This is a genomic window from Trinickia dinghuensis (assembly GCF_003367175.1).
Taxonomy (GTDB): domain Bacteria; phylum Pseudomonadota; class Gammaproteobacteria; order Burkholderiales; family Burkholderiaceae; genus Trinickia; species Trinickia dinghuensis.
In genome coordinates this window covers 112,897-228,239 of record NZ_QRGA01000015.1, presented here as the reverse complement: position 1 = coordinate 228,239, position 115,343 = coordinate 112,897, and the positions used below count along the sequence as shown (strand labels likewise).

Here is a 115,343-nt window from a genome sequence, read left to right as displayed (position 1 = left end):
ACCTTCCGGCCGCTCTCGAGGATATCGAGCGCATCCGCGCCGGAATTCGCTTCGATCACCTCGTGCCCCAGGTCTTCGAGCAGATAAGCCGTGCTCGTCGAAATCAAAGCATCGTCGTCCACTAGCAGAATGGTCGCTCGCGCCGTAGCGAGGCCGTCTTCTTGAGATGCCGGTGTCGACGCCGGCTCCGCGGGCGCCGCCGCGCGGGCCGCCAGCGAAGTCACCGGCAGCCACAGTTCCGCCTGCGTGCCGCAGCCGAGCACGCTGTGTAGCCGCAAAGCGCCGTCCAATTGCAACGCCAACCCGTGAATCATCGAGAGCCCGAGCCCCGTGCCCTTGCCGACTTCCTTCGTCGTAAAGAAAGGCTCCGTGGCTTTCAGAAGCGTTGCGGCATCCATTCCATGCCCACCGTCGCTCACGGTGAGACACACATAGTCGCCGCCGGCGAGATCGACGGTTCCCGGCGAGTGAGCCGTATCGACCCGTATCGAGATCGTTCCGCCATCCGGCATCGCGTCGCGCGCATTGACAACGAGATTGAGCAAGGCAAGTTCGATCTGATTGGCGTCGGCGAGCGTGAGCGGCAGCCGCTCGGGCAACACGAAATCCAGTTCGATGCCGGCGCCGACTGAGCGCTCCAGCAGATCGGCCATCCCGCGAATAAGGTCCGATAAATGAATCGGTTCGATCCTGAGGTCTTGTTGTCGCGCGAATGCAAGCAACCGCTGCGTCAGCGAAGCACCGCGCTGCGCCCCGCGGAGCGCCCCGTCGACCAACTGCATGACCTTTTCGTTCGAGGCCTGCTTGCGCAGGAGTTCAAGGTTGCCCATGACCGCCATGAGCAAGTTATTGAAGTCATGCGCTACGCCACCGGTCAACTGCCCGATCATTTCCATCTTTTGAACCTGGCGCAGCGCTTCTTCCGTGCGCTCGCGTTGCCGCATCTCCTCGAGCACCGTCTCGTGCGCGCGCTCGAGCTGCGCGGTGCGCTCGATCACCTTCGCTTCGAGCGTCTCATTGAGGCGCCGCAGGCTCTCTTCGGCAAGCTGTCCCGCGCTCAAGGCGGTTCTCAGGCGCGCCTCTCCTTCGTGCAACGCTTCGATGCGGGCGCGGGCTTCGTATTGCCGGTAACGGCCTCGTTGGACGGTTCGCACCACGCTCACGAACGTCATCGGGTGAAACGGGCGTTCGAGGAGGATGACGTTGCCGAGCGTATCGGATAAACGCCCCGCACCGGGAGTGCGGTCGAGCGTGCCGCTCCGCTGGGTCAGGACGACGAATGGAAAATCCGACCATGTCGGCTGCATGGCCACCCATGCCGTGATCTCTGTGAGATCGCCATCGCGCAGCGCCTCTTCGGTTATCACGGCGCAGCATATCTTGTCGGCCAGCAGCGCCGAAAAACGCATGAGATCGGCGCAAACGATCGAATCGATCCCCGACTCTCGCAATAGCGCGGCGGCGACCGCGGCGTCCCGGCCACGTGGCGCCAGGACCAACGCGGGGCAGTCGTATCGATCAATCGTTGCCATTGCCGGCCACGGCTGGGTTGAGCAGCGGCCCGGTGTTTCCGATGAACGACGGTACGCCGTGCAGCACGCCCTGGAAATCCTCGAGGGGCGCCCCCACGGTCAACCCCGCCGAACCCACGCGAAACTCGCGGATCGTTGCTTCATGGCTGCCCGTGCGTTTTTTAATGACGGACACGGCGCGCCGAACTCTCCCGAGCGCTTCGAAATAACGCAAAAGGATGACCGTGTCCGCCAGGTAAGTGATCTCCACAGGCGCCTTCATGTCGCCCACCAGACCATGTTGGGCGACCGTCAAAAAGGTCGTCGCCCCCTGCCGATTCAGATATTGCAGCAGCTCGTGAATGTGAAGGACGAGCGCGTTTTCTTGTGGCATTGCCGCTCGATATCCATTGAGGCTGTCGATCACGACGGTCTGTGCCTGCTGCTCGTCGACAACGGCCCGGACCCGATGGGCGAACTCGCCGGGGGACAACTCGGCTGCATCGACTTGTTCGAGGTGAAGCTTGCCGGCGTCGATCATCGGCTCGAAGTCGAACCCCATCTTTCGAGTGCGGTCGAGCAGCAAGCCGAGTTCTTCGTCGAAGATGAACAGCGCCGCTTTTTCGCCGCGCTCGAGCGCCGCATGGACGAACTGCAGCGCGAAGGTCGATTTTCCCGCGCCGGAGGGCCCCAGCACGAGCGTGCTCGAGCCCTGATCGACGCCTCCGCCGAGCAGTGCATCGAGCGCCTCGACGCCGCTGCTGACGTTCCTGCGGTCGACCGCGGTACGGTGTTCCGCGGCGACGAGGCGGGGGAATACGGAAACGCCGCCGGTTCTGATCGCAAAGTCGTGATAACCGCCGCGGAAGCGACGTCCGCGATATTTCGATATTTTCAGCCTGCGCCGCTCGGCGCCGTAGTCCGGAGCCAACTCTTCCAGTTTGATCACCGCGTGCGCGATGCTGTGAACGGTTTTATCGGCTGCATCCGAGCTCAGATCGTCCAATAAGAGGACCGTTGCACCGTATCGCGCGAAATAGTGTTTCAAAGCCAGGATCTGCCGGCGGTAGCGCAGTGAGCTCTGCGCCAGCAAGCGGATTTCCGACAAGCTGTCGAGGACCACCCGCTTTGGCCGGGTGCGCTCGTAGGCGCCCAGAATGACTTGCATGGTCTCGCCCAGCTCCAGGTCCGACGAATACAACAGGCTTTGTTGTTGATCGGCATCGAGCAGACTTTCGGGGGGGACCACCTCGAACACATCGATGCTTTCACCGAGAAGCCATCCGTGGGAGGCAGCGCCCTTGCGCAACTCCTTTTCCGTTTCGGACAAGGTGATGTAAAGGCCGCGCTCGCCCGCTTGCGCACCGGTGATCAGAAACCGAAGGGCGATCGTCGTTTTGCCTGTTCCGGGCGCTCCTTCGAGAAGGAAGACGTTACCTTCGGTGAGCCCCCCCATCAAAACATCGTCCAGCCCCGGAACGCCGGTTCGGGCTGTCGGCATGCTCTCCATGTCAGCGGCCATCGATCGCTCCTGAGTATTTTTGAAGTTTTCGGGAAACATTACCTGGGAGTATCAGGCGCGGGACAACCGCCAGCTTGGTGTAGCAGGCACGGGGTCACGCACGAATGGTAGATATAACCAAAAAATCGGCGGCGCGCCAGCCGCTGCGTTGGCGCGAACCGCGTGATAGAGGAAAGAGGGACGGAGCAGTTTTCGTGCCCGGAGATGTCCGGGCCGTGAGACAGGCGCTAAGAGGAGTAATTCCCCGCGCGCGAGGCCATGACGGCGCGCATCGACCAGCCGGCGGGAGAACTGCAGGCCGTCGTCGTACCGGACAGCCAGTGTTCCACCGTCATGCCCAGTTGCTGCGAAGCCTGCGCCGCGATCCAGCGGCATGCCGCCTCGGCCGACGTTCGCACGACGCGCTCGCCGGCGTGAAAGGCGAAGCGGACTTCGACTTCATGATCGACCACGCGCATGAACATCTCGCGCAGGTCGGCCGTCGCATCGCTCATCTTTGCGCGGGCACACACTTCAGCGAAGTAATAGTCGAGCCAGCGGGAAAAAAAGCAGGCGTCTTCGTGATTCGCCAGCGTGAACGCGGCGTCGCACGCGACTCGATAGCGCAACTCCGCGCCGGAAGGCGCGAAGGAGGGCGACTGCACCGCTTGCGCGCAAGACGGTGCGGCACCCAATTGCGCCCGGTACGCGACAAGGGATTGCCACAGCAATGCATGATCGTCGGCGCGCGACGGCTGCAGCGTGGCCGTCATCGGCTGTCCTGCCTCGCGAGCAGCCGACCGCGCGACCAGCCTCAACTCGCAAAGCGGCGCCGAATCGCCGATGATCAGCGCTCGCCGCGGCAAGCCGAGCGCTGGCGCATCGGCGTCGTCGGGGACGGCCACGGTAAGCCCGTGCCGATCGAGCCGCAGCAGCGGCATGGCCGATTCGTGATCGGCGTACTGCACTGCGATTCGCACCCATGCGGCGAAATCGTTGGCGGAAACGGAGGCGGGCACGTCGCGAGGGGTATACACGGTAGTCAAATGCTCGGATTCAGATGCAAGGTTGCAGGTCCGGCTCGCAGCCGGCGTGTTCTTCAACATGTCGTTCGATCAGGCTCGGGTCGACGCCCAGCGCGGTCAACGTTTGGATGTCGAGGTCGATCCAGCAAGCGACGACCATACGGCCGTCGATGCGCTGCGCCGGCCCGGCCCGGTGCGCATGCACGCCGATGCGCCGGAACAGCCGTTCCATGCTGAGGAACGTCACGCCGATCAATTGACGCGCGCCTAGCTTGACGGCGCACTCGACCACCGAGGCCAGCATCGGCTGCACGGCCCACGCACCGGCGTCTTCCCCGAACGCGCCGTCCGACGTGGTGGCCGCGAAGCGCGACAGTTCCCATACCGCCGTGGCCCGAGGCGGCACCATGCCGTCGGCCAGCAACGAGGGAAAGAGTTCTTGCAAGAGGTACGGACGCGTAGTCGGCAACAACCTCGCACAACCGCAAATGGCCCCCGATTCGTCATGGGCGACGACGTACACCGTGTCGTCGCGATCGTATTGGTCGCGCTCGAAGCGGGCATCGGCACACGGCAGGCGCCATCCCAGTTGTTCTACGAAGATCCGGTGCCGATAGTGCGCAAGCGCAGCATCGAGGTCTTTCGGCAGGCGCCCGTCGCCGTGAACTGAAGTCCGCATGTGATCCCTCGCTTATCATTTTTGATGAGCGCATTACAGCGCGCGCTCCGAGGGGCGGTAACTGTCAACGTTGACAGGACTGCGAAGGACGTAAGCTCCCCTGCCGAAGCGCTGCCGCGCTCCTGGGCAAGTCAGTCGAAACTAATAAGGAGATTGAAATGGGCCGACGATTTGCTTATAAATGACACCTGTGAACGAGTGAGCAGACGAATCAGGCGGATCGGGCGGGGGCTCGGCGATGCGCCGGCCGGGCCCCGCCTTACTGGAGCGTCGGGCCGCGTACGGCCGGCTTGCCCCAGGGCGCGAGCGCGGCTTGCGCGACGGCGTTCGGCCAGTTCAGACCGGCGACGCACCGCAACAACGCTTGGGCCGTGCGCGCCATGCCGAGGTCGAGGCCGCGGGGATCGACGCACATGACGTTGCTGCGAATGTCGCCCCAGGCGACGAGCAAGGCACCGGACGCGCGGTCGACATACCAGTCCCAACCGAGCGTCACGTACGCCGAGCCGGGGCCGCGGGCTCGCTGCCATTCCGTGTAGCCGGCGCTGCCGGCATCGACGCCTTCCGCGCGCAATTCCTCGAGCAAGTCAGGGTCGAGTGCGGAGTCGACATGCACGAGACTGAGCTCCGAGAGGGTGCATTCGGGTAGTCGGACGTAGCCGTCGGCGTGTTGGTCGGGCAGCAAGGGGGAAGGATGTCTCATGCGCCGGACTGTAGCAGCCTGCCGCGGTCGTGGGACCTGGCAACTATGACAGCCTTGTGTCCCGTGTTTCTTAGTTATTGAGGTATTCATGGATTTGCCGGTGCGGTGGCAAGATAGTTACGAACAACTGCGTTCGGCGACGGATGAGCGGCAACTGTTCGATCGGATCGCGGCATTCGCGAAGCGCTTGGGCTTCGAGTATTGCTGCTACGGGATCCGCGTGCCGCTGCCGGTGTCGAATCCGGCGGTCGCCATTTTCGACACCTATCCCACGGGGTGGATGAAGCACTATCAGGACAATCACTTCATCGACGTCGATCCGACGGTGCGGGAAGGGATGACGAGTTCGCGGCTCATCCTATGGCCGGAGGCGTCGACAAACTCGCCGCGCCTATGGACCGATGCGCGCGACTTCGGTTTGCGCGTGGGCGTGGCGCATTCGAGCTGGGCGGCCCACGGCGTCTATGGACTGCTGACGATGGCGCGCCATGCCGACGCGCTGACGACCACCGAGATCGACGAATTGACGCTGCAGGCGAGCTGGCTCGCCAACCTGTCGCACGCGCTGATGAGCGAGTTTCTCGTGCCGAGGCTGGCGCCCGAAGCGAGTGTCGTGCTGACGCCGCGCGAGTGCGAGGTGCTGTGCTGGACCGGAGAGGGGAAGACGGCGTGCGAGATCGGCCAGATCCTCAATATCTCGGAGCGGACCGTCAATTTCCACGTCAACAACGTTTTGTTGAAACTGAACGCGACCAACAAGGTGCAGGCCGTCGTCAAAGCGATCGCGATGGGGCTCATCGCTTCGGTTTGATGCGGCCTGCCTGCAACGGGTCAACGCCTGCGCGTCGCCGCGTACGAGCCGGTGCCTACGACGGCAGCCGCGATGCGCGAAGCGGCGGCAGTTCGCCGAGATCGGCGAGCGGATGCCGGGCGCGTGGCCACGGCGAGCTCAAGAAGTGCGCGATGCGCTCGGGCCGTACGTCGGCCAGCGATGCCGGGTGCCAGCGCGGTGCGCGGTCCTTGTCGATCAGATGCGCGCGCACCCCCTCTCGGAAGTCGCCTTCCTCGATCGCGCGCGACACGATGCCGAGCTCCATCCGGTAGGCGTCGGCCAACGTGATGCGGCGCCCCCGCAAGAGGGCCTCGCGCGTGACATGCAGCATCGTCGGCGAATAGCCGTGCAGCGCGTCGAGCGCTGTTTGCAGCCAGGCGCGCAGGTCGGGATGCGGGTTGGAGATCAGCGCCGCGGCCAGCGAGGCGGCCATTTCGCCGACACCCGAACGCGGATCGAAGTGCTTCTCGATCGCCGGCAGCACGGCGTCGATCGGCGCATGCGGCAGCGGAGCCGCGGGCGGCACGAATGCTTCGCGCAGGCGCGCGCTCACTTGATCCGGCGGCAGGCTCGCGAGGCGCGCCTCGAACCCTCGCAGCCATTCGCTTTGAACGCAGACGTCGGCGAGTGAGCAACGGACCGCGTCGGCGCCCGACAGCACCGCGCCGGTGAGGCCGACATACAGCGCGAGTTCGACCGGCATCATGCTCAGGAAGCGCGTGGCGCCGACGTCGGGGACGAAGCCGATCCGCGTCTCGGGCATCGCGATCTTGCTGCGCTCGGTGACGATACGAAGCGAGGCTGCCTGCGCGAGGCCCATGCCGCCGCCCATCGTGATGCCGTCGGCAAGCGCGACGATCGGCTTCGGAAACGCGTGCAGCGCGAAGTCGAGCCGGTATTCGTCGATGAAGAACTGGCGCCAGCCGTCCTCGCCTTCGATGCGCCCCGCGTTCGCCGCGTGATAGAGCGCGCGGACGTCGCCTCCCGCGCAGAACCCTTTTTCTCCGCTGCCGCGCAGCACCAGCGCGACGATCGCGTTGTCTTCCCGGCAACGCTCGATCTGCTCGGCGAGCGCGCGCACCATCGCGTGCGATAGCGCATTCAACGCTTGCGGCCGCTCGAGCGTCAGGATCGCGACGCCATTGACTACGTGACCGAGCACGCGCCCCTGTGCCGGCTGCGCGGCGTCCGATACGCCGTCGCGTGCGGCCTGCGAGGGTTCGACACGTGCGTTCATGCATGGACTCCTTTCAATTTCATTGCCGTTTTCATTGACGTTTGCCGAGGTATGCCGCCGCATCGCCCGTCATTGCGATGCGCGGCTTCGATAGAGCGAGATGATCGCCGAGAAATCGAGCCCGCCTTGGCCGCCCGCGCTCATCGCCTGATAGAGCTGCTGCGCGAGCGCGCCGAGAAAGATCGGCTGCTTGGCCGAGCGGGCCGCATCGACCGCGAGGCCCAGGTCCTTGAGCATCAGATCCGCCCCGAAGCCGCCCGTGTAGCCGCGCGAGGCGGGTGCGGTGTCGACGATGCCCGGATAGGGGTTGTAGGTGTCCGAACTCCAGCATCGGCCCGTCGACGTATTGATGATGCCGGCCAGCACCTTCGGATCGATGCCGAGCGTAGCGCCGAGCGACATCGCTTCGGCCACGCCCGTCATCGTGATGCCGAGCAGGAGGTTATTGCAGATCTTCGCGACTTGACCCATGCCGGTATCGCCGCAGTGGACGATGTTCTTGCCCATCGCGCGGAGTACCGGCTCGACGTCGGCGAACAGCGTTTCGTTTGCGCCCACCATGAACGTCAGCGTGCCGGCCGCGGCGCCGCCGGTGCCGCCCGAGACGGGCGCATCGACGAAAGCGTTGCCGCGCGCAGCCGCGAGCTTGGCGAAAGCCTGGACGCTCGCCGGGTCGATCGTGCTCGAATCGACGATCGTCACACCGGGCGCGATCCCGGCCAGTACGCCTTGCTCGTCCGTCAGCACGCCGCGCACGTGCGCGGCGGCCGGCAGCATCGTGACGACGAGTTCGACGTCGGCCGCGGCCGCCTTCGGCGACGCGCATGCCGCCGCGCCGGCGTCCGCCAGCTTGCGCAGCGCGGCTTCGCTCAGGTCGAACGCTTGCAGCGAATGGCCGTTCTTGAGCAGGTTGAGCGCCATCGGCGCGCCCATGTTGCCCAGGCCGATGAATCCGATCTTCATGGCGTGTGACTCCGTATTCTCTCCGTGTTCGATTCGAGCCGGGATCCGACATTGGCCGGATCTCGGCGTCAGGCATGACGCATCACATCAGACCTCAGCGCAGGCTGATCGTCGTGTTGACGCCGCCAACGGATGCATCGTCGAACCAGCGCGACGTGACCGTCTTCGTCTGCGTATAAAACTGAACGACTTGCTTGCCGTAGGGGCCCAAGTCGCCGAGCTTCGAGCCGCGCGAGCCCGTGAAGCTGAAGAACGGAACGGGCACGGGAATCGGAATGTTGATCCCGACTTGGCCGACGTCGATTTCGCTTTGGAACTTGCGCGCCGCCGCGCCGCTTTGCGTGAACAGGCCGACGCCGTTGCCGAACGGATTGCGGTTGACGAGCGCGATGGCGTCGTCGAGCGTTGCAACGTTCAGCACCACGAGCACCGGGCCGAAGATCTCCGTGCGGTAGATCGTCATGTCGGTGGTCACGCCCGAGAAGATCGTCGGGCCGATGAAGTTGCCTTCCTCGTAGCCGGGCACACGCACGCCGCGTCCGTCGAGTTCGAGCGTCGCCCCTTCGTCGGCGCCCTTGGCGATCAGCGACAGCACGCGTTCCTTGGCGGCCTTCGATACGAGCGGACCGACATCGGTATTCGGCTCGATGCCCGCGTTGATCTTGAGCGCCTTGGCGCGCGCGACGAGGTCCGGCAGCCATTCGCGCGCCGCGCCGACGAGCACCAGCGCCGACGTCGCCATGCAGCGCTGTCCCGCCGCTCCGAAGCCGGCGCCTACGAGCGCATTGAGCGTTTGCTCGCGATTGGCGTCGGGCAGCACGATGGCGTGGTTTTTCGCGCCCATCATCGACTGCACGCGCTTGCCGTGTTCGCTCGCGAGCGTATAAACATGCGTGCCGACGGCCGTCGAACCGACGAACGAGACCGCTTTGACGGCTTCATGCGTGCACAGCGCGTCAACCACTTCCTTGCCGCCGTGGACGACGTTGAGCACGCCGCGCGGGATGCCGGCTTCGATCGCGAGCTCGACGAGCGCCATCGTCGAGAGCGGGTCTTGCTCGGAGGGTTTGAGCACGAACGTATTGCCGCAGACGATCGCCATCGGGAACATCCACAGCGGGATCATGGCCGGAAAGTTGAACGGGGTGATGCCCGCGCAAACACCGATCGGCTGGCGCAGCGTATAGGTATCGACACCGCCCGCCACATTCTCGGCGAACTCGCCGAGCTGCAGCGTGCCGATCGATGCCGCATGCTCGACGACCTCGAGCCCGCGGAAGATGTCGCCTTCGGCATCGGGCAGCGTCTTGCCTTGCTCGGCCGTCAGGATCTTCGCGATGCGCGGCATGTGTTCGCGAATCAGCGCCTGGTACTTCAGCATGATTCGGGCGCGCGCGGCGATCGGGGTCGACTTCCATTGCGCGAACGCCGTTTGCGCGGCGCCGACGGCGGCATCGACTTCCGCGCGGGTGGCAAAGGGCACGCGCGCCAGCACTTCCTGCGTGGCGGGATTGACGATATCGCGCCACTCGGTCGAGGCGGATTCGACGAATTCTCCGTTGATCAGCAGCTTGACGGTCGGATGGTTTGCGCCGGCGGCGGAAGATGCGCTCATCGATGGACTCCGGTTCGGTTCAAGGGGATGCGCGGCCGTTGCAGGCTCGCCGCGCGAAAGCAAGCCGGCGCGCGGGGCAGGCGCGGCTTGCGGGGATGGGAATGCGGGGGCGGTGTTCCCGGCATCGTAGGCTTCGTCACCTTCACTCTCACTTTCACCGCAGATCGGGGAAGTCCTCTTCCCAATACTCGCCGGGCAGCCGTTCGGCGGCGTCGCCGCGCTCCATTTCGCGGCGGCGCAATTCCACTCGGCGGATCTTCCCGGAGATCGTCTTGGGCAACTCGTAGACTTCGAGGCGACGGATCCGCTTGTACGGCGAAAGCCGTTCGCGCGAAAACGCGAAGATGCTCCTGGCGAGTTCCGGGCTGAACGTATAGCCGTGGCGCAGCATCACATAGGCTTTCGGGACCGCCAGCCGCAGCGGATCGGGGCTCGGCACGACCGCCGCTTCCGCCACCGCCTCGTGTTCGATCAGCGCGCTTTCGAGTTCGAACGGGCTCAAGCGATAGTCGGACGACTTGAAGACGTCGTCGGCACGGCCGACATAGACGTAGTAACCGTCTTCCCTGCGCATCGCGACATCCGACGTGTGATAGCGGCCGTCGCGCATCACGCGCGCCGTTGCCTCCGCGTTGTTCGCATAGCGTGTCATCAAGCCGAGCGGGCGCTCGCAAGGTTCGGCGGTATCGCCAGTATCGCCATCGTCTTGCGCGCCACCGAGCCTCAGTGCGATTTCGCCTTCTTCAGCGGGGTGTCCGTCGGGATCGACGAGCAAGACCCGGTAGCCCGGCATCGGCCGCCCCATGGAGCCCGGGATCACGGCCTGTCCCGGCGAATTGCCGATTTGGCAGGTCGTCTCCGTCTGACCGTAGCCGTCGCGGATCGTGATGCCCCACGCCGCTTTCACGCGTTCGATGATTTCCGGATTGAGCGGTTCGCCCGCGCCGACGATCTCCCGCAGCGAAACGGCATGAGACGCGAGCGGCTCCTGAACGAGCATGCGCCAGACGGTCGGCGGTGCGCACAGCGTCGTGATGCCGTGGCGCGTCAGCGTGTCGAGCACGGTCTTGGCGTCGAAGCGCGCATAAGTGAGCACGAAGACGCACGCGCCGGCATTCCAAGGCGCGAAGAAGCAGCTCCATGCGTGCTTGGCCCAGCCCGGCGAGCTGATGTTCCAATGCACGTCGCCCGGTTGCAGCCCGATCCAGTACATCGTCGACAAGCTGCCGACCGGGTAGCTCTCGTGCGTGTGCTCGACGAGCTTCGGCTTCGAGGTCGTGCCCGAGGTGAAATAGAGCAGCAGCGGGTCGCGCGCGAGCGTGGCGGCGCGCGGGTCGAATTCGGGCGAGGCGGCATAGCCGTCCTCGAAGCGGTGCCAGCCGGCCGCCGGCGCGCCCGGTTCGGCGCCGACGGCGATCTTCACGAGCGCTGCATCGGCCGTGTCGAACTTGCCGCACTCGGCCGCATCGACGATCGCGAACGTCGGCTGGCCGATCTCGATGCGCTCGCGCAGATCGCCGGCGGACAACTGGGTCGTGGCCGGCATCAAGATCGCGCCGAGCTTGATCGCGGCGAGCATGGCGTCCCAGAGTTCGACGCGGTTGGGGAGCATGAGCAGGATGCGGTCGCCGCGGCCGACGCCCAGGTCGCGCAGATGATTGGCGATGCGCGACGAGCGTTCGGACATCTGCTCGAACGAGAGTTTGATTTCTTGCCCGGTGTTTGCATCGACGAGCCAGAGCGCCGGGGCTCGGTTGCCGCGGGCGATTTCGTCGAAGTAGTCGATGGCCCAGTTGAAATCGCCGAGTGCGGGCCATGCGAAGTGGCGATAAGCATGGCCGTAGTCGGACCGATGGCGCAACAGGAAGTCGCGCGCGGCTAGAAAGCGCTGTGACGGGTTCATTTCTGTCTCCTGAAGCCTACGCGGCGCTCGGCCCATGCAAAGTCGGGTTGCTTTGCTTGTGGTTCCGGCGCGTTTCCTAATTTATAGACGCGGATGCGTCGCGCCACCGGCAAAGCGGTTTTCGATCGCTTATGCCGATGTCGATGGACCACGCGTCGAAGTGTAGGCAGCAGGGGGGGCGCTTTCGATGCTCAAGCCGCTCACTTTGCATGAGCGCATTTGCCACCCGCTGGGTACACGGGTGGAGCGAGCAGGGCTGGAAGGGCTGGCGGTGGGGGGGAGGCGCGGGCGCGCGTTCAGCTCAGGCCGAGCACGCGTAGGACGGCATTGCCGTCTTCGGTCAATTGAAAGCGGGTATCGCCCGTTTCGAGCGTGACGGACTCCACGAGGCCGGCTTCCTGCAGCATCGGAATCTCCGGCTTCGCGGAGACGTCGATCGGCGAGTGGAGCAAAAGCAGCAACGTGGCGAGCTCGTGGTGGCTCAGGATGCGCTGCAGCATCGTGCGCGGCTTGCGCGGCGCAGCATGTTCGTTTGGGTCAGTCATCGGGCCGGCCTCCATCGCGTATAGCGGCCGGCAGATGTTGGGGGCAGTGCCTTAAGCGATTCTTAAGACGAGGGGATGTCGTCGCGGCGCGCTGTGTGCCGCAAAACACGATAACGTGATGAAAACAAAGGATTTGGGTGCGCCGCGCCGTCCCCTCGTGTATCGCGGTGTTACACAATTTTCTTGGTAGCTAGACGGCGTCAATTCGTGAGCGCATACGCAGACAACCCAGTGTCCGCTGGACGCCGCGTGAGCCAGTGCGGGTTGTCGGCCAGCGCTCCTCGTCTTTCACAGTCGCGTGCGCTCTCATCTCTGCGCACGCGACACTCCGAGAAAAAAGCTGCCGCTGTTCAAGTGGCCGCCGCGGCATTGTCGCGAACGGCCGCCCCTGGCGAAAGGTACTGCAAGCGCACCGCCAGCCCGATCTTTGGCATATTGCTAGCCGTTATCGTAACAAGGTAGTTCGAGTACCGATATTGGACGCGCGCGGTCTCGCCGGCTTGGGCACGCAGCGCAGCCGGGCTGGCATTTCCAAATGCTATCGGCGGTGCCCCTAACAAACGGTTCAGCGCTGCTGTGGAGTGGTCCCAAACATCGCTGACCTGTTCGGCGCTCATTCCGCGCGTGTAGATGTCGACGCCGATCAACCTGTCGTCAGGGCCGAAACTCAACCACATCTCGCTGACGGGTGGACCCGCGAGGCCGAGCGCGGCCGCCGAGAAACCGCGACAGCGAAGATAGCGGTACCCGTGCCGGATGGCTTTGCATGATATCGATCTAGCTTTCGTCCACTGCAAGGCATCGCTTTCCGTGGTGGTATCGAATGCCAAGCCGGCCGGCGCCGGGCGAATCGGCGCCGGGTTAAGGCGCGCAAAGCCAGCCCAGCCACGCGATTGAAGAGATTGGACTTCGGCCGTCGACACGTTCTCGACGGGGCAGGGCAAGCCGAGCGCTCGCAGGAGGGGCCGAGCAGCGGGGAGATGCAGCAAGCCTACGCCGCCCGTTCCGAGAAGAGCGCACGACAAAGCCCCTGCAACAATAGAGACGGTTCGGGTTCTCATTGGCAATTGGCCGCGGTGTTGGGCCCCAGATACTGTGGATTCGACGCGAGTATTTGCGGCTTAAGCCCGACGAGCACTGGCGCGACGCGACCGACGTAGGCGTCCGGCACACCGTCCGCTTTCATGACAGCCGCGGCATCGGTAATGAATTGATCGAATACGCAACTCGGCACGCCGACGTCGGCGTGCACGGAGGTCATGTCATCACACATCTGCGTGGTGCCGTCTGCAGTGACCATACCTGGATACGAGTAGGGTCCGCCGAAAAGTGCGTCGAACTGAAGGTTGAGGCAGGCCTTTAGCCGGCCGATCGAGTCATGGCCCGGCATGCCGATGTGAGCGAAATAGGGCGCTTCCTTGGGGTCGGCGAGCAAACCCGCCACGGCGTCGTCAACGACCTTCGCGACCGCAGCGGGCGCGTTTGCGTTTCCGCCCAGGCCCGCCCACATATCGGCGTTTTGCGGATACTGTGCCACGGGCGCCTGCGTTGAACTCCCGCCGCCCCCGCATGCTGCCAAGATTGCGGCAGTCACAGCGGCAGTAGCAAAAATATACGACTTCATGGTGCGATCCTCCTGACGGATATTGACTACGGCTTCATCGACGTGGACTTCGCGTCGAACATTGGCAAATACGGTCGAGGGCGGTGTCCGGATGCGTGCGTTTGTTCACGGTCGAGTGGAAGCGGCCCAATCGTCGCCACCAAGCCGGCTCGCCATGCCCGCATCGTTAGTCCGTGCGCTGCACGATGAACTGCATGACGTCGGTGCGCTGCTCCGCGAATCCGGCTTCGCAGTAAGCCAGATAGAGGCGCCAGGTGCGGATGAATTTTTCATCGAGACCGAGCGACCGTACGGTTTCAAGACGACCCTCGAAGGCGCCATGCCAGAGGCACAGCGTGTGCGCATAATCAAGCCCGAAGGAGAGCGATGGCTGTGCGAAAAGATGTGCTTCCGAGGCGCGCTTCACGAACAGTTCTGGGCTCGGCAACATGCCTCCGGGGAAGACATATTCGCGAATGAAGTCGCTTGAGGCTCGGTAGGCGCGAAAGCGCTTATCGTGGATCGTGATCGTCTGCACGAGCGCGCGCCCATGCGGCGCTAGGCATCGGCGCAGCGTACCGAACCAAGTTGGCCAATACATCTCTCCCACGGCCTCGAACATTTCGATCGAAACGATCGCGTCATATTGGCCGCGCAGATCGCGGTAGTCGCAAAGATCGATACGGGCGAGTCGATCAAGGCCTTCGCGCGCAACGCGCTCTACCGCGAACCCGTGCTGGCTCGGCGAGATCGTCACGGCATGGACGTCGACGCCGAGTCTCGCCACATGCCGCGCAAAGCCGCCCCAGCCGCACCCGATCTCGAGCACGCGCATGCCGGGACGCAGGCCGAGCGTATCGACGATGCGTTGGTACTTTGCATGCTGCGCCGCTTCAAGCGTACGGGAGTAGTCGCCGTCGAACAACGCGCTCGAATACGTCCACGTTGGATCGAGCCAGAGGCCGTAAAACGCATTGCCTACGTCGTAGTGCGCGTGGATATTGCGCCGGCTGCCCGCACGCGTATTGCCGCGCAGGCGGTGGCGCAGGTTGTACCACAGCTGCTCGAGCCTGCGGCCATGAACCGTGCGAGCGATCGCTGCCTCGTTTCGAATGGCCAAGCGCAGTAGGGCCGTGAAATCCGGGGAATCGATCCAACCGGCGCGGTACGCTTCGGCCAGGCCGATGTCGCCCGAACGCAAGATCGCGCGGCAAGCACGCCAATCCGAAATTTGCAGCGCCGCACAGAGCGGCTCGCGCGGGTCTCCGAAGATTTCTCGCGCGCCCTCGGGCATCGAAAGCGTTAGGTGGCCCACCTTGATGCGGCGCAATAGACCTATGAACAGCTTAGCGCTCGGAAGCAGTTGCGGTTGGATTAGGAACGAACGCAGGAATGTCATGACGGGGTCTCGTCGTCTAGCAACTTGGAATGCGAATCCGAAGGACACGATGTTGCGTCCGCCGCATCGGTACGGGGGTGAGCGCCGTAAAAAGGCGTGCGCTTGAGCCATAGCCGCAGTGCCTGCCAATAGATACGGGTCATCACGCCAACAATGCCGAGCGGTTGCTCGGCCAGCGCTTTCAGCACGAGCGCGCCCGTGAACCGTCCGCTGCGCAACATAAGCGAGGTACACAACAGCGGGCCGTCGCCATCGCCGTAATCGATGGCAACGGCGGTGCGATCGCCGTCGCGACGCACGTGAAACGCGTATTGCCCCTTTACATGACAGAAAGGCGAAACGTGAAACGTTTTTCGGCACGTGAGCACCGTGTCGTTGACGATGGGCGCGTGCCCGGGAGCGCTGAGCAGATAGCCGTGGTGCGCGCCGAACGTGTTGCGCACATCGGCATAGAGCGCGCGCAATGCGCCCGAGCGGTCATGGCAAAACCAGAAGCTCACCGGATTGAAGGCATAGCCGAATAGACGCGGAAGGGTCTGCAGCCAGATTTCGCCGTCCGCAGGGATGCCCGCGTCGACGAGCAGTCCTCGCATCCAGACATCGAGCGAGCGCCCGTCGCGCGGTCCGAAGTCCGATGTCACGAGAGCAAGAGGCGCCCACCGATCGATACCGAACCACCAGCGCCGGACCTGCGCGAGCCGGGCGAGGTCGACGCTCACATAAAACACGCGATAGTCGAAGCGGTGCGTGACCGGTTTCAGGCGAGCATGCGTCACGTGGCCCGTGAGCAGTCGCGCCGGTGCACGGTCGGCGGGAATCGGCCCGTGTGTCATAGCGATGCCCACGAGGGCGCCACATCGAAGCTGTGCGCGATCCGCAATGCCGATTTCAGGCCATCCTCGTGGAATCCATAGCCGGTCCAGGCGCCCGCATACCACGTGCTCCGACGGCCTTGAATGTCCGGCAAGCGCTGCTGGGCGTCGACGCAAGCCAGATCGAGCAGCGGATGCTCGTATTCGTAGCAGCCGATTTCGTGTTCGGGGGCGGGCGCTTCGGTCGGATTCAGCGTTACGATCACGGGCGTGCGGAAGGGCAACGGCTGCAGTTGATTGAGCAGATAGCTGACACACGCGGGCTGTGCATCGCTGCTGCGGTGCTGGCTGTGCGTGCTTAGATAGTTCCAAGCCGACCAGACGCGCCGGCGCCGCGGCAACAAGCGCGTGTCGGTATGCAGCATCGCGACGTTACGCTGATACCGCACGGCTCCGAGCACGCGCCGCTCCATGTCGTCGGCGTCGGAGAGCAAGCGCAGGCTCGTGGGTGCGTGGCTCGCCAGCACGACCGCGTCGAAGCGCTCCGCGCCGGCCGAATCGGTCATTACAGTGACGCCGCCCGCGTCGCGCGTGACCGCACGCACGGGGGTGTCGACGCGTACGTCGTCGAGGGTGGCAGCGATGCGCCTGACGTACTCCCGGCCGCCGCCGGCGACGGTTCTCCACGCGGGGCGACCATTGACTTGCAATAATGCGTGGTTAAGGCAAAAACGCAAGAAGCTGACAGCCGGAAAGCGCAGGATATCGTTGGCCGCGCTCGACCAGATGGCGGACGCCATCGGCAACAGGTAGTGGCGCTGAAAGGGTACCCCGTAACCACCGTCGAGCAGCAATTCGCCGACTGACCATCGATTGCGGGCCGCGCTTTGCAAATGCTCATGTGCCGATGCGTTAAACCGCAGTATGTCCCTCAGCATGCCGAGGAAGTTTGGCGAAAACAAATTGCGTCGCTGCGCAAATACAGTATTGAGGTTAGTCCCGGCCCACTCGAGCTGGCCGCCGTCGAGCGATACCGAAAACGACATATCGGTTCGATGCGCCTTCACGCCAATCTCATCGAACAGCGCGATGAGATTGGGGTAAGTGCGGTCGTTGAATACCAGAAAACCCGTATCGACCGGATGGCTCGATCCCTCGAGTTCGACGTCGACGGTATGGGTGTGCCCTCCCAAATGCGGGGCCGCTTCGAAGAGCGTGACGCGATACCGGCGCGCAAGCAGGTAGGCGCTGGCTAACCCGGCAATGCCGGCGCCCACGATGGCTATTCTCGCGTCTTGCCGCATTTCGGCGCGTTCTATCTGCATGGTCGATCGCTCTCCTCTTGCCGGTATCTGGACTGTCCTCGCAAATACGTACGAGCCGCGCGTGGGGATGCAGCAACCCATCGATCTCATCGATGTAACGGCGAACAGCCGTTAACAGCGATGAACAAGCGCGCAACTACGGAGCTTTGGGTGGGAGATGCCTAAGCCTCGGTCCGATCGAGACGTTCCTTCTTCCGCTTTTCGAACAAGTAGTGCGCGACGCCCCATTCATTTCCATGTGCATAACCGAAGAGTTCGGCGACACCCATGTAGAACATGCGCCAGCGCCGAAACCAAAGCGCGGCGTCGCGGCCATAGATTTCGGTGAAGATTGCGAGGATGCGCTCGCGCCCTGCGTCGAGCGATTCAAGCCATTGATGCGCGGTGCGCGCATAGTGGTTGCCGCTGATCCACCATTGCCGCGCGACGCGCAGATCGTCCTGGAAGTTCAGCAGCAGCGCGGCCGACGGCATCGTGCCTCCGGTGAAGAAATGACGCGTCATCCAATCGGTTTCGTCGCGGGGCGCGAAATGATAAGCGAGCGTGCGGTGCGCAAAAATATGGACGAAAAGCTGCCCGTCATCGTTCAGCCAGCGCGCGATTTTCGCGAGGAGCAAGCCATAGTTCTTCATGTGCTCGAACATCTCTATCGACAGAATCCGGTCGAAATCGCGGTCACGTTCCGGGAAGTCGAAACTCACGATATCGCCGGTCAGCACGCGTATGTTGTCGAGCTTGCGGTGTTTCGCCAGGCGCTCGATGAAGGATCGCTGACCCTGCGAGTTCGACAGCGCGACGACTTGCGCCGACGGAAAACGCTGTGCGAGCCATAACGTAAGCGATCCCCAGCCACAGCCGAGATCGAGGATGCGCTGGCCGTCCGCGAGGCCGGCCCGCTTCACATAGCATTCGAGCATGGCCTCCTCGGCTTCCGATAGGCTCTCGTCGCCGCGCGCGTAGTAACCGCAGGAATACTTCATGTTGGGCCCGAGATGGGCCTCAAAAAAGGCAGCGGGCACTTCATAATGCTGGGCATTTGCGGCGCGCGTTTCAACGGCGATCGGCATCGTCCGCAAGTCGTTCAGCAACCGATGGAACGATTCCGCGCCGCGCTCGGGATCGTCCGCGCCTTCGTCGCGCAAACGGGCGCGCATCAGCCGGCGCATGCCGGCACGCACGAGCACGTCAGGCACGAGCCCTCGTTCACAGCAACGAATGGCCCAATGATCGTTGATCGGCCGCACGATACCTGGGTCGTTCGATATCGTCCCCATGAGGAGCGCTCCTTTTACGTTTTACGTGTTAGTGACGTTCATCGTGGGCGCTAGCGCTGCGCGTCGGCGGCCAAGGGATCAGCGGGCTAGTGGTGCGCATGTAGTCGCTGTAACCGGCGCGCGTGGCCGCGAGCCGCGCTTCGAGCAGCGGCAGGCCGGACACTTTCATCAGGAGCCATGCCATCAGTAGCGGTGGTGTGACGGTCAGCCATCCCCAAGGCAAGCCGATGGAAAGCACCGTGTATGCGAGCCAGTGAAGGCATTCGAAAAAATAATTTGGATGGCGCGAGTAGCGCCAAAGGCCCACGCTTAAAACTTGCCCGCGATGGTTCTCATCGGCGATGAATCGTGCGAGTTGACGATCGGCCAATGCTTCACCGCCGACCGCGACAGCCCATACAGCGGCGGCTCCCAAAATCCGGGCGCGGGACGCCGCTTGCATTGAGGAGGCAGGCACGAAGAACGCCACTGCAAGTAGCAGTGCCGTTAGTGCCTGCAGCTGAAACAACCAGAACAAATTGCGTGTGGCCGAGCGCCCCCAGTTGTCGCGAAACTGACGATAGCGCGGGTCTTCGGGTTTGCGATAGTTGCGGCGCCAAAGATGGACCGTCAGGCGGCTTCCCCAAGCCGCCCCGCCGATTGCAACGACAATGCGGTTCGCGACGGCACCAGTGCCCGCAATGGCGACAAAAATCGCAACCATGCCGATGCCGGCAGCCCATGCCGGGTCGATCATGTTCGCGTTGCAGGTGCGCAACTGCAATAACCAGACGACGAAGAACGCGAACGCAAGCGCGCAGGCCGCAATAGCGACAATAGCGACAATGGCGACAATGGCGACAGGAGGCACGGGGTGACGGCTCCCTATAACGGTCTCCCCTTAGATACGAGCGAGGACCGACAAGGGATGCATCGGGCGAGGTCAATTTTTGCCGCGCGCATCGGCATGCGGGCCGGCGCCTTTGCGCCGGCATCCCGCCGGCTTCAGACCGCGTGCAAGGCGCCCGTGGCGATCACGGGTCCGGTGGGCTGGCCGGAGGGCGACCCGCCGTGGGGTTCGACGGATACTGCCAGCACCGCTTGCGTATTGATCTGCGTGAGAATTCGCGGCGGCAGTGGAATTGAGGCTGGGCCTTGTGCTGGAATCAGTCCGAGCGCAACGGGTTTGGCGCCCGGCGCTATCAGCCACAGCTCCGTCGAGCGATCCGCGGCGATTTGCGGCGCGTTGGCCGTGACGATCACCATTCGGGCGCGCTTGACATCCACCGTTGCAGTCCAATGTGCCGCACCGTTGCCGTGGGCGAGCGTCGCGACGATATAGCCATTTTGCACGGCAGCCGGCTGCTGCGTGCCGCGCAGCACCACGATGTTGACGGCTGCCGACGCTAGGGCGGCGGCGGTAGCGCCTGCGCCAAGCCAACGCCATAACGGCAGGTTGTTCCACCATTGGCCGCGCGCGGCAGCGGCCGAATCGGCGTGTGGAAAGCCGAGGTCACGCGTGATTCGAGTCCATACGCGAGCCGGCGGATTAAGGCCTGGTAGGTCTTCGGCAAGCACGGTAAAACGCGCAAGCCATGTGTCGAGGGTCGCTCGGATGGCGGGCTCACGGTCTGCTTCGAGTTCGAGTGCGCGTCGCGAGTCTCGATCGAGTACGCCGAGGGCATACTCGGCGCAGCGTAGGCCGTCGGAGGGTTGGTCGGACGTGTTCATCTCTCGAGACACACTTTAAGTTGCATGAGGCTTCGACGGACCCAACTTTTCATGGTGCCGAGCGGCACGTGATGGCGCTCGGCCAATTCATTGTAGGTCGCTCCTCCAAAGAAGGCTTCCCTTATTGCGCCGCGCTGTTTGGCCTCCAACGCCTTCATGCATCGTTCGAGCCGCTGCCGCTCTTCGCTCCCTTGAGCGGCGTCCACCGGGGTGGGGGAGTCGTCCTCGATCAAGGCGACTTGTTGCTCGTCGATCTGCGTTTCGCGGTGCTCGCGCATGCGGTCGATTGTACGGTGGCGTGCCAGCGTGACAAGCCAGGTCATCGCGCTGCCGCGTTTCGGATCGAAGCTATCCGCGCGCCGCCACGCATTCATGTAGACGTTCTGCAGCAAATCCTCCGCTTCTCCGCGGTCGCGAACCATGCGCACGATGACGGCAAATACATGCGCCGCGGTGAGTTCATAGAAATCCGTAAAGGCAGGTCGGCTTCCTTCCGCAATCCGCAGCAAGATGGCGTTGAGATTTGCGCGACGTGCCTCATCGGCATCCGGCCACGAGGGCTTGTTCGGCGTGTCCTGCATGGTTTGAGCGAATTGGCGCGGATCAGTATGCGAGGAGCGCCGAATATAGCATTGAAACACGTGTTTTGCGGCGCCCTTCATGGCCCGTGGGGAGCCCGCGGAGCACGCTGCGCCTTCGATAGACGGATCGCTAACCGCTGGTTGACGGCCGTCAGTTTCTCGCCGCGAGGCAACGTGACAGCTTCTACAACCGAATAGTACCGATGCGGCCAGGGGCTGAAGGGCGGGCCCGCGCGGCGGGGCGGCCGCGGCATGGCGTACGCCGCCCCGCCTGCGCGGCCCGACCCGATGTCCCCGTGTCTCAGAGGTGGCGGGCGATGACCATCCGCTGAACTTCGCTCGTGCCTTCGTAGATCTGCGTGATCCGCGCGTCGCGGTAGTGGCGCTCGACCGGATAGTCGGCCAGGTAGCCGTAGCCGCCGTGAATCTGGATCGCCTTGGAGCAGACTTCCTCGGCCGCCTCCGAGGCGTAGAGCTTCGCCTGCGACGCCTCCGACAGGCAAGGCTTGCCCGCGCTGCGCAGCCGGGCGGCGTGATGGACGAGCAGGCGGGCGGCGTTCAGGCGCGTGGCCATGTCCGCGAGCATATGCGCGATCGCTTGATGCTCTTTGATGGCTTTGCCGAACTGGATCCGCTCGCCGGCATAAGCACGGGCGGCATCGAACGCGGCCCGCGCGATGCCGACGGCCTGAGCGGCAATCCCGATGCGCCCGCCCTCGAGGTTCGACAAGGCGATCTTGAGCCCTTCGCCGCGTTCGCCGAGCAGATTGTCCTCCGGCACGGCGCAGCCCTCGAGCGTGATCGGACAGGTATCCGATGCCCGAATGCCGAGCTTGTTCTCCGGCCGGCCGACCGAGAAGCCCGGCGTGTCGGTCGGCACGACGAAGGCCGACAGCCCGCGCTTGCCGAGTTCCGGATCGGTGACGGCGAAGACGATCGCCACGCCGGCACGTCCGCCGTTCGTGACGAATTGCTTGCTGCCGTTGATGATCCAGCGGCCGTCTTCCAGCACGGCCCGCGTTCTCAGGTTATTGGCCTCGGAGCCGGCATGCGGCTCGGTCAGGCAAAACGCGCCGATCGTCTTGCCGAGCGCGAGCTCGGCGAGCCAACGCGCTTGTTGCTTGGCTGTGCCGAACTTCAGGATCGGCCCGCAGCCGACCGAGTTGTGCACGCTCATCATCGTCGCGCAGGCAGCGCAGCCGGCCGCGATCTCCTCCAGGGCGAGCGCATAGGCGACGTAGTCGGTATAGGTGCCGCCGAGCTCGGCCGGGACCATCATGCCGAGCAAGCCGAGCTCGCCCATCTGCCCGACGATGTGAGCGGGCAACGCGCCGTCGCGGTCCCATTCGGCGGCATGCGGCGCCAGGCATTCGGCCGCGAACTGCCGTGCGGCATCGCGGATCATCCGTTGTTCATCGGTATAGAACTCGTCCATGGCGGCGCAAACCTGCGAAATGGGTCAAAATGGCGCGCCGGGAGGGCGAGCCGAATACGCGTCGAAGTGTAGGCAGGCTCGCGGCGGCTTTCGATGCTCAGGCCGCTCAATCGTCGTGAGCGTATTTGCCATCGGGGTGATTGGAGGCGTGGGGCATCGAGGCACCGGGCATCGCGGCCAGCGGAGCGTGTGTGCATCGACTGCCCGCCGGAACGATTCATGGATAAAGAAAAAGGGACTATCGCCGTCAGTCTCGTCGAGGAAGCCATTCGCTGCGTCGAGCGCTGCGGCGTCGATCCCGCGCCGATGCTCGAGCAGGCCGGCATCTCCCCGCAACTGCTGGCTTCGCCTCAGGCGCGCGTATCCTCGGCGCAGTACGGCGCGCTGTGGAATGCGGTCGGCAGCGGGCTCGACGACGAATTCTTCGGCCAGGACTCGCACGCGATGCGAAGCGGCAGCTTCATCGCGATGTGCCAGGCGGCGCTCACCGCGCGCAACGGTGCGCAGGCGATTGCGCGGACCACGGGCTTCATGCGGCTCGTGCTCGACGACATGCGCGCGGACGTCGACACGACGAGCGAGCGCGTGCGCCTGGTCTATCGGCTCAACGAAGGCGTGGGCGATAAGGAGATGTTTGCCTATGCCACGTATTTCATCCTCGTCTATGGCGTGGTGTGCTGGCTGGTCGGGCGCCGGATTCCCGTTCGTGCCGCGCGCTTTCGCTGCGCCGAGCCCGCGGCGGGCCACGAATACCGCTCGATGTTTTGCGACGACTTACGCTTCGGCGAATCCGAGTCGTATGTCGAGCTGGCTCCAGCGTTTCTGGAGCTGCCCGTCATCCAAACGCCGAAGTCGCTGAAGACGTTCTTGCGCAATGCGCCGGCGAGCTTCCTCGTCAAATACCGCAATCCCGATTCGCTGGCCGCACGGGTGCGGCGAGCGCTACGCTCGCGTTCGATATCGGAATGGCCCGGCGCCGACGCGCTGGCCGCGGAATTGCGCATCGCCGAGGCGACGATGCGCCGCAAGCTCAAACGCGAAGGCGAAACCTATCAGTCGATCAAGGATGCGCTGCGCCGCGACATGGCGATTGCCGCCTTGCAGAGCGGGGGGCAAACGATCGCCGATATTGCCGTTGCCGTCGGATTTGCAGAGCCGAGCGCGTTTCACCGCGCGTTTCGGAAGTGGACGGGCGCACGTCCGACCGACTACCGCCCCGTGAATACCGGGCGCGCATGAGCTGGCGGGTTGGAGGCTGCGCGCTGCAGAGGCTCGTAAGGGCTTGTAAGGCCTTGTAATTGTTACAAAATCATGACGATCGCGCCAAGTTACGATTTCTTTTTGTGATTCGTCAGTCGAATTTCCTATCTTGTAACGAAGCACTGCAATGCACGTTCGAGGTTCCAGGAAATGAATAAAGCTGTCACGCGTTTCGGCGGGCTCGGCGGTACGGGGTGGCGTTGGGTGGGATGGGGCTGGCCGTTCATCGGCCTGCTCATGCTCGTCACGGCCGGCATCGGGGCGTTCGGTACCGTGAGCCTCTATAACAGCGAGGCCGAGGTCCAGCATTCGGATGCGATCTACACGGGCCTCGAGCGGCTCCTGACGCTGTCGCGCGACGCGGAATCGGGGCAGCGCGGGTTCGTGATTACCGGCAGGGAGGAGTATCTTCACCCCTACCGCGAGGCCGAGCCGCAGATCAGCAAGCAACTCGACCGTCTCGAGGCGCTGCTTTCGGGCGACACGGTGCAGGAGCAGCGGCTGGCGCAGCTGCGCGCGCTGCTCGACGAAAAGCATCGCGAACTGCAGTCGGTCATCAGCGTGCGGCGCGACCAAGGATTCGAGCCGGCGCAGGCAATCGTCCAGAACGACACGGGCCGAACGTTCATGGAGCATGCCCGTGCGATCGTTTTGACGATGGAGCACGAGGTGGGCGATCAACTCTCCGCGCGCCAGGCGGCGGCTCGCCACACGCGCGACTTGGCGGTGGCGATCGGCCTCGCCTCGGGACTGTTGACGGTCCTCATCTGCTTGTCGTTCGGCTACTTGGCCCGGCGCATGCTGCGTCGGGCGGCCGAACTGACCACGTCGCTGTTCGAGCAGAAAGAATTGCTCGAAGTGACGCTGACGAGCATCGGCGATGGTGTCGTCGCCACCGACGCCGACGGGCGGATCACGTTTTTCAACCGGGTAGCGCATGCATTGACGGGCTGGCGCCCCGAAAACACGCTCGGCCATCCCGTCGATGAGATCCTGCGCTTCGAGCGCAGCTACGACGGCAGCAAGGCCGAGAACCCTGGCGTCGTCGCGATGCGCGAGCGGCGCACCGTCGATCATTCGAACGGTACGGTGCTCGTCGGATGCGACGGCAAGCGAACGTATGTCGATGCGAACGGCGCACCGACCTTCGATTCGCAGGGGCGGCTCGTCGGGTCGGTGCTCGTCTTGCACGACGTGACCGAACGCGCGCGCGCGGAGCTGCAATTGCGGCAGCGCACCGACGAGCTTGCGCGGTCGAATCGCGACTTGGAGCAATTTGCCTACGTCGCGTCGCACGATCTGCAGGAACCGCTGCGCGCGGTGGCGGGGCCGCTGCAAATTTTGCAGCGGCGCTACGAGGGAAAGCTCGACGATCGGGCCGACGAGTTCATCGGCCATGCCGTCGACGGCGCGACCCGCATGCAGACGCTGATCGACGATCTGCTCAGCTATTCGCGCGTCGGCCGCCTCGAAGATCCGAAGCGGGCGATGCAGGTGAGCGATGCGCTCGATGGCGCCTTGAGGAATTTGTCGGTGGTCGTGCAGGAAACCGACGCGCAAGTGACGCACGACACATTGCCGACGGTGCTCGGTATTCCGACGCAGTTGACGCTGCTTTTTCAAAACCTGATCGGCAATGCCATCAAGTTCCGGAACAAGGATCGCCCGGTGCACGTTCACGTCGGCGCAAAGCCGGCGGGCGACGAATGGCAGATATCGATCGCCGACAATGGCATCGGGATTGCAGCGCAGTACTTCGAACGCATTTTCGTGATCTTCCAGCGGCTGCATACGCGTCGCGAATATCCGGGAACGGGGCTCGGGCTCGCGCTGTGCAAGCGCATCGTCGAGCATCACGGCGGGAAGATCTGGCTGGAGTCGAAGCCCGGCGAGGGCACGACGTTCTTCTTTACCTTGCCGCGCGCGGCGGGTTCGAACGCAGGCTAATGCACTAATGCATCGTTCTTGGGGGTGTTGCGCATGCTACGCGATGAAAGCGGTAGGCTCGTTCACATTCTTCTCGTCGAAGACAGTCCCACCGACGTCATGTTGACGCAAGAGGCGATGGAGCAATACAAGGTGCTCAATCCGCTCGATATCGTCGAGGACGGCGTCGATGCCATGGATTATCTGAAAGGCCGCGGCAAGTATGCGGGCCAGCCGGCGCCGCGCCCCGGACTCATCATCCTCGATCTGAACCTGCCGCGCATGAGCGGGCGCGAGGTGCTGTACGAGCTGAAGCAGGATCCCGATCTGCGTAACATCCCCGTGGTGGTGCTGACGACGTCGAAGTCGGAAGAAGACGTGGTGAAGTCGTATTGTCTCCACGCCAATTGCTACATCACGAAACCCGTGGATTTCGCCAAGTTCATCGACGTCGTGCGCAGCATCAATGAATTCTGGTTCGGCGTCGTCACACTGCCTCCGGTCTGATCTTGAACACGCCGACGTCCGTCCAGGTCCTGCTGGTCGAGGATAGCCCCACCGATGCGCTGATCATCGGCGAGGCGCTGATCGACATCAGAGAGTTCGAGCATAAGCTGACCCATGCCGAATCGCTCGCCGATGCGCTCGCGCACGCGCAAGAAATGCGGTTCGACGTCGTCCTGCTCGATCTCGGTCTGCCGGACGGCAACGGCATCGAAACGTTCCGGCGCTTCCGGCACGTCGCGCCCGATACGCCCGTGCTCGTGCTGACGGGGCTCTCCGATATTTCAGTCGGCCTCATTGCAATTCAAGAAGGCGCGCAAGACTATCTGCTCAAGCGCGAGATCCAGGCGGCGCTGCTCAGCCGCGCAATCCGCTACGCGATCGAGCGCAATCGCGCGCTCACCGCGCTCGCCGCGAGCGAGGAGCGGTTTCAACTGGCCGTCGGCGGGGCGAGCGCGGGCCTGTGGGATTGGAATCTGCGGACGGGGCAAATGTATTTGTCGCCGCATTTTCGGGAAATCGTCGGCCATGACGAGGACGAACTGCCGAACGAGATGCGGGCGCACTACGAGATCATCCATCGCGACGACGTCGAGCAGGTCATGCTCGCGCTGCGGGCGCATACCGAGGACCAGCATCCTTACGACATCGAATATCGTGTCCGCACGCGGGCGGGGGAATACCGCTGGATCCAGTCGCGCGCGCAGGCGCTCTGGGATGCGTCGGGCACGGCGTACCGCATGGTCGGATGGATCATGGACGTCACCGACCGCCGGCGCGCGGCCGAAGCGCTGCGCGAATCGCGCGAGGAATTGCAGCGCCTGTCGGCGAACATCCAGCACATCCGCGAAGAGGAAAAGACGCGAATCGCACGCGAACTGCATGACGATCTGGGCCAATTGCTGACTGCATTGAAGATCGACATGATCCGCTTCGAAGAGGCGATCGCGGGTAAGATCGATCAATCGTCGGCCGGCGCGCTGCGCAATATCTACGGGCTCATCGATCAGCTCGTCGGGTCGGTGCGCCGCATCGCCGCCGACTTGCGTCCCGTGATGCTCGACGATCTGGGGCCGATTCCCGCGATCGATTGGTTCATTCACGAGTTTTCCGCGAGACACGGCATTACCGTCAACGCTCAACTCGACGTCAACGAGGTGACGTTCAATCGCGATAGCGGCACCGAGGTGTTTCGCATGGTGCAGGAAGGGTTGACGAACGTCGCGCGGCATTCGGGCGCGAGCGAGGCCAACATCGAAATCGCGCGCGACGAGCCGTTTTGCGTCGTCAAAATCAGCGACAATGGCCGGGGCGCGCTGCCCAGCGCGCGGCGCAGCCGCAAGTCGTTCGGGCTGCTCGGCATGCGCGAGCGGGCCGCGCGGTTAGGGGGCGAGCTCGATGTTGCCACGGCGCCAGGAGAAGGCTTTGCATTGACGGTGACGCTGCCGCTCGCCGTCGTCGAAGCGCCCGATGCCGACGATGCGGGGGGCGGCGCCGTCGCGAAGCATTGAACGAAGACAACGTAGAGAACGGAGACAACAGATGACACGCGTTCGCGTTGCGGGCTTCACCCTCTCGCTCGACGGATACGGAGCCGGTCCGAATCAAGATATCGACCATCCGCTCGGCGTCGGCGGGACGGAACTGCATCAATGGCTATTCCCGACGCGTACGTTCCAGCGCACCTTGTTCGGCCAGGACGGCGGTACGACCGGGGTCGACGACGATTTCGCCGCCCGTGGCTTTCAGAATGTCGGGGCTTGGATTCTGGGGAGAAACATGTTCGGCCCCATTCGCGGGCGCTGGCCGGACATGAACTGGAAGGGCTGGTGGGGCGACAATCCGCCGTATCACGTTCCAGTCTTCGTCTTGACCCATCATGCTCGCGCGCCCATCGAGATGGAAGGCGGCACGACGTTCCACTTCGTGACGGGCGGCATTCGCGAGGCGCTCGACCGCGCGCGTGAGGCTGCCGCCGGAAAGGACGTGCGGATCGGCGGCGGGCCGGACACGATCAAACAGTATCTGCGTGAGGGCCTCGTCGACGAACTGCACATCGCTATTTCGCCGGTCTTGCTCGGCCGCGGAGAGTCGCTGTTCGATGGGGTTGACTTGCGGGCTCTGGGATACGAATGCGTCGAATCCGTCGCGTCGGAGAAGGCCTCGCATGTCGTGCTGCGGCGCCGAGGGCGCACGGACGCTTGACGGCTCGCTGAATGGCGGCGTTTCCGGCCTGACGGTTGTCCGCTGCCCGTTTGAGCGGCGCCCGCAACCGGTTAATCGAAATACGGCTCCAATACGCCCTCTATCCAATTCATGAAGGCCCGGACGCGTGGCGACAGGTTGCGTCGATGGGCCACGACGAGCGACGCGGCGAGGGGTTCGGGACGCAGGTCGGGCAGAACCTCCACTAGCGCGCCGCGTTCGATGTGGCGCGCGAGCCCTGGAGATCCCGCCTGGATCAACCCGATGCCCGCAAGTGCGGCTGCGTGATAGGTCTGCACACTGTTCACTTGCACGGCGCCCGGCAGCGCAAGCGTCGCGTAGCCGTCGCCGTTCGGATATTCCCATCCGGCAAGCTTGGCGCCCAGTGTTCGCGTGTAGTGAACCATCTGGTGCCCTTGGCTGCGTAGATCATCGAGCGTGTGCGGGACGCCGTAACGAGCCAGATAGCCCGGGCTCGCCGCATTGATCATGCGCAGCTTGCCGATCGGCCGGGCAATCAGCGTCTCGTCGACGATCGGCCCCAGCCGGATCACGCAATCGAACCCTTCTTGAACGAGATCGACGCGCCGATCGGTGCTGGATAGTTCCAGTTCCAACTCCGGATGTGCGGCCATCAGTTGCGGCAGTGCGGGAACCACGATGCTTTGCGCCAACTCTGTCGACATGTCGACGCGCAGTCTTCCCCGTAGCGGCGCCCTGTTGCCCGCGAACATCGATTCCAGTTCTTGAACTTCGGCAAGCAGGTCGCGTGCGCGTGAATAAAAGGCGCGCCCATCCTCTGTAAGTTGCACGCTTCGGGTGGTCCGATGCAGGAGGGTAGCGGCCACATCTCGCTCGAGTTCTCGGATCACGGTCGAGACGCGCCCCTTCTGAATGCCTAGGCTTTCGGCCGCGCGCGTGAAGCTCGACATTTCAGCGACACGAGCAAAGATCAACAGTGCGTCAAGGTTTTGCATTGTTCACTCGGAGAGTAACAGAACGTTCCATTTGACCTCGTTTATAACTCAATCGTGACTCAGTAGACTCGTTGCCCATGGTGTCCACGGATCATTCGAACGGACAGGGGCAACCATGGATCGCTGGCCAGTTTCGGGCCGGAAAGTCTCAAAGCAACTGAAATCCTGGTGTGCGGGACGCGACGGAACCGGATGCCCCGCATTTCATCGAGCCGCTCTTTAAGGGAATTGCCATGAAATATAAGCAACTCGGCCGCACTGGCCTGTATGTCTCCGAGCTGTGCCTCGGCACGATGACGCTGGGCGGCAATGCCGACGCCGGGATGTGGAAGGCGATCGGCACGCTCGGTCAGGACGAAGCGAACCAGTTGATCGCTCGTGCGCTTGCCGAAGGAATCAACTTCATCGACACCGCCGACATTTATTCGTTTGGCCAGTCGGAACGCCTTGTCGGACGGGCGCTGAAAGACATCGGAGTACCGCGCGGCGAGATTGTGCTGGCGACGAAGACAGGCGGTGTGATGGGCCCAAAACCCAACGCCCAGGGGGCGTCACGCGGCCATATCATGGATTCCGTGCAGAGAAGTCTGGAGCGGCTCCAAGTCGACCATATCGACCTTTACCAGATTCACGCCAGCGATTCCGTCACGCCGATCGAAGAGACGCTGCGTGCGCTCGACGATCTCACGCGGCAGGGGCTGGTCCATTATGTCGGCGTTTCGAATTGGCGCGCGGGCAAGATCGGTAAAGCGCTCGGGTTGAGCGAAGCGCTTCGCGCCACGCGCTTCGAGACGCTCCAGGCCTACTATTCGATCGCCGGACGTGACGTGGAGCGCGAACTGGTGCCGCTCGTCGTCGAAGAGCAGATGGGGCTGCTCGTTTGGTCGCCCCTCGCCGGCGGATTGCTTTCCGGGAAGTTCGGTCCTGGGGCGCCCGTCGAGGAAGGCTCGCGGCGCAGCAATTTCGATTTTCCGCCGGTCGATCTCGATCGGGCCTGGCCCTGCGTCGCACAGATGCGCGCCATTGCCGACGCGCGCGGTGTTTCGGTCGCCCGGATCGCGCTTGCCTGGATACTCGCCAAGCCGTATGTGACGAGTGTCATTATCGGTGCCAAACGGATCGATCAGCTCGAGGACAATCTCGGTGCAGTCGACGTCGTTCTCACCGAGGAGGAGCTTGCGCGTCTCGAAGCAGTTAGTGCGCTGCCTCCCTCCTATCCCAACTGGATGGTCGATCGTCAGAACGCGAGCAGAATTCCGCTTCCCTTCACACCTGTCGCGCCGGATTAGAATCGGCGTGGAATTTGCTTGAGCGTTGGGCAAGCACTTTCTACGGCGATTAGTTGATGAGAGAAGTCAACCTTTCCGGCCGGCACGTTCAGCGCCGACGCGGCAGCGCGTTGAATCCACACCCAGCATTGAATCAGCAGTCGAATCGACGAATCGATGTCACTTCGAAAAGGGCGGCGGCAGCCATCGCCGTTCGCCTGATGCTTTGTGCGGCGATGGCGTGCCCGGCGCTCGCCAAGCCGGCGCCGCCGCCGGCGTCTGCCGCGTCCGCGTCCGCGGCGTCGGCCGGCGGCGCGTCGGCGAGCTCGGGTGCCGCGTCTTCCGCAGCATCGAACGGCAACGCGAAATCGCCGACGCCCGGTTCGGCGGCATCGGCTTTAGCGGCGCAAGCCGCATCGGCTGCTTCGGCGGCAGTTGCGGCGGCGGCCCAGCATGCCGCCGATGTGGTCGCGCACCTCGACCCGCGCGACGCGCTCAAGCTCCGCGGTCAATTCGGCCACGATGTCACGCGGCGCTTGAACGCGCCGCCCGCCGATCAACTCGCCTATGGGCAGCGTTTGCAGGCGGCGCTGGCGGCAAAGGGGCTCGCCACCCTGGCGCGACAGTACGTCGTGCTCGTCGATCGCAATCCGAACGTGCAGGCAGTGTTCATCTACTTTCGCGGCGATCCGGCGAGCGCTTGGACGCTGATCGGCGCTTCGCCCGTCTCCACCGGCTGGCCCGGCCGCTATGACCACTTCGTGACGCCGCTGGGCGTCTTCGAGCACACGCCGCGGAACATGGATTTTCGCGCCGAGGGGACGTTCAACGAGAACGGCATCCGCGGATACGGCGCGCGCGGCTCGAGGATCTTCGATTTCGGCTGGACCGACGCCCTGCGCGGATGGGGCAAGGGAGGTGTTTCCTCGATGCGCTTTCAAATGCATGCGACCGATCCCGACAGGCTCGAACCCTTGCTCGGGATTCGCCACTCGAAGGGGTGCGTGCGGATTCCCGGTTCGCTCGACCGGTTTCTCGACCACTTCGGCGTACTCGATGCCGAATACCAGGCGATGACCGACGCGGGCCTTTCGCTTTGGGTGCTGCACCCGGATCGAGCGGTGACGCCTTGGGCCGGCCGTTACTTGGTCGTCGTCGATTCGGGTGACAAGTCGCGTCCGAGATGGTCTCCGCTGCCGCGGCCGGAGGTCAGGGCGCGCGTGCCGGAGGGCGCGGATACGGCCGATTGAGTGCGGCCGGAAGGCAGGCCGTGCGCCGCTGCGCGGAGCTTAGAGCGGCGCTGATCCATTGGGACGCTGATCCGCTGAGCCGTGGCTGAACTCCGCCACCGGGCCCATCCGAGATCCGACCTCGGTCTATCGCCCGAGCCAGACCGCTCCCGCGCCGAGCAGGGCGCCGCCAACGGCGCAGGCCCACAGCAAGCGCCGGGTCCGCCGTTGCTCGTGACGCAACTCGGCGAGCCACACCGCGGCCTCGTGCCGCTCGTGCGTGCCGTCATACATATGCTGCAACCGTTGTGCGACGAGAGTAGGCAGGCGCGGCATCGCCGCCAGATGCGGCAACTCGCGCGAAAGCCGCTTGATCCAGCCGCGGTGGCCGATGTCCTCTCGGGCCAGGGCCTTGAGCGTGCCTTTGACGACTTGCCACGTGTCGAAGCCCGGCGCCAACGCGAGGGCCAGCGATTCCGCCCGCTCGATTGCCTCGTGGGCGAGCGTCAACGCGGGCGAAACGCCGCCGTCGAAAGGCTCGACGGCGCCCAGCAGGTGCGCCAACAGCGCGGCTGGCGAACGCTGCCCGCTCGGCGCGGCGAAATGCGGTTCGGCGCGTGTGCGCAGTTCGGCGCTGAGCACTTCGTCGCGCGTGCCGGGCTCGACATGGCCCGCTTCCCGATGCATCGCGGCAAGCCGCGCGTAATCCTGCTCGAACAGCGCGCTGGCCCCGTGGACGAAGAACGCGCGTTCGGGTTCCGTTAGAGTCGCCATGACTTTGCCGTCGCCGAACACGAGCCTGCCTAGTGTCTTTTGTTCGATGCTGACGCGCAGGTGTTCCGCGTCGAGCGCCGCATGAAAAAAACCGTGCGCGAACGCTTGCTCGACGACGACTTCGACGATGCGCTCGGCCAACGCTTCCAGATCGATGCCGCGCAGGCGCAGCATCTCGAGATCGGTCATGGGCGCGGACTCGATCCGCTCGGTCACGAGCACGTGATCGGTGCTGAGCTCCCATACGACCTCGGGCACGACGACGCGCGCGTCGTCTTGGAAGTGCCGGCTCGTCTGCGACAAATTGGCCGCTTCGGTCCGCAAATCGAAGCGTCGCTGGACTTCGGCGCCAAGCGATTGCGCCATCGCATGCACACCGATTTCCCGGGCCGCGGGCAGAAAACGCTCGAGCACTCGCGCGACCCATCCCAGGACGGCGATGTCGTCCCCGATGCGCTGGACCTCCTTGGCGCGCAGTAGCTTGACGATGGTGTCGACGTAGCCGCCGTCCGGCCGTTCGCTGCTTTCCCGGGCACGCAACCGCGCGGCGTGGATTTGCTCGGCGACGCGGCTTTCGAGCGGGACGAGTTCGATCGAAGCGAATACGGAATCCGGCGCACGCCCCATGGCCTTTGCTAGCGCGGGAACGACCTCGCTTGGCGGTAGGGGCTTGGTCAGCTCCGTCTCGGCGGCGGCGAGCAGGCTGAATACATCGTGGACGGAACGCGCGAACGTATCCGGTTGTGTCAACGCCTGTTCCGTGAACGCGCTGAGAAGCGGCCCCAACTGCGGGAGGGCTCGGTGCAGCGATCCGCGTGCGCTTGCCGAGGCGTGCACGCTCGAGGCGAGGTGCATGAACCATCGCACTCGGTCTTTGTGCGGCGCGGCGGCCCATAGCAGCTTCGCGCCATAGCGCAGCGCGCAAAATAGAAGAATCAGCCGGCGGAACGTAGTGCGCATGAAAGGAGAAATAAGCCCGGCGAAAGGGATTGGGTGCCAGCGAGAAGAATGCCACGTGAAGCGGCGCGGTGCGCACTCGAGCGCAAACATTGCAAACAATGGTCAATTGCCGAGCGAAACAGTGCGGCTTGACGCATGCCGATCTCGTCCTGCTTCTCTCTGTGGCAGCGCACAACAAGAAAAGCTCAATCGACCCCTAAAGTTACGCGTGCGGCTGCCGTAATGGCGGCATCGGCCCCACCCGCGCTACCCGCAACAACCATACGAGGCGCCTCGCCCGTGTGATGGGACGCATGCCGTTGTTGTCATCCATGAGAGAGTCAACGATGTCGCATCACGCATTCTTCAATCGACTGTTCCCGCAAAGCGTGGCGGTCGATCTCGGCACGGCGAACACCCTCATCTACGCGCGCGGAAAGGGGATCGTGCTGAACCAGCCGTCGGTGGTCTGCTTTCAGAAGTCGGCGGATGCGGGAAGAAGCCGAGTCACGGCCGTCGGCGACCAAGCGAAGCAGCTGATCGGGCGCTCGCCCGGCAACGTCGAGGCCATCCGGCCGATGCGGCATGGCGTCATCGCCAATTTCTCCGCCGCCGAACACATGTTTCGTGAATTCGTCGATATGGCGCAACTGCGCTCGCTGTTCGGACGCCGCGCCGAGTTCACGATTTGCGTGCCGTCCAACGCGACGGACGTGGAGCGCCGCGCGATTCGCGAAGCCGCGCTGGCGGCGGGCGCCTCGAGGGTGACGCTGATCGGCGAATCGCTCGCCGCGGCGGTCGGCGCCGGCTTGCCCGTGTCCGAGGCGCGCGGCTCGATGGTCGTCGACATCGGCGGCGGCACGACCGAGGTCGGAGTCGTCTCGCTCGGCGGCATCGCCTATCAAACGTCGGTGCGCGTCGGCGGCGATCAGTTCGATGCGGCGATCATCGGCCACGTGCGCAGCGTCTACGGAGTCCTCATCGGCGACCAGACGGCCGAAGTCGTCAAGAAAACGATCGGCACGGCAACGGCGAACGTGGCGCACGAGCGGATGCGCGCGGTCGGCCGCAGCTTGACCGACGGATTGCCGCGAACGATCGAACTGTCCAACCACGACGTGGCGGAAGCGGTGACCGTGCCGCTCAAGGCCGTCATCGGCGCCGTCAAGAACGCGCTCGAAAACGCGCCGCCCGAACTCGTGACGGACATTGCCGATACGGGCATCGTGCTGACGGGCGGCGGCGCGCTGCTGGCCCACCTAGACCAGCGGCTCGCCGAGGAGACGGGGCTCGTGGTTCGCGTGGCCAACGAGCCGCTGACCTGCGCGGTGCGAGGGGCGAGCGCGGCCGCCGGTTGCGTCGATTCGGCTTCGTTCCTCCAATAACGACGACGCGCGGCGTTCGTTGCTGGCCGCCGATGCGTGGCACGGCACGGTGTTACCATCGGCGTTTGCTTATCCGCGTCAGCCAGCGCCGGCCTGTTCATGCCTTCCATTAGCCAACTCAACGTCTATCCCATCAAGTCCTGCGGTGCGATTTCGCGCGAAACGGTTCGTTTGACGCCCTACGGCCTCGAGCACGATCGCAACTGGATGGTGATCGACGGACAGGGCCGCTTCATCACGCAACGCACGCATGCGAGCCTCGCGCTGGTCCAGCCCGCGCTGAATGGGGATGCCCTCGAAGTGCGGGCGCCCGGCATGGCAACGCTGATGTTGCCCGTCGATGCCGGCGCGCTGGCCGGGGCACCCGCGGTTGCCGCAACGGTGTGGGGCGACACCGTGTCCGCGCTCGACGCGGGCGACGAAGCCGGCCGCTGGTTTTCGGATTTCCTGGGGGCGCCGGTGCGGCTCGCGCGTTTCAGCCCCGGTGCCGAACGGACGGCGAGCCGGAAATGGACGGGCGATGCCACGGCGGTCGTGCGATTCGCCGACGGCTATCCGCTGCTCGTCCTTGGCGAAGCATCGCTTGCGGATCTCAATACGCGTCTGACGGGCAAAGGCGTGGAGCCGATTCCGATGAACCGCTTCCGGCCGAACCTCGTGCTGAGCGGGATCGACGCTTACGAAGAGGATTACACGGAGTCGTTTCGAATTACGGCTGAGGCCGGCGAAGTCGAGTTGCGCATCGTCAAGCCGTGCACGCGCTGCCCGATGCCCAACATCGATCAGGCGCGCGGCGCGCCCGATCCGCGCTGGCCGAACGAGCCGACGGACACGATGAGCACCTACCGTTCCGACAGCCGCGTAGAAGGTGCCGTAACCTTCGGGCAGAACGCGATCGTCATCGCGGGCGTCGGCCACATCCTGGCCGTGGGGCAGCCGGTCGACGCCGAATTGCGTTTCGACGCATGAGCGCGGACGAAACGATGGCCGTTCAACCGGCCGCTACGCGCCGCGCCGTGGTCGTGCCTGACGACGAGGTTCGCTTTGTCGAGCTCGGGAGCGGGTTACGAATGCCTTACGTCGAACGCGGCGCCGGCCCGCTTCTTCTGTTCGTGCATGGCTCGCTGTGCGATTACCGCTACTGGCAGCCGCAGCTAGCGGGGCTATCCGCGCGCTACCGCTGCGTTGCCGTGAGTCTCACGCACTATTGGCCCTTGGCGGGATTGCCGCGTACGGTGCCGTTCAGCTGGAGCAAGCACGCCGATGAGCTTGGCGAGTTCGTGGAAAAACTCGACGCCGGCCCCGCGCACGTCGTGGCGCATTCGCGCGGCGGTGCCGTCGCGTTTCAATTCACGGTGCGTCATCCGCAGCATGTGCAGTCGCTGACGCTGGCGGATCCGGGCGGCCCATTGTCGGCGTCGGCTTCAGCGTCGGGAGGCGCTCAGGCCGCGCTCCCCGACACCGTCAATCCATTGCGCGCGAAGGCCGCGCAGTTCGTGGAGCGGGGCGATTTGGAAGCCGGGCTGCAATTGTTCGTCGACTCCGTGAGCCGGGTTGGTTCGTGGGCGAAGAGCACGCCGGCATTTCGCGCGATGGCGCTCGACAACGCGCCCACGCTGCCGCTGCAGTTTCAGGATCCGCTGCCCGCTTACACACGCGAGGCCGCGTGGAGCCTGCGATGTCGTACGATGTTAATCGACGGAGAGAAAAGTCCGGAGCTGTTTCGGCGCAACGTGGGCATGCTCGAGGGCTGGCTGCCCGACGTCCGGCGCCATACGATACGCGGTGCATCGCACGGCATGAACCTCGCGCATCCGAGCGCATTCAACCGCCACGTCGACGAGTTCATTCGCGACGGCGAGTGAGCGCAGTCGGATGATAGCGCGGGCACCGCGTTTGCATTGATCGAGGCGCTTGACGCGCCAACTCCAACGCCAACCGACTGGAGCAACCCGATGCTCGATACCGACGCACTGACCGATACTCCCCCGAAAGCCGGCGCCCCGTTGCACGGCGATCCCGACGGCGCGTTCATCGCGCCCGAGCACCCCTACATCGCGCGTACGAGCCAATACGTGCTGAAATCGGGCGATACGTTCGTCGTGAACGATCCGCTCGGCGACATCAACGGGGTCGACGACGGCCTATTCGTCAACGACACGCGCGTGCTGTCGCAGCTGCGCCTGACGTTCGGCGGCCGCGCGCCCTCGCTGCTGTCGGGCAACGTCAGCAACGACAACGCGTCTTTTACCGCGCATTTGACGAATCGTCCGCTGCCGCCGCTTGGCGGCGAGGGAACGCCCGAAGGCGTGATCCACGTGGAGCGGCTGCGTGTCTTGAGCGGCACGGTGCTTTACGAAGCGATCACGCTGACGAACTACGGCTTTAGCGATGCCGTCGTGCCGCTTTCGATCTCCTTTGCGGCCGATTTCAAGGACATGTTCGAGGTTCGCGGCATGAAGCGAACGCAGCACGGCACTTTCGAGCCGACCCAAGTGGGGAAGGACGACGTGACCCTGGCCTACGTCGGGCTCGATCAGGTGCGGCGGCGCGTGGATATCGCCTTCACGCCGACGCCGGATCATCTGTTCGCGGATCGCGCCGACTACACGGTCCAACTGTCGGCGCATGCGTGCGTATCGATCTACTTGTCGGTTGCCGCCAATACGCACCGGGTATCGGGCGCCGAAGGCGTGGCACCGCTCAGCGCTCACGTTGCGCAGCCGCCGCACAACACGCATCCGGCGCATTTGACGCAGATCGATGCGATGCGCCCGCGCGTGGGACGGGCGGCGGTTCGTGCCGCGCTGGCGAACGCGCACTTGTCGATGCGGGAACGCCGCCGGTCCACCGCGCGGATGCGCTCGAGCAATCCGCTGTTCAACGCGTGGCTCGACCGCTCGTTCGCCGATCTGAGTTTGCTGACGACGGATCTGCCGACGGGCCCTTATCCCTACGCAGGGATTCCGTGGTTCTCGACGCCGTTCGGACGCGATGCCGTGGTGACGTCGCTGCAGACACTGTGGCTGCAGCCCTGGCTTGCTCGAGGCGTGCTGCGGTTTCTGGCCGAGCATCAGGCACGCGAGGATTCGAAGTTCCGCGATGCCGCGACCGGCAAGATCATGCACGAGATGCGCAAGAGCGAGATGGCGGCGACGGGCGAGGTGCCGTTTGCGCTGTACTACGGCGGTGTGGATACGACGCCGCTGTTCATCGTGCTGGCGGGCGCATATGCCGCGCGCACGGGGGATCATGCGCTGATCGCCGAGCTTTGGCCGGCGTTGGAAAGAGCGGCGCAGTGGGTGGCGAAAGTGTGCGACAAGAATCGCCACGGTCTGGTCGACTATCGCTGCGAGTCGGATCGCGGCTTGGCCAATCAGGGATGGAAGGACAGCCACGATTCGGTATTTCACGCGGACGGGCGCTTTCCCGAGGGCCCGATCGCACTCGTCGAAGTTCAGGCGTACGCGTGCGCCGCATTCGACACGATGGCGCAGTTTGCGACGCAGCGCGGGCTGACCGAAGATGCCGCCCGATACGCGGCGCGCTCGACGGCGTTGCGCGAACGCGTCGAGGCGCTTTTCTGGATGCCCGAGGCCGATTTCTACGGCATTGCGCTCGATGGACATGGCGAACTCTGCCGTGTGCTCGCGTCGAACGCGGGGCATTTGCTTGCGTTCGGGCTGCCCACGCGTGCGCGCGGCGAGGCCGTCGCGCGACATTTGCAGTCGACGCTGTTTCATACGGGCTGGGGTGTGCGCACGTTGGCCGCGGGGCAAGCGCGCTTCAATCCGATGGCGTATCACAACGGGTCGGTTTGGCCGCATGACAACGCGCTCTGCGCGCGCGGCCTTGCGCGCTACGGCAACAAGCAGGCGGCCGTGCATTTGCTGCAGGCGCTGTTCGAAGCGGCGGTCAGTTTCGACATGCGCCTGCCCGAACTCTTTTGCGGTTTGGGGCGCCGCCGCGGCGAGCCGCCCACGGCTTACCCGGTGGCTTGCCTGCCGCAAGCGTGGGCGGCCGGGGCGCCGTTCATGATGCTCGAAGCTTGTTTGGGCGTGATGGTCGACGCGGAGCGCGGCGAAGTGCGCATCGATCAGCCGGCGTTGCCGGAGGGTATCGATTGGCTCGAAGTTCGCAACTTGCGGGTCGGGGAAGGCACGGTCTCGATTACGTTCCGGCGCGTCGGGGAGAAGGTGGTTCCTTCGACCGATAGCGGCGATGTGCGCGTCGTGGCGATGCTATAGGTGCCGTCGGGGCGATAGTGCGATAGCGCGATGTGGGCGATAAGCGCGGGCCGCGCGAAGTATGTGCGGCTCGAGTGCTTCGTCGATCTTCGATTGCACGTGCCCGGCGATCGCCGGCCCGGCTTCAGCGGAATTTGAAGCGATCGCCTTCGAGTTTCGACGGCCCGCTATCGTGCGAGATTGCCTTCGTCTGCCATTTGGGGACGAAGTCGGGCCCGTAGATCACGGGCGTCATGCGGGCGGCCGAATTGGCCGCGCCGGTCTTGACGCGAAGCATTTTGAAGCCGTTCTGCGCGATGTTGCTCGACAGGAGCGGGTTCGCGGCGGGCAGCGCGGCGTCTTCGGTGGCGTAGGCCGCAAGGGGAAGGGCGCCGAGCAAGCATGCGACGCCGAGCGATGCAATCAGTGGATGAGACATGGCGAGACCTCATCATCGTCGATGAAAGAACGGCTGCCGTGGGGCAACTAACGGCAGCGACGTCAGCGCGATCAAGCGGGCGGGCAAACGCCCGGCGATGTACGCCGATGCGCCTGAAATCTAGGCTGCGATGCTTAAGAAAAGCTTAAAAGTCGAATTCTGCTTCGCGCAGGAAAAACTTTCGATCCTCATTCTGCTCGGCCTTTAACATCAACTCTGCGCCGACGAGCTCGCCGAATTGACCGCGCCCTAGGATCGTCATCGGATCCTCGAATCCGTGAACGTAGCCCAAGGCAAATGCGCCGCATTGATAGCCCATCAGGCACAGCAACTCGTCGGACAGTGTGCGAGCTATCTCCAGCGGGCAAGAGAGAAACTGGTTTTCCTCCTGTCGGAGCCAGCCAAGCGCGTAGGTTAGATTGACAGCCGATCGCACGCGTTTTGAGCGATTTTCGCCGCCGCCGTGGTAAATCTTGCCGTCGTAGATCAGTACCGATCCCTTTTCCATTTCCACGGGAAGACTATCTGCGATCTGAAATTCAACACCCCGCCCCGCGCGATGACTGCCAGGGACGATGCGTGTCGCGCCCATGTCGTCGGTGTAGTCGGTCATGGCCCAAAGCGTGTTGCACTGAGCGTGATAATCAAGGGGGAAGGGAAACATATCCCAGGCCACCTCATCCTGATGCAGCGTTTGCGCTTTGGCGCCGGGATAAATGGACACGACCTGGGTGCAGTGAATCTGACAGGTCGTCGCGTGAGATAGGAAACGGCGGGTTGTCTCGAGAATTGTCGGATTGACGATCAACTCGCGGGCGCTCGCCGAGCGTGCGATCAGGCCCCCGGTGCGTTTGGTCCGTCTGCCGAGAATGTTGTCCGGCCCGAAGGGCGCGACCGCTGTGTAGGGCTCCAGCTCCTCTGCAATGCGATCCATCGTGGCGGCTGGCACGAGCTTGTCGATGATGGCATAACCCTGCTCGCGCAGGCAGTGCTCCACTTCTCGTGCGGAAGCACTGTTGGGAAGACGAACTAGCGACATGGAGGATTCCTTTAGTGGCTGCTCATTGTTTCGGCTGATGCCTCGTGACCCACGCCGCGTAACCGGTACCGGATGATCATCGGTTAGCGGCTTTCATCGAGTTGACTAGTGCCAATCGGTAGAGGTTCAGTGTCCGAGCGCACATCGCCGATGGGGTGTAGCGGTCTTCGACGTACGCACGCAACCGGGCAGGACGTGCTCTTTCAGCGTGATGACCGGCGAGCACCTCCTTGACCCGCGAGATCAGTGCGCGGGTATCCTCCGGAGGGATCAGTAGTTCAGGCGTGACGCCGCGCAAGATTTCCTGCAAGCCGCCGACGGCAAAGGCCACGACAGGCACTCCGGTAGCCAAGGCCTCGATGCTTGCGCCCCCGAACTCCTCATACATCGATGGCATCACGATCAGGTGGCAGGATGCCATCGCTGCCGGTACGTCATGGTGGGGGATAAAGCCTGTCATGGTCACCCAATCCTGCAGCCCCGCCTTCTCAACCGCGTGCCGTAGGCGATCTCGTTGTGTTCCGTCGCCGACGATAAGCAGCTCGCACGCTTCTTCTCGGAGCGCGACCGCGAGTGGGATCAGGTGGTGCCATCCCTTTTCCTTTGCAATTCGGCCGACAAAGCCGACCGTTCGCCTCGTTAAGCCGTGGCGTGCGCGGAACGCTGCTACGGCATCGAGTGGCGGCGGTGCAAATTGAGTGGTATCGACCATGTCGGGAATGATTTCGACGAGCCTCGCGTCCTTGGCGAGCACCGTCGCAGTTCGTTGCGTCAGGGCCATAATTGCGAAAGCCGTAGTGACGGCCCGCTTTTCCAGCCATCGGGCTAGCCGATGCTGGCGCACATCCAGCCACGAACTGGGGGTATAGACCGCGAGACGAGAGCAGTGGACCGTGACGATCAGCGGGCGGCGCAACAACCGGGGAGCCAGCCACGCGACTAGGAGTGCGGGGATCTGCCCGTCCAGATGCACGTGGACGATGTCGAAGTTTTGCTTGCGCGCTCGATAAAGCAGGGCACCTAGTGTCGCTGCGGCCCAAGACTGAGTGAGCCCCACCAGTCCAGTGAACTCGGAGCGTATCCGTGGCATGGGTACCATCATCCGTTCCACGCAAAGAAGCGGATGTAGCTCCCGCAGTTTGGGTAGCCCCGGGAAGCCGATGGTCATCACGTGCTGTTGGATGCCCGCTTCCGCGAGGCAAACGGCCTGTCGCCAAGTTTGCACCTGCATACCCCCGACGGAGTCGTAATCCAGGGGCCACGATTCGACGTCCGGATGATGGAAAAAGGGAGTCAGCTTCAGGACTTTCATGCGAATCAAGCCTTCACATGGATCGTGCAGACCATGGACTCGGACGACACGCCCGTGAGGGAGTGGATCGGGTGTCCATTCGGTTAGAGGATGATGTCGCCAACGAGCTTGGTGTCCAGCGAATCCGCTAGCGCATCGATTGAGATCGATCGGCTTGTCGACGACAGCATGCCGGTGTGAATATCGAGGGTCGCCTCCAGGCGGCTGAAGACCTGTTCCCAGTCGCGGGTATTCAGTTCGACCTCGTCGAGTGCCACGATAGTTTTTGGCTCCTCGCCGGTCACGTTGCAAATCGTGTGGACGATGAGTTGACGAATGAAGGTGCTTGTCATGGCCGTGGTCGCTTTATGGGTGACGTTCAATTGGCAGCGAGTCGCCCGGGCTGTAAGGTGTCCACCGGGCTGGCTGCCTCGCGAACGATTTGCCTAGCGATTCGTAGCGCATTGGCTTGGATTGTGAGGGTGGGGTTCAAGCCGCCGGGATAGGGCATATAGCTGCCGTCTGCGACGTAGACGTTATCCAGTGAATGAACCCGGCCATCTCTATTCACCACTGAGGTCCGCGGATCTTCGCCCGCGCGACAGGTGCCATGCAGATGGGTGCTGCCCATGGCAAAGTTGGAGGCTTCGTGTCGAATATCGCGCGCACCGGCAGCCTTCAGCCAGTCGGCCGACCGTTCTTTCATATAGGCCAAGCGCGCTAAGTCTCGCGGGTCCACCGTGTAGTCGATCATGATCTGCGACAGTCCCCAGCGGTCCGTCGTGTTCGAGAGGCGGACCCGATTCCCAAGAGAAGGGTGATCCGCGAGGATAGCTTCGACTCGCAACACGAGACCGTCGACTTGCAAAGGTGCCCAGTCATCGTGTTTAGCCTCGTAGATCAGCCCACCTACTCCATACGGGCACCGTTCATCCAGGTAGTGATCGAGCACGCAGACGGTCGAGAACGGCCCTCGATACCCGATCGGATGGGCGTCGATTCGTTGCCGGTCTCCATCCGCAATGCCTTGCGAATATTCGCTTAGCTTCATGCAGAGCCCTCGACCGACGACATCGTGTTCATTGCCGAGCCCGTGAGGAGCATAGGGCGTGACCGAGCGCAGCAGCAAGGCGGCCGTCTGGATCGCATTGCCGGCCAGGACGAAACGGTGCGCTCGAATGAAGTGAACACGGCCGGTCTCGGCATCCACACATTGCACGGAGTGGACGCGATGGCGCCTCTCCTGCATCAGCGATACGGCCTTTACGCCGCTCAACAGCAGCAGATTCGGGGCGTCTGCCAGCGGCCCCAGGATGGCGTTGACCACGTCGCGCTTCGCGCCACGCGGGCACTGTGCCGAGATGCACAGCGAGCAGTGGTTGCATAGGGTGCGCTCGATCGCCATTGGGGTGGTGCACGGTAGATGGCCTAATTGGATCGCGCCTCGCCAGAGATTTTCCCCGGGAAGGCTCAAGGATTCGGGAGGCTGTCGCCGTCCGCAAGTGAATCCCGCATAGTCAATGCAAAGACGGGACTCCATTTCCTGATAGAAGGGCGCGAGGTCTGCCGCATCAATGGGCCATTTCACCGGAAGCCCGTCGACACGAATGCATTCGCTGGGGTCGAAGTCGAAGTCGGTGTACCGGAAGGACGCGCCGCCATAGAAAACCGTTCCACCCCCGAGATTGCGCGTGCTCCATGGCCACCCCCGCGGGTCCCATCCTTGCACGTCATTGCCGGCCAACGCAGTGGTGGCGTCCGCATCGACGGCCGCATTTTTCGCACCGGCTTTAAGCCTGACGCCTTCTTCCAGGAGGAGCGTGCGAAGCCTGGCGCGAACGAACGTTTCTGCGGCCACGGCGCCGCCGGCACCGCTCCCAATGACAACGACGTCGAAAGGGTCCTCTAGTAGTACGTCAGGTGGTAGCCCATGGATGTGCGATGAGCCGAGAGCTTGGTGTTCAGCGAATGGCGCGGACGAGGACATCATCTTGTCGTTGGTTGCTTAAAGTAATGGCCGAAAGCGGAATCTTGCCTTCTTCGTTCATTAAATGATCTACCGATAATTTGGTAAGACGAATGAGTGTGCGGCATGTGCATCTTAATGCGATCGGAGTTTTAATTATAATTTAGTATTGATTTTTTTAAAGGTAATTTGGTCTGAAAATTTATTTATATATCAATTATAAGATGCATATATCTCAATAAATTTTCAGACCAAATTACGTAATAAATTGCGAATTATTGCTGTATATTTTGCCTTCTGCGTCGCATGTGTTGGAGAGGGTATGAATCGTTTAGGCTTTCTATCAATCGTTAATGCGGTTGAGGCAGGGGAAGTTTTCTATGCGTAACTTGCTACTCCAGTTCGAAAACGAGCAGTGCCCCGTATGGATCGGCGCGCGGTGCGATGATGAAATCGTATTCAGGTTGCGCGAGCTTAAAGCCTCGAGCTATCACTTCGTCGTCGACCGGACCGTCGCTCAGCTGCACGGGCGTGCGCTATTTGATCGGCTCGCCGCTGAAGAGCCGGCGAGGCTGTGGATTGCCGACGGCGGCGAGTCAGCGAAGTCTATTGCCGCGGTTGAGCGCCTGGCGCGGGAAATGGTGCACGCGGGCATCGATCGGAGGGGGGCAATCGTAGCCGTTGGTGGCGGGGTCATCGGGAATCTCGCCGGGTTGACAGCCGCTCTGCTCTTTCGCGGCGTTCGCCTAGTGCACGTTCCGACCACTTTGATTGCCGCGGCGGACTCGGTGGCCTCGCTCAAACAGGCTGTGAACTTGCCGTACGGAAAGAATTTGCTGGGCTGCTATCACGCGCCGGCGGCGGTACTGATCGATCTCAACTATCTGCGGACCTTGCCTGCGAATCAGGTTCGCTCGGGTATGAATGAGATCATCAAAAACGCGTTGACGGTGGCGACGGAGAACATTCAGCTGCTTGACGATATGTTGAACGCGGACGCGCGCTATTCCGATACGGAATTCATGGCCATTATCGAAGGCGGTTTGCTTGCCAAGCACAAGGTCATGATCCTCGATAAATACGAACGCAAGCAGGCCCTTGTATTCGAGTATGGGCACACAGTAGGCCACGCCATAGAGCTGGCCGCGAATGGCCGGGTGCCGCATGGAGAGGCTGTTGGCCTCGGGATGATCGTGGCGGCGGAAGCCGCGTGTCGGCTCGGGCTGCTGAGTTCGACTGAGCTAGAGCTTCACCATCGGCTGCTGACGCGCAATGGGCTCGTGGTCCGATTGCCTATGGGGGTGACCGTAACAGCAGTGATGGCGTACCTACGCACAGACAACAAGCGTGGATATGTCTCTGCCCGCCCTGACGAAGTAGCCATGATTCTGCTGAGAGGGCTGGGTGTCCCGAACGGACCAGTCGAGAGGCCGTTAACGGTGGTTGAGTCTTCGCTGGTTCAGTCCTGTATCGAGACGCGCTTGACCGAAATCGCCAATGTTGTCTACTGACGCGACCCCTACAGGCGTGATTCGCCTTGATGTCGAGCAAGTGCTGGGCCGCCTACGCGACGCCGTTGGCCAGGAAAACTTGGATCGTTACCTTGTATCCTGCGCTGCCGTGCAATTCTGGGCGGATCTACTGGCTCACTGGAAGTCGGGAGGGGCGGCGACGATATCGGCGAAGGACGAAATCAATAGGAAGCTTCGCCGTGCTGAATCCGCCGCCGACTGCGCCGCACAGGGGTTACTGGGGCGAGTGCTGGCAGCGCATCCGATTGCAGATGACCTCTCATCGGTGTGCCTCCAAATTACGGAGGACTTTAGGCTCGCGTCCGTGAGCAAGCTGATCCACCTGCCTATGCCGGAATGCTGCGGCTATGACCTCGCAGATCTCGAACTCATTGCTGGTGATGGCGAACGGCTGACGGCGCAAGTGGGCATCAGTCGCCCCGTCCTGATCGTTGGGATACGTTCCGGCGGTACATATCTCGCGCCGCTATGGAAGGCCGCGCTGACGGAGCTAGGCGTCGCGGATGCCCACTGGTGCACTGTACGCCCCCAGAGCACAAATGAGGCGATCGATGAGCTGGAGGCCATTCAGGCTTGGATCGATGGCCGGTTCGCGCCGGTGGTCGTAGTGGTGGACGATCGGCCGGATACGGGAGACACGATGGAACGCGTCGCGGCAATGTTGCGTGAGCCAGGCGTCGATCTATGGTTTTCCAGTGTCGGACAGCTTTGGCACGGCCCGGCGGGGCGCGCTGGGCTCGTGCAATTTCCCACGCTCGCAGTTCGGGGCTGTCGTGATCTACGGCTTTGGGAGTGCCTGCTAACTGAAGACCATCCAAGATTCATCGAGCGGCTGCGGCGCGTGCCCGGGCTACCTGCACTGCCGCACGATGTCCAGTTGCAATTCAGGTGTTCGCACGGTGAGTTGCGTTATGGATCCGGCCGTACCTGGCTACCGTGGAATGACCCAAAGATTCTGCAGGGGCGGCGACCTTTGGTGAATCCGCGCAAGACACCGGTAGCCGTTTGCGGAGCTGACAGCCAGCTACTGTTGCACTTGCGCTTCATTGGCGAGGGCGTGTTCGGGCGCGCGGAGTTCCGGACGGCGCAAAACATGGATTGCGCTCGGCGAGGGTGGTTCATCGATGGCTACGTTGCGACGGCGGACATCGGCCCGTCGGAGCCGTTCCGCGAAAGATTTCACGCCGCGAGTCAGTCGGTTCGGGCTGACCTGCTGGCGCAGGCTGCGGGCTGGATAACCGTTCTTACGCGGCAAGTCGTTGCGCTTGCCCACGACGGTTCTCCGACTATCGCGCTCGGCCCGCGTTGGTCTGCGGTAATGGATGCGATGCAAGAGAGCCGCGGCCTGTCGCCGGTTGTGCCGGAGCGGTTGAGCGCATTTCTGACGCGACGGGTGCCGTGGCTAGGGCAGACGGGCAAGGCGATTCGTTCCTCGTTGCGCTATGCCTGCGGCGGCTGGCATTGGCGGGTTGACCACTATGGGCGACTCCACCGCTTCCAGGCGGAGGCGAACTGGGGGGACGTCAGCTTTCCTGAATTGGAGTTGGCGGCCTTCGCCTTGGAGAATCGTTTGCCGCCCGCGGACGCTCGGGTTCTTGCGTCATTGTGCGGCCAGGCCTATCCGAGCGTACGGGAGAGTTTGCCGCTTGCCGCGCTGACGATCGCCGAAGCCAGAGTGCGAAGCGTAAGAGCGGTCAGTGATGCTGGTCGGATCGCCTTGTGTCAAGACTTCCGTCAATTGATGGAGACGACCGCCGAATTGGCCGGGTTCGAGGCACTTTAACGGAGAATGGTATGGACAGGCCGCAACACATCGTAACTGACGTCTGCACCGCGCGGCCCCGGCTGCGTGCCGTCAGTTCCAATGGTGCTCATGTGACGCTCTCGGATGGGAAGCAATATATCGACCTGATGAACGGAAAAGGCTGCGTCACTCTCGGACACCATCATCCTGTGGTGAACGACGCGATAGTGAGGCATCTTCAAGGTGAGCGGGCGTCGATCACTTGTTGGAGCGATCAGCATGAGGCGCTAGCGAACCGGATCGTCGGCGATGTCGGCATGGACAACAGCCGGCTCGCCTTTTTCAGCACCGGCACGGAGGCCTGCCGGGCCGCTGTCCAGGTCGCACGACAGTTCTCTGATCGGCGTGTCGTCGCTAGCGCCGGCTATCACGGTTGGGGTGACTATTGGATCAGTGCCGATCATCTGCTGGGTGCCAATGCCAGTGGCGTAATCGACTTCTACTTTGTACCCGAACTGCTTCAACGGGTACTGGAACAGCATCGCGGGCAGGTAGCGCTGGTGATCTTGTCGCCGGACTATGTCCATCTGCAACCGGGCACACTGCGTCACCTGGCGGAGATTGCGCGCAGCGAACGTGTCCTACTGTGTTGCGATGATGTCAAACAAGGCTATCGCTCGATGCCTGCCTCCCAATTTCCGAAAATGGTCGGTTCCCATGCGGACCTGTACACCTTCGCGAAGGGACTGGCAAACGGGCATCGGCTATCGTGCCTGATCGGCCGATCCGACGTGATGGCATTCGCGAGGGACTTCACATACACCGCCTATTTCGACTCGGTCCCGATAGTGGCAGCATTGGCCACGCTGAACTACATGTCAGCTCACGAGGGCTATCGGCGACTGGCCCACTGTGGTGCTACGCTCGCCGCCGAAATGAGAAACGCCGTGCGGCGTAAAGGGCTTCCGATCGACATTTACGGTGACGGTCCAATGTTGCAAATTGTCGCGGCAACGCAGGCCATGGAAGAAGTCTTGTACGCGAACTGCGCCGCGGCCGGTCTTTTGCTATATGAGGGCGACAATCAAGCGGTCTCGTTGGCAACAGCCCATGTGTTGGACGAATTGCTCCAGCGCTTCGAGATTGCTTTGGCAGCAACGTCACGACAGTTGGGATCGATAGACTCTATGGCGGTTAGTCCACGCAGACGCTTCCAGGCAGCCTTCGAAATGATGGATGGGGCCACCGACATCGTTCCTGCCGAGCAGGCAATCGAGTGGATCGGCAAGCCGTGATGATCCCGACAGCCTTGGATTCGATGGTGGGCAAGCGAATTTTATTGCTTTCGCCTCACTCGGATGATGTTGCTTTTTCGATAGGCGGTATCGTTGCTCGCCTTTTCAAGCAGGCGGATATCCTGCTGTTGACAGTCTTCGGACGCAGCGGTTGGGCGCTGCCGCGCGTGCTTGGCTCGGCGTCCGTGGATGAGATATCGGCTGTGCGGCAACAGGAGGATCGCGCCTTCTGCGCGCGACATCAGATCGGTCACGTTTTCCTGACTTGCCCCGACAGTTTCGTGAGGGGTTACGACAATGCGCAAGAGCTTCGCGTCGCCCCCGACGACGACCGGAGAACTGCGGACATCGTGAGAATGATCGGCGAATTCGTGGCGAGTCTGGCGCCAAATCTGGTAATCGCGCCGTGCGGTATCGGCGGACATGTCGATCATCGAATCGTTCGGACAGCAGCCGAAACGCTGAATCAGACGGGCGTTCTCTACTACGAAGACATTCCCTACAGCGCAGGCCTGTCGCTGGCCGAACTGGATAGGAAGCTTACCTGCGAAGGCTTGGCGCCAGTCATGCCGGTTGACATCGGGGGCGTGCTGGAACGCAAGTGCGAGGGTATGCGGGGTTACCGCTCTCAGACCAGCGCGACGACGATCACCGAGATGCTGTTACATGCTCGTCGTGTCAGCGCGGGTAACGCGAATTACGCAGAGCGCCTCTGGCGTCGCGCGCATTGAATAGCCACCTATAAGCACCGCACGCACGCTCGTATCGCTGCGGAAAATCGGCCTGATCGAGCATGTTCGGCGAGTGGGGCGGTGCGTTTGCGCCGACCTGCGGGAATCGCGCTATTTGGAGGTATGCATTTTGAAGAAACTGGCGATTTGCGGAGGAACCGCTGTCGTTGACCGACATTGGCCGAATTGGCCGCAATGCACCGAGAACACACGGCGCAACATCGACACTGTGCTTGGCAGCCATCGGTGGTCGATCAGTGGCCAATATCGGGGGCAGTCATCATGGGAAGAACGTTTCGCGCAGGCATTTTCGGCCTACACCGGTGCTGCCTTTTGCGTGCCGTCGTCCACAGGCACAGCGGGTCTGACCATGACCCTGGAGGCTTGCGAGGTTGGTGCATACGACGAGGTGATCGTGCCTGGCGTGAGTTGGGTTGCTTCAGCATCCGCGGTACTCGGGGTCAATGCCATCCCGGTACTCACCGACGTCGAGCCGGAGACCGGTTGCCTCGATCCCTCAGCGCTCGAACGTGCTATCACACCGCGCACGCGGGCCATCACCGTGGTTCACCTGGGATCAGCGGTTGCTGACCTGGACCGCCTGACGGCCATCGCCCGGGAACGATCGATTCCGCTGATCGAAGACTGCGCTCAGGCGCATGGGGCTCGCTATGCGGGACGGCATGTTGGCCGCTTCGGCATAGCCGGTACTTTCTCGATGCAGCATAGCAAGTTGCTGACGAGTGGCGAGGGCGGCGCCGTGATTACCGGTGACGCCGGCTTGGCGCGCCGTCTGGCGCATCTGCGGGCAGATGGTCGAACCGTTTCCTCGCAGCCGCCGCAGATGGATGAGATGGCGTTGATCGAGACAGCAGAGATCATGGGCAGCAATTACTGCCTTTCGGAATTTCATGCAGCCATCTTAGTGGCACAGTTGGAGATGCTGGATGAGCAACTCGCACTGCGTCGTCGTAATGCCGCGTTGCTGGACAGTCTACTGACTGCTCTCGGGCTTTCTCCGCAAGCGACCGCAGTCGGCACCACTGCGCGGGCTCATTACACCTATGTGGTTCGGCTACCGCAGTCGATCACCGAGAGGGTGAGCGCGGAGCGATTCGCTGCGGCGCTTGCCGCAGAGATCCGACTGCCCTGCAAGACGATGTACAGCGCGCTCAATCGCAATCGTCTGTACAAGCCGTTTTCGCGCAATCGTTTCGCTCTAGGCAAGAGTTTTACCGATGCGGTCGATCCGTCCCGTTACCGCTTACCGGCAGCCCAAGCGTTTTCCCAGTCTTGCATCGCCTTGCCTCACCGCATGCTGTTGGCCGATGCGGATGCGATGTCACGCGTGGCCTCTGCCTTCGAAAAAGTAGCCCGATCGATCGACGATCTTCGCGCCTGAGAGGGAGCACCGCGTGCCCGCAGATCGCTCGGTCTTAATTACGTGGCGCGCATCGCCTAAGGTGTGGATGAGCGTGTCGCAACAGTCGTCGACTGTCTGAGAGACCAATACCTTGTTCAGCTTTTTCGAAAGGCTTCTTCACCCCTTCCCAACCATCGAGCCACCGCCACCGCCCCGGCGTTTCTTCGCTTTTCTATGGGCCTGCACACAATGGGGACGTGGCGCGATAGTCGCCATGACGGTACTGACAACCGTCATGGCAGCCTTCGAGGCGTTGCTGTTTGCAATGCTCGGGCACATCGTCGATTGGCTCGGCACCCAACTGCCGTCGCGCCTGTGGGCCGAACGTGGCGACACATTGCTGTGGTTGGCCGCACTCTTGTTGATCAGCGTTGCTGTCGTCGCATTGCAGACGGTCGTCAAGCACCAGACACTTACTGTGAATTTGCTTGTGCGGTTGCAGTGGAACTTCCACCGTTTGATGCTGGGCCAGAGCATCACCTTCTATCAGAACGAATTTGCCGGCCGCATCACGACAAAAGTAATGCAAACCGCTGTCGCGGTGCGCGAAACCATTTTTGTGCTGACCGACGTGCTCGTAACGATGAGCGTATACGTCGCAACCATACTCGTCCTCGCCGGCGTATTCGACACGCAACTCGTGTGGCCCCTTGCAACTTGGCTCGGCTTATACATCGTGTCACTGCTTTATTTTGTGCCGCGCTTGGGCAAGGTCGGCAAGAGGCAGGCCGATGCGCGTACATTACTTGCCGGTCGTGTTACCGACGCATACAGCAACATCTCCACTGTCAAATTGTTTTCGCACACGCACCGGGAGGCGGACTTCGCACGTGAGGCAATGCATGAATACCTGAGCATCGGCTACCGCGAAATGCGTCTCGTGAGTGCCTTCGACGTTGTCAATCACCTGCTGAGTATGGGCCTTACGGTCGGGATGACGGGTACTTCGTTATGGCTGTGGTCCCGCGGTGCGATCGGTGCGGGCGGCGTGGCCGCGGCTGTCGCGATGGCATTGCGGTTACAGGGCATGTCGCACTGGCTCATGTGGGAGATGGCCAGCTTGTTCGAGAACGTCGGCGCCGTGCAGGACGGCATTAAGACGCTGTCGCACCCGCGGGCCGTGCTCGACGCGGCAGACGCGACTGATCTCGACGTGCCACGCGGTGAGGTGCGCTTTGAGCACGTCAGCTTCCAATACGTCGGTGGTGGCCGCCGAGTGATCGAAGATCTCAATCTAACGGTCGAGCCCGGTGAGAAGGTCGGCCTGGTCGGCCGCTCGGGGGCCGGCAAATCGACGCTCGTGAATTTGCTGCTGCGCTTTCATGACCCGGATACAGGACGCATTCTGATTGACGGGCAGGATATTGCGCACGTCAAACAGGACTCGCTGCGGAGCCATATTGGCATGGTCACACAGGACACTTCACTGATGAACCGCTCGGTGGCCGATAATTTGTCTTATGGCCGGCCCGACGCCACGTTTGCACAGATCGAGGCGGTAGCCGTGCGCGCCGAGGCTCACGATTTCATTCAAAACTTGAGAGATGCGGCTGGCCGCGGTGGCTACGAGGCGCATGTAGGCGAGCGAGGCGTCAAGCTTTCGGGCGGACAGCGTCAGCGAATCGCGATTGCACGTGTCATGTTGAAGGATGCGCCGATCCTCCTGCTAGACGAGGCCACCAGTGCGCTCGACTCCGAGGTGGAAGCCGTGATCCAGCAAAGTCTCTATCGGTTGATGGAAGGAAAGACGGTCATCGCGATTGCACATCGGCTATCCACGATCGCGGCGATGGACCGGCTGATTGTTCTCGACGAAGGCCGCGTCGTCGAACAAGGCGACCACGCAACGCTGCTGGCGCGGGGCGGCCTGTATGCGCGGCTGTGGGCTCACCAAAGCGGTGGGTTCCTTGGCGACGCGCCGCAAGAGCGCATCAGTTCCGTTGGCGACGCGACCGGAAGTGCACCCTCGGTCCTTTGAAATTTCCTTGGCTTCAAAGCAGCGTTGATCGACCCGCCTGCCTCGGCCGCCAGTCCCCCCGGCCCCCGGTGCAGCGTCGTCCGATTCGGGAGTTTTTCTACTTAAAATATGATTACAGACGAACAGCAATGCTACGGACCCAAGCTGGATCGACTTCTTCAAATTCGCGAGATCGATTCATTGGGCGCGCTGGTCCCGCCAATTTTTCCAATCGCGCCGCTGCCGACCGCCGAGACGGGCGGCTTAGCGCAAGCGGACGATCCTGTGTCGGCCTACGCCGCACTATTGGCACAGGTATCTCCCCGTTTGCCGGAGGCGGTGGAAGAAGTCTGCGGTCCGGCGCCGTGGATCGTGCGTAGTGCCGGCATCGAGGACTTGGCGGATCACATCAATGCGGGGGGCTATGAAAGCCTAATCTGTCTCGAGCCAGAGAATCTGATGCAGCGCGTTGCCGCAGTGGCACTGAGCGGATCGACCGAGCATGCACGGCGTCAGTGGGCGCTGTCTGGACGATCTGAGCGTTCGGCGTCCATCGCGTGCTTTGTGCAGCCGTTGCTGAAGATCGATGTTGCCGATGACATCGGCCTCGACCACTCGCCATATCTGGACGCGGAGGTATTGGATCGGATCGAGGCGGTGTGTGCCGTACTGATGAAGAGGTTCGACTTCACTGCGATCGATTGCGAATGGGGGCTTGAGACAGAGTTGGGTTTCGTCTCGATCACGACCGTCATGCCGCTTGATCAACGGCTGATGAATGTCGCCCATACGATCGGATTCGGTTTCGCCTGCGCCCAGAACACCGGCTCGCGGGCGACGACGCTTGCGTTGCGTCCAGCCTCCACTGCCCTCAGGCTCTGGCGGGGGCGGCATTTGCGTGAGACGCCGGTACGGCGATTGCACCTACTGCAGGCGCGACCCGCAACTCCCGAGGTGGCCTTTCGCGACCGGGAGGCGCTCACCGATGATTGCTACGAAGCGCTAGCTCGACACTATGAAGTCGTGGAAGCAGCCCTATTGATCCTTGGCGACGAATGCTTCGGCCAGACGCTGGTAGCGCCGGATCTCGCTAGCGCATGGCGCCGGTATTTGGCCCTGGATGGATCGGAACAAGCTGCCGTGGCGGTGGTGATTGTGGACGAGGGAAGTGCGGAGGAACATGCAGGCATTATGTTTCGGCAGCAGAAGATCACCTGCATCAGAACGAATACGCAGCGTGTGCCGGCCGGAGCGCATTGTGCCGCGTTCGATCGCGGTAGCTGCATCCTCGGTGGCTCGGCGATGCTGAGGTCGATCAAGACGGAAGTTCGTCGAGAACTGGTATTGCCCGACGACTGCTCGCTCATTTTTACGGATGAGGCGCTGACTCGCACCGGTGAGTTGACGCAGGAGTGCAATGACGCTCTGTCTCAACTCCAGCGGTTGCCGCTCGCCAAAGAGGCCAAAGAACGGTTGCTGGCACGCACCGAACAGCCCATGCCGACACTATGGATGCAGCGGGTCGATGGTGCGGTGGGGTCCCCCTCCCTGCTCGCGCAGATCCGACGGTCGCAGCATTCGTGGCGCGGAGAAGGGCTCATCGCACGCACCGAATTCGCGAAAGCCTATGAACGAGCGGTCCGAATGTCCCAGGCAGAGTCGCTGCGTGCACTCCCCACGCTGGTTGCGCTGTCGTCCGCCACACGCCCACTAGCCGAAAGCGCCGATTTGCGGCTCGCAATGCGGCTGCTGGATTGCGAAGCGGCGGCGTCTTGGGTGCCGCGAAACACGCTATCCCGCTTGCTTGAATCGGCGGCCAGGCAACTGGCTGCGCAGCAGGCAGATAACGCGGCGCTGGTGCTGGAAAGCGCATCGCTTGTCGGCGAGGAGTGTGCACGACTACCCCTCTATGAGATGGACGAGGTGGTTTCGTACCTGAACGCGTTGGCACACGTCTTCGAAGGCGGCTTGTCTCCTGCGTCGAGACTATCCATTCATTCACTGGGGCTACCGATTCCCAGCGCAGTTCTACTGGCGCTACGGGCACTGGATTGCCCGGCGGTTCTTGCACCGATCGAGAGGTTCCGTCACGCGGTCGCGTCTTCAAAAGGCATCGCTTCTGCCGGAGAAGCCGTGGAGCGGCTCTCACAACAGTTGAACGACGCCTACGCGCGCTTGTGTGACGCGCTCGGCAAGGCCGATTTGAAGAACGTCGCCGAGCAGATAAGAGGATCGCTGATCGAAACCTACGACGCTTCGCTGAAAGCGCTGCTGGCTCGTGCGGTGGAAGGGGGCGACGCTGAGAGTTACAAGCGGTATCTTTCAATGATGCGGCAGTGGATCGCACTGTTGAGCGCAGGGCCGCTATCCAACCGCGACGACATCGTGCTCCGTCGCTTTCAGCTTTGGTTGCGTCAGTGGAGCGACGAGGAGACGCCCACATCGTTCGAGATAGAGGACCGCAATTGGCGTTCCGAGTTCGATTCCATTGTTTCCGCCGGCGAGGCCGCTCCGCGCTACGAGAACCCGCACGTGTTGCACAACCTATTGCACCAGTGGTCATTGGCGGGTATGAGCCTGGATACGCGACAACTGCCGGAGCGGGTACGAGCACTCGAACGCTTCTGCTCGACGTTCAGCAGTCGCTCGACGAAGGTCCTGCGCTTCGAGCGAGAACTACTCGAGATCCAGATCCCGATGGGAACGCACAAGGCAAGCTACGTTTTCACGCCTCTTCACATCACGGTCGAATGGACGGAGCCGCCCGATTGTCCCGGCGACGAGATAGCGCGCATCTTGGCGTTCGAGATATTTCTGGATCGGCTCCGCTCGTGGATGTTCCCACGGCTGACGGCTCGGCGCGAGCGTGTATTGGGCACCTGGACTCTGTTCATTCGCCTCGGCGTCCCGGCGTCAAGGGGCTGGCATATCGAGGATTTCACAGCCTTTGTAGCAGCCACGCGCTTTCTCTTCGACGCCTCGTACGATTTTTCATATGTCGAGAACGACTCGGTTTCCGGTTTTGCCGAGCGCTTCGGTGGGGCGGACTGGGAATCGATCGTCACCACGTTCGTCCGATACCGTGCGGCCATGGACGACCGGGCACAGTACGTTGCGTTACATGCTTTGCCGATGTCGTCGGCCGTCGGTGCGATCGCGCAGAGTCCTGTTGTGCGCGGGTTGATTCTGCGCTGCCTGCGCGGCGGGGTCGACTACGGTTTGGCGTTGATCGACGGATACGCCCACTGGCTTGAGAGTCACCAAGAGGTCTGCGGCCGGTGGCGCGATCGCTATGAATATCTCAGGCAGGCCAGTCTGTTTCTGGCAGCTACCTGGCCAAGAGAGGTCCTTGCCTGGCTTACCCACCAGGAGGGCTTTCACGTTGGTCATGACCTGATCTCGGCCTGCCTGTTCAAGCGTTCGGAGTTGAGCGATGAATTGCGGCGCATCATGGCAGCGGGTGACTCAATGCGCTCCGGTATGCCTGCGCTGATCGCACGGCATGCGCCCGAGATTGCGGTGAAGGGGTGGGGGCCGACGACCTTGGCCATGCAACTTGCCGGCACGGGTGCTCGGTTCCGGCGCGCCAAACACTTCTTGGTCGCGCATTTCGCCGCTAGCATCGATCCGATCGAACTGGGAAGTTTGCTTCAGGGAATGGATACCGTGCCGTGGGGGTGCACCGCTGCCGCGGAGCGCGCTATCGAAACGCAGATATTGACAGGTAGAGCTACCTGCCGATTTGACCTGCAGCGAGGCATTGACTGGACGGCGCTGTCCGTCATCCCAACGGGCGACGCTAGTGAGGATGCACAGGCAGGGCCTGCCCCGATTCCCATGTAGACAACATGTTAGGTTCGTCGGGGAATGGGGGAGTCGGCCGACAGTTGCATCAAGCCTCGAGCGCCAACAACGCAAACGACGCAAGCCAATGCTCTCCCATGTAGTCGCCGGCGACGTGAGCAAGCGCCTCGTTCAAATGCGTCTCGGCTGCCTCTTCCAATACCCGTTTGCGCGGATCGCCATCGGCCAGCGCTCGAGCCAGTGACCTCTGACACCAAGCCCGGCTCAAATTCAGCCCGTCGAGGTGCGCGATCTTTCCATCGGTGCGATCGGTAACCGTCGCCGGCACGAACAGCGTGGCCGGTTCCCGTTGTCCCAGCCGAGGCAGAAACCGCTCGAACCAGATATTGAACGCATCGAGCGGCAGCACGCGCCGCATTAATTCGGCTTCCATCAGCGCCGGTGATAAAAACTCATCGCCGCCCGGCTCCCACGCCTGACAATCCGTATCGCGCTTGTACCAACGCCACGCCGTCTCTTCCACAAGCGCAACCAACTCGTCGCGCCCCGTTTTCCGCGCGAACTCGATCGTCAGTGCAAGCGCAAACGCCGTATTGAAATGCGTCCCGACGCGCAGCGGATAAGTCGCCTTCGGCAAAAACGCCATGAACCGCTCGACAAAGACTTCGGTCAGCGGCGCAAGCGTTGAAGCCCAACGAATCCCCTCCGGCGATCGCATCCCATCCAATTGCCCAGCGAGGGCAAGCAGCCAAGCCCATCCATACGGCCGTTCGAATCCGCGATTGTGAGGCTGACTCAAATATGCGACTTCGCCCGCCACATTCTCCGCGGTGAAATGCTTATCGATGACGCCCCGGATCTGCTGCGCCTGCGGCAGTTCAGGATACCGATCGAGCAGCCTCACCAGCAGCCAATATCCATGCACGCAAGAATGCCAGTCGTAGCTGCCGTAAAAAATCGGATGCAGTTCCCGCGGCGACCGCAGATCCTGCGGCCCCGAAACCGCATGCGTGAGGTGGTTCGGATACTCGCGCGTGAGATGCGACAAGGCGAGGGTAGCGAACTTCGAGGCGGTAGCATGCGTGAGTCGAGCGGTCATCGATGCGTATCCTTCTTTGTAGCCGTGTCGTAGCGGCGCATCGCTTCGCTGACGTCTTCTTTGAGCCGGGTCAACGAGTCGAGCGCAGGCGCGGGCGGCTGCAGTGCGGTCCAGAGAACATCGACGAGACGGTCTGCCGTCCCGTCGATATCGAGTGTGCGATGCGCCAGGGTAGCATCCCACAGCACATGCTCCATCGGACCGAACACCATCGACCGCATCAACCGCAGCGGAAAATCGGCGCGAATCTGCCCCGCCTGCTGCCCCTGCGACAGCACCCTCATCAACGGCGCCGTGTAGCGGCGCTGCAGCGCCGTCAATTCCGCGCTGAGCTCGTGATGCTTGGCACGCCCCTCGGACAGCACGAGCGAGCACATCCCGGTCCCGTGCACGAGCATCAGCCGCAAGTGCGTGCGGACGATGAAGGCGAATTGCTGACGCGCACTGCCGTCTCTCGGCAGCCCCGTTTCGATCGCGGCAATGATTTCGTCGTACCAATCGGCGATCACGCGGGCGCACAGCTCGCGCTTGCCGCGAAAGTAGCTGAAGACGGTCGCCTCCGAGACGCCGAGCCGCTGCGCGATCTCCGCCGTCGTAGCGCGTTCGTAGCCTTTTTCGGAAAACACCTCGCGCCCCGCCTGAAGGATGTCCTTCACGCGCTGCTGAGATTTGCGTCCGGCCGGCTGGCGCCTTGCGCCGCTTGCCTCGGCCTTCGATTCTTCCACCGTCTGAGTCGTATTCAACTTTGCCGTGCCCGCTGGGTTGCTGCGCCGGATATTACCACCGCCGGCCTATGCCGCTGCGCCCACACTGAAAAATGAGCTTTCCTCAATAAAACTATTGACGCTTACGTAAATGTGGCGTGAAATGCGCGGTGACCGAGCGCTCGTGCCGCTCGCAGGGCTAGATCCGGCCCCAAATCGAATTCGAGGAGACGTTCATGAGCAATGTGCCTGGTTTGCAGTTCGCGCTCGGCGAAGACATCGACATGCTGCGCGACGCGATTGCCACCTTCGCCGCGAAGGAAATCGCGCCGCGAGCGGGCGAAATCGATCGCAACGACCAATTCCCGATGGATCTGTGGCGCAAGTTCGGAGACCTCGGCGTGCTCGGCATGACGGTGTCCGAGGAATACGGCGGCGCGAACATGGGCTACACGGCGCACATGATCGCGATGGAGGAGATCTCGCGCGCGTCGGCATCGGTCGGCTTGTCGTACGGCGCGCACTCGAACCTGTGCGTGAACCAGATTCACCGCAACGGCACGCCCGAGCAAAAGAGCAAGTACCTGCCCAAGCTCGTATCGGGCGAGCACGTCGGCGCGTTGGCGATGAGCGAGCCGAACGCCGGCTCGGACGTCGTCAGCATGAAGCTGCGCGCCGATAAGCGCGGCGATCGTTACGTGCTGAACGGCACGAAGATGTGGATCACGAATGGTCCCGACTGCGACACGCTCGTCGTCTACGCGAAGACGGACGTCGAGGCCGGCGCGCGCGGCATCACGGCCTTCATCGTCGAAAAGGGCATGAAAGGCTTCTCGGTCGCGCAAAAGCTCGACAAGCTCGGCATGCGCGGCTCGCACACGGGCGAACTCGTGTTCCAGGACGTCGAAGTGCCCGAGGAAAACATTCTCGGCACGCTGCACGGCGGCGTGAAGGTGCTGATGAGCGGGCTCGACTACGAACGCGCGGTGCTGGCCGGCGGCCCGACCGGCATCATGCTTGCCTGCATGGATGCGGTCGTGCCGTATATCCACGATCGCAAGCAATTCGGCCAATCGATCGGCGAATTCCAGCTGATTCAAGGCAAGGTCGCCGACATGTACACGACGCTGCAGGCTTGCCGCGCCTATCTGTACGCGGTCGGCCGGCAGCTCGACACGGCCGGCAAGGACCACGTGCGCCAAGTGCGCAAGGACTGCGCGGGCGTCATTCTCTATACGGCCGAGAAAGCCACGTGGATGGCCGGCGAAGCGATTCAGATCCTCGGCGGCAACGGCTACATCAACGAGTACCCGGTCGGCCGGCTGTGGCGAGACGCGAAGCTCTATGAAATCGGCGCCGGCACGAGCGAGGTGCGCCGCATGCTGATCGGCCGCGAACTGTTCGCCGAAACCGCTTGATGCGGATCCACGGTTAGACGCAGGACGCTGCACGCTGGACGATTAGACCCACTTAGGCGACCTTAGACGAACGCCGCGAGACGGAGCATTGAGCCCCATGCCGATCATCGAAAGCAAGTTGAACCCGCGCTCGGACGATTTTCGAGCGAACGCCGCCGCGCTTGATGCGGTCGTCGCCGATCTGCGCGCGAAGGTGGCCCATCTCGCGCTCGGCGGCGGACAAGCCGCGCGCGACAAGCACGTGTCGCGCGGCAAGCTGCTGCCGCGCGATCGCATCGCGCAACTGCTCGATCCGGGCACGCCGTTCCTCGAGTTCTCGCAGCTCGCCGCGTTCGGCATGTATCACGATGCCGCGCCCGGTGCCGGCGTCATCACCGGTATCGGCCGCATCGCGGGACAAGAGTGCGTGATCGTCTGCAACGACGCGACGGTCAAGGGCGGCACGTACTACCCGATGACGGTCAAGAAGCACGTGCGGGCGCAGGAAATCGCCGCCGAGAACCGGCTGCCGTGCGTCTATCTCGTCGATTCGGGCGGCGCGAATCTGCCGAATCAGGACGACGTCTTCCCCGATCGCGATCACTTCGGCCGCATCTTCTTCAATCAAGCGAACATGTCGGCCGCGGGCATCGCGCAGATCGCCGTCGTCATGGGATCGTGCACGGCCGGCGGCGCGTATGTGCCCGCCATGAGCGACGAGTCGATCATCGTCAAGAACCAAGGCACGATCTTCTTGGGCGGGCCCCCGCTCGTGAAGGCGGCGACGGGCGAGGAAGTCAGCGCCGAAGACCTCGGCGGCGGCGACGTCCATACCCGGCTCTCGGGCGTGGCCGATCATCTCGCGCAGAACGACGCGCACGCGCTCGCATTGGCGCGCGGCCTCGTCGGCAAGCTGAACCGCACGAAGCGGCCGCCGGTCGCGATGCGCGAAGTCAAGCTGCCGCGCTATGACGCGCAGAGCCTGTACGGCGTGATCCCCGTCGATACGCGCAAGCCGTTCGACGTGCGCGAAGTCATCGCGCGCATCGTCGACGATTCCGAGTTCGACGAATTCAAGGCGCGTTTCGGCACGACGCTCGTGACGGGGTTCGCCCACATTTGGGGGCACCCGGTCGGCATCATCGCGAACAACGGCATCTTGTTCTCCGAATCGGCGGTTAAGGGGGCGCACTTCATCGAGCTGTGCTGCCAGCGCAAGATTCCGCTCGTGTTCCTGCAGAACATCACGGGCTTCATGGTGGGCCGCAAGTACGAGAACGAAGGGATCGCGCGCCACGGCGCGAAGATGGTGACGGCCGTGGCAACCGCGAAGGTGCCGAAGTTCACGGTCATCATCGGCGGCTCGTTCGGCGCCGGCAACTACGGCATGTGCGGCCGCGCCTACTCGCCGCGCTTCCTTTGGATGTGGCCGAACGCGCGTATCTCGGTGATGGGCGGCGAGCAGGCCGCATCGGTGCTGGCCACGGTCAAGCGCGACGGCATCGAAGGCAAGGGCGGCACCTGGAGCGCGGATGAAGAGGAGGCGTTCAAGAAGCCGATTCGCGATCAGTACGAGCATCAAGGGCATCCGTACTATGCGAGTGCGCGACTGTGGGACGACGGCGTGATCGATCCCGCGCAAACGCGCGACGTGCTGGGCCTCGGGCTGTCGGCAACGATGAACGCGCCGATCGAAGACACGCGCTTCGGCTTGTTCAGAATGTAAGGCGTCGTCGTAGTGCACGAGTTGGGATCATACGTTGGAATCATACGAGCGCCCAACTCGGGGCACTAGACCCTCACGGAGACGATAGATGTCAATGCAATACAGCATGCTGGAAGTTGCGTTCGCGGGGCATGTGGCGAAGGTCACGCTCAATCGCCCCGACGTGCGCAACGCGTTCAACGAGACGACGATCGCCGAACTGACCGACGTGTTCGGCGGGCTCGATGCCCGCGACGACGTTCGCGCGATCGTACTTGCCGCCAACGGTCCGGCGTTCTGCGCCGGCGCGGATCTGAACTGGATGAAGAAGATGGCGACGTTCTCCGACGAGGAGAATCGCGTCGACGCCCGCCGTCTCGCCGACATGCTGTCGGCGATCTATCGCGTCTCGAAGCCTGTTATCGCTCGCGTATCGGGCGATGCGTATGCGGGAGGCGTGGGGTTGGTCGCGGCGGCCGATATCGTCGTCGCTGTCGACAGCGCCCGGTTTTGCCTCTCGGAAGCGCGGCTCGGCCTCATCGCCGCGACTATCGCACCGTATGTCGTGCGTGCGCTCGGCGAGCGGGCCTCGCGCCGCTATTTCACCACGGCCGAGCTCTTCGATTGCGCGACGGCGCAGCGCCTCGGGCTCGTGCATGAAATGGTCGCGTCCGATGCGCTCGACGGCACCATCGAAAAGATGACGGCCACGCTGTGCGCCAATAGTCCGAACGCCGTGCGCGAATCGAAGCGCCTCGTGCAGGACGTGGCGGGCCGCGTGCTCGACGAAGCTTTGATCGACGACACCGCTCGCCGCATCGCCAGCATTCGCGCGAGCGAAGAAGGGCGCGAGGGCGTGGCCTCGTTCCTCGAAAAACGCGCGCCGGCTTGGCGCGACTGACCGCAACCGACTGCCGCTCCATTGCGAGACTTCACATGTTCAACAAGATTCTGATTGCGAACCGCGGCGAGATCGCTTGCCGCGTGGCGGCGACGTGCAAGCGGCTCGGGATCGCAAGCGTCGCGGTGTACTCCGATGCCGACGCGAACGCCAAGCATGTCGCGGCTTGCGACGAAGCCGTGCATATCGGCGGCGCGGCCGCGAGCGAGAGCTATCTGCGCATCGAGCGCATCATCGACGCCGCCGTGCGCACCGGCGCGCAAGCCGTCCATCCCGGCTACGGTTTTCTGTCGGAGAACGAAGATTTTGCGCAGGCCTGCGAGGCGGCGGGGCTCGTATTCATCGGCCCGCCGGTGTCGGCCATCGCCGCGATGGGATCGAAGGCCGCGGCCAAGGCGCTCATGCACGCGGCGGCGGTGCCGCTCGTGCCGGGATATCACGGCGACGATCAAGACCCCGAGCTATTGCAGCGCGAAGCCGACGAGATCGGTTATCCCGTGTTGCTGAAGGCGAGCGCGGGCGGCGGCGGCAAAGGCATGCGCGTCGTGGAAAAGAGCGCGGACTTCGCCCAAGCGCTGGCGTCCTGCAAACGCGAAGCGGCAAGCAGCTTCGGCAACGATCGCGTGCTGATCGAAAAATATCTGACGCGCCCGCGTCACGTCGAAGTGCAAGTGTTCGCCGATCAGCACGGCGGCGCCGTCTATCTGTTCGATCGCGATTGCTCGGTGCAGCGCCGCCATCAGAAAGTGCTCGAAGAGGCGCCGGCGCCGGGCCTGTCGGACGACGTGCGCCGCGCGATGGGCGAGGCCGCGGTTGCGGCCGCGCGCGCGGTTTCCTACGTCGGCGCGGGCACGGTCGAATTCATCATGACCGAAAGCGCGTTCTACTTCATGGAGATGAACACGCGGCTGCAGGTCGAGCACCCGGTCACCGAGATGATCACGGGGCAAGACCTCGTGGAATGGCAACTGCGCGTGGCCTCGGGCGAGCCGTTGCCGTTGCGGCAGGACGAGTTGCGGATCGATGGCCATGCGATCGAAGCGCGCGTCTATGCCGAGAATCCCGCTCGCGGCTTCTTGCCGTCGACGGGCACGCTCAAGTATCTGCGCATGCCCGAGGGCGTCGAGTTTTCGATCGGCATGCCGAAGCGCGCGCCGGTGCGTATCGACAGCGGCGTACGCGAAGGCGATACGATCACCCCGTTTTACGATCCGATGATCGCGAAGCTGATCGTGCACGGCGCCACGCGCGAGGAAGCCCTTGCGCGGATGAGCCGGGCGTTGCAAGGCTGCGAGGCCGTGGGCCCGCAAACCAACGTGGCGTTCTTGCGGCGCATCGTCGAAAGCCAACCGTTCGCGACGGCCGATTTGGACACGGGCCTCATCGAACGCCACCATGACGCGTTGTTCGCTCCCGCCGACAAGCCTTTCAAGGAAGCGCTGGCGCTCGCGTGCGGCGCGCTGCTGACGCGCGAAGGCGGCGTCGCGCATGGCGGGTCGCCGTGGGACGCGCTGTCGCATTGGCGGCTGAACGGCAGCTATCGGCAAACGATCGAATGGCGCGATCCGGACGACGAGCGCGCGTTCAAAGCCGTTTATGCGCGCGAGGGCGATTCGCGCACGCTCGAGCACGACGGTGCGGTCGATGCATTCGACTGGTGGCGCGGCAGCGAACCGCATACGTTCGGCGCGCGTATCGGGGAAGCGCGTGTGACGGGGCGCGTGTTCGTCGACGGCGATCTGTTCCACATCTTCTGCCAAGGGTCGGCACTGACGTTCGAATGGCAGAATTTGCTGGCGCACGCGGCCGATGCCGAGCATGGCGAAGGGCGGCTGACGGCGCCGATGCCGGGCAAGGTCATCGCCGTTCTCGTGGAGCCGGGCGCGGTGGTGGAGAAGGGCGCGCCGCTGATCGTCATGGAAGCGATGAAGATGGAGCATACGATCGGCGCGCCGACGGCCGGCAAGGTGGCCGAAGTGCTGTATGGCGTGGGCGATCAAGTCGCCGATGGCGCGCAGTTGCTCGTCATGGAAGCGCAGTAAGGCGTCGCTTTGCTTCTTGGCGTGGCCTATGCTGGAAGCGTCTGCATCCTGTCTCCGACAAGGAGTGCATCATGCCTCGATGCGATGGCTTCGTCGGTGCCGTTGGCGGCACGCCGCTCATTCGGCTCGCTCGCCTGAGCGATGAAACCGGCTGCGAGATCTTCGGCAAAGCCGAGTTCATGAACCCGGGCGGTTCGGTCAAGGATCGGGCCGCGCTCTACATCATTCGCGATGCCGAGCGCCGCGGCGCGCTCAGGCCCGGCGGTACCGTCGTGGAGGGCACGGCGGGCAACACGGGCATCGGTCTCGCGCATATCTGCGCGGCACGCGGCTATCGCTGCGTGATCGTGATTCCCGAAACGCAATCGCAGGAAAAGATGGACCTGCTGCGCGTGCTCGGCGCCGAGGTTCGGCCTGTGCCGGCCAAACCTTACAAGGACCCCGACAATTATCAGAAGATCGCGGGCAGACTTGCCGAGCAGACCGAGAACGCCATCTGGGCGAACCAGTTCGACAACGTCGTCAATCGCCAGGCGCATTACGAAACGACCGGCCCCGAGATTTGGCGCGATACCGACGGCAAAGTCGATGCGTTCGTTTGCGCGACGGGCACGGGCGGGACGCTCGCCGGTGTTTCGCGCTATCTGAAAGAACGGAACGAAGCGATCAAGATCGTCCTGGCCGATCCGCACGGCAGCGGGTTGTACAACTTCGTCAAGACGGGCGAAATCAAGGCCGAGGGCAACTCGATCACCGAGGGCATCGGCTCGAGTCGCGTCACGGCCAACCTCGAGGGGACGGCGATCGACGATGCCGTTCGTATCGACGATCAAACCTGCGTGACAATGGTTTATCGGCTGTTGCGCGAAGAGGGATTGTATGTGGGCGGTTCGACGGGGATCAATGTCGGGGCCGCCGCGCAGCTAGCCCGCGAGATGGGGCCGGGGCATACGATCGTGACGTTGCTCTGCGATCGCGGCAGCTTGTATTTCGCGAGACTGTTCAATCGAGCGTGGCTGGCCGAGAAGGGGCTTTCGACCAGTTAGGCAAGACCGGCGCAATCCCAACGCATGCTTGGGCTCGATTGCGATATCCGGTAGCGATGTCCGGTAGCGATTAGCTAGCCACTCGCCACCCGCCACCGGCCACCCGCTATTGCAGCGTGCCCCAGCGTTCGACGGCCGGCTCCGCCGATGCCCACTTCCATGCCGCACCTTGCTGGCAGGCACTCGCGGTGAACCAGTCGACCTTCGCATGCGGTTTGTCACCATCGACGACCGAGAACGCGAATTCCTTGCAGTTCGCGAGCGCCGTATCGAAGGTGCGGGTCACGCGCACTTCGCCGTGGCCGTTCTCGATCGGCAGCTTGTGCTTGACCCGCCACGGCTGCGACGCGCCGACGGGCATGCCGCCGACCAGCGCCGCAATCGCATCTTGCTGATCCTGATGCATGGACTTCATGTATCGGTTCACGGCTTCGTCGGTTGCGGCCTGAACGGCGATGCCGACGCCGATTCCAACCGCCGGATTCGCGGTGACGGCACCGGTCGCCACCCCGGCGACGGCGCCGCTTGCCGCGCCGATCGACGCGCAGCCGCTCAGCGCGGCGCCCGCACCCGCGCAGACGAGCGCGGCCAGTATCAGGCGCGCGTTCATTGCAGGGCACCCCAGCGTTCGGTTGCCGGTTCCGCCGAGGCCCATTTCCACGCGGTGCCGTCGCGGCAGACCGAGGCGACGTAGAAGGCGCTCGAGGCGGCCTTTTTCTTCGTCGCGTCCTGATCGACGGAGAAGACGATTTCCTTACAGTCGAGCGGGCCGGTGCTGATCGTGCGGCTCACGGTGACGCGACCGTGCTCGTTGTCCTCGATCGGCACGGTGTGCTTGATCGACCACGGCGCGACCGCGCCGACCGCGAGCGGTCCCGCGGCATTGGCGATCGCATCCTGGGTATGCGTATGGACGACCCGTTCCGTATATTGCACGCCGGCTTTCGCGGCCGCGACGGCGCCGAGACCGATACCGGTCGCAACCGCTGCGTTGCGCGTGACCTTGGACGCCACTGCCGCACCGGCGATGCCGGCGCCCGCCGAGGCGCTTTCGGTGTAAAGCGAACTGCAGGCGTTTAGATTGACGATGGCCGCCGCGGCGAACGCGGCGAGCCCAAACCGGTGCATTGTGAATTGCATGTTCCTTGCCTCGTGGCTTCGCTTTTTGCTCTTGCGTTTAGCATGAAGCGCGCCGCCGCTCGGGCGATTTCGCCAACCCGGGCTTCGCTGAGCAGCGCGCGCATTGCGGCGGCATTTTGCAGCACGGGATTCGATAATGGCAGAGGAAAATTGCAAAAAATTGCAAACGTGGTACGAATGGGCGTTACCAATCGCACTAGTGGGAGCCACCGGGGGCAGTCGACGGTGTGGGCTAGGCTTGGCGGCTACCGTGCTGGTACCCGGCGTACCGCTGGTGTCGGTGGTCGCAGCTGCGCTGGGCCTTATCGGTGGTGCCCCGCTCCGCTTACTCCACCGGCGCCGCTGCCCCGCACTGATGATCGAGCAGCGTCTCCGCGGAACCCGTTCCACCGTCGGTATCGAGGCTGCTATTGACGACTAGCCAGCCCGAATCCGTGGCTGACGCCCCCGCTCCCGTCACGAAGATCGTCTGCTGCGCCATGACGTCCGGGCTCGTATGCGGCCCTGCGACGATGTCGAACGGATTGAAATCGAACGACGGCCCGGGTATCCGCATAATGCGATAGCGCGCTCCATCGATCGTGTCCCACGTCCACACGTGCGGCGGATCGTTTCGATGCCGGGCCAGCGCCGAGGTGGTCGAGGCCCGCATGCAGTCGATATGGATATGCAATTGTTCTTGCGAACGGCGCATGGCCGAGTTGATCTCGAGCCCGATCTGATCGTCAGTTAGCGTTGCGCGCCGCGCTTTCTTCAAACTGTCTTCGACATAGCGGCGCGCATCCCACGCATCGGCCCAATAATTCGGGGCATCCGGCGCCAGCAGAGCCGGGCTTTCGACGCCCGAGATACGATCCGTCGGAATTAAAAGATGCTGAGCGGTGCCCTGCCGATCGCGCAGCAGCGCATAGCGTCCGGGCAAATCCACCGTCGCGCAGATCCCCGTCTTGCCCGTCGTGCGCGCGGCCGGCACGCAATCGAGATTGACGATCTGCCAAAGCGCATTGGGATCGGCCGAGGCGAGTGCGGTGCATCCTGCCGCGACGATCGCCGTGCAGGCTGCGAGAATGAACGAACGCCGGGGCCGTCGACGGATCATCGACATCGATTGGATGAGCTTGGCAAGCATGTCGCGTATCGGCAAATGGCAAATGGCAAATGGCAATTAGCTAGACGCGGCATTCTGTCATGAAACGAAAACGGACGACGCAAAGCTGAGCCGCTTCGCCGCCGTCCGCATCCCGCCGCCATCGACGGCAGGACTTCACCTTCTTCCGAAGCTAAATCGAAATCGGGATCTCTAAATCCGACTCAAAACACCTTCGTGATCGTCGCGAAGAACGTCGTTTTCGTCGGATTCGACACGGCGATGTTGCCTGACGAGTCGGGCGCTCCGGTCGTGTAGTGATCGTAGACGTTGGTGGCGCCCCAAGCCTTCGTTACCGCGCCAGTGAGCGTCCAGCCGCCGTCGAACGTCTTTGAAACCGCCAATTTCCCGTCTTGCCAGTTGTAAGCCGAGAAGTTTTGCACGCGTTCCCAGCCGTAGTGCAGCAGCAGCGAGAAGCCGTGGGTGAGGTCGATGTTCGTGTTCAGGTCGAGATAGCCCGAACCCCGGCTGTTCTTGCCGCTGCCGATGCCGAGCGACTGGCTGTCGTAGCCGAAATAATTCGGCGTGTAAGTCAGCCAATACTTGGCCGTGAACCACTTGTACGTCAAGGCCGTGACGAACTCGCCGTAGTTATAGCTCGTCTGGCTCGCTGACATGCGCGCGCCCGGATACACGTAGTAATAGAGCGTGCCCGTGTACGACAGATCGCCGAGCGAGCCGCCATAGCCTCCGTACAGATCCCATTCGACCGTGCCGCCTTCGATGAACTTGCTGCTCACGCTCGACAGCCACGTCCCGGCGAACAGCCCGCTCGGATGCGCGTAGTCGATGCCGCCCTGAATAGCCGGTTTGCCCCAGGTTTGCCTGAAGCCGCGAGAGACATATTGCGAGGCGAGCGTCACGTTAGCGGTAAAGGGGGAAGCGGCCGGTGCCGGTGCCGGCGCCGCCGCGGGCTGCGAGCTCGCCGTCGACGTAGCAGGGGGATCCGCGGGCGCCGCCGCCGCCGTGGCGGCCGGTGCGCTTGCACCCGCACCGCTCGCGTCGGCGGTTTGCGCCAGCGCATTGGACGCGTGCAGCGATCCGATCAAAAGCGCCGCGCCGCTGAAAGCGGCGGACGATAGGCGTGACAGGGTCTTGCGGTGACTCATTGTGCGCTCCGTCGTCGTTGTTGTAATCGATCTTGGCCTGCTCGCCAGCCCGGATTTTTTGATTGGGTACGGATCCGGTTGGGCTGAGTATTGCCAGCCGATATGCGCGGTGCGCACGCATTTTTGGACGCGAATCTGTCGTTACGCGACATGCTGCTCGAATGCACGGATTGCAATCGAGACGCGGAGCCTTATGCTACGGGCCTCGGCGGGAAGAATGCCCCGATAGCCGAAACCGTCCGTGTCGCATTTACGCAAGCGTGCGTCGGAATTCGTCGGCTGCCCCGCGCTTTTTCTGGCAACTATGTAGGCAGACTGTGCAGGCTCAAACCCTGCCGCAAGGAGACGGAAGAGATGAGTTCACCCAAAGTGGTGGTGCAGGGTTTGTGCAAGGTGTTCGGCACCAACCCCAAGCAGGCGCTCGACATGCTTGCCGCAGGCTCGACCAAGGACGAGATATTCGCCCGCACAGGCCAGATCGTCGGCGTGCACGACGTGTCGTTCGACGTCCAGGAAGGCGAGATATTCGTCCTCATGGGGCTCTCCGGTTCCGGCAAGTCGACGTTGATTCGGCTGATCAATCGGCTCGTCGATCCGACGGCGGGCAAGGTGCTCATCGGCGGGCGCGACGTCGTCAGCGCGCGGCGCGGCGAGCTGACCGCGTTGCGCCGCAAGGACATGAGCATGGTGTTCCAGTCGTTCGCGCTCATGCCGCAGCGCACGGTGCTCTCGAACGCCGCATTCGGCCTCGAAGTGGCCGGCGTGGCGCGCAAGGAGCGTGAAGCACGGGCGATGACGGTGCTCGAGCAGGTCGGGCTGGCGCCGTTCGCGCAAAAGCTGCCCGCCGAGCTGTCGGGCGGCATGCAGCAGCGCGTCGGCCTGGCGCGCGCGCTGACCGTGAACCCGTCGCTGATGATCATGGACGAAGCGTTCTCCGCGCTCGATCCGCTCAAGCGCAAAGAGATGCAAAACGTGCTGCTGCAACTGCAAAAGGAACAGCGCCGCACGATCATGTTCGTCTCGCACGATCTCGAAGAGGCGCTGCGGATCGGCAACCGCATTGCGATCATGGAAGGCGGCCGCCTCGTGCAGCTCGGCACGCCGCACGAAATCATCAGCCGCCCCTCGAACGACTACGTGCGCGCCTTCTTCGAAGGCGTCGACACGAGCCGCTATCTGACGGCCGGCGATCTGATGCAGACCGACGCCGTTCCGCTCGTGCGTCAGCTCGATGCAGCCGGCGTGGCGGAGTCGCTGAACGGCAGCGCCGATTATGCATTCGTGCTCGATGCCGAGCGCAAGATCCGCGGTTTCGTGACCCGCGACGCGCTCGGCAGCGGCTCGCCCAGCGTCGCGCAGGTGGAGTGCATTTCGCGCAGCGCGCCGCTCGAGCAAGTCGTCTCGCGTGTCGTGGCGCATACGCGCGCGCTGCCCGTCGTCGACGACGACGGCTGCTATTGCGGCTCCGTCGATCGTGCCGTCGTTCTCAAAGCCATCACCCGTACGCGAGGCTCCCATGTCTGAACTCATTCCGCTCGGCACTTGGGTCGATCAATCCGTTCACTACCTGCTCGATCACGACAGCAGCACGTTCGACACGATCGGGCGCGGGATCGATACGCTCGCGGGGCTCGTCGAGCACGGTCTGCAAGCCGTGCCGATGTGGGCGCTGATGGCGTTCTTCATCGGCATCGGCTTATGGCGCATCGGCTGGCGCTTCGCGCTGTTCACGACGCTGTCGCTGCTGCTGATCTATGCAACCGGCTTCTGGGATCAAACGGTCATCACGCTCGGGCTGACGCTGTCGTCGACGCTGATCAGTCTCGTGTTCGGCATTCCGCTCGGCATTTGGACGGCCAAGAACAAGCACGTGGCGCTCGTCGTGCGGCCGATCCTCGATTTGATGCAGACGATGCCCGCCTTCGTCTATCTGATTCCGGCCGCCATGCTGTTCGGTCTCGGCCGCGTGCCGGGGATCTTGTCGACCGTGATCTTCGCGATGCCGCCCGCCGTGCGCCTGACGAGCCTAGGCATTCGCCACGTCAACCGCGAGATCGTCGAAGCCGGGCAGGCGTTCGGCTGCACGCCGTGGCAACTGCTCTACAAGGTGCAGATCCCGAATGCGCTGCCCTCGATCATGCAGGGCGTGAACCAGACGATCATGATGGCGCTGTCGATGGTGATCATCGCCTCGATGGTCGGCGCGGGCGGCCTCGGCAATGACGTGCTGGCCAGCATTCAACGGCTCGACATCGGATTGGGTTTCGAAAGCGGCTTGTCCGTGGTGCTGCTCGCGATCATTCTCGACCGCATCACCGAGAGCTTCGGCCGCGTGCCGGGAACGGCACCCGCGCCGCGCTTCAAAGGCTTGCGCAGCGTGATGAGGCTGCGCGCCGCGCAGCAACCGGCGACGCAAAGCTGATGGGCGGGAGGCACGCGTGACGCCGGCCACCGTGATGCAGCCCGAACCCGCGCAGTCGACGATGCCCTTGCATTTCGGGTTTCTGACGCTGCCGAACTTCTCGATGATCGCGTTCACGAGCGCCGTCGAGGTGCTCAGGATGACGAACTACGTCAGCCGGGCCACGCACTACCGCTGGTCGGTCGTATCCGCCGACGGCGTGCCGGTGCGGGCCAGCAACGGCGTGATCGTCACCCCGACCAGAACGCTCGAGGAAGTCGGTATCCCCGACGTGCTGATCGTCTGCGGCGGCACGCAGATTCGCACGGCCGTCGACTCGCGCGTGAAGACGCTGCTGGCGGACATCGGCGCGCGCGGTGTGCCGCTCGGTGCGATCTGCACGGGCGCCTACGCGCTCATGAGCGCGGGCTTGCTCGACGACTATCGCTGCACGGTGCATTGGGAGGACATGTCCTCGCTTCACACTGAGTTCCCGCGCGTGAAGTTCCGGGACGAACTGTTCGTGATCGACCGCGACCGCTTGACCTGCACCGGCGGGACGGCACCGCTCGATTTGATGCTGCATCTCGTGGGCGAGCGGCTAGGCCGCAACCTCGCGGCGCAGGTGTCGGCTCAATTCATTCTCGAACGCATCCGCAGCGCCAACGATCATCAGCCGATTCCCGTCGATGCCCGCATCGGATTTTCTCGCGCGGAGCTCATCGAAGTCGTGCGGCTCATGGAAGCCAACATCGAGGAACCGCTTTCGCTCGAAGAACTCGCGCGGCTGGTGCGGCTGTCGCAACGGCATCTGCAGCGAATGTTCAAGGTGTATCTCGAGGTCTCGCCCACGCATTACTACCTTTCGCTGCGGCTGCGCCGCGCGCGCGACCTGCTGCGCACGACCGACGCATCGATCGCCAGCGTGACGACGGTGTGCGGCTTCCAGTCTCCGTGTCACTTCAGCAAAGCCTATCGGGCCCAGTTCGGCTACGCGCCGAGCCGGGAGCGCCGGCAAGCAAATTGATTCGAATCTCGCAGTAGGCGTTTGGCAGTCCCCGCAATACCTCGATGTCGATGTCCTCGAAAACCGGCAAACAGCCGAAATAATCGTACGAACGGAGGAGCAATCTAATGAATCATCGCTTGATGAAAGCCGGCTGGGCCCTGGCGGCCGCGGCCCTCGTGACGACCAGCGCATATGCCTCGGACGCAGCCGTGTGCCGCAACGTCCGCTTTGCGGATGTCGGCTGGACCGACATCGCCGCCACGACGGGTCTCGCCTCGGCCGTTTTCGAGGGGCTCGGCTATAACCCGACGAAGACGATCGCCTCGGTGCCGATCACGTTCGCGGGCATCAGGAGCAAGCAGATCGACGTCTTCCTCGGCTATTGGTCGCCGACGATGGATCCGATGATCGAGCCGTTCGTCAAAGCGAAGCAAATCGAAGTGCTCGGCACGCCTAACCTGACCGGCGCGAAGTACACGCTGGCCGTGCCGGACTACGTCTACAACGGCGGGCTCAAGTCGTTCGCCGACATTCAGAAGTATGCCGATAAGCTCGGCGGCCGGATCTACGGCATCGAGCCGGGCAACGACGGCAATGCGCTGATTCAGAAGATGATCACGGGCAATCAATTCGGCCTGGGCAAGTTCAAGCTCGTCGAGTCGAGCGAAGCCGGCATGCTCGTCCAGGTCAACAGGGCCATTCGCGAGAAGCAATGGATCGTGTTCCTCGGCTGGGAGCCGCATCCGATGAACGTGCAGATGAAGATCGACTATCTGAACGGTGGCGACTCGGTGTTCGGGCCGAACTACGGCGAAGCCAAGGTCTTCACGGCGACGCCGCCTGATTACGCCGCGCGCTGCCCGAACGCGGCGAAGCTCGTGTCCAACCTGCATTTCACGACGGACATGGAAAACCATGTGATGGTGCCGATCGTGGACAAGGAAGACCCGAACAAGGCGGCGACGGACTGGCTGAAAAAGAACCCGCAGGTGCTGGACAAGTGGCTGGCCGGCGTGACGACTTTCGACGGCAAGGATGGGCTGACGGCGGTGAAGTCGTACATCGCGTCGCATTGACGCCTCTGACGTCAACGACGTCAACGACATCATTGACGTCGTCGATATCGGCGTCGGCTGCGATTACGACATCGCGCCCGACGCCGTGAAATATTCTTCGTACTCCTTATCGACGGGTTCCTCCCCCGTGCGTTGTTCCCGATACGCGACGGGCGGCATGCCGTACTGTTTGCGGAATTCCCGTCCCAAATGCGACGCATCGGAAAAACCGCAGCTCGACGCGATGTCGGCGACGGTGCGGTCGGAACTTGTCAGCAGCCAGGCGGCCGTGCGCAGCCGCACATGCTTGGCGAACGTCTGCGGCGTCTTGCCGGTCTGCGCCTTGAACAGCCGCTCGAGTTGACGCGGCGATAGATCGAGCTTGCACGCCAGCTCTTCGAGCGGCAATGCACGCCCGACATGCTGCTCCATCAGCAGGATCGCGCGTTTGATCTTGGGATGCGTGGCGGGCTCGAGTCCCGGCGGATGGGGCTGCGGCGCATTGCCTTTCTGCATCTCCCCGACGAGCAAAATCCGCAGCGCCTTTTGCACCGTGGCATGGTCGAAGTGGCGCAGCAAGATGGCCGCGGCGACGTCGATCGACGCGCGCCCGCCCGAACAGGTGATGCGCCGACGGTCGATGACGAATAGGCGGTCGGCCACGAGCATGTCGGCATTCGCGGCCGGGAAGCGCTCGATGAAATCCCAGTAGTGAAACCAGCTTACGCAGACGCGATGGCCGTCGAGCACGCCGGCTCGCATCATCGAGAACACGCCCGTGCAAATCCCGACGACCGTCGTGTTGCCGGCGGCGGCGCGGCGGATGAAGGCCTGCGTTTCGTCGTCCGTTTGCGGCCCCGAATGCAGCAACCCGCCCACGACGACGACATAGTCGAACGGCTCGGCATCGTCGAACGTCTCCCACGGCGTGATTTGGATCCCGCAGCTCGCCCGCACGGGCGCGAGCGTCTTGCCGACGACGCTCCAGGCGCAGCGTACGGGCTTGCTGAAGTCGCTGTCGTCGGCGGAGAGCCGCAGCATGTCGACGAAGCCGGAAAACGCCGTCAGCGTGAAGTTGGGCAGCAGCACGATCCCGAAGCGGATGCGCTCTCGGGAGGCGGGGGAAGCGAGCGGTGACGGATCGACGGCGTTCATGCGAGCAAGGAATAGGAGGCACAGCGGGGGCGCGGCGGCACGGCGCTTGGGGCGGGTTCGACGCCGCCACCCCGTGTTTGTGTTTTTCCGCCGCCGATCGTCCTTGAAACGCACGCAGGGGCACGTCCCACGGGCCTTTGGCGGCGGCATCCCACAGCGATGCCGTTTTTGTTCTATCGGCGGATTTTACGCTTTGGTGTACTTGCGTCCATAGCGAATTTCACCTTCGAACCCAGCGAGGAAGCCTTATGAACGTCAGCGTCTTCGATCTGTTCAAGATCGGCATCGGCCCTTCGAGCTCCCATACGGTCGGGCCGATGATCGCCGCCTGCCGCTTCGTTTCACACGTCGAGGATGCCAACCTGCTGGCTTTTGTGCGCCGCGTCAAAGTCGAACTGTACGGTTCGCTCGGCGCGACCGGCAAGGGCCACGGTACCGACAAAGCCGTTTTGCTCGGCCTCGAGGGCAATCTGCCCGACTCGATCGATCCGGACCTCATCGAGCCGCGCCTGGCCGCGATTCGGGCGGGCAAGGCGCTGCAGCTGATGGGCCGTGCCGAGATCCGCTTCGAGGAGAAAGAGGACATCTCGTTCTACCGCCGTCTCATGAGCGGCACGAGCGTCGTCCATCCGAACGGCATGCGCTTTCAAGCGTTCGACGAGAACGGACAACTGCTCGTCGAGAAAGAGTATTACTCCGTCGGCGGCGGCTTCGTCGTCAACCGTGACGGTGATCGCGTCAACGGCGTGCGCGCCGGCGCCGAGGTGCCGCATCCGTTCCGCACGGGTGCCGACCTGCTGCGCGCGTGCAGCGACAGCGGCTTGTCGATCGCCCAGGTCGCGTTCGAAAACGAATGCGCCTCGCGCTCGCCGGCCGAGGTGCGGGAAGGGCTGCTGGCGATCTGGCGCACGATGGCGAACTGCGTGGAGCGCGGCTGCCGCACGGAAGGCGAATTGCCCGGCCCGATGCGCGTGAAGCGCCGCGCGGCCGAGCTGTCGAAGAACCTGCGTGCCCGCTCGGAGGAATCGCTGCGCGATCCGCTGTCGATGCTCGACTGGGTCAACCTCTACGCGATGGCCGTGAACGAGGAGAACGCCGCGGGCGGGCGCGTCGTGACGGCACCGACGAACGGTGCGGCCGGTGTGATTCCCGCGGTGCTTCACTACTACGTGAAATTCGTGCCGGGCGCGAACGAGAACGGCATCGTCGATTTCCTGCTGACTGCCGCCGCGATCGGCATCATCTACAAAGAGACCGCTTCGATCTCGGGCGCCGAAGTGGGCTGCCAGGGCGAAGTGGGCGTCGCCTGCTCGATGGCCGCCGCGGCGCTTGCAGCCGTCATGGGCGGCAACGCGCGGCAAGTCGAGAACGCCGCCGAGATCGGCATGGAGCATAACCTCGGCATGACGTGCGACCCCGTCGGCGGGCTCGTGCAGATTCCGTGCATCGAGCGCAACGCGATGGGCGCGATCAAAGCGCTGAACGCTTCGCGGATGGCGCTCAAAGGCGACGGTCAACACTACGTCTCGCTCGATTCCGTCATCAAGACGATGCGTGAGACGGGCGCGGACATGAAGACCAAATACAAGGAGACGTCCCGCGGCGGGTTGGCCGTGAACGTCATTGAGTGCTAATCGACCATTCGGGACCACACCGCTATGAGCCGCTTTTCGATATTCAGTCTGGTGCGCAACGGGTTGTCGTACCACGAGAACTGGGAGCGCCAGTGGCGCAGCCCCGAACCTAAACGCGAGTACGACGTCGTGATCGTGGGCGGAGGCGGGCACGGCCTTGCCACGGCCTACTACTTGGCCAAGGAGCACGGCGTGCGCAACATCGCCGTGCTCGAAAAAGGATGGATCGGCGGCGGCAATACCGCGCGCAATACGACGATCATCCGCTCGAACTATCTGTGGGACGAATCGGCGGCCCTCTACGAAAAAGCGATGAAGCTTTGGGAAGGGCTCTCGCAGGACGTCAACTACAACGTCATGTTCAGCCAGCGCGGCGTGATGAACTTGGCCCATACGCTGCAGGACGTGCGCGACACGATGCGGCGCGTGAACGCGAACCGTCTGAACGGCGTCGACGCCGAATTCCTGACGCCCGAGCAGATCAAGGAAATCGAGCCGACGATCAATCTGAACGCGCGTTATCCGGTGCTCGGCGCGTCGTTCCAGCGCCGCGGCGGCGTGGCCCGTCACGATGCGGTGGCCTGGGGCTTCGCGCGTGGCGCCGATGCGCACGGCGTCGACATCATCCAGAACTGCCAAGTGACCGGCATCCGCCGTAACGGCGGCGCCGTCGTCGGCGTGGAGACCACGAAGGGATTCATCAAGGCGAAGAAGGTCGCGGTCGTTGCGGCCGGCAATACCACGACGCTGGCGGACATGGCCGGCGTGCGTCTGCCGATCGAGAGCCATCCGCTTCAGGCGCTGGTATCGGAGCCGATCAAGCCCGTCGTCAATACCGTCGTGATGTCGAATGCGGTGCACGCGTACATCAGCCAATCCGATAAGGGCGACCTCGTCATCGGCGCCGGTATCGACCAATACACGGGCTTCGGCCAGCGCGGCAGCTTCCACGTCATCGAGGGCACGCTCGACGCCATCGTCGAAATGTTCCCCGTGTTCTCGCGCGTGCGGATGAATCGCCAGTGGGGCGGCATCGTCGACGTATCGCCCGATGCTTGCCCGATTATCAGCAAGACCGACGTGAAGGGCTTGTACTTCAATTGCGGGTGGGGCACGGGTGGCTTCAAGGCGACGCCGGGGTCGGGCTGGGCGTTCGCGCATACGATCGCCAACGACGCACCGCATCCGCTGAACGCGCCTTTCTCGCTGGACCGCTTCTATACCGGCCATCTTATCGACGAGCACGGCGCCGCTGCCGTGGCGCACTAACGCTTCCGCACTAGCGACAAGGAGACTGAAATGCTGTTGATCGAATGCCCTTGGTGCGGGCCGCGCGCCGAAAGCGAATTTTCATGTGGCGGGGAGGCCGACATCGCCCGTCCGCTGGAACCTGAGAAATTGAGCGATCGCGAGTGGGGCGATTACCTGTTCATGCGTAGGAACCCGCGTGGCGTTCACCGCGAGCAGTGGCTGCACACGCAGGGATGCCGCCGCTGGTTCATGGCGACGCGCGATACCAACACATACGCGTTCCAAGGCTACGAGACGTTCGGGGGTGCCGGTGCATCCGCTCCCGTATCCGATGCGGCCGCTGGCAAGAATACGCAAGGGGGCAAGTAACATGAGCAATCAAAAAGACCGCCTGGGCTCGGGCGGGCGGATCAATCGTGCGATTCCGCTCACGTTCACCTTCAACGGGCGCACGTATCAGGGTTATCAAGGCGATACGCTGGCTTCGGCACTGCTCGCCAACGGCGTGCGTTTCGTCGCGCGCAGCTGGAAGTATCACCGGCCCCGCGGCGTCGTGACGGCCGGTGTCGAAGAACCGAATGCGATCGTTCAGCTCGAAAGCGGGGCGTACAGCGTGCCGAATGCGCGCGCGACCGAAATCGAACTGTATCAGGGCCTCGTGGCGCGCAGCGTCAATGCCGAGCCTTCGCTCGAGAAGGATCGGCTCGCGATCAATCAAAAGATCGCCCGCTTCATTCCGGCCGGCTTCTACTACAAGACCTTCATGTGGCCGCGCAAATGGTGGCCGAAGTACGAAGAGAAGATTCGCGAGGCGGCGGGCCTCGGCAAAGCGCCCGATACGCGTGATGCCGATCGTTACGACAAGTGCTTCGCGCACTGCGACGTGCTCGTCGTCGGCGGCGGTCCCGCCGGCCTGGCCGCGGCGCATGCGGCAGGCAGCGCGGGCGCACGCGTGATTCTCGTCGACGATCAGCGCGAACTGGGCGGTTCGCTGCTCTCGTGCCGCGCGCAGATCGACGGCAAGCCCGCGATGCAATGGGTCGAAAACATCGAGCATGCGTTGTCGCGGATGCCCGAGGTTCAGATCCTGTCGCGCAGCACCGCGTTCGGCTATCAAGATCACAATCTGGTGACGGTCGTGCAGCGCTTGACCGACCATCAGCCCGTGTCGATGCGCAAGGGTACGCGCGAACTCGTCTGGAAGGTCCGCGCCAAGCGCGTGATCCTGGCGACGGGCGCGCATGAGCGGCCGCTCGTGTTCGGCAACAACGATCTGCCCGGCATCATGCTCGCGTCGGCGGTGTCGACGTACATCCAGCGTTACGGCGTGCTGCCCGGGAAAGAGGCAGTCGTCTTCACGAACAACGACGACGGCTATCAAAGCGCGCTCGATCTGAAAGCCGCTGGCGCGAAGGTCACCGTGGTCGATCCGCGCCCGCAGAGCGACGGTTCGCTGCCCGCGGCTGCGCGCCGTCATGGCGTCGTCGTGATGGCCGGCGCGGTGATCAACGAGGCGCGCGGCAAGCTGAACGTTTCGTCGGTCGAAGTGGCGTCGTACTCCAAGGGCGCGGTGGGCGGGCATGTCGCCACGCTGCCGTGCGATCTCGTGGCGATGTCCGGCGGATGGAGCCCCGTGCTGCATCTGTTCGCTCAATCGGGCGGCAAGGCGCACTGGCACGACGAGAAGGCATGCTTCGTCCCGGGCAAGGGGATGCAGGCCGAAGTCAGCGTAGGCGCCGCGGCAGGCGAGTTCAGCTTGGCGCGCGGGCTGCGCTTCGCGCTTGACGCTGGTGTCGAGGCGGCTCATGCGCTCGGATTCAAATCGGCATCGCGGCCCGTTTCGCCGCAAGTGGCGGAGATCAAGGAAACACCGCTGATGCCGTTGTGGCTCGTGGGAACGCAAGCTCGCGCCGCTCGCGGCCCGAAGCAGTTCGTCGATTTCCAGAACGACGTATCGGCGGCGGACATCTTGCTGGCCGCGCGCGAAGGCTTCGAGTCGGTCGAACACGTCAAGCGCTATACGGCGATGGGTTTCGGCACGGATCAGGGCAAGCTCGGCAACATCAACGGCATGGCGATCCTGGCGCAAGCGCTCGGCAAGACCATTCCCGAAACCGGCACGACGACGTTCCGCCCGAACTACACGCCTGTGACGTTCGGCGCGATTGCCGGACGTGAGATCGGCGATTTCATCGATCCGATCCGCAAGACTTGCCTTCACGAATGGCATGTCGAGCACGGCGCGCTGTTCGAGGACGTCGGCAACTGGAAGCGCCCCTGGTACTTCCCGAAGGGCGGCGAGGATCTGCATGCGGCCGTCGCGCGCGAATGTCTGGCCGTGCGCACGAGCGTCGGCATCATGGACGCCTCGACGCTCGGCAAGATCGACGTGCAAGGCCCCGATGCGGCCAAACTGCTGAACTGGGTCTATACGAACCCGTGGTCGAAGCTCGAAGTGGGCAAGTGCCGCTACGGCCTCATGCTCGACGAGAACGGCATGGTGTTCGACGATGGCGTCACGGTGCGCCTCGGCGAGCAGCACTATCTGATGTCGACGACGTCGGGCGGCGCGGCACGCGTGCTGACGTGGCTCGAACGCTGGGTGCAGACGGAATGGCCCGACATGAAGGTGCGCATGACGTCGGTGACCGACCACTTCGCGACGTTCGCGGTGGTCGGCCCCAATAGCCGCAAGGTTCTGCGCAAGGTCTGCCGCGACATCGACTTTTCGAACGAGGCATTCCCGTTCATGTCGTTCCGGGAAGGCACGGTGGCCGACGTTCCCGCGCGCATCATGCGGATCAGCTTCTCGGGCGAGCTCGCCTATGAAGTGAACGTGCCGGCCAACGCGGGCCGCGGCGTCTGGGAAGCCTTGATGGCAGCCGGCGAGGAATTCGACATCACGCCGTACGGTACCGAAACGATGCACGTGCTGCGTGCGGAGAAGGGTTACATCATCGTCGGCCAGGATACGGACGGTTCGATGACGCCGTTCGATCTCGGCATGGGCGGGCTCGTGGCGAAGACGAAGGATTGCCTCGGCAAGCGTTCGCTGACACGCTCGGATACGGCGAAGGAAGGACGCAAGCAATTGGTGGGGCTGCTGACCGACGATCCGGCGTATGTGTTGCCCGAGGGCAGCCAGATTTTGCCGAACGGTGTCAGAGGGCCGGCGGCGAATCAAGTTGCCGACACGCCCGTACCGATGCTCGGTCACGTGACGTCGAGCTACTACAGCCCGATCTTGAAGCGCTCGATCGCAATGGCGGTGGTCAAGGGCGGTCTTGGCAAGATGGGTGAGAAGGTATCGGTGGATCTGAACGGCAAATCGATGGCGGCGACGATCACGAGCCCCGTCTTCTACGATGTCGAAGGAGTGCGTCAGCATGTGGAATGAGAATAGAAGCAGTGCGGCCGTGGCCGGCGCGGGCGCGCGCCTCGAATCGCCGATGATCGGCGCGCAAGCGTTGCTCGACGCGAGCCAGGCGCAGCAATCGAAGGCGTTCCGGCTGCGTGAGCGGCCGTTCCTCGAACTCGTCAACGTGCGAGGCGAGGCGAACGACGGCGCGTTCATCGCCGCGGTGGAGAGCGTGCTCGGTGCCCGCTTGCCGACGAAGCCGAACACGATCGTGCAGGGCAACGGCTACGACGCGCTGTGGCTCGGCCCCGACGAGTGGCTCGTGCGATCGAGCGAAGCGCGTACCCCGGAACTCGAAGGGAAACTGCGCACGGCATTGGGTGCGTTGTTCGCCTCGGTCGTCGACGTGGGCAGCGGCTACACCGTGCTCGAAGTGAGCGGGGAGCGCGTGCGGGACGTGATCTCGCGCGGATGCCCGCTCGATCTGCATCCGAAGGTCTTCGGGCAGGGACAGTGCGCGCAGAGCCATTACTTCAAGGCTCCGGTCGTGCTGATTCCGACGGGCGACAATAGCTTCGATCTGATCGTGCGCCGCAGCTTCGGCGATTACTTCCTGCGCATCCTCACCGACGCGGCCGCGCCGATCGTATCGTGAAGCCCGCCGAGCCGTTCGCCGTCCGCGATGCGTTGCTGCACGAAGCGGTTGTCGCGCGTCGCGGGCGCGGCTGGCATGTATTCGTCGACGAGCTGATCGCCCACACGCGGGTGGGCATCCATGCTCACGAGTACGGCGCGCCGCAGCCCGTTATCGTCGATGCGCGCCTCGGATACCGGTGCGTGCCGACGGAATCGGCCGACGGATGGATCGATTACGAGCGCTATTGCCAGCAAGTGACGACGTTTCTCGCCGAGAAGCCGCATACGCGGCTGCTCGAAACGTTGGCCGTGGAGCTTGCCGCGTTGTCGTTCACGCAATGGCCGGCGTTGGAAACGCTGACGCTTTCGTTGCACAAGCCGAAGATTCGAGAAGGCACGCGCCGCATCGGGCTCGAACTCGATTGGGCGCGTGCCGACTACGAGGCTTGGCGTGCGGCTCAGGAAGCGGTGGCGGCGCGTGCGACGTGCTGATGCTAGGCAACTAACGACCGTTGCAACACGCGCGCTACGTGGATCGCTTCCGTTTGCGCGCCGTCCTTGATCTGATGCCTGCAACTGGTGCCGTCCGCGACCACGATGGCATCGGCGGAACGCTTGCGTACCGCCGGCAGCAGCGACAGTTCCGCCATCGCACGCGACGTCTCGAAGTGCTCCTTTTCATACCCGAAGCTGCCAGCCATCCCGCAGCACGACGACTCGATCGGGGACACCTTCAACCCCGGAATCCAACTGAGTACCGTCTGCACGGGAGCGAAGGCGCCAAAGGCCTTCTGATGGCAGTGTCCGTGTACGAGCGCCTCCGATACATCGAGCGCCCGCAGCGGGAGCGTCAAGCGTCCGGCCTCGTTTTCGCGCACCAGGAATTCTTCGAACAGAAAAGCCTGACCGGCCAATCGTTTCGCGGCATCGCCGTAACCGTAGGTCAAGAATTCGTCGCGCATCGAAAGCAGGCAGGAAGGCTCTAGGCCGACAATCGGAACACCACGCTCTAGATAAGGACCCAACGTATCGAGCGTGCGGCGTGCCTCCGCCTTGGCTTCGTCGACCAAACCGGCTGCGAGGAACGTGCGTCCGCAACAGAGAGGGCGCTCTCCGGCACGGGTATTCAAGTGAACGGTATAGCCGGCGGCCTCGAGGACTGTCTGAGCGGCGCGCGCGTTCTCGGGTTCGTTATAGTTGCTGAAGGTATCGACGAAGAGCAGAACTTCTCGGGACGACGATTCGACACCGGGCGCGGACAACTGAGCGTCCGACGCGCCCGACAGAAATGCCCGCGCGAATTTAGGCAATGTTCGCTGTGGCGCTAGGCCGATCCACCGCTTCATCGCGGGTGCTGCGTAGGGCATGCGTTCCGCCAATGCCAACGCGCCGCGCAGGCGTGAAGCCCACGGCGCATAGCGCGGCAGATAAGCGATCAACCTTTCGCGAAGCGTCGATCCGTGCTTCGTGTTCCATGCATGGCGTGCCTCGATCTTGAAGCGCGCCATGTCGATGCCGGTCGGGCAGTCGCGTTTGCAGCCCTTGCAGGACACGCAAAGGTCCAATGCGGCCTTGACCTCCTCGCTGGCCAAGCCATCCCGCCCGAGCTGGCCGGTCATGGCAAGCCGCAGTGTATTGGCGCGGCCGCGCGTGACGTGCTGTTCGTCTCGCGTGACGCGATAGCTCGGACACATCGTGCCGGCGTCGAACTTCCGGCAATGGCCGTTGTTGTTGCACATCTCCACCGCGGAGGCCAAGCCGTGCGTGGCATCCGTGCCGGTGCCGGGCTCGGTTTCCTCGCCGGACAAAGGATCGCGCGTGACGTTCCAAGCGGACCAGTCGAGCGCGGGCTCGAGCGGCAGGGCCGCATATCCGGGCGCAAACCGGAAATTCTCGCGAGCATCCATTCGCGGCGGCTTCACGATCTTGTCCGGGTTGAAGCGGTTGTCCGGATCGAACATCGCCTTGATTTCGGCGAATGCCGCGTTGATGCGAGGGCCATACTGCCATGCCACCCATTCACCGCGGCAAAGCCCGTCGCCGTGCTCGCCCGAGTAGGCGCCCTTGTATTCCCGCACGAGCGCGGCGGCCTCTTCGGCAATCTCGCGCATATGCGTTGCCCCATCGCGCCGCATATCGAGAATAGGGCGGACATGCAGCGTGCCGACGCTCGCGTGTGCGTACCATGTGCCTTCGGTCCCGTGCTTGTGGAAAACGTCGGTCAGCCGGCTCGTGTATTCGGCCAGGTGCTCGAGCGGGACCGCGCAGTCTTCGATGAAGGAAACCGGCTTGCCGTCGCCCTTCATGCTCATCATGATGTTCAGGCCGGCCTTGCGCACGTCCCACAAGGCTTTCTGCGCGTTGGCCTCGGGCATCTTCACCACGCTGCCGGGCAAGCCCAGATCGCCCATCAGTTCAGTGAGACGCTCGAGCTGCGCGAGCTGAACGTCGCGCGACTCTCCGGCGAATTCCACGAGCAATATCGCCTCGGGCCGTCCCACCAGTGCCTTCTCGATGACGGGGCGGAACGCCGCGTTTTCCATCGACAGGTCGATCATGGTCCGGTCTACCAATTCCACCGCCACGGGCCGCAGCTTGACGATGTGCTGCGTCATGTCCATCGCCTGGTAGAAGGTGGGGAAGTTCACCACGCCGAGAACCTTGTGAGCGGGCAGCGGGGCGAGCTTGAGCGTGATTTGACGGCTGTAGGCCAGCGTGCCTTCCGAGCCAACGAGGATATGGGCAAGATTGGCGTGGCCATCGTCCGTGTACGCGCGCGGGTTCTGGCAATCGAAGAGATCGATGTTGTATCCGGCCACGCGGCGCAGGACCTTCGGCACCCGCTCCACGATTTCGTCGCGCTCGCGTTCGGCGATCCGCTTCAAGCCGCGCAAGATGTCGAGCGTGCGATCGCCCGTCACGGGATGGGCCAGCGAGCCGAAGCGGCATTCGCTGCCGTCCGCCAGCACGGCATCGATGGCGAGCACGTTGTGCACCATGTTGCCGTACTCGATCGAACGCGAGCCGCACGAATTGTTGCCGGTCATGCCGCCGATCGTGCACTGCGCGCCGGTCGATACGTCGACCGGAAACCAAAGGCCGTGCGGCTTGAGCCAAGTGTTCAGGTGGTCGAGCACCATGCCGGGCTCGACGGTAACGGTGCGCGCTTTAGGCTCGAAGTCGACAATTTGATTGAGCCACTTGCTGTTGTCGATGACCAGCGCCTCGCCGACGGTTTGTCCGCACTGGCTGGTACCCGCTCCGCGAGCCAGGACCGGAATCTTATGGTCGCGCGCGATGTCGAGCGCCATGCGTAGATCGGCCTGGTCACGCGGCACGACGACGCCCATCGGCATGATCTGATAGATGGACGCGTCGGTGGCATAGCGTCCGCGGCTTGCACGATCGGCGTAGACGTCGCCACGCAGTTCCTTGCGCAAGCGCGAGAAGAGCGGCGAGAGTGCGGCGCTCTGCGACGGCATGAGGCGTACGGGTTGCAACAGTGACGAAGGGGCGGCGGAAGTCATGGCGGCAATGAGTACGGAAAGGGGCGAGTCAGACGAGCGTGACGCTCACGGGAGGCAGCCCTGGGATATGGCCGCTCGCTACGCCGGCGTCGCCGGGAAAATGCATGCCGGTATATGAGCCCGTGGTTACGACCGTGCCCGCGGGCAGGGCGATTCCGCGCTGCGTGGCATGGTTGACGAGGCGCGGCAGAAGCTGGCGCGGATCGCCCGCCGGATTGAGCGCCGCGCCGTTGATGACGCCATGGCCTTCGAACGTGAACGAGGGATTGGGTGTCACGAACGGAAAATCGCCCTGATAAGGGACGGTCTCGCCGACCACGAGCGCACCGTGATTCAACAGATCGGCAAGCTGTGCCGTTGGTGGCACCTCGGGCCACTCGCGATAGCGGCTGATGACCACTTCGATCGCCGCGCCCATCCGCGCGATACTGCCTAGCACCTCCTCGTCGCTGTAGAGCGCGGCGCGCGGTGCGAAGTCACGGCCGAAGCAGAACGCAATCTCGAGTTCGAGCGCGAGCGGGCGAGAAGCGGGGCGAGAGCATGTCGAGCCGCTTTCTTGAAGGCATGCTTTAGGCAGCGGTGCGCATCGGATTGGCGCATCCGGCGACTTCGCGCCTACCTTCCACCCTCCGATTGTCACGTGGCGCTGGTGCAGAAAATGGTCTTGCACGGCATACGCCGCTTCGATATCCGTGGGCACGAGTTCGGGCGGCAAATCGCCGAACGCAATCCCGCTGTCCCATCCCGCCGCGAGCAGCGCCGCCAGTTTTTGTGTGGCGCTTTGCGCCAAGTCTTGTGTCGATTGAATCGTCATGTGGGTATTCGAGAATTAGGGTGCACCGCCGTATCGGCGGCGCACGATCGATGTCATGCAGGCGAGCGCTTGCTGACGGTTTCGGGGGCGGATGTGCTGACGAAGCGGCTCTCCGGCTGCATGCGAAAAGCGAGGACCACGCCTACGCCCATCAGAACGATGCTTCCGATGAACGGCAATTCCCAGTTGCCGAACCGGTCGATCACATAGCCGGAAATGACGGGCGACAAGATGGCCGCCAGGGCGGAGCCCGTATTCATCATGCCGCTGGCGGTGCCGGAGTGCTCGGGCGCAACGTCCATCGGCACGGCCCACATCGGGCCGATCGTCATTTCCGCGAAGAAGAAGCCGGCGGCCAGGCAGATCACGGAGATATCGACGTCGTGCGTGAACAGCAAAGGCATGAGCGACACCACGGTCAGCATCATGCACACCGCCACCATCCAGCTTCGCGCCAACTTCAGGCTGCCGGTTTTCTTGTACAGCTTGTCGGTGACCACGCCGCCGAGCGTGTCGCCGAGCACGCCCGCGAAGAACACCGCGGAGGCGAACACGGCGGACTTCTTGAGATTCAGCGAATAGCTGTGCAGGAAGTATTGCGGGATCCAGCTCAGGAAGAGCCACAAGGTCCAGCCATAACAGAAGTACACGACGGTGACCGGCAACATCCGCTTGAACAGCTGACCCCACGGTACGGGCGGCGCCTTCTGCTTGGGCGCCGGCAACACGGCGAGTTCATCCGGTGTGATGCGGGGGTGGGCTTTGGGGTCCTCGGTAAAGGTCACCGACCAAATGACGACCCAGACAAGACTGAGAGCGCCGCAAATATAGAACGATGCGCGCCAGCCGTGCGTTGCCATGACGAATACGATCGCGGCCGGGGCGACTGCATTGCCGATCCGGGCGCAGGCATGCGTGAGACCTTGCGCGAAGCCGCGCTTCTCGCGTGCGACCCACCGCGACATGGCCGAGGTGGCGGCGGGGAAGGTCGCGCCTTCGCCGAATCCGAGGAGCAGCCGGGCCGCGAGCAGCGAGATCAGCCCGCCTGCCGCGCCGGTCAGAATCGTCGCTACGGCCCAGAGCAACCCGCATGCGAGCAGCGTGCGGCGAGCGCCGAATCGATCGCTCACCCATCCGCCGATGATCTGGAACACGAGATACGGATAGGCGAATGCCGAAAAGACGAGGCCGATCTCGGTTCGATTCAGCCCGAACTCCTTGCTGAAACCGGCGGCGGCCGTGCTTACGTTGACGCGATCGAGGTACGTTATGAAATACATCAAGCACAACATCACTAATACGACGCTTGTCGCGCGGACCAGCTTCATGTCTTGTCTCCTTGATGTTGCCGGCTCGCAGTCTCGAGCCGGCATCGTTCTTTGCTTTATGTGATGTGCTCAGGCTGCCGCGCGCAACGTGTTCGTGCGTGCCGCCGAGGCCAGGTAGTCCATCGCCGCGACGACGCCGCTTGCTTCGAGCGACACGCCGGCGAGCTTCAAGCCCATTTCGCAGCCGGCGAGCGTTGCCATCAACGTCAGGTCGTTGCAGTCGCCGAGGTGGCCGATGCGGAACATCGTGCCGCGAATCTTGCCGAGCGCCTGGCCCAGCGACATATCGAACTTCTCGTAGATGATCTTGCGCACGGCGTCGGCATCCACGCCGGCCGGCATGATCACGCCGGTCAACACGGGGCTGTAGACGCTCGGGTCGGCGCATTGGATTTGCAGGCCCCACGCGCGCACCGCACGGCGCGTGGCCTCCGCCAGGCGATCATGGCGGGCGAACACATTGTCCAATCCCTCGCCGAGAATCATGTCGAGCGCCTCCGAGAGGCCGTAGAGCAGATTCGTGTTGGGCGTGTACGGCCAATAGCCGTTTTTGTTGGCTTCGATGATCTCGCTCCAGCCCCAGAACGCACGCGGCAATGTCGCGTGCCGGCTCGCTTCGATCGCCTTGGGCGAGAGTGCATTGAAGCTGATGCCGGGAGGCAGCATCAATCCTTTTTGCGAACCCGACACCGTCACGTCGACACCCCACTCGTCGTGGCGATAGTCGGCCGAGGCGAGCCCGGAGATCGTGTCGACCAGCAGCAAGGCGGGATGGCCCGCCGCATCGATGGCGCGCCGAACCGCTGCGATGTCGGACGTGACGCCCGTCGACGTTTCGTTGTGGACGACGCAAACGGCTTTGATTCCACGAGCGGTATCGGCGCGCAGCCGCGCTTCGATCATGTCGGGCTGCACGCCGCGCCGCCATCCTTCCAGACCCGGAAGGCCGATGAATTCCGGCTTCAGTCCCAGCGCCTCGGCCATCTTCTTCCAGAGCGTGGCGAAGTGGCCGGTTTCGTACATGAGCACGGTATCGCCGGGGCTGAGCGTGTTCGTCAGCGCGGCTTCCCACGCCCCCGTACCCGACGCCGGATAGATGATCACCGGCTGTTCGGTCTTGAACACCTCCTTGATGTCGGCAAGCACCTTGCGCCCCAGCGCACCGAACTCGGGACCGCGGTGGTCGATGGTCGGGTAGCTCATCGCCCGGAGAATCCGGTCGGGAACGGGGCTCGGTCCCGGGATCTGCAGGAAGTGGCGGCCGGAAGGATGGAAGTCGAGGTTCAGCATGGGCGTTTCGCTCCTTGGTTGCATTTTGAATTTTGAATGCAAAATACTTTAGCAGACCAAGGCGATGGATTCCAAGCGAAGATTTGCTCCGTGGTCGTGGTGTTTACCCGGTGGTTGCGGCAGTTTAGTGACGCCGTATGAGTTGCGGTAAAATCGCGGGAGACGAGAACAGAGGACATTGCATGCAAGAATCCACCACACGATCCTCGGATGGCGGGGCGCCCGCGCTCCCGCTGCTGGAGCGTCAGCGGTTGCACGACACGGTGGTCGAGCACCTGCGCAAATTCATCGTGGAAGGGATGCTGAAACCGGGTACGCGACTGAACGAGCGGGAGTTGTGCGAGACGCTCGGCATCTCGCGAACGCCGTTGCGAGAGGCGCTCAAGGTCTTGGCGTCCGAAGGCTTGGTCGTGCTGTCGCCCAATCGCGGAGCCAGCGTTTACCGGATGAGCGAATCGGAGATCCGGGAGACATTCGAATTGATGTCAGGGCTGGAGGCGTTTTCGGGCGAGCTGGCCTGCGAACGCATCACCGCCGCGGAGCTCGCCGAGATCAAGGCGCTGCATTACGCCATGCTGGCGTGCCGGGTGCAGAACGATCTTCCCGGCTACTACAGCCGGAACCAGGATATCCACGACCGCATCAACGAAGCGGCCCGCAACACCGTCCTGCGCCAGACCTATCAGTCGATCAACCGGCGGATCATGGCGATGCGGTTTCGTTCGAATCAGAAGGTCGAGAAATGGGATCGGGCAGTGCACGACCACGAGGAGATCGTCAAGGCGCTCGAGGCTCGCGACGGCAAGGCGCTGGCCGCCATCTTGCGGCGCCACCTCTTGGAAAAGCGCGATGCCGTGCTGCAGATGGCATTGGACGAATCCAGATCCGCTGACGAAGCGGCATGACTCGCGGTTGATTGAGCGCCTTGCACGCCGGCCTGCGTCGATTTCTCAAATGGAGGCGTGGGAAGAAGTAACCGGCGCTCGGGCCGGGTTGATTCCTTTGGACTCCTAAGCGCTTTCCAGTGCTTCGTGATGGACCGGTTCGGCTTCGAGCGTGAGCGTCTCTCGTCCTGCACGCTTGTTCGCATACATCGCGTGGTCCGCGATGGCAATCAACTCGGCGATAGACGGTTGTTTCGTCTCGTCGACGGGCGCAACCCCGACGCTGAAGTTCAATTCGTAACCGCGCTGCTGGGCGCGGTTGTACCGTTCGACGCCGGTGCGAACACGCTCGATGATTTGCGCTTCGGCCCCTTGTTCGGCGCCCACGACGAGCGCGACGAACTCGTCGCCGCCCAGCCGCGCGAGCACGTCGGTCTCGCGCATGGACTCACGCAGCACGTCCGCGAATCCGACGAGCGCCAGGTCGCCTTCGGTGTGCCCGTGGTCGTCGTTGATTTGCTTGAATCCGTTCAGATCGAAAAACAGCATCGATGCGCGCGAGCGTGCACGCTTGCACAACTGCAGCAAGTGATGCCCCAGCGCTTCGAATCCACGCCGATTCGACAATCCCGTCAAGTCGTCGGTGGCCGCCAGTTGCAGCACCTCGAGTTCGCGCTCGGCGATGCGGCCGAGGTCGCGCAGCAAGCCCCGCTCCTCGGCGTCGAACGTGCGCGGCTTCGTGTCCACGATGCAAAAGGCACCGACTTTGATGTCTTGGTGCAAGGTGAGCGGGCATCCCGCATAGAAGCGCACGCCCAGGCTGCCGGTGACCAAGGGGTTGTCGGAGAAGCGCGGATCGGCCTGCGCGTCCTCGATCACGAACAGATCGTCGTCGAGGATCGTGTGCCCGCAAAACGAAATGTCGCGCGGGGTTTCGGTCACGGAGAGCCCGATGCAGGACTTGAACCACTGACGGTCGCTATCGACCAGCGAGACCGAGGAAATGGGGACGTCGAATAGGCGCTTGGCGAGACGCGTCAAGCGATCGAACCGCTCCTCGGGAGGTGTGTCGAGAATGTCCAGCGAGCGCAGCAGGGCGATGCGAGCGGCTTCGTTCGACGGATGGGCAGGCTTTTGCATAACGCTCCATATCAGAGGGCGGGCGCGGTCCGCTCGACGCGCCATTTCCAGTCAATTCAGGATACGGCGCGAAGCTGCCGGGCGATTGGGCGAACAAGGCGAACATTGGGTATCGATTCGCGGCATTGAGTGGGCCCGCGCGGCAATGGGTATGAAGGTTGCGATCTTCAAAGGATTTCTCCTTTCCAAAGGTGCAATCTTGAAAACGATCATTGCCTGCGGTGCTGTCGTTACGCTCGTTCTCTGCGCAGGTCAGGCGCAGGCCAAGGGATGCATGAAAGGCGCGGTGGTCGGCGGGGTGGCGGGGCACGTGGCCGGGAAACATGGCGTGGCCGGCGCAGGGGTTGGCTGCGCGATCGGCCATCACGAGGCGAAGAAGAAGCAGCGTGCGGCGAGCCAGGCGGCGGCTGCGCAAGCCGCATCGTCGACGTCGAAGTAATCGGGCGGCCCGGCGAACGGCTCGAAGAAGGCTCGAAGAAGCGTTGTCCGAAGCCGCGATGGACCCCGATGGCGCCCGATAGACCGATTCGATTCGTCTGAGATCGAAGCGCGTTTGCCGAGGCGGCCCGCGCCGTTTTTGCGGAGGGGTTATCCTTTCGCCTTTGCCGCCTCACGCGGCGTGCTTCGGGAGAGTGCGATGGAATACCGCAAGTTCGGCGCAACCGGTCTCAGTGTTTCGCGCGTGTGCCTCGGAACGATGACGTTCGGCTTTCAGACGGACGAGGCCGCGTCCGTCCGGATCATGGACGCGGCGTCCGATGCCGGCGTCACGTTTTTCGATACGGCGAACGTCTACCCGCTCGGCGGCGGCGAGTCGCGCGTGGGCCACACCGAGGAAATCGTCGGGCGCTGGCTCGAGGGCAAGCGTCATCGTTTCGTGCTGGCGACGAAAGCCGTCGGAAAGATGGGCCCGTCGCCGTGGGACCATGGCGCCTCACGCAAGCATTTGCTCGACGCCATCGACGCGTCGCTGCGGCGGCTTCGTACCGACTACGTCGATCTGTATCAGCTGCATTCGGACGATCGGGAGACGCCGCTCGACGAAACGCTGGAAGCGCTCGACGTCATCGTGCGCTCGGGCCGCGCGCGCTACGTGGGCGTGTCGAATTTTCTCGCGTACCGGCTGGCTTTGGCACTGGGGCGGGCGGACGTTCTGCGCACGGCACGCTTCGTCTCGGTTCAGCCGCGCTACAACTTGCTGTTTCGCCAGATCGAACGCGAACTGCTGCCGCTCGCCGACGAAGAAGGGTTGGCCGTCCTGCCTTATAACCCGCTGGCGGGCGGGCTGCTGACGGGCAAGCATCAGCGTGAGGCACCGCCGCCCGAGGGGCGCTTCACGGTCGGTACGGCTGGGGAGATGTACCAGGCCCGGTATTGGCACGAGCGGGAATTCGACACCATCGAAGCGCTCAAGAAGCTGGCCGCCGACGCGGGTCATCCGCTTTCCACTGTCGCCGTGGCATGGGTCTTGTCGAATAGCACGATCACGTCGGCGATCCTCGGTGCAAGCCGTCCCGAGCAATTGAAGGACACATTGGCAGCCGTCGATCTTGCGCTCGATCCGCAATTGAAGACCAAGCTCGACGAACTCACGCATGAGTATCGTTTCGGGGACGCAACCCGATAGGTGCCGGCCGGCACGAGCCGGCTGCTTGATAATCGGCGGCGACGTAGCGCGGCGAGCCGCGCTACGCGCGCTGCTCCTCGGCGTTCGGAGCCGGAGGTGTTGGCCCAGTGTTGTCGCTGCGCATGCGCTTGACGTCGTCAACCGGGCTCACGCCGAACAGTCGCTTGAATTCGCGGCTGAATTGCGAGGCGCTTTCGTAGCCCACGCGCGTCGCGGCCGCGCTGACGTTCAAGCCGTCCTGCACCATCAGCAATCGCGCTTGATGGAGCCGCGTCGTTTTGACGTATTGCATCGGCGACGTTTCGGTCACCGCTTTGAACTGCGCATGAAACACGGCCAAGCTCATGCCCGCTTCGCGCGCGAGCGTGGGCACGTCGAGCTCGCAGGCGAAGTCCGTATGAATGCGGCGCAAGGCTTTCGAAATTCGTCCGAAGTGATCCTGATGGGTCAGCGCCGCGCGGATCATGTCGCCTTGCGATCCGGTCAGCACGCGGTAGCAGATCTCGCGGACGATCGCGGGGCCCAGGATGCGCGCGTCGTGCGGCGACGCGAGCGATTCGAGCAGCCGCAGCACCGCGTCGCTGAGCGTAGTGTCCAGCGGCGTGGCATAGACGGCGCGCGGTTCGCCGTCGATCGGGCCCCGCGTATCGCCCAGCGTCAGCAGCAGTTCAGCCACGACGGCCAGATCGACCCGGACCGAAATCGCCAGCATCGGCTCGTCGGGTGTCGCTTCGGTTTCGCACTCGAACGGCAACGGCACGGCTAGGACGAGGTAGTGCTGCGCGTCGTAGACGAACGCCTGACTGCCTAGAAAACCATGCTTGCGGCCCTGTGCCACGATGACGATCGACGGCTCGTACATGACGGGCAGGCGCGGCGTGGAGACATTCGTGCGCATGAACTTCACGCCGTCGAGCACCGAATAGGTGTAGCCTTCGCCCGGGGCGAGCTTCGCCAGCAATTCGACCATGCGCGTTTGCGCGGGGCTGACGAAATGAGAGGCCGAGGCGGGAATGGACATGGACGTCGGGCGCGCAAATTGGGAGAATCGGGCTCGAAATATAGCGCCGATTTCGCTTTTTCGCTGACGGTCCGGAGAAAAAGGCAAACGTTCGATAGATTCAGGCATTCCGTGGTGGCACGACTCTTCCTACCATGTGCACCAGCGTAGCTCCACGTCGGAGCACCGCATTTCGCAGGAGAGACCACCCATGTATACGACTCACGGATACGCGGCGAAGGACGCCGCCTCGCCTCTCGCCCCGTTCGACATTCAGCGCCGCGACCTTCGCGAGCATGATGTGCAAATCGAGGTGTTGTTTTGCGGCGTTTGCCACTCGGATCTGCATCAAGCGCGCGACGAATGGCGCAATACGATCTATCCCGTCGTGCCGGGGCATGAAATCGTCGGCCGTGTGACTAAGGTCGGGCCCTCGGTGTCGCACTACAAGAGCGGCGATCTGGTTGGAGTCGGCTGTCTCGTCGATTCGTGCCGCACCTGCGCGAGCTGCGACGAAGGCCTCGAGCAATACTGCGAGAACGGGTTCGTCGGCACGTACAACGGCACCGATCGCGAGAGCGGCGAAACGACGTACGGCGGGTATTCGACCAGCGTCGTCGTCGATGAAGCCTTCGTGCTGAGCGTGCCGGACAATCTCGATCCGGCCGGTGCCGCGCCGCTGCTGTGCGCGGGCATCACGACCTACTCGCCGCTGCGTCAATGGGGCGCCGGCCCCGGTAAGAAAGTGGGCATCGTCGGCCTTGGCGGGCTGGGCCACATGGGCGTGAAGCTCGCGCGTGCGATGGGCGCGCACGTTGTGTTGTTTACGACGTCGCCGTCGAAAGTGGAAGACGCGAAGCGCCTCGGCGCGCACGAAGTCGTGATTTCGAAAGACGAAGCGCAAATGCAGGCGCATTTGAACAGCTTCGACTTCATTCTCAATACGGTGGCGGCCCAGCACGATCTCAATCCGTTCATCGCGCTGCTCAAGCGCGATGCGACGATGACGCTCGTCGGTGCGCCGGAACACGATCATCCGTCGCCCCAGGTGTTCAACCTGATTTTCAAGCGCCGCCGTCTCGCCGGCTCGCTGATCGGGGGGATTGCCGAAACGCAGGAGATGCTCGATTTTTGCGGTCAGCACGGCATTACTTCGGATATCGAAATCATTCCGATGCAGAGCGTCAATCAGGCCTTCGAGAGAATGCTGAAGAGCGATGTGAAGTACCGCTTCGTGATCGATCTCGATTCGCTTCGGAAATAGCCCGTTTGAGAGCCCGCGACGGGCTTGACTCGCATACGTCGGTTGCCGAACATTAGCGTTCGTCTTTGGACCGGCGTGTGCGATGCCGACGGTCATTACGATCGCGCGCGGCCAGCTCTTGTTTGCTCGAGCGCGATGCCTGCGGGCCACTGCTCTGCGATTACCTCACTCCGGGATCTTCAAGAAAATCCGTGATCGAATCGCGGCTCGGGGTTAAGCCCTTCAACTGAAGAACGGCACCCGCGTTGCCGCGGTGATAGGTCCCGTGCAGGCAAACGTGCAGGATGATTTCGCCTCGCCGCATGCGTGCAGGCTTCCCACTCGTGAAGGTGAAATCGATGGGTTCCTCGACATCGCTCTCCTTTAAGTCGTTCACGTAACCGACGTACCAGTCGTCGACTTCTCGCGCGTCGCGTTCGAGTGCTTCGAGTTCCGCCGGCCGTTCGGATCGCGGTGCCTGAAACGTATGCGACAGGCCTTGCAAATGGTGCTGGAAGATCTTGTCGACCACGTGCATGTGGTCGAGGATGCGCAGCATGACCGAACGCTCTTCGTGGGTTAGCTGGTCGAAGTTTTTACCAACGGCATCGTAGAGGCCACGATCGGCCCATTGTTTGATCGCAATCAGTTGAGCGTAGGGCTGACGGGACACGAGCGTTCTCCTTTCAAAGCCGAGTTGGCGGCGCACGTCGATATCGTGCACCGGGCGGTTTTCGCGTTGCACTCCGAATCGCCAGATGCATAATACGAGCGGTCGCTCGTATTTACCTACTCGCATTTGGAGCACAGCAAATGCCGCCGAAACCGCTCACGAAACCCAGGAAGCGCGCGTCTCAGGACAGATCGCGTGCGACAGTCGATGCCCTCATCGAGGCGACCGCTCGCATTTTGGTGAAGGATGGGTTCGATAAGGCGAGCACGAATCGGATCGCGGAAAAAGCGGGCGTCAGCGTTGGTTCGCTCTATCAGTATTTCCCGAGCAAGGAGGCGCTCGTTGCCGCGGTGATGGTGCGCCACAGAGCGGAGCTGATGCAAGTCGTGCGCGAGACGGTAAGCGAGTTTGCCGCGCTTCCAGTGGAGGAGGCCGTGCCGCAGTTCATCAGAGCCGCGATCAAGGCGCATCGCGTCGACCCAAAGCTGCATTGCGTGCTGGCTGAGCAGACTCCGCGTACGGGTAGGCTCGAGAACGCGGAAGTTTTCAACACCGAGGCGTATTCGATATTCTTCGCTTATCTCGAGGCTCATCGCGACGAGATTCGTGCTGTCGATTTGCAACTGGCGACGTTCGTATGCATGACCTCGATAGAGGCGCTGACCCATACCGCCGTTTTGCATTACACGGATCGCCTCTCGGACGAAGCGTTCGATGCGCTCGTCGACGAGGCCTCGAGGCTGATCGTCCGGTACCTGTCGCCGCTATGAAAGAAGGTGGGTCGCCGCGTGCTCGATGACGGCGCGTTTTAACTGCGCCAATGCGGGCGGAATATCGCGGTGTCGGGTGTGCAAGCAGAGATCGACCGTCGGCAGCGGCGGAAGCCCGTCTCTCTCATCGAGTCGTCTAACCGAAGACGGTAGCCCGGCGCCTGTTCTCAACGTGATGCCAAGGCCTGCCGCCACGCCGGACTAAAGGCTTTGAAGGCTGGCCGTGGTATAGGCGAGCCTCCAGGAAATATTGGCGCCATCGAGCGCCTCGATACCGGCGCGGCGAAAGAAGCAGGGGGCGTTGTACAAGGCCAAGTCCAGCGGGCGGCCGGCGCTCAGGACAATGTCGCTTCCGGCTGGCCCGATCCATGTCATCGGCAGCGTCGCGAGATGTTCAGCATCTGGGCGGCTCGAGGGCGTATGACTATGGTGTCGCGCCGAAGGGGCTGTTGGTCATCGATGCGCAGGGACACTATTCGCTGAAAATTTTCAAAGCGGAACGCCCTCGATTTGCATCAGGCGACAAGGGGGCGGGCACGCAGGCCGAGTATAAAGCGGCCGTCATGGGGTCCAGCACGCACTTCGGAACGATCAGCGTCGACCCGGCTGGTGCAACGTTGACCTTCCACATTCAGAACGCTTCCTTTCCGAACTGGGAGGGAGTGGAACAGAAGCGCAGCTACGAACTCAAAGACGGCGAATTGAGCTACCGCGTGGCACCGCGACCGAACGGAGACGTGCCGATCTCCGTTTGGCGTCGCATGGATTAGACGGGTGGAATAGGCTACTCGTCGACACCTATCGGTTCAGCCCGTCGACAGCCCCTCGAGCGTTAGCACCTTTTGCACCTGGGGCCGCGCGCGAACGCTGTCATACCACTCGCGGAGATGATCGAGCGAAGTCAGGTCGATGTCGGCTTGATAGACCGAGTTGAGCCACGTCGCCTTTCCCCAACCGGTAAGGGCAAACAGATACGCATCCGCGACCGTAAAGACATCGCCCATGAGGTAGCGTCGTTCATGCAATTGTCGATCGATCCATTCGAAACGGCTCCTCAGCTTTGGCCGCGCTGTCTCGACGTACTTTCCCGCAGCCACGGCATAGAGAAGCGGAATGAAGCCTTTATGGATTTCGGTGGACAGGAAGTTCAGCCATTCCAGCAATCGGTAGCGGGCCATCGTTCCATTGGCCGGTGCAAGCCCCGTCTCCGGGCGCCGATCGGCGAGATACTGCGCGATCACGGGGCCTTCACGCATGGCCGAGCCGTCGTCCAATTCGAGTACCGGTACGTAGCCTAGTTCAGCGACGTCATAGAAGCTGCGACCGTCTTCAATCGCGTGCTTGCGTGGGTCGACGCGGATCAATTCCGCATCGAGCCCGGCTTCGCGCAGGACGATGTGTACTGCCTGTGAGCAACTGCCGGGTGCGTAATAAAGCTTCATAAAAGGCCTCGCTTCCAGTTTCAAATTATTCGTAATGCGTACGCTGCGCGATAGATGGCGGACTATCGCCCACATCCACTAAAAAAGGAAGAAGGCATAACTTTGTGGTATAGGTACAAAATTTATACCAGCGGTAAATCGATTCGATGAAAAGCAGTGTGAGCGGATGTTCGGTCGAGGAAGCGATGCGGCTGCTTGGCGGGCGATGGCGCTTGCTGCTCGTTTCGTATCTTTTGGACGGTCCGAAGCGCTTTGGCGAACTTCGCAAGGACGTTCCTGGGATCTCTCAACGCATGTTGACGCTCGATCTGCGGGCGCTGGAGGACGCGGGGCTCGTCAGGCGAACTGTCTTCGCGGAAGTCCCCGTCAAGGTCGAATATCAACTCACGGAAGACGGCTTACGGATGGAACCGGTCGTAGCCGTCATGAAGGCGTTCGGGTTGTGGCTGAAAAGCCGCGCGTGATGGCCTATTGCCGATTCGTGGCTGCGAACAGGAAATGGCCGCCGCCCGAGCGTGATTGAGTAGTGTTCGCCGTAGCGCTCGAGTCCGCCGCTTTCTGCTCTGCGAATTCGGTAAGCAAGCTGCGCCCGAGAACATCTTCGATCTCCGAAAAACCTAGCGCGCGTAGCTTTTCATGCAACTGTGCCGGTTCGAAGTAGGACAGAAACGGTTCGCCGATAGCGGCTACACGCGCGGCTCGTTCCAGGTGCAGCGTCGCCAGTTCCGGAGGAAGCGATGCAGGCGGTTCGCCATAGTCGAACACGAGATCGGCGCCTCCTGGAAGATCGGCAATCACGCTCAGCGTTAGATCGATCGCGTTCTCCGTCAAATAAGGAACGACGCCAAGCCACATGAAAAATGTGCGCTCGTTCGTATCGAAGCCGGCTGCGGTGAGGCCGTCCTGCAGCGAATCCTTTTCGAAATCGATCGGTGCATAGGTGAGAGAGTTCGGGATCGCGATCCCGGCTTGTTCAAGTCGTTTCCGCTTCCATGATTGCGTTGCGGGATGATCGATTTCGAACAAGCGGATATGGTCTGGGAACGGATGACGGTAAGAGAACGTGTCCAAGCCGGCGCCGAGTACGACGACCTGGCGCACGCCGCGTTGCTCGACCGCGTCCCTTGCGGCACTTTCGGCAAAGCGTGACCGCGCTGCAAGGAACAATCTGATTCCGCGTCGAGACGGCTGCGATTCGACATCGTGCTGGATATCGCTCGCGCTCATGCCTAGGATCGAGAGCGCGAGCGGGTCGCTGAAGATCTTCCCCTGCTCTACAACCTGATGGATCGCTCGATGCGTCGCGGCTGCAAAAGCAGTGCGGCTGGGTTCGCGTTCGTTCATGACTTTCTCGTTTGCTATTCGACTCAAGGAGTGTAGCTGTTCACGTCATCTGCATGGGCGCGCAGAATCATATTTGTTGTGTATAATTACACAAATGAACAGCGCGCACCTCATCAAGCTACTGATCTCCGACGGCTGGCGACTCGCGCATACGGTCGGTTCTCACCACCAGTTCAAGCACCCGACAAAAAGAGGCAAGGTGACGGTGCCACATCCGAAGAAGGACCTTCCGGTGGGCACGGTGCGCAGTATTTTGAAACAAGCGGGCCTAAAAGACTCGTAACCCACATCAAAAATAGTAGGAGCGCGAAATGCTCTATCCACTCTATGTCCATGTCGGCGACGCGAAGCACGCGCATGGCGTGACGTTTCCCGACTTCCCCGGGTGTTTTGCGGCGGCGGATGAATGGGAAGATTTGCCGCGCGCCGTTCAGGAGGCGGTTGAGTCGCATTTTTCAGACGTCGACGAAATCGTTCCCGAGCCGACGCCGCTTGAGCAACTTGCTCATGATCCACAGTACGACGGTGGTGTTTGGATGCTGTTCGATATAGACCTATCGCGAATCAACTCCAAGGCAATCCGACTCAACATCAGCCTTCCGGAACGGCTCGTTCAGCAAATCGATGCGGCGGCGCGCGAACGGCATATGTCTCGATCGGCGTTTCTCGCTCTCGCTGCCGAGCACGAAATGGCTGCGCACTGAGCGCTTCGTGAACCTTCATGTCGATGCTGAAACCGCTCGCGCAGCGGAGGTGTTCCTGCAACGCGTTGCAGGTCGTTACGCAGTGAGCCGTGCAATTCTGTTTGGTAGTCGTGCGCGCGACACGCACGACCCGGAGAGTGACGCTGACATCGCGGTAATCCTGCCGGGGCAGCACAGCAAGCGCATACCGATTGCGCTGGAAATGGCGGGCATCGCGTTTGACGTACTGCTGGAAACAGGGGTGTTGATTGAGGCCCTGCCATTGTGGGAGGACGAAATGCAACACCCGGAATCATTCAGTAATCCGGCGCTGATCGAAAACATTCGCCGCGATGGTATTCCGCTATGCGTACGACGGCGAGCGGTTGCCTCGAGAGAACCGGGCTCGTTCGTGACCAAGGTACGTCAGCGCATGCTTCCGCCATAAACCAACTTCATGCGCGTTCACGCTAACTAGTAACCTTTGTCGCTGATCTCACAGCCTTCGGCGTCTCTGCCGCCCCTGGCGCTCCCGGCCGCGCCGGTACTCCCTTCGCCACGTAATAAGGCACATCCTCCCGAGCCAACGGCGCGCGCCCCCGAATCCGATCTGCGATCTTCTCCGCCAGCATGATCGTCGGCGCATTGAGATTGCCCGTCGTGATGAGCGGCATGATCGACGCGTCCACCACCCGCAACCCCTCGATGCCGTGCACGCGCCCTTCGGCATCGACCACCGACATATCGTCATACCCCATGGCACACGAGCACGACGGGTGATACGCCGTCTCCGCATGCGCACGCACATAGGCATCGAGTTCGGCATCGGTCTTCAAATCCGCGCCCGGACTCAATTCGCGCCCGCGATACCGGTCGAGCGCGCGCTGCGCGATGATCTCGCGTGTGATGCGGATTCCGTCGCGGAACTCGCGCCAATCCAGCGGCTCGGCCATGTAGTTGAACAAGATGCTCGGATGCTCGCGCGGATCGCGCGAGCGAAGCTTGATGCGGCCGCGGCTCGGCGAACGCATCGAGCCCATATGCGCCTGGAACCCGTGCATGTTGATCGCGTTAGAACCGTTGTAGTTGATCGCGATCGGCAAGAAATGATATTGAATGTTCGGCCACGCATCGTCGTCGCGCGTCCGAATGAAGCCGCCCGCTTCGAATTGATTGCTCGCGCCGATACCCGTGCCGTTGACGAGCCATTCCAATCCGATCGCCGGCTGGTTGTACCACTTCAGTGCGGGATAAAGCGATACGGGCTCCTTGCACGCGTACTGCATGTAGATTTCGAGGTGATCTTGCAAGTTGCGGCCGACACCGGGCAGATCGAGCACGACTGGGATGTCGAATTCGCGCAGCCATTCGCCGGGCCCGATGCCCGAGCGCTGCAGCAACTGCGGCGAGGCAACCGCCCCCGAACACACGAGCACCTCGCGTCGCGCATGCGCCGTCGCGGGCGTCTCGTGATGGAGATAAGTCACGCCCGTCGCCCGCTTGCCGGCAAACAGCACACGGTCCGTCTGCGCATGCGTGACGATCGTCAAGTTCGGCCGCTGCCGCGCTTGATCGAGATACCCTCGCGCGGTGCTCGCGCGGCGGCCTTGCGCGGTGACGGTCCGGTCCATCGGGCCGAAGCCCTCTTGCCGATAGCCGTTCAAATCGTCGGTACGCGGATAGCCCGCCTGCACGCCCGCCTCGACCATCGCGCCGAATAGCGGGTTGTTGCCGGGCTTGCTCGTCGTGACATGCACGGGGCCGTCGCCGCCGTGATAGGCATTGGGGCCGGCGTCGCGCGTCTCCGCCTTCTTGAAGTAGGGCAGGCAATCGAGGTAGCTCCAGTTCTCGAGCCCCTTGTTCTGCGCCCAGCCGTCGTAATCGAGCGCATTGCCGCGGATGTAGCACATGCCGTTGATCAACGACGACCCGCCGAGCCCCTTGCCGCGTCCGCATTCCATGCGGCGGTTGTTCATGTGCGGCTCGGGTTCGGTCTCGTAGGCCCAGTTGTAGCGCCGGCCTTGCAGCGGATAGGCGAGCGCGGCCGGCATCTGCGTGCGAAAGTCGAAACGGTAGTCGGGCCCCCCGGCTTCGAGGAGCAGCACGCTGATGTCCGCGTCTTCCGTCAGCCGCGTAGCCAGTACGTTGCCCGCGGATCCCGCGCCGACGATGATGTAGTCGTATTCCTTGGCACTCACGAGCGCTCTCCTTCCGAACTTCAGAACGCGGGCCGGTAGGGGCCGAGTTCGACCTGCACCGATTTGATCTGCGTGTAATGCTCGAGCGTACTGATTCCGTTCTCGCGGCCCACGCCCGATTGCTTGTAGCCGCCGACGGGCATTTCCGCCGGCGATTCGCCCCAGGTATTGATCCAACAAATGCCTGCTTCGAGGCGGTGAATCGTACGGTGCGCGCGAGCGAGACTCTCCGTGACGACGCCGGCCGCCAAACCGTAGTGGGTGGCATTGGCTCGCGCGATGACTTCGTTTTCGTCGTCGAATTCGAGCAAGCACATCAACGGTCCGAAGATCTCTTCACGGACGATCCGCATATCGTCGCGGCAATCGGCGAATACGGTGGGTGCCACGTATTGCCCGCGCGCGAAGTCGCCTTCGACGAGACGCATGCCGCCGCTGACGAGACGCGCCCCTTCGCGCTTTCCGCTTTCGATGTAGCCGAGCACCTTGTCGAGCTGCGCCGCGCTGGCGAGCGGGCCGAAATTCGTTTCCGGATCGGAGGGTTTGCCGACGCGGATGCGTTTGACGCGCTCGGCCACGAGCCCTTCGAATCGCTTTATCACGGAGCGGTGCACGAACACGCGCGTGCCGTTCGTGCATACCTGGCCCGCGCTGAAGAAGTTCGCGGTGACGGCGATATCGGCGGCGCGTTCGAGATCGGCATCGTCGAATACGATCAACGGCGATTTGCCGCCGAGTTCCATCGTCACTTCCTTCAGCGACGACGCACCCGCGAGCGACATCACTTTCTTGCCCGTCTCGACACCGCCGGTGAACGAAACCTTGGCAATGGCCGAGTGTTCAGCCAACATCGCGCCGACCAAGCCGTTTCCTTGGACGACGTTGAACACGCCGGGCGGTACGCCGGCCTCGGTGTAGATCTCGGCCAGCTTCAGCGCGGAGAGCGGTGTGATCTCGCTCGGCTTGAAGATCATCGCGTTGCCGGCGGCGAGTGCCGGAGCCGATTTCCAGCAAGCGATCTGAATCGGGTAGTTCCATGCGCCGATGCCGGCGCACACGCCCAACGGCTCGCGCCGCGTGTAGACGAACGAATCCTCGCGCAGCGGGATTTGCCGCCCCTCGAGCGTCGGTGCCAGCCCGGCGTAGTATTCGATGACGTCGGCGCCCGTCACGATATCGACCGCACGCGTTTCGGCGATGGGTTTGCCCGTGTCGCGCATCTCCAGTTCGGCGAGTTCGTCGTTGCGCGCGCGCAGCAACTCGACGGCGCGGCGCAAGATGCGCGAACGCGCCATTGCATTCAAGGCCGCCCATTCGCGCTGGCCGTCCCGGGCCGAGGCCACCGCGCGTTCGACGTCGGCGCGGCTCGCTTGATCGACCGTCGCCAGGCGTTCGCCCGTCGCGGGGTCGAACGTTTCGAAGTGCTCGCCCGATGTGGCATCGACATGCGTCCCCCCGATATAAAGACGCTGCGGACCATAGACGGAGGACAGGGTCATCGACAATCTCCAAGAAGCTCGTTCGTCAGTCATTCGAAGGCTCCAACGATAGGCGTTTTGCGCCAGGCGTTCAATCGATAAGGGCTGTATCGCACCCCCCTTGTCGGGTTCTAGCAAGCGCGTGTCGCGTTTTGTACGATCGCGGCAACCCGTTGCGGACTACCCTGCAAGCGGCAGCGGATGGGATGCGCGAGCGGGCGTTTCGTACGGTTTAATCCGGTTTCGTACGGCACGGCGTCGCGTGTTCCGCCGCATCGAGGATCGCGGATCGGCGATCGAGATGACAGGAGACGAATACGATGAGCAGCAACCGAGGTGTCGTATATCAGGGGCCGGGCAAGGTCGCCGTGCAGAAGATCGACTATCCGAAGATGGTCGACCCGAGCGGACGCGCGATCGGGCACGGCGTGATCCTGAAGGTCGTGAGCACGAATATCTGCGGCTCCGATCAACATATGGTGCGTGGCCGGACCACCGCGCCCGTCGGTCTCGTGCTGGGGCATGAGATCACCGGCGAGGTCATCGAGGTCGGCCGCGACGTCGAGACGCTGAAGATCGGCGATCTCGTCTCCGTGCCGTTCAACGTCGCCTGCGGGCGGTGTGCGATGTGCAAGGAGCAGCACACGGGCGTGTGTTTGAACGTGAACCCGGCGCGCGCAGGCGGCGCGTACGGCTATGTCGACATGGGCGGATGGATCGGCGGCCAGGCTGAGTATGTGCTCGTGCCGTATGCGGACTTCAATCTGCTGAAATTCCCCGACCGCGACGCCGCAATGGCGAAGATTCGCGATCTCACGTGTTTGTCGGACATCTTGCCGACGGGCTATCACGGCGCGGTCACGGCCGGCGTGAAGCCGGGTTCGACCGTCTACATCGCGGGTGCGGGCCCCGTCGGCATGGCGGCCGCCGCGTCGGCGCGCCTGCTCGGCGCTGCCGTCACGATCGTCGGCGACATGAACGCCGAACGTCTCGCGCACGCGAAGGCGATGGGCTTCGAGGTGGTCGACCTGTCGAAGGATGCGACGCTCGGCGAGCAGATCGAGCAGATTCTCGGCACGCCGGAGATCGACTGCGCGGTGGATTGCGTCGGCTTCGAGGCGCACGGCCACGGTTCGTCGGGGCACTCGCAAGAGGCGCCCGCGACGGTGCTCAATTCGCTGATGGAGATCACGCGCCCGGCCGGTGCGATCGGTATTCCGGGCCTTTACGTGACGGACGATCCGGGCGCCAAGGATACCGCCGCGCAGCACGGGAGCCTGAGCATCCGCTTAGGCCTAGGCTGGGCGAAGTCGCACTCGTTCCATACCGGGCAGACGCCGGTTCTCAAGTACAACCGCAACCTGATGCAGGCGATCCTGTTCGATCGGCTGCCGATCGCGAAGATCGTCAACGTGGCGGTGATCTCGCTCGAGGAAGCGCCCGAAGGCTACAAGCAATTCGACGGCGGGGCGGCGCGCAAGTTCGTGATCGACCCGCACGGCTTGCTCAAGGCTGCTTGAGGTTGACTGAGCGGCTTTAACGGCCGGGACGTCATGAGCAAAGGCCCCGCGCGATGAACTAATCGCGTGGGGCCTTCTGCCTTCTGCTTTCTACCTTTTTCCGTTGCCGCGGTGAATGCGGCGGTGCGGCTGCCGATCAGGCGAGGGCGCGCATCGCGCCGACGCTCGGCAGCTTGAACACGGCGGCCGCCGTGCGCAGCTTGCCGGCTTGATCGCTCATCGATTTCGAGGCTGCCGCCGCTTGCTCGACGAGTGCCGCGTTTTGCTGCGTCACGTGATCCATCTGGCTCACGGCCGTGTCGATTTGCTCGATGCCGCGGCTTTGCTCTTCCGAAGCCGCCGTGATCTCGCCGACGAGATCGGCCACGCGCCGGATGGCATGCTTCACTTGCACGATGTTCTGACCTACTTCGTCCGCTTTGGAGACGCCGTCGCGAACGGTGTCGATCGACGTCTCGATGAGGCCCTTGATCTCTTTGGCGGCCGACGACGAACGCTGGGCCAGCGAGCGCACCTCGCTCGCGACCACCGCGAAGCCGCGGCCTTGCTCGCCGGCGCGCGCCGCTTCGACCGCCGCGTTCAGCGCGAGAATGTTCGTTTGGAACGCGATGCCTTCGATCAAGGCGATGATGTCGGCGATCTTGCCCGAACTCGTGCTGATCGCATTGACCGTGGTCACGAGCTGCTCCACCGAGACCGAGCCTTTTTCGACGGTATCGACGGCGTTGGTGCCGATCATGTTCGCCTGCCGTGCATTCTCGAGGTTCTGCTTCACGGTGGCGGTCAACTCGCTCATGCTCGCGGCCGTCTCTTGCAGCGACGCAGCCTGCTGCTCGGTCCGGGCGGACAGATCGTTGTTGCCGGCCGTGATTTCACCCGATGCCGTCGCGATCGCGTCGGTGCCGGTTCGCATGTCCCCGACGATGCGCACGAGACCGTCGTTCATCGTCTGCAGCGAGCGCATCACGCGCGAGATCTCGTCCTTCGACGCCGGGTTGACGTGGCTCACGTCGAAGTGCGAGGTGAGATCGCCCGCCGCGACGCGGCCCGCGGTGGAGGCAGCCACTTCCAGTCCAGCCACCACACGCTTGAACATGATCTGAAGCATCATCGCGAAGAGCACCAGCACGGTGACCGCAACGACGGCCGAGATGATCTTCCACATTTCCGCGGTAGCTTGAGCGGCCGCGATCGCGCCCTCGGTGCGGTGATCGAGCAAGATCAGGAAGTCGTTGATCGGATGCATGATCTTCGCCTTGAACTGGTGATAGTTCGCATCGAACATCATCGTTCTGGCCTTATCGAGATCGGGCTGACCTTGCTGAGTGAAGTTGCCCGACGCATCTTGGGTCCGACCCTTGACGAGGTTCATCGCGATCGTCTCGGTCTTCACGAGATCGTCCGAGTTCTGCTCGGCCTCGCGCAGCTTGGCGAACTCCTCATCGGTGAAACCGGCGCGCTTCATCAGATCCTGCAGCGAGATTGTCTCGCCTTGGCCCGCGTCCACGGGCTCGCCCGCTGCGACGAAGTCCCAATAGATGCGATCGTAGTGCAGCGGGCGAGGCGCCTTGCCCGAGCGGATCGCGAGGATTTGGTTGTACTCCTGCTCCCACTTCTCGTCCCCCGTGACGACGTAGGTGCGTGCCAGTCGGGTCAGATCATCGGAACTGCGGCGCAACTCGTTGGCGAGCTGCGTCGAAACGTACCGGCTTTGATAGGCCTCGGCTACGCGTTGATTCGCAACGTCGAGGCGCCATTCGCAAAAGCCGACGGCGACGGCGGCGAGAATCAGTACGCCCAACAGCAGCGAGAGCTGCTTGCGCAACGAAAGGATGTTCAGAAAGCTCACGGTTTTGCTCCGGTTTATGTACGGCGCATTGATGCGTCGATGACTTGTTATCGTCGGTTTGGAGTGAGCCTTTAATAAGTGGTATTGCTGATGCCGTATATTTCCTCGGGTATTTCCCGGTGGGTGGGATTTTGCGAGATTAGTACGATTGTTTCTGATTATTTCGGATAACGAAGTATTTTCATCGTATGCGCGAAATGCTTCGCAACGTGCCGCGGCGTGCAAGCTTGCATCGAGCGTCGTGGCTGCGGGAAAGGCTTCGCGCGTGCGGGTAAGCCCGAGTACGTACGAGTACGTGCGAGTACGTGCGAGTACGTGGCGGACTTGATCGATTGAGCGTGACGATCAGGCACTAGCGAGTGCCAGCACGGATGCCATGAGCTCGTCCTCGATGCCGCGAATATCGGACGGGAACCGGTTTCGCTGCGGGATCAGCAATATCAGCCCCTCGATTTGACAACCGATCAGTGCGGCCCTGCACATGAGCTGCCGCTGATCCAATCGCGGGTTGATCTCCTTGATGTATTGAGCCAAGAGTTTGCGCTCGGCCACGTACATCTCGTCCATCAGGCTTCTGGCGAAGTCGTGGGTTTGCGCGAGCGCCCAAATTGCGCCGAACAGACTTTGTACCCGCGATTGCTTGATGTCTTCCACGAGAAAATGAACTACCGCCGCGAACCGATCTTGCGCGGACCCGGGGCCGTCCAGAAATACCGACGCGCTTTTGACATAGTGGGAGGTCGTTTGCTTGATGACCGCTTCGAGCAAATCTTCCCTAGTTTTGAAATAGTGCTGTACGTTGGACAGCGATATGCCCGCCTTTGCCGCGACCTTGCGCATCGTGAGCGCGCCGTAGCCTTCAAACGAGATGATGTCGGTCGCGCATTCGAGCACGCGCCCTTCGGTGCTTCGGCCCCGCTCCGTCAACCCGCGATCCGCCACAGCCTCCGGAGCCGGTTGCTCGTGTGCTGACCTGTTTCCATTGCGATTTGTAAGCCTGACTCGCTTGGTGTCTGCCGGCGTCGACATGCCAATACCCTTAAAGAGGACCTCCCGTCATTTTGAGCCATTTGTAAGCCGCTCGCAAGACGGCATAGGTCGTACGACCTTCTTTTAATCGAGGTGAAGCGGTTGCCGTGACGTTTGCTTATCGTGCATTGCGTATTGCGAATCGCGCTTTGCTAGGTGGAGTGCATCGAGCAAGGCGCGGCCGGGAGAAGAGGGCGGTATTGGCCCGATCTCCCTCCCAGCCGCAACTTACCCGTGTCCCTGCTTCGATCGACCGCATACGAAGCGGAGCGGGTCTCGCTTTCGATCGAATTAGAGGACGGTCGTGACGAGCTTTTCTCGGAGATACGAGGCCAGCGCGGTCTGCGACAGATCGTGACCCAGTCCGCTATCTTTGTAGCCCCCCCAGGGCAGACGCGCATCGAGAGGGCTCCAGCCGTTGACGGCTACAGCGCCGACCTGCAACTGGGCTGCGACCTTATGAGCCGTCGAAAGATCGCGTGTCCAGATGGTAGCGGACAAGCCGAACTCGACATCGTTGGCCATGGAGACCGCTTCCTCCTCGGTGTCGAACGGAATGACCATGCCGACGGGGCCGAATATCTCTTCCTGGGCGATTCGCATCCGGTTGTGTACATCGACAAAGATGGTCGGGCGCACGAAGTGGCCCTGCGCCGGCACGTCGCCCTCGCCGGCCACCATGCGAGCGCCTTCGCTTTTGCCGATGGCGATGTATTCGAGCACGCGTGACTTGTGGCGCTCGTTGATCAACGCCCCCATCATCGTCTTCGAGTCCAACGGATCGCCCAGCGAGATGGCTTGCGCCGCACCGGCCAGCCGCATCGCAAACTCGTCGGCGATCGAGCGATGGACCAGCACACGCGAGCCGGCCGCGCAGGTTTGCCCTTGATTCACGAACAACCCCATTGTGACGCCCTGTACGGCCGCGTCGATATCGGCATCGGCGAACACGATTTGCGGCGCCTTTCCGCCCAGCTCGAGCGTCACTTTCTTGAACGTACCGGCCACGTCCGCGGCGATCGATCGTCCCACACCGGTGCTGCCCGTGAAGCTGATCTTATCCACGTCCTTGTGATTGACGAGCGACTTGCCGACAGTCGGCCCCTTTCCGTTCACGATGTTGACGACGCCGGGCGGGAAGCCCGCTTCGGCCACGAGTGCCGCGAGCGCCGTCACGCTCACCGGCGCTTCCTCCGACGGCTTGATCACGACCGTGCAGCCGGCGGCCAAGGCGGGCGCCAGCTTCCACACGCAGATCATCAGGGGCGCGTTCCACGGAATGATCTGCGCTGCCACGCCCACCGGCTCCATCACGGTGTAGTTGAGCGTTGGTTTTCCCATGTAGCCCGCGGTCGGGACCGATCGCCCCTCGAGCTTATCGGCCCATCCCCCGAAATATCGCAGTGTATCGACGGAGACGGGCAGATCCATCATTCGCATTTCGAAGATCGGCCTTCCTTGCTCCCTCGCGAGCGCGGTTGCAAGGTCCTCGGCGTTTTGCTCGAGCAGGGCGGCCAGCTTCATGATGAGCTTGCCGCGCTCGCTGCCCGGCATCGTTCTCCAGGGCCCTTGGTCGAATGCTTTTCGCGCGGCAGCGACCGCCTGGTCGACATCGGCCGCGGACGAATCGGCGACACGGCAAAGGACCCGGCCCGACGCAGGTTCCGTCTTTTCAAAATACAGACCCTCGGCGGGCGGCCGATGCGCGCCATCGATAAAGTTCAAACTCTCAACGGTATTGGACATGTGAAGATTCCTTCGTAGATAAACGAGAACTGGCGAGGCGCCCATCCACGGTCGTCCGGTCGGTGCAGTGCATCCGGCCGGTTTGAGCGGATGGGCCCGAGCAGATCCGGTGCGGTGTGCTGCGGCGGTGTGAGCGGCCGGTGCGCTATTTGCCGCTCATCGGCCCCATCGCGAACATGTCGGCGACGATTTGCCATTGGCCGGCCTTCTTCTTCCACACGAACAGGCTTCGTGTGGAGAACGGCGCTTCGCCTGCCTTCTTCGGCTCCACGTTCCAAGTCACCCATGTCAAAGCCGCGTCGTGGCCGAGCCCCTGCGCTTTGTAGACGACGATCTTTGTAGACTTGGCGTCTCCCATCAGCTCCTTGACCTTGCCGACGATTTCCGCATGACCGAGAGCGGGCGCAGTCCAGCCTTCGCCCGTCACCATGGCGTTGCTACCGTAGACCGATGCGACCGCTTCGGCGTCTTGCGCCTTCCAGGCTTTCTCGATCGTATCGAGGCGAGGGCGCAATTGATCGCCGACGCCTTGAGCCGACGCGTTGGCCGAGGCGGCAGCGAGCACGCCGGCGAGCGATAGACAGCCGGCCATGCGACAGATAGTGTTCAGCACGATTTCTCCTTGTGAGATTCGAAGCGCAACGTATACGTATCCGTCGCGCTCAATGAAGCGATTTCAAATAGGCAATCAACGCTGAGCGAGCGTCGTCGTTCTTGAGCCCCGAGAACGGCATGGCCGTGCCCGGCTGTGCCGCCTGCGGGCTTTTGAGGAACGCGTTGAGCGTTGCTTCGTCCCAGGTGCCTTTGGCGTTGCGAAGCGTCTCGCTGTATTGAAAGCCTGCCAGCTTGCCGATCTGTCTGCCGTAGACGCCCGAGAGATTGGGGCCGACGATCGTTCCTTGCGATTTCTCCGTGGCGTGACACATGGCGCACGACGAACTGAACTGATGTTGACCTACCGAGATTCGCGCATCGTCGGAAGGCGCCGCATTGCACGTGTTGACACCGAGGGCGGAGGAGAACGCCGCGGCGGCCAGCAAAGAGTACGTAAAGCGGGGGAGTTTCATGATCAAGCTTTCTTGCTAAGGGAATTGAAAACTTCGGTTGCCGTTCGGACGCCGCTCTCGATCGCGCCGTCGATGAAGCCGCGCCACAGCTCGGCGCTGTCCGAACTTGCGAAGAAGATGTTGCCTTCTTGCTGGCGAAGTCCCATCCAGCTACCGGACAATTGACCGGGATGGTAGAAGGCCCAAGTCCCCTGCGAATAAGGATCCGCGGTCCATGGATAGGAGATGACCGACACGACTTCGGCATCGGGAATCAGGCCGCGCAATGCGGCTTGAACACCGGCTTGATCATTGACGTCGAGTTTGCCGGCCGCGTCGAAGCAGACGATGAGCGTGCCGTCGTCGCGCTCCTGTTCGGTAAACGCGAGCGTGATCGGATAAGGATGCGGGGCGGTGCCCATCCACACGCCGATCTTCTGTTTGATGTGGATGTAGCACTTGTTGCCCGTGCCGGCTACGCCTACTTTCGATGCCGTCTGCTTGGCGGCGTTCAGGCCGGGTTCGAACCGAATGTTCTTTAAGGTGTTGACCGGGACGGCGCAGATCACCGCGGCTGCGGTATAGCTGGCTTGATCCGTACTGACCGTCACCAGATCGCCTTTCTGGGTGACGGCTTTCACCGGCGAACCCGTTTTCAGCTCGAAGTCGCCGTCGTTGCGGATCGCCTGTGCCAAGCCGCTGGTGCCCTGGGCGATTTTGTAATGTCCGCATCGATCGAACAGAAGGCTGATGTCGAAATCTCCACGAGCCCACCAATGGAGTTGCTCCGCGAACGAGCCCGTCGACGGATCGCGATGCACGTTGATCGTGTATTGCGGTGCGAGCAAGTCACTGAGGTCTTGACGCAGGTTGATTTGCTTGAGTCGATCGGTAAGTGTCATCGCGTCGTACTTGCGCACGCCGTCGATGTTGAACAAAGGCTCCGGAGCGCGGGGATAGACGGTCCGGCCCAGTTGCCCGTCGACGTCGCAGTACTTGTTCATCGCTTCGGTCAGCATCGCGAAGGCTTTTTCGCCGTCCGCGTTTTTCGTCTGATTCCCCGTGCGCCATGAGAACGAATTCGGCGAGGCTCCGGGCGTTTCAGCGAGGGTTAGCCCATATCGATTGATTTCCGTCCATACGTACGGCTGCGCCCAGTGGATCCAGGTGCCGCCGAGCTCGACCTGGTGATCCTGGTAGTGGGTCACGAATGTGCGCCCGCCAATGCGAGTGCGGGCCTCGAGCAGCAGCGTTTTCAATCCGCGCTTCGCACAATCCCGAGCAGAGGTCAGGCCGGCGAATCCGCCTCCGATGACCACCACATCGAAATCGGTGTTCTTGCTCCTGGCCAGTCTCGGCGCTTTGACTTCGGCGGCCTTGGAGACCAAAGGGACTACCGCACCGGCGGCAATGGTTGCGCCGGCATTCGCCAAAAATCTTCGGCGGTGTTGGATCTTCAGATCATCGTCCTTCATGAGAACCTCTTCGTGGGTGTGCTTTGAGTGTTTAGGTCATATGACCTTTTCGATGGTTTATAACGCGACTTTTTTCGGCGCACAAGAGAAACATGAAGGAGGGTGGGGTTTCGGAGAGCGTGCAGATGGCGATCTATTTGACCTGTATTTGCTGCTAAGCCAGGCCGAAGCTTGGGTTGCGATGATTGTCGGCTCAACGATAGGTGTTTGTCCCAGCTTTTATGTAATTGACGTAAGGTCACGTGACCTATAGTCTTGCCATCGATCGCTCCTTGCGAATCGATGCATGGTGCCGTGCCCATCGATTGAGCGCGCAGAGCGTGTCACGCCTCGTTCGATTTCAGTAGGTCGCACGGCGATCGTTCTACGCGCTCGCCGAAGTGTTCATGGTTACGGGAGATTTCTTATGCAGTCTTATCTCAAGACAGGTCTTGCGCTCGCGTGCGTCGCCGCGATCTCGACGGCTTGGGCACAATCGTCAGGCGATTTGACGGTCAGCGGCGCCGAAAAGGCGGCCAGTTCGGACGGTCGCATTCCGGCATATAGCGGGGCCCAGGCAACGCCTTCCGGCTGGTCGGCCGGAAAGTCGCGGAGCGAATATTCGCCGTACAAATCGGAAAAGCCGCTTTTCTCGATCACCGCGGCAAACGTCGACAAGTACTCGGCGAATCTGACGCCCGGCCAAGTCGCGATGTTCAAGCAGATCAAGAACTACCGGATGGACGTGTATCCGACGCATCGCGATTGCGGTTATCCGGGCTGGATCCAAGACAACATCAAGAAGAACGCCGGTAGCGCGAAGCTCGATGCGAGCGGCGACCACATCGAAAATGCCGTCTTGCCCGGTCTGCCGTTTCCTGCGGCCAAAACCGGTCAAGAAGCCATTTGGAACTATCTGTCCCGCTACCGGGGCGTCGGCGTGCAATGGCAAAAGCTGAACACCATGGTGTCTCCGCGGCCGGGCAGCGCGGAGTGGATCAAGGTGGTGAGCCATCAGACGGCTTATTTCCCTTGGGGCAAGAAAGGCGCCAATCAACTCGCGTCGGACGAACCGCTGTATTCGATCTACTTCGCCTATGAGACGCCTGCGGCGCTTGCCGGACAGGGGCTCGTGGACACCTTCTTCTTCGCCAACAACGACAGCTCCGCGTTCTACTATTTCCCCGGCCAGCGCCGCGTGCGCCGCATGCCTTCGTACAACTACGATGCGCCGCAAATCGGCTTCGAGAACCAGTATGTGGTGGACGAGCCGTGGCTCTTCAACGGCGACATCGATCGCTTCAATTGGAAGATCGTAGGTAAGAAGGACATCTACGTTCCGTACAACGATTTCGCGATGTACGACTTCAAGAAGAGCGTCGACGACGTCTTCAAGCCGGATCACGTCTCGGCGTCCGCACGCCGCTACGAGCTGCATCGTGTCTACGAGGTCGAAGCGACGCTCAAATCGAACATGCGGCATATCTCCCAGAAGAAGGTGCTGTATCTCGACGAGGATACCTACCTGGCACTCGTGGGTGAGGACTACGACGCGCAAGGCAAGCTTTGGAAAACCAAGGAAGGCTATCCGATTCCGATTTGGGAGCTGGGCGGAACCTGCGACGTGGAGCCCTTCGCTCAATACAACCTGGCCACCAATCGTTACGTCACCGATCAGAGCGTGATCGGGACTGGACAAGACGTTCAGTACTTCGAATCATCCGATTCCCCGGTTTTCCATTCGAATTACTACACAGCCGAAAACCTTCGTTCGATCAGCGAGCGATAGCGCATGAAGGGGAACCCGGCGAGCCGCTGAGTTTGCCGGGCGATAACAATAGGCAGGAGGTGGACACATGAAAGCGAAAGCGATGCGCGCGTCGATTTCCGTCGCGGTGATGGGGCTCGGTGCGATGTCGAGCAATTCGTACGCGTACGACTTCACGACGGGAATAGGCGATTTGTCCGGTTCGTGGGTCACGAATTTGACGGGGGGCGGCGGCATCCGCACCAAGAGCCCGAGTTGTTCGCTGACGGGCGATCCGAATGCGAACGGTTGCGGCGCCGCGGCCAACGTCAATCAATGGGGTTCGGGCGACGACGGCGACTTGAACTATCGGAAAGGGCAACCGTTCAGCGCATATCTGAGCGCGACGAGCGAATTGCTGTTGACGATGCCGAACGAAGGCTACAAGTTCATGATACGCGGCACCGCCATGTACGACTTTTTGGTGCGCGATACCGAACGAACTCCGCTCTCGAGTTCGGCGCTGGCGCAGGTCGAATATCCGGCGCAGTTGCTCGATCTGTGGGGCGAAAAAGACTTCACGTTCCGAGGCGAGCCGGCCCACGTGCGACTGGGCAATCAGGTGATCAACTGGGGCGAGAGCTATTTCGCCTCCGGCGGGATCAACCAGACCAATTCGGTCGATATCCAAAAGCTGCTGATTCCCGGCACGCAGTTGAAGCAAGCGCTGCTGCCCGCACCGATGCTGAGCTTTGCGGCCGGCCTCACGCACGGATTCAGCACCGAAGGGTATTACCAGTTTCAGTGGAACGGCAACCGATACCCGCCGGCCGGCACGTACTGGTCGGTGGGCAACAGCTTCGGCCGAGGCTCCGTGGCGTCGACCGTCAATTCCAATAACTTCAATGTGAACGGGGTGGATGCCGGCACGATTGCCGGATCCGGCAGCGGCAACGCAGCGACGCTTTCGAACATCAACACCGGTCTGATCAACGGCCAATATGCCGGGCCTCCCTACAACTCGCTCGGCATCGTGACCAATACGGTGCTGCCGTCGGAGTACAAACCGCAGTACGGCCTCAAGCTGAACTACAAGCCGAAGAACGTCGATGTCAATTTCGGCTTCTACTACGAAAACTACACGGACAAATCGCCGGTTCTTTCGGATTTGCCCAACGGTACGAGCCAGTTCTCCTATCTCGAGAATCGGCAGCTTTTCGGCGTGAGCGCCGACTTTGCCCTGGGCGATTGGGCGATCGGAACGGAGCTGTCGTATCACCCGCACGATGCCGTCGCACTCTCGGGCTGCTTCGGCGCGAACGGACCGCTCGATCTGAACACGAACGGCGTGTCCGGCGTCAATTGTCAGCAGTGGATGGACACGAAGAAGTTTCAGTACGACATCAACGGACAGCTCAATCTCACGCAAAGCGAGTATCCGTTCCTGAAGCTGATTCATGCGGACATGGCGGTGCTGACGGCCGAGCTGACCTGGATCTACTACCCCGGTTTGAGTTCGAGCGGCGTGACCCGCACGGTCAATGGCCAGGCCGTGCAGCAGGTGCCGGCGGCGGGCTACTTCACGTGGCTCAACAACGGCTCGAGCCTCGGCTATCCGATTACGGCAGCGCAGGGAACCTCGAGTTCGGTGGGCGCAACCGTCGATTTCAACTGGACCTACGACGGCAGCGTGATTCCCGGGTGGCAATTGACGCCGGGCGTGACGTTCTCCGATGCGCTGTACGGCTATACGCCGACGTTCACGGCCAACTATCTGCAGGGTGCGAAGTCGTTGAACTTCTACGTGTTGTTCAACCAGAACCCCACCGTCTGGCAGGCCGGGATCAACTACACAGTGTTCTTCGGCGGCCACGGCGGCGTCGGGCAACCCTATGCGGACCGCAATTTCGTCGGCTTGTTCGCGACGCGCAACTTCTAAGCATCGTATCGGCGATACACGGTGCGCGCCTTTCGCGCACCGCTATTTTTGAAGGATAGATTCCGTGTTGACTCGCTTCGTCACTCGCCTCGAGAAATTCTTTTTCGGCCATCGTGCGATCGTACTGGCGACGATCGGCGTTTTTACCGCGATCATGGCTGTTTTCGCCGTCCAGTTGCGCATGGAAGCCGGTTTCGAGAAGCAGATGCCGATCGG

Annotated in this window: 98 protein-coding genes and 2 pseudogenes (2 of these 100 only partly in view); 48 read left to right on the top strand and 52 right to left on the bottom strand. The window is 62.8% G+C overall.

The genetic code is table 11. The features are described from left to right. The 5 genes from DWV00_RS24850 to DWV00_RS24830 form a co-directional block, all read right to left on the bottom strand. Positions 1-1,532: the 5' portion of an ATP-binding protein gene (locus DWV00_RS24850; protein WP_115536260.1), read on the bottom strand. It extends 217 nt beyond the left edge of the window; the window shows 1,532 of its 1,749 coding nt (coding positions 1-1,532); it begins with the start codon at positions 1,530-1,532; the stop codon falls past the left edge of the window. Next, positions 1,519-3,033: an ATPase domain-containing protein gene (locus DWV00_RS24845; protein WP_245965018.1), complete on the bottom strand. Its 1,515-nt coding sequence runs from the start codon at positions 3,031-3,033 to the stop codon at positions 1,519-1,521. The genes DWV00_RS24850 and DWV00_RS24845 overlap by 14 nt, the downstream gene beginning before the upstream one ends. A 227-nt stretch (positions 3,034-3,260) precedes the next feature. After that, positions 3,261-4,049, bottom strand: a complete 789-nt coding sequence (locus DWV00_RS24840) for a hypothetical protein (protein ID WP_147297972.1) — start codon at positions 4,047-4,049, stop codon at positions 3,261-3,263. Between the two features lie 19 nt (positions 4,050-4,068). Continuing rightward, positions 4,069-4,716 (bottom strand): acyl-homoserine-lactone synthase, encoded by a 648-nt coding sequence (locus DWV00_RS24835; RefSeq protein ID WP_115536258.1) that lies wholly within the window; start codon positions 4,714-4,716, stop codon positions 4,069-4,071. A 259-nt stretch (positions 4,717-4,975) separates the two neighbouring features. Further along, the gene (locus tag DWV00_RS24830) at positions 4,976-5,419 is read right to left on the bottom strand and encodes a DUF4902 domain-containing protein (protein WP_115536257.1); all 444 of its coding nucleotides are present in this window, start codon (positions 5,417-5,419) and stop codon (positions 4,976-4,978) included. A 94-nt stretch (positions 5,420-5,513) separates the two neighbouring features. On the opposite strand from DWV00_RS24830, the gene DWV00_RS24825 reads away from it, so the two are divergent. Then, a complete protein-coding gene (locus tag DWV00_RS24825; protein ID WP_115536314.1) occupies positions 5,514-6,230 on the top strand; it encodes an autoinducer binding domain-containing protein in 717 nt (238 codons plus the stop codon). Positions 6,231-6,285: 55 nt separating this feature from the next. On the opposite strand, the gene DWV00_RS24820 is transcribed toward DWV00_RS24825, so the two are convergent. The 15 genes from DWV00_RS24820 to DWV00_RS24750 form a co-directional block, all read right to left on the bottom strand. After that, positions 6,286-7,488: an enoyl-CoA hydratase/isomerase family protein gene (locus DWV00_RS24820; protein WP_115536256.1), complete on the bottom strand. Its 1,203-nt coding sequence runs from the start codon at positions 7,486-7,488 to the stop codon at positions 6,286-6,288. Positions 7,489-7,557: 69 nt separating this feature from the next. Then, positions 7,558-8,451: a 3-hydroxyisobutyrate dehydrogenase gene (mmsB, locus tag DWV00_RS24815; RefSeq protein WP_115536255.1), complete on the bottom strand. Its 894-nt coding sequence runs from the start codon at positions 8,449-8,451 to the stop codon at positions 7,558-7,560. Between the two features lie 94 nt (positions 8,452-8,545). After that, positions 8,546-10,066: a CoA-acylating methylmalonate-semialdehyde dehydrogenase gene (locus DWV00_RS24810; RefSeq protein WP_115536254.1), complete on the bottom strand. Its 1,521-nt coding sequence runs from the start codon at positions 10,064-10,066 to the stop codon at positions 8,546-8,548. Positions 10,067-10,220: 154 nt separating this feature from the next. Beyond that, positions 10,221-11,969 carry an AMP-binding protein gene (locus DWV00_RS24805; RefSeq protein ID WP_115536253.1) on the bottom strand — a complete coding sequence of 583 codons (1,749 nt, stop codon included), beginning with the start codon at positions 11,967-11,969 and terminating at the stop codon, positions 10,221-10,223. A gap of 296 nt (positions 11,970-12,265) precedes the next feature. After that, positions 12,266-12,514, bottom strand: a complete 249-nt coding sequence (locus tag DWV00_RS24800) for a hypothetical protein (protein WP_115536313.1) — start codon at positions 12,512-12,514, stop codon at positions 12,266-12,268. A gap of 350 nt (positions 12,515-12,864) precedes the next feature. Then, positions 12,865-13,437 (bottom strand): hypothetical protein, encoded by a 573-nt coding sequence (locus DWV00_RS24795; RefSeq protein ID WP_245965017.1) that lies wholly within the window; start codon positions 13,435-13,437, stop codon positions 12,865-12,867. Between the two features lie 134 nt (positions 13,438-13,571). Beyond that, positions 13,572-13,958: a globin family protein gene (locus DWV00_RS24790; protein WP_245965016.1), complete on the bottom strand. Its 387-nt coding sequence runs from the start codon at positions 13,956-13,958 to the stop codon at positions 13,572-13,574. A gap of 346 nt (positions 13,959-14,304) precedes the next feature. Next, a complete protein-coding gene (locus DWV00_RS24785; protein ID WP_115536251.1) occupies positions 14,305-15,516 on the bottom strand; it encodes an SAM-dependent methyltransferase in 1,212 nt (403 codons plus the stop codon). After that, on the bottom strand, positions 15,513-16,349 hold the full coding sequence (locus tag DWV00_RS24780) for a DUF1365 domain-containing protein (RefSeq protein WP_115536250.1): 837 nt from the start codon (positions 16,347-16,349) through the stop codon (positions 15,513-15,515). The genes DWV00_RS24785 and DWV00_RS24780 overlap by 4 nt, the downstream gene beginning before the upstream one ends. Then, on the bottom strand, positions 16,346-17,653 hold the full coding sequence (locus DWV00_RS24775) for an NAD(P)/FAD-dependent oxidoreductase (protein WP_115536249.1): 1,308 nt from the start codon (positions 17,651-17,653) through the stop codon (positions 16,346-16,348). The genes DWV00_RS24780 and DWV00_RS24775 overlap by 4 nt, the downstream gene beginning before the upstream one ends. Before the next feature lie 161 nt (positions 17,654-17,814). Further along, positions 17,815-18,927 carry an SAM-dependent methyltransferase gene (locus DWV00_RS24770; RefSeq protein ID WP_115536248.1) on the bottom strand — a complete coding sequence of 371 codons (1,113 nt, stop codon included), beginning with the start codon at positions 18,925-18,927 and terminating at the stop codon, positions 17,815-17,817. A gap of 28 nt (positions 18,928-18,955) precedes the next feature. Further along, complete coding sequence (locus DWV00_RS24765) at positions 18,956-19,777, bottom strand: DUF1295 domain-containing protein (protein WP_115536247.1); 822 nt, start codon at positions 19,775-19,777, stop codon at positions 18,956-18,958. A 134-nt stretch (positions 19,778-19,911) separates the two neighbouring features. Continuing rightward, positions 19,912-20,637, bottom strand: coding sequence for an anti-sigma factor (locus DWV00_RS24760; RefSeq protein ID WP_115536246.1), 726 nt, complete (start codon positions 20,635-20,637; stop codon positions 19,912-19,914). Further along, positions 20,634-21,218: a sigma-70 family RNA polymerase sigma factor gene (locus DWV00_RS24755; protein ID WP_115536311.1), complete on the bottom strand. Its 585-nt coding sequence runs from the start codon at positions 21,216-21,218 to the stop codon at positions 20,634-20,636. Before DWV00_RS24755 ends, DWV00_RS24760 begins: the two co-directional genes overlap by 4 nt. A gap of 301 nt (positions 21,219-21,519) precedes the next feature. Beyond that, positions 21,520-22,653, bottom strand: coding sequence for an acyl-CoA dehydrogenase family protein (locus DWV00_RS24750; RefSeq protein ID WP_115536245.1), 1,134 nt, complete (start codon positions 22,651-22,653; stop codon positions 21,520-21,522). 219 nt (positions 22,654-22,872) lie between these two features. On the opposite strand from DWV00_RS24750, the gene DWV00_RS24745 reads away from it, so the two are divergent. The 5 genes from DWV00_RS24745 (at position 22,873) to DWV00_RS24725 (ending at position 28,548) form a co-directional block, all read left to right on the top strand. Further along, entirely contained in the window at positions 22,873-23,892 is a 1,020-nt protein-coding gene (locus tag DWV00_RS24745; RefSeq protein ID WP_115536244.1) for an AraC family transcriptional regulator, read from the top strand. 171 nt (positions 23,893-24,063) lie between these two features. Continuing rightward, positions 24,064-25,860 (top strand): sensor histidine kinase, encoded by a 1,797-nt coding sequence (locus tag DWV00_RS24740; RefSeq protein ID WP_115536243.1) that lies wholly within the window; start codon positions 24,064-24,066, stop codon positions 25,858-25,860. Between the two features lie 33 nt (positions 25,861-25,893). Then, positions 25,894-26,346 (top strand): response regulator, encoded by a 453-nt coding sequence (locus DWV00_RS24735; protein ID WP_115536310.1) that lies wholly within the window; start codon positions 25,894-25,896, stop codon positions 26,344-26,346. Positions 26,347-26,348: 2 nt separating this feature from the next. Continuing rightward, positions 26,349-27,854: a PAS domain-containing protein gene (locus DWV00_RS24730; RefSeq protein ID WP_115536242.1), complete on the top strand. Its 1,506-nt coding sequence runs from the start codon at positions 26,349-26,351 to the stop codon at positions 27,852-27,854. A 31-nt stretch (positions 27,855-27,885) separates the two neighbouring features. Next, on the top strand, positions 27,886-28,548 hold the full coding sequence (locus DWV00_RS24725; protein ID WP_115536241.1) for a dihydrofolate reductase family protein: 663 nt from the start codon (positions 27,886-27,888) through the stop codon (positions 28,546-28,548). Between the two features lie 71 nt (positions 28,549-28,619). Here DWV00_RS24725 and DWV00_RS24720 read toward each other — a convergent pair whose 3' ends face one another. Continuing rightward, positions 28,620-29,525 (bottom strand): LysR family transcriptional regulator, encoded by a 906-nt coding sequence (locus tag DWV00_RS24720; protein ID WP_115536240.1) that lies wholly within the window; start codon positions 29,523-29,525, stop codon positions 28,620-28,622. 233 nt (positions 29,526-29,758) lie between these two features. Between DWV00_RS24720 and DWV00_RS24715 the strand changes: the two genes are divergently transcribed. Both DWV00_RS24715 and DWV00_RS24710 read left to right on the top strand, forming a co-directional pair. Next, the gene (locus DWV00_RS24715; RefSeq protein ID WP_115536239.1) at positions 29,759-30,814 is read left to right on the top strand and encodes an aldo/keto reductase; all 1,056 of its coding nucleotides are present in this window, start codon (positions 29,759-29,761) and stop codon (positions 30,812-30,814) included. Positions 30,815-30,870: 56 nt separating this feature from the next. Next, positions 30,871-32,043 carry a hypothetical protein gene (locus DWV00_RS24710; RefSeq protein WP_342767009.1) on the top strand — a complete coding sequence of 391 codons (1,173 nt, stop codon included), beginning with the start codon at positions 30,871-30,873 and terminating at the stop codon, positions 32,041-32,043. 126 nt (positions 32,044-32,169) lie between these two features. On the opposite strand, the gene DWV00_RS24705 is transcribed toward DWV00_RS24710, so the two are convergent. Beyond that, entirely contained in the window at positions 32,170-33,756 is a 1,587-nt protein-coding gene (locus DWV00_RS24705) for an ABC1 kinase family protein (protein ID WP_115536237.1), read from the bottom strand. A 326-nt stretch (positions 33,757-34,082) separates the two neighbouring features. On the opposite strand from DWV00_RS24705, the gene mreB reads away from it, so the two are divergent. The 4 genes from mreB to DWV00_RS24685 all read left to right on the top strand — a co-directional run bounded on the left by mreB (position 34,083) and on the right by DWV00_RS24685 (position 39,367). Next, on the top strand, positions 34,083-35,120 hold the full coding sequence (gene mreB / locus DWV00_RS24700; protein ID WP_115536236.1) for a rod shape-determining protein: 1,038 nt from the start codon (positions 34,083-34,085) through the stop codon (positions 35,118-35,120). Positions 35,121-35,219: 99 nt separating this feature from the next. Then, positions 35,220-36,089: an MOSC domain-containing protein gene (locus DWV00_RS24695; protein ID WP_115536235.1), complete on the top strand. Its 870-nt coding sequence runs from the start codon at positions 35,220-35,222 to the stop codon at positions 36,087-36,089. 101 nt (positions 36,090-36,190) lie between these two features. After that, positions 36,191-36,985: an alpha/beta fold hydrolase gene (locus DWV00_RS24690; protein WP_115536309.1), complete on the top strand. Its 795-nt coding sequence runs from the start codon at positions 36,191-36,193 to the stop codon at positions 36,983-36,985. 90 nt (positions 36,986-37,075) lie between these two features. Next, positions 37,076-39,367 carry an amylo-alpha-1,6-glucosidase gene (locus DWV00_RS24685; protein WP_115536234.1) on the top strand — a complete coding sequence of 764 codons (2,292 nt, stop codon included), beginning with the start codon at positions 37,076-37,078 and terminating at the stop codon, positions 39,365-39,367. Positions 39,368-39,491: 124 nt separating this feature from the next. On the opposite strand, the gene DWV00_RS24680 is transcribed toward DWV00_RS24685, so the two are convergent. From DWV00_RS24680 to DWV00_RS24660, 5 genes are all read right to left on the bottom strand, one after another. Then, complete coding sequence (locus DWV00_RS24680; RefSeq protein WP_115536233.1) at positions 39,492-39,785, bottom strand: hypothetical protein; 294 nt, start codon at positions 39,783-39,785, stop codon at positions 39,492-39,494. A 145-nt stretch (positions 39,786-39,930) separates the two neighbouring features. Continuing rightward, the gene (locus DWV00_RS24675; protein ID WP_115536232.1) at positions 39,931-40,824 is read right to left on the bottom strand and encodes a phytanoyl-CoA dioxygenase family protein; all 894 of its coding nucleotides are present in this window, start codon (positions 40,822-40,824) and stop codon (positions 39,931-39,933) included. A 76-nt stretch (positions 40,825-40,900) separates the two neighbouring features. After that, positions 40,901-42,136: a glycosyltransferase gene (locus tag DWV00_RS24670; protein ID WP_115536231.1), complete on the bottom strand. Its 1,236-nt coding sequence runs from the start codon at positions 42,134-42,136 to the stop codon at positions 40,901-40,903. Between the two features lie 83 nt (positions 42,137-42,219). Beyond that, positions 42,220-42,468 carry a DUF6137 domain-containing protein gene (locus DWV00_RS24665; protein ID WP_115536230.1) on the bottom strand — a complete coding sequence of 83 codons (249 nt, stop codon included), beginning with the start codon at positions 42,466-42,468 and terminating at the stop codon, positions 42,220-42,222. 26 nt (positions 42,469-42,494) lie between these two features. Then, complete coding sequence (locus DWV00_RS24660; protein ID WP_181885575.1) at positions 42,495-43,973, bottom strand: GMC oxidoreductase; 1,479 nt, start codon at positions 43,971-43,973, stop codon at positions 42,495-42,497. A gap of 488 nt (positions 43,974-44,461) precedes the next feature. On the opposite strand from DWV00_RS24660, the gene DWV00_RS24655 reads away from it, so the two are divergent. The 7 genes from DWV00_RS24655 (at position 44,462) to DWV00_RS24625 (ending at position 56,606) form a co-directional block, all read left to right on the top strand. Further along, on the top strand, positions 44,462-45,592 hold the full coding sequence (locus tag DWV00_RS24655; RefSeq protein WP_181885574.1) for a 2-deoxy-scyllo-inosose synthase: 1,131 nt from the start codon (positions 44,462-44,464) through the stop codon (positions 45,590-45,592). Beyond that, positions 45,579-47,396 carry a hypothetical protein gene (locus DWV00_RS24650; protein WP_115536227.1) on the top strand — a complete coding sequence of 606 codons (1,818 nt, stop codon included), beginning with the start codon at positions 45,579-45,581 and terminating at the stop codon, positions 47,394-47,396. Before DWV00_RS24655 ends, DWV00_RS24650 begins: the two co-directional genes overlap by 14 nt. A gap of 11 nt (positions 47,397-47,407) precedes the next feature. Then, the gene (locus DWV00_RS24645; RefSeq protein WP_115536226.1) at positions 47,408-48,652 is read left to right on the top strand and encodes an aminotransferase class III-fold pyridoxal phosphate-dependent enzyme; all 1,245 of its coding nucleotides are present in this window, start codon (positions 47,408-47,410) and stop codon (positions 48,650-48,652) included. Further along, positions 48,652-49,383, top strand: coding sequence for a PIG-L deacetylase family protein (locus DWV00_RS24640; RefSeq protein WP_115536225.1), 732 nt, complete (start codon positions 48,652-48,654; stop codon positions 49,381-49,383). The genes DWV00_RS24645 and DWV00_RS24640 overlap by 1 nt, the downstream gene beginning before the upstream one ends. Before the next feature lie 130 nt (positions 49,384-49,513). Beyond that, entirely contained in the window at positions 49,514-50,785 is a 1,272-nt protein-coding gene (locus DWV00_RS24635; protein WP_220274730.1) for a DegT/DnrJ/EryC1/StrS aminotransferase family protein, read from the top strand. A gap of 112 nt (positions 50,786-50,897) precedes the next feature. Continuing rightward, the gene (locus DWV00_RS24630) at positions 50,898-52,784 is read left to right on the top strand and encodes an ABC transporter ATP-binding protein (protein WP_115536224.1); all 1,887 of its coding nucleotides are present in this window, start codon (positions 50,898-50,900) and stop codon (positions 52,782-52,784) included. Positions 52,785-52,892: 108 nt separating this feature from the next. Continuing rightward, positions 52,893-56,606, top strand: coding sequence for a hypothetical protein (locus tag DWV00_RS24625; RefSeq protein ID WP_115536223.1), 3,714 nt, complete (start codon positions 52,893-52,895; stop codon positions 56,604-56,606). A gap of 49 nt (positions 56,607-56,655) precedes the next feature. Here DWV00_RS24625 and DWV00_RS24620 read toward each other — a convergent pair whose 3' ends face one another. Next, complete coding sequence (locus tag DWV00_RS24620) at positions 56,656-57,666, bottom strand: DUF2891 domain-containing protein (protein ID WP_115536222.1); 1,011 nt, start codon at positions 57,664-57,666, stop codon at positions 56,656-56,658. Further along, positions 57,663-58,391: a TetR/AcrR family transcriptional regulator gene (locus DWV00_RS24615; protein ID WP_115536221.1), complete on the bottom strand. Its 729-nt coding sequence runs from the start codon at positions 58,389-58,391 to the stop codon at positions 57,663-57,665. The genes DWV00_RS24620 and DWV00_RS24615 overlap by 4 nt, the downstream gene beginning before the upstream one ends. Positions 58,392-58,606: 215 nt before the next feature. Here DWV00_RS24615 and DWV00_RS24610 point away from each other — a divergent pair, with 215 nt between their 5' ends. The 5 genes from DWV00_RS24610 (at position 58,607) to DWV00_RS24590 (ending at position 65,461) form a co-directional block, all read left to right on the top strand. Next, positions 58,607-59,788, top strand: a complete 1,182-nt coding sequence (locus tag DWV00_RS24610) for an isovaleryl-CoA dehydrogenase (protein WP_115536220.1) — start codon at positions 58,607-58,609, stop codon at positions 59,786-59,788. A gap of 97 nt (positions 59,789-59,885) precedes the next feature. Continuing rightward, positions 59,886-61,493 carry a carboxyl transferase domain-containing protein gene (locus tag DWV00_RS24605; protein ID WP_115536219.1) on the top strand — a complete coding sequence of 536 codons (1,608 nt, stop codon included), beginning with the start codon at positions 59,886-59,888 and terminating at the stop codon, positions 61,491-61,493. A 94-nt stretch (positions 61,494-61,587) separates the two neighbouring features. Beyond that, positions 61,588-62,373 (top strand): enoyl-CoA hydratase/isomerase family protein, encoded by a 786-nt coding sequence (locus DWV00_RS24600; RefSeq protein ID WP_115536218.1) that lies wholly within the window; start codon positions 61,588-61,590, stop codon positions 62,371-62,373. A gap of 35 nt (positions 62,374-62,408) precedes the next feature. Further along, positions 62,409-64,415: an acetyl-CoA carboxylase biotin carboxylase subunit gene (locus DWV00_RS24595; protein WP_115536217.1), complete on the top strand. Its 2,007-nt coding sequence runs from the start codon at positions 62,409-62,411 to the stop codon at positions 64,413-64,415. A 71-nt stretch (positions 64,416-64,486) separates the two neighbouring features. Then, on the top strand, positions 64,487-65,461 hold the full coding sequence (locus DWV00_RS24590; RefSeq protein WP_115536216.1) for a cysteine synthase A: 975 nt from the start codon (positions 64,487-64,489) through the stop codon (positions 65,459-65,461). 106 nt (positions 65,462-65,567) lie between these two features. Here the strand turns inward: DWV00_RS24590 and DWV00_RS24585 are convergent, their stop codons facing one another. The 4 genes from DWV00_RS24585 to DWV00_RS24570 form a co-directional block, all read right to left on the bottom strand. Next, positions 65,568-66,071: a hypothetical protein gene (locus DWV00_RS24585; RefSeq protein WP_245965015.1), complete on the bottom strand. Its 504-nt coding sequence runs from the start codon at positions 66,069-66,071 to the stop codon at positions 65,568-65,570. Continuing rightward, the gene (locus DWV00_RS24580; RefSeq protein ID WP_115536214.1) at positions 66,068-66,601 is read right to left on the bottom strand and encodes a hypothetical protein; all 534 of its coding nucleotides are present in this window, start codon (positions 66,599-66,601) and stop codon (positions 66,068-66,070) included. The genes DWV00_RS24585 and DWV00_RS24580 overlap by 4 nt, the downstream gene beginning before the upstream one ends. 325 nt (positions 66,602-66,926) lie before the next feature. Next, positions 66,927-67,730: a CDP-diacylglycerol diphosphatase gene (locus DWV00_RS24575; protein ID WP_245965014.1), complete on the bottom strand. Its 804-nt coding sequence runs from the start codon at positions 67,728-67,730 to the stop codon at positions 66,927-66,929. A gap of 182 nt (positions 67,731-67,912) precedes the next feature. Continuing rightward, complete coding sequence (locus tag DWV00_RS24570; protein WP_115536213.1) at positions 67,913-68,857, bottom strand: TorF family putative porin; 945 nt, start codon at positions 68,855-68,857, stop codon at positions 67,913-67,915. 236 nt (positions 68,858-69,093) lie between these two features. Here DWV00_RS24570 and DWV00_RS24565 point away from each other — a divergent pair. The 4 genes and pseudogenes from DWV00_RS24565 to DWV00_RS24550 form a co-directional block, all read left to right on the top strand. After that, positions 69,094-70,381, top strand: a pseudogene (locus DWV00_RS24565) (quaternary amine ABC transporter ATP-binding protein); the annotation flags it as partial. Further along, positions 70,374-71,279, top strand: a complete 906-nt coding sequence (gene choW / locus DWV00_RS24560; protein WP_115536212.1) for a choline ABC transporter permease subunit — start codon at positions 70,374-70,376, stop codon at positions 71,277-71,279. The pseudogene DWV00_RS24565 and the gene choW, both read left to right, overlap by 8 nt. 34 nt (positions 71,280-71,313) lie before the next feature. Then, positions 71,314-72,285 (top strand): GlxA family transcriptional regulator, encoded by a 972-nt coding sequence (locus tag DWV00_RS24555; RefSeq protein WP_115536305.1) that lies wholly within the window; start codon positions 71,314-71,316, stop codon positions 72,283-72,285. 122 nt (positions 72,286-72,407) lie between these two features. After that, complete coding sequence (locus DWV00_RS24550) at positions 72,408-73,343, top strand: choline ABC transporter substrate-binding protein (RefSeq protein WP_245965023.1); 936 nt, start codon at positions 72,408-72,410, stop codon at positions 73,341-73,343. A gap of 63 nt (positions 73,344-73,406) precedes the next feature. Here DWV00_RS24550 and DWV00_RS24545 read toward each other — a convergent pair whose 3' ends face one another. Further along, positions 73,407-74,477 (bottom strand): GlxA family transcriptional regulator, encoded by a 1,071-nt coding sequence (locus DWV00_RS24545; protein WP_115536210.1) that lies wholly within the window; start codon positions 74,475-74,477, stop codon positions 73,407-73,409. 248 nt (positions 74,478-74,725) lie between these two features. Between DWV00_RS24545 and DWV00_RS24540 the strand changes: the two genes are divergently transcribed. Genes DWV00_RS24540 through DWV00_RS24515 form a run of 6 tightly spaced genes read left to right on the top strand, consistent with a single transcriptional unit; the run spans position 74,726 to position 81,848 of the window. Next, entirely contained in the window at positions 74,726-76,111 is a 1,386-nt protein-coding gene (locus DWV00_RS24540; RefSeq protein ID WP_115536209.1) for an L-serine ammonia-lyase, read from the top strand. Positions 76,112-76,135: 24 nt separating this feature from the next. Then, positions 76,136-77,380 (top strand): sarcosine oxidase subunit beta family protein, encoded by a 1,245-nt coding sequence (locus tag DWV00_RS24535; RefSeq protein WP_115536208.1) that lies wholly within the window; start codon positions 76,136-76,138, stop codon positions 77,378-77,380. A gap of 30 nt (positions 77,381-77,410) precedes the next feature. Further along, positions 77,411-77,731 carry a sarcosine oxidase subunit delta gene (locus DWV00_RS24530; protein WP_181885573.1) on the top strand — a complete coding sequence of 107 codons (321 nt, stop codon included), beginning with the start codon at positions 77,411-77,413 and terminating at the stop codon, positions 77,729-77,731. A gap of 1 nt (position 77,732) precedes the next feature. After that, complete coding sequence (locus tag DWV00_RS24525; protein ID WP_115536207.1) at positions 77,733-80,759, top strand: sarcosine oxidase subunit alpha family protein; 3,027 nt, start codon at positions 77,733-77,735, stop codon at positions 80,757-80,759. Further along, positions 80,749-81,375 (top strand): sarcosine oxidase subunit gamma, encoded by a 627-nt coding sequence (locus DWV00_RS24520; RefSeq protein WP_115536304.1) that lies wholly within the window; start codon positions 80,749-80,751, stop codon positions 81,373-81,375. The genes DWV00_RS24525 and DWV00_RS24520 overlap by 11 nt, the downstream gene beginning before the upstream one ends. Beyond that, positions 81,372-81,848, top strand: a complete 477-nt coding sequence (locus DWV00_RS24515; protein ID WP_425452822.1) for a dihydroneopterin aldolase — start codon at positions 81,372-81,374, stop codon at positions 81,846-81,848. Before DWV00_RS24520 ends, DWV00_RS24515 begins: the two co-directional genes overlap by 4 nt. 2 nt (positions 81,849-81,850) lie before the next feature. On the opposite strand, the gene DWV00_RS24510 is transcribed toward DWV00_RS24515, so the two are convergent. From DWV00_RS24510 to DWV00_RS24495, 4 genes are all read right to left on the bottom strand, one after another. Next, positions 81,851-84,883, bottom strand: a complete 3,033-nt coding sequence (locus DWV00_RS24510; RefSeq protein WP_115536206.1) for an FAD-binding and (Fe-S)-binding domain-containing protein — start codon at positions 84,881-84,883, stop codon at positions 81,851-81,853. A 28-nt stretch (positions 84,884-84,911) separates the two neighbouring features. Continuing rightward, entirely contained in the window at positions 84,912-85,697 is a 786-nt protein-coding gene (locus tag DWV00_RS24505; protein WP_245965013.1) for a 2-keto-4-pentenoate hydratase, read from the bottom strand. A gap of 53 nt (positions 85,698-85,750) precedes the next feature. Further along, on the bottom strand, positions 85,751-87,025 hold the full coding sequence (locus DWV00_RS24500; protein ID WP_115536205.1) for an MFS transporter: 1,275 nt from the start codon (positions 87,023-87,025) through the stop codon (positions 85,751-85,753). 69 nt (positions 87,026-87,094) lie between these two features. Then, positions 87,095-88,315, bottom strand: a complete 1,221-nt coding sequence (locus DWV00_RS24495) for a pyridoxal-phosphate-dependent aminotransferase family protein (RefSeq protein WP_115536204.1) — start codon at positions 88,313-88,315, stop codon at positions 87,095-87,097. A 182-nt stretch (positions 88,316-88,497) separates the two neighbouring features. Between DWV00_RS24495 and DWV00_RS24490 the strand changes: the two genes are divergently transcribed. Continuing rightward, a complete protein-coding gene (locus DWV00_RS24490) occupies positions 88,498-89,220 on the top strand; it encodes a GntR family transcriptional regulator (RefSeq protein ID WP_115536203.1) in 723 nt (240 codons plus the stop codon). 105 nt (positions 89,221-89,325) lie between these two features. Here DWV00_RS24490 and DWV00_RS24485 read toward each other — a convergent pair whose 3' ends face one another. After that, positions 89,326-90,339, bottom strand: coding sequence for a GGDEF domain-containing protein (locus DWV00_RS24485; RefSeq protein WP_115536202.1), 1,014 nt, complete (start codon positions 90,337-90,339; stop codon positions 89,326-89,328). Between the two features lie 196 nt (positions 90,340-90,535). Here DWV00_RS24485 and DWV00_RS24480 point away from each other — a divergent pair, with 196 nt between their 5' ends. Then, the gene (locus DWV00_RS24480; protein WP_115536300.1) at positions 90,536-90,778 is read left to right on the top strand and encodes a hypothetical protein; all 243 of its coding nucleotides are present in this window, start codon (positions 90,536-90,538) and stop codon (positions 90,776-90,778) included. A gap of 198 nt (positions 90,779-90,976) precedes the next feature. After that, on the top strand, positions 90,977-91,966 hold the full coding sequence (locus DWV00_RS24475; protein WP_115536201.1) for an aldo/keto reductase: 990 nt from the start codon (positions 90,977-90,979) through the stop codon (positions 91,964-91,966). A 61-nt stretch (positions 91,967-92,027) separates the two neighbouring features. Here the strand turns inward: DWV00_RS24475 and DWV00_RS24470 are convergent, their stop codons facing one another. After that, positions 92,028-92,987 carry an AraC family transcriptional regulator gene (locus tag DWV00_RS24470; protein ID WP_115536200.1) on the bottom strand — a complete coding sequence of 320 codons (960 nt, stop codon included), beginning with the start codon at positions 92,985-92,987 and terminating at the stop codon, positions 92,028-92,030. Between the two features lie 190 nt (positions 92,988-93,177). On the opposite strand from DWV00_RS24470, the gene DWV00_RS24465 reads away from it, so the two are divergent. Continuing rightward, the gene (locus DWV00_RS24465) at positions 93,178-94,230 is read left to right on the top strand and encodes an NAD(P)-dependent alcohol dehydrogenase (protein ID WP_115536199.1); all 1,053 of its coding nucleotides are present in this window, start codon (positions 93,178-93,180) and stop codon (positions 94,228-94,230) included. A gap of 160 nt (positions 94,231-94,390) precedes the next feature. On the opposite strand, the gene DWV00_RS24460 is transcribed toward DWV00_RS24465, so the two are convergent. Continuing rightward, the gene (locus DWV00_RS24460) at positions 94,391-94,882 is read right to left on the bottom strand and encodes a DinB family protein (protein WP_115536299.1); all 492 of its coding nucleotides are present in this window, start codon (positions 94,880-94,882) and stop codon (positions 94,391-94,393) included. A 140-nt stretch (positions 94,883-95,022) separates the two neighbouring features. On the opposite strand from DWV00_RS24460, the gene DWV00_RS24455 reads away from it, so the two are divergent. After that, on the top strand, positions 95,023-95,652 hold the full coding sequence (locus DWV00_RS24455; protein ID WP_115536198.1) for a TetR/AcrR family transcriptional regulator: 630 nt from the start codon (positions 95,023-95,025) through the stop codon (positions 95,650-95,652). Here DWV00_RS24455 and DWV00_RS34690 read toward each other — a convergent pair. After that, positions 95,647-96,063 (bottom strand): annotated as a pseudogene (locus DWV00_RS34690) (LysR substrate-binding domain-containing protein); the annotation flags it as partial. The gene DWV00_RS24455 and the pseudogene DWV00_RS34690 overlap by 6 nt on opposite strands. On the opposite strand from DWV00_RS34690, the gene DWV00_RS24450 reads away from it, so the two are divergent. Next, complete coding sequence (locus tag DWV00_RS24450) at positions 96,021-96,422, top strand: lipocalin-like domain-containing protein (RefSeq protein WP_115536197.1); 402 nt, start codon at positions 96,021-96,023, stop codon at positions 96,420-96,422. The pseudogene DWV00_RS34690 and the gene DWV00_RS24450 overlap by 43 nt on opposite strands. 36 nt (positions 96,423-96,458) lie before the next feature. Here DWV00_RS24450 and gstA read toward each other — a convergent pair whose 3' ends face one another. Beyond that, positions 96,459-97,094 (bottom strand): glutathione transferase GstA, encoded by a 636-nt coding sequence (gene gstA / locus DWV00_RS24445; protein ID WP_115536196.1) that lies wholly within the window; start codon positions 97,092-97,094, stop codon positions 96,459-96,461. 146 nt (positions 97,095-97,240) lie between these two features. On the opposite strand from gstA, the gene DWV00_RS24440 reads away from it, so the two are divergent. Next, on the top strand, positions 97,241-97,558 hold the full coding sequence (locus tag DWV00_RS24440) for a winged helix-turn-helix transcriptional regulator (RefSeq protein ID WP_115536195.1): 318 nt from the start codon (positions 97,241-97,243) through the stop codon (positions 97,556-97,558). Positions 97,559-97,562: 4 nt separating this feature from the next. Here the strand turns inward: DWV00_RS24440 and DWV00_RS24435 are convergent, their stop codons facing one another. Then, positions 97,563-98,438 (bottom strand): class I SAM-dependent methyltransferase, encoded by an 876-nt coding sequence (locus tag DWV00_RS24435; RefSeq protein WP_115536194.1) that lies wholly within the window; start codon positions 98,436-98,438, stop codon positions 97,563-97,565. 94 nt (positions 98,439-98,532) lie between these two features. Between DWV00_RS24435 and DWV00_RS24430 the strand changes: the two genes are divergently transcribed. Genes DWV00_RS24430 through DWV00_RS34685 form a run of 3 tightly spaced genes read left to right on the top strand, consistent with a single transcriptional unit; the run spans position 98,533 to position 99,569 of the window. Next, complete coding sequence (locus DWV00_RS24430) at positions 98,533-98,721, top strand: type II toxin-antitoxin system HicA family toxin (protein ID WP_115536193.1); 189 nt, start codon at positions 98,533-98,535, stop codon at positions 98,719-98,721. A 28-nt stretch (positions 98,722-98,749) separates the two neighbouring features. Then, positions 98,750-99,142 carry a type II toxin-antitoxin system HicB family antitoxin gene (locus DWV00_RS24425; RefSeq protein ID WP_115536192.1) on the top strand — a complete coding sequence of 131 codons (393 nt, stop codon included), beginning with the start codon at positions 98,750-98,752 and terminating at the stop codon, positions 99,140-99,142. Positions 99,143-99,149: 7 nt separating this feature from the next. After that, positions 99,150-99,569 carry a nucleotidyltransferase domain-containing protein gene (locus DWV00_RS34685; RefSeq protein WP_342767007.1) on the top strand — a complete coding sequence of 140 codons (420 nt, stop codon included), beginning with the start codon at positions 99,150-99,152 and terminating at the stop codon, positions 99,567-99,569. 22 nt (positions 99,570-99,591) lie between these two features. Here DWV00_RS34685 and betA read toward each other — a convergent pair whose 3' ends face one another. Together betA and betB are read right to left on the bottom strand one after the other, a co-directional pair. Next, positions 99,592-101,319: a choline dehydrogenase gene (gene betA / locus DWV00_RS24415; RefSeq protein WP_115536190.1), complete on the bottom strand. Its 1,728-nt coding sequence runs from the start codon at positions 101,317-101,319 to the stop codon at positions 99,592-99,594. A gap of 20 nt (positions 101,320-101,339) precedes the next feature. Then, positions 101,340-102,818 (bottom strand): betaine-aldehyde dehydrogenase, encoded by a 1,479-nt coding sequence (betB, locus tag DWV00_RS24410; RefSeq protein ID WP_115536189.1) that lies wholly within the window; start codon positions 102,816-102,818, stop codon positions 101,340-101,342. A 299-nt stretch (positions 102,819-103,117) separates the two neighbouring features. On the opposite strand from betB, the gene fdhA reads away from it, so the two are divergent. Then, complete coding sequence (gene fdhA / locus DWV00_RS24405) at positions 103,118-104,317, top strand: formaldehyde dehydrogenase, glutathione-independent (RefSeq protein WP_115536188.1); 1,200 nt, start codon at positions 103,118-103,120, stop codon at positions 104,315-104,317. Positions 104,318-104,453: 136 nt separating this feature from the next. Here fdhA and DWV00_RS24400 read toward each other — a convergent pair whose 3' ends face one another. The 6 genes from DWV00_RS24400 to DWV00_RS24375 form a co-directional block, all read right to left on the bottom strand. Next, positions 104,454-106,166 carry a methyl-accepting chemotaxis protein gene (locus DWV00_RS24400; RefSeq protein WP_115536187.1) on the bottom strand — a complete coding sequence of 571 codons (1,713 nt, stop codon included), beginning with the start codon at positions 106,164-106,166 and terminating at the stop codon, positions 104,454-104,456. A 345-nt stretch (positions 106,167-106,511) separates the two neighbouring features. After that, positions 106,512-107,195: a TetR/AcrR family transcriptional regulator gene (locus DWV00_RS24395; protein ID WP_115536186.1), complete on the bottom strand. Its 684-nt coding sequence runs from the start codon at positions 107,193-107,195 to the stop codon at positions 106,512-106,514. Positions 107,196-107,486: 291 nt separating this feature from the next. Further along, complete coding sequence (locus tag DWV00_RS24390; RefSeq protein WP_115536185.1) at positions 107,487-108,941, bottom strand: aldehyde dehydrogenase family protein; 1,455 nt, start codon at positions 108,939-108,941, stop codon at positions 107,487-107,489. A 145-nt stretch (positions 108,942-109,086) separates the two neighbouring features. Then, positions 109,087-109,554 (bottom strand): nuclear transport factor 2 family protein, encoded by a 468-nt coding sequence (locus DWV00_RS24385; protein ID WP_147297970.1) that lies wholly within the window; start codon positions 109,552-109,554, stop codon positions 109,087-109,089. 49 nt (positions 109,555-109,603) lie between these two features. After that, the gene (locus DWV00_RS24380; protein WP_115536183.1) at positions 109,604-110,008 is read right to left on the bottom strand and encodes a c-type cytochrome; all 405 of its coding nucleotides are present in this window, start codon (positions 110,006-110,008) and stop codon (positions 109,604-109,606) included. A 2-nt stretch (positions 110,009-110,010) separates the two neighbouring features. After that, positions 110,011-111,462 (bottom strand): flavin monoamine oxidase family protein, encoded by a 1,452-nt coding sequence (locus DWV00_RS24375; protein ID WP_115536182.1) that lies wholly within the window; start codon positions 111,460-111,462, stop codon positions 110,011-110,013. A gap of 406 nt (positions 111,463-111,868) precedes the next feature. Between DWV00_RS24375 and DWV00_RS24370 the strand changes: the two genes are divergently transcribed. From DWV00_RS24370 to DWV00_RS24360, 3 genes are all read left to right on the top strand, one after another. Next, positions 111,869-113,230 carry a DUF1329 domain-containing protein gene (locus DWV00_RS24370; RefSeq protein WP_115536181.1) on the top strand — a complete coding sequence of 454 codons (1,362 nt, stop codon included), beginning with the start codon at positions 111,869-111,871 and terminating at the stop codon, positions 113,228-113,230. Positions 113,231-113,312: 82 nt separating this feature from the next. After that, complete coding sequence (locus tag DWV00_RS24365) at positions 113,313-115,127, top strand: DUF1302 domain-containing protein (RefSeq protein ID WP_425452825.1); 1,815 nt, start codon at positions 113,313-113,315, stop codon at positions 115,125-115,127. Between the two features lie 64 nt (positions 115,128-115,191). Then, on the top strand, positions 115,192-115,343 hold the 5' end (the start) of the coding sequence (locus DWV00_RS24360; RefSeq protein ID WP_115536179.1) for an efflux RND transporter permease subunit. The gene runs 2,209 nt beyond the window's last position; the window shows 152 of its 2,361 coding nt (coding positions 1-152); it begins with the start codon at positions 115,192-115,194; its stop codon lies off the right edge, out of view.

Bases quoted from the DNA above. Each gene is read 5' to 3' on its own strand.
- DWV00_RS24845 (WP_245965018.1), bottom strand. From the start codon at position 3,033: ATGGCCGCTGACATGGAGAGCATGCCGACAGCCCGAACCGGCGTTCCG.
- DWV00_RS24835 (WP_115536258.1), bottom strand. From the start codon at position 4,716: ATGCGGACTTCAGTTCACGGCGACGGGCGCCTGCCGAAAGACCTCGAT.
- DWV00_RS24830 (WP_115536257.1), bottom strand. From the start codon at position 5,419: ATGAGACATCCTTCCCCCTTGCTGCCCGACCAACACGCCGACGGCTAC.
- DWV00_RS24820 (WP_115536256.1), bottom strand. From the start codon at position 7,488: ATGAACGCACGTGTCGAACCCTCGCAGGCCGCACGCGACGGCGTATCG.
- mmsB (WP_115536255.1), bottom strand. From the start codon at position 8,451: ATGAAGATCGGATTCATCGGCCTGGGCAACATGGGCGCGCCGATGGCG.
- DWV00_RS24810 (WP_115536254.1), bottom strand. From the start codon at position 10,066: ATGAGCGCATCTTCCGCCGCCGGCGCAAACCATCCGACCGTCAAGCTG.
- DWV00_RS24805 (WP_115536253.1), bottom strand. From the start codon at position 11,969: ATGAACCCGTCACAGCGCTTTCTAGCCGCGCGCGACTTCCTGTTGCGC.
- DWV00_RS24800 (WP_115536313.1), bottom strand. From the start codon at position 12,514: ATGACTGACCCAAACGAACATGCTGCGCCGCGCAAGCCGCGCACGATG.
- DWV00_RS24785 (WP_115536251.1), bottom strand. From the start codon at position 15,516: ATGACATTCCTGCGTTCGTTCCTAATCCAACCGCAACTGCTTCCGAGC.
- DWV00_RS24780 (WP_115536250.1), bottom strand. From the start codon at position 16,349: ATGACACACGGGCCGATTCCCGCCGACCGTGCACCGGCGCGACTGCTC.
- DWV00_RS24775 (WP_115536249.1), bottom strand. From the start codon at position 17,653: ATGCAGATAGAACGCGCCGAAATGCGGCAAGACGCGAGAATAGCCATC.
- DWV00_RS24770 (WP_115536248.1), bottom strand. From the start codon at position 18,927: ATGGGGACGATATCGAACGACCCAGGTATCGTGCGGCCGATCAACGAT.
- DWV00_RS24760 (WP_115536246.1), bottom strand. From the start codon at position 20,637: ATGAACACGTCCGACCAACCCTCCGACGGCCTACGCTGCGCCGAGTAT.
- DWV00_RS24755 (WP_115536311.1), bottom strand. From the start codon at position 21,218: ATGCAGGACACGCCGAACAAGCCCTCGTGGCCGGATGCCGATGAGGCA.
- DWV00_RS24750 (WP_115536245.1), bottom strand. From the start codon at position 22,653: ATGGACGAGTTCTATACCGATGAACAACGGATGATCCGCGATGCCGCA.
- DWV00_RS24745 (WP_115536244.1), top strand. From the start codon at position 22,873: ATGGATAAAGAAAAAGGGACTATCGCCGTCAGTCTCGTCGAGGAAGCC.
- DWV00_RS24740 (WP_115536243.1), top strand. From the start codon at position 24,064: ATGAATAAAGCTGTCACGCGTTTCGGCGGGCTCGGCGGTACGGGGTGG.
- DWV00_RS24735 (WP_115536310.1), top strand. From the start codon at position 25,894: ATGCTACGCGATGAAAGCGGTAGGCTCGTTCACATTCTTCTCGTCGAA.
- DWV00_RS24725 (WP_115536241.1), top strand. From the start codon at position 27,886: ATGACACGCGTTCGCGTTGCGGGCTTCACCCTCTCGCTCGACGGATAC.
- DWV00_RS24720 (WP_115536240.1), bottom strand. From the start codon at position 29,525: ATGCAAAACCTTGACGCACTGTTGATCTTTGCTCGTGTCGCTGAAATG.
- DWV00_RS24715 (WP_115536239.1), top strand. From the start codon at position 29,759: ATGAAATATAAGCAACTCGGCCGCACTGGCCTGTATGTCTCCGAGCTG.
- DWV00_RS24710 (WP_342767009.1), top strand. From the start codon at position 30,871: ATGAGAGAAGTCAACCTTTCCGGCCGGCACGTTCAGCGCCGACGCGGC.
- DWV00_RS24705 (WP_115536237.1), bottom strand. From the start codon at position 33,756: ATGCGCACTACGTTCCGCCGGCTGATTCTTCTATTTTGCGCGCTGCGC.
- mreB (WP_115536236.1), top strand. From the start codon at position 34,083: ATGTCGCATCACGCATTCTTCAATCGACTGTTCCCGCAAAGCGTGGCG.
- DWV00_RS24695 (WP_115536235.1), top strand. From the start codon at position 35,220: ATGCCTTCCATTAGCCAACTCAACGTCTATCCCATCAAGTCCTGCGGT.
- DWV00_RS24690 (WP_115536309.1), top strand. From the start codon at position 36,191: ATGCCTTACGTCGAACGCGGCGCCGGCCCGCTTCTTCTGTTCGTGCAT.
- DWV00_RS24685 (WP_115536234.1), top strand. From the start codon at position 37,076: ATGCTCGATACCGACGCACTGACCGATACTCCCCCGAAAGCCGGCGCC.
- DWV00_RS24680 (WP_115536233.1), bottom strand. From the start codon at position 39,785: ATGTCTCATCCACTGATTGCATCGCTCGGCGTCGCATGCTTGCTCGGC.
- DWV00_RS24675 (WP_115536232.1), bottom strand. From the start codon at position 40,824: ATGTCGCTAGTTCGTCTTCCCAACAGTGCTTCCGCACGAGAAGTGGAG.
- DWV00_RS24670 (WP_115536231.1), bottom strand. From the start codon at position 42,136: ATGAAAGTCCTGAAGCTGACTCCCTTTTTCCATCATCCGGACGTCGAA.
- DWV00_RS24665 (WP_115536230.1), bottom strand. From the start codon at position 42,468: ATGACAAGCACCTTCATTCGTCAACTCATCGTCCACACGATTTGCAAC.
- DWV00_RS24655 (WP_181885574.1), top strand. From the start codon at position 44,462: ATGCGTAACTTGCTACTCCAGTTCGAAAACGAGCAGTGCCCCGTATGG.
- DWV00_RS24650 (WP_115536227.1), top strand. From the start codon at position 45,579: ATGTTGTCTACTGACGCGACCCCTACAGGCGTGATTCGCCTTGATGTC.
- DWV00_RS24645 (WP_115536226.1), top strand. From the start codon at position 47,408: ATGGACAGGCCGCAACACATCGTAACTGACGTCTGCACCGCGCGGCCC.
- DWV00_RS24640 (WP_115536225.1), top strand. From the start codon at position 48,652: ATGATCCCGACAGCCTTGGATTCGATGGTGGGCAAGCGAATTTTATTG.
- DWV00_RS24625 (WP_115536223.1), top strand. From the start codon at position 52,893: ATGATTACAGACGAACAGCAATGCTACGGACCCAAGCTGGATCGACTT.
- DWV00_RS24620 (WP_115536222.1), bottom strand. From the start codon at position 57,666: ATGACCGCTCGACTCACGCATGCTACCGCCTCGAAGTTCGCTACCCTC.
- DWV00_RS24610 (WP_115536220.1), top strand. From the start codon at position 58,607: ATGAGCAATGTGCCTGGTTTGCAGTTCGCGCTCGGCGAAGACATCGAC.
- DWV00_RS24605 (WP_115536219.1), top strand. From the start codon at position 59,886: ATGCCGATCATCGAAAGCAAGTTGAACCCGCGCTCGGACGATTTTCGA.
- DWV00_RS24600 (WP_115536218.1), top strand. From the start codon at position 61,588: ATGCAATACAGCATGCTGGAAGTTGCGTTCGCGGGGCATGTGGCGAAG.
- DWV00_RS24595 (WP_115536217.1), top strand. From the start codon at position 62,409: ATGTTCAACAAGATTCTGATTGCGAACCGCGGCGAGATCGCTTGCCGC.
- DWV00_RS24590 (WP_115536216.1), top strand. From the start codon at position 64,487: ATGCCTCGATGCGATGGCTTCGTCGGTGCCGTTGGCGGCACGCCGCTC.
- DWV00_RS24585 (WP_245965015.1), bottom strand. From the start codon at position 66,071: ATGAACGCGCGCCTGATACTGGCCGCGCTCGTCTGCGCGGGTGCGGGC.
- DWV00_RS24580 (WP_115536214.1), bottom strand. From the start codon at position 66,601: ATGCAATTCACAATGCACCGGTTTGGGCTCGCCGCGTTCGCCGCGGCG.
- DWV00_RS24575 (WP_245965014.1), bottom strand. From the start codon at position 67,730: ATGCTTGCCAAGCTCATCCAATCGATGTCGATGATCCGTCGACGGCCC.
- DWV00_RS24570 (WP_115536213.1), bottom strand. From the start codon at position 68,857: ATGAGTCACCGCAAGACCCTGTCACGCCTATCGTCCGCCGCTTTCAGC.
- choW (WP_115536212.1), top strand. From the start codon at position 70,374: ATGTCTGAACTCATTCCGCTCGGCACTTGGGTCGATCAATCCGTTCAC.
- DWV00_RS24555 (WP_115536305.1), top strand. From the start codon at position 71,314: ATGCAGCCCGAACCCGCGCAGTCGACGATGCCCTTGCATTTCGGGTTT.
- DWV00_RS24550 (WP_245965023.1), top strand. From the start codon at position 72,408: ATGAAAGCCGGCTGGGCCCTGGCGGCCGCGGCCCTCGTGACGACCAGC.
- DWV00_RS24545 (WP_115536210.1), bottom strand. From the start codon at position 74,477: ATGAACGCCGTCGATCCGTCACCGCTCGCTTCCCCCGCCTCCCGAGAG.
- DWV00_RS24540 (WP_115536209.1), top strand. From the start codon at position 74,726: ATGAACGTCAGCGTCTTCGATCTGTTCAAGATCGGCATCGGCCCTTCG.
- DWV00_RS24535 (WP_115536208.1), top strand. From the start codon at position 76,136: ATGAGCCGCTTTTCGATATTCAGTCTGGTGCGCAACGGGTTGTCGTAC.
- DWV00_RS24530 (WP_181885573.1), top strand. From the start codon at position 77,411: ATGCTGTTGATCGAATGCCCTTGGTGCGGGCCGCGCGCCGAAAGCGAA.
- DWV00_RS24525 (WP_115536207.1), top strand. From the start codon at position 77,733: ATGAGCAATCAAAAAGACCGCCTGGGCTCGGGCGGGCGGATCAATCGT.
- DWV00_RS24520 (WP_115536304.1), top strand. From the start codon at position 80,749: ATGTGGAATGAGAATAGAAGCAGTGCGGCCGTGGCCGGCGCGGGCGCG.
- DWV00_RS24510 (WP_115536206.1), bottom strand. From the start codon at position 84,883: ATGACTTCCGCCGCCCCTTCGTCACTGTTGCAACCCGTACGCCTCATG.
- DWV00_RS24505 (WP_245965013.1), bottom strand. From the start codon at position 85,697: ATGACGATTCAATCGACACAAGACTTGGCGCAAAGCGCCACACAAAAA.
- DWV00_RS24500 (WP_115536205.1), bottom strand. From the start codon at position 87,025: ATGAAGCTGGTCCGCGCGACAAGCGTCGTATTAGTGATGTTGTGCTTG.
- DWV00_RS24495 (WP_115536204.1), bottom strand. From the start codon at position 88,315: ATGCTGAACCTCGACTTCCATCCTTCCGGCCGCCACTTCCTGCAGATC.
- DWV00_RS24490 (WP_115536203.1), top strand. From the start codon at position 88,498: ATGCAAGAATCCACCACACGATCCTCGGATGGCGGGGCGCCCGCGCTC.
- DWV00_RS24485 (WP_115536202.1), bottom strand. From the start codon at position 90,339: ATGCAAAAGCCTGCCCATCCGTCGAACGAAGCCGCTCGCATCGCCCTG.
- DWV00_RS24475 (WP_115536201.1), top strand. From the start codon at position 90,977: ATGGAATACCGCAAGTTCGGCGCAACCGGTCTCAGTGTTTCGCGCGTG.
- DWV00_RS24470 (WP_115536200.1), bottom strand. From the start codon at position 92,987: ATGTCCATTCCCGCCTCGGCCTCTCATTTCGTCAGCCCCGCGCAAACG.
- DWV00_RS24465 (WP_115536199.1), top strand. From the start codon at position 93,178: ATGTATACGACTCACGGATACGCGGCGAAGGACGCCGCCTCGCCTCTC.
- DWV00_RS24455 (WP_115536198.1), top strand. From the start codon at position 95,023: ATGCCGCCGAAACCGCTCACGAAACCCAGGAAGCGCGCGTCTCAGGAC.
- DWV00_RS24450 (WP_115536197.1), top strand. From the start codon at position 96,021: ATGTCATCGGCAGCGTCGCGAGATGTTCAGCATCTGGGCGGCTCGAGG.
- gstA (WP_115536196.1), bottom strand. From the start codon at position 97,094: ATGAAGCTTTATTACGCACCCGGCAGTTGCTCACAGGCAGTACACATC.
- DWV00_RS24440 (WP_115536195.1), top strand. From the start codon at position 97,241: ATGAAAAGCAGTGTGAGCGGATGTTCGGTCGAGGAAGCGATGCGGCTG.
- DWV00_RS24435 (WP_115536194.1), bottom strand. From the start codon at position 98,438: ATGAACGAACGCGAACCCAGCCGCACTGCTTTTGCAGCCGCGACGCAT.
- DWV00_RS24430 (WP_115536193.1), top strand. From the start codon at position 98,533: ATGAACAGCGCGCACCTCATCAAGCTACTGATCTCCGACGGCTGGCGA.
- DWV00_RS24425 (WP_115536192.1), top strand. From the start codon at position 98,750: ATGCTCTATCCACTCTATGTCCATGTCGGCGACGCGAAGCACGCGCAT.
- betB (WP_115536189.1), bottom strand. From the start codon at position 102,818: ATGACCCTGTCCTCCGTCTATGGTCCGCAGCGTCTTTATATCGGGGGG.
- fdhA (WP_115536188.1), top strand. From the start codon at position 103,118: ATGAGCAGCAACCGAGGTGTCGTATATCAGGGGCCGGGCAAGGTCGCC.
- DWV00_RS24395 (WP_115536186.1), bottom strand. From the start codon at position 107,195: ATGTCGACGCCGGCAGACACCAAGCGAGTCAGGCTTACAAATCGCAAT.
- DWV00_RS24390 (WP_115536185.1), bottom strand. From the start codon at position 108,941: ATGTCCAATACCGTTGAGAGTTTGAACTTTATCGATGGCGCGCATCGG.
- DWV00_RS24380 (WP_115536183.1), bottom strand. From the start codon at position 110,008: ATGAAACTCCCCCGCTTTACGTACTCTTTGCTGGCCGCCGCGGCGTTC.
- DWV00_RS24375 (WP_115536182.1), bottom strand. From the start codon at position 111,462: ATGAAGGACGATGATCTGAAGATCCAACACCGCCGAAGATTTTTGGCG.
- DWV00_RS24370 (WP_115536181.1), top strand. From the start codon at position 111,869: ATGCAGTCTTATCTCAAGACAGGTCTTGCGCTCGCGTGCGTCGCCGCG.
- DWV00_RS24365 (WP_425452825.1), top strand. From the start codon at position 113,313: ATGCGCGCGTCGATTTCCGTCGCGGTGATGGGGCTCGGTGCGATGTCG.